Genomic DNA, 115,343 nt, shown 5'->3' on the forward strand with positions numbered 1-115,343 from the left:
ATCATCATAAGCAACAAGTTTATTGTCTTGTCCTTGATAGATAAGTGTAATACCTAATGCTTTCATCCGGTTTTCGACAATTTGAGACTGTCGACCAGTAATAATGGCGATTTCGATGCCGGCTTGCATTAACGATTTTACACCATAGCCATCGCGAGTATGAAAGGTTTTGAGCTCTTCACCTTGATTACCCATATACACCAAGCCATCAGAAAACACGCCATCGACATCACAGATTAATAATTTGATGTTTTTAGCCACTTTCATGATAGACGTAGGGGCTTGTCCATATGGGGTTGGGGTCATTCGGCTCATTTACATTACTCCTGCCTTCAATAAGTCATGCATGTTCAATGCACCGACTAATTTACCATCTTGGCATAGCATTAAGCCATTGATACTTTTTTCTTGCATGATATTTAGACCTTCAACCGCCAATAAGTTTGGCGTGGCAACGGTTGGGTTTTGGGTCATGACTTGGCTGATTGGCGTGGTATGGACATCGATGCGCTGGTCTAATAATCGACGTAAATCACCATCAGTGAAAATACCCAGTAGTGTCATATCTTTATCGACTACCGCGGTCATGCCTAATCCTTTCTGTGATACTTCTAGTAGCGCGTCACGAATAAGGGCATCTTGATTGACGGTTGGCAGTGCATCACCTGAATGCATAATATCGGATAATTTTAGTAATAATTTACGTCCTAATGCCCCGCCTGGATGGGAGAGTGCAAAGTCTTCCGCAGTAAAGCCGCGTGCTTTCATTAAGGCCACAGCAAATGCATCGCCCATTACGAGAGTTGCGGTTGTGCTTGAGGTTGGGGCAAGATCCAAAGGACAAGCTTCTTCTGGTACGGTAATTTGCAAGTGAACATCGGCAAGTTTTGCCATATTAGATTCAGGCTTACCGGTCATGCTAATAATGCGAATATGGCGGCGCTTAAGCACAGGATAAAGCGCGAGAATTTCCGAGGATTCACCAGAGTTAGAAATCGCAAGTACGATATCACCAGATTCAATCATGCCTAAATCACCATGGCTTGCTTCACCTGGGTGCACGAAAAAAGCAGAAGTGCCTGTACTGGCTAATGTGGCGGCAATTTTTTTACCGATATGGCCTGATTTTCCCATCCCCATGACCACGACTTTACCTTGGTTGTTCAAAACCATATCGCAAGCGTTGTGGAAATCATCATTAAAATACTGCGCTAATTGTTGTAAGCCACGCATTTCAATTGATAAAACATCTTGGGCAACAGAGCGGTAATCAAAAGAAGTCGACATCAATCTTATTCCTAATCTGGATATTTGTATTTAGTATCGCAAGGGCAGTGTTTGGTTAACGATAAAGGGTTCAATAAAAAAGGCGACTGTGTGGCCGCCTATTTTAGATTGCTCACCTTTAGGCACTGATATTGTAAAACAGATAACCCTGATAAGCTAAAAAGCAAAGTAGTAAAATTCCGCCTTCGATTCGGTTAATGCTACGTGATTTACCTAATGCCATCACAACTAGCAGTAATGATACGCTTAACATTACCCAAAAGTCGCGGTTCATCGCATATTCGCTTAACACGGATGGGTTGATTAACCCTGGAATACCCATCACGGCGAGAATGTTGAATATATTTGAGCCAATAATATTACCAACCGCCATGTCGTCTTCACCTTTGAGGACGCCAGCCAGTGAGGCAGCAAGTTCTGGTAGGCTAGTACCAATTGCGATAATGGTTAATCCAATAACTAAATCACTCATGCCAAAATATTTCGCAATAATAACGGCATTATCAACTAATAAATCGGCGGCTATCGGCAGTAGGATCAAACCGACAACGACCCAAAATATGGCGACTTTGTTATCTACGCCATCGGGTATTTCGGATTCTTGCTGTTCAACCAATACATCTTTTTGGCCTTTTTCGCTTTGGCTAATTTTCAGCATGATTAAAATAAAACCCAAAAATAGCGCAATTAAGATTAACCCTTCAGTGAAGCCTAGGTAGTTGTCCCACATTAACGCACCAGCAATCAAGGTAACGACTAACATTAATGGTAATTCACGGCGTAGAATGGTGGAGCTGATTGATAGTGGTTTAATCATCGCGGTGATACCTAAAATCAAGGCAATGTTTGCAATGTTTGAGCCGAGTACATTACCAATTGCGGTATCAGTTTTTCCTTCTAGCGCAGCGGTTGCGGAAACCATCATTTCAGGTGCAGATGAACCCATAGCAAGAATCGTCATACCGATAACTAATGGGGAAATTCCCATGTTCTTTGCGACGGCTGCCGATCCATAAACCAACTTATCAGCACTCCACACTAATAGTGCGAGACCAACGACGAGTAGTACAACAGCAAGTAACATGATGATTCCTGTTTCACTTAAAGTAAGTTAATGGTTGAAGTCATTATTGCCTACATTAAGGGACAAAGCCCAGTAGCTCAATAGTTGAAGATATTTAGGGGCGCAATTTTGACGTTTCAAACACTAAAAAGAAAGAGCTTCGACATATTTATTAATGATTTAGCGCTATTTGCATGAAAGTACGGATAAATACCGCTGATTTTTAGATTATTTAACGCATTATTTTGAACTCGATCTTCAATAAGCTTATGATGCGGCAATGTATTGGTTTTGTTATTTATCATAAAGAGTGATTATGACTGCGGAGTTGGTATCTATAAAATCGTTAACTTTTCAACGTGATCAACGAGTTATTTTCGATGATGTGACGCTGTCGATCCCGAAAGGAAAGATCACCGCCATTATGGGGCCTTCCGGAATTGGTAAAACAACACTTTTGCGTTTAATTGGTGGACAAATTGCACCAACCAAAGGTGAAATATGGTTTGATGGCGATAATATTCCAACGTTAAATCGCCAACGCTTATACCAAGTACGCAAAAAAATGAGCATGTTGTTTCAATCGGGTGCATTGTTTACCGATATGAATGTATTCGATAACGTGGCGTTTCCGCTACGAGAGCATACCGAATTAACGGAACCTTTAATTGAAACGTTAGTGAAGCTTAAACTGGAAGCGGTAGGCTTAAGAGGGGCGGCCCTTTTGATGCCAAATGAGCTTTCTGGCGGTATGGCTCGTCGAGCTGCGTTGGCGAGAGCGATTGCGCTTGATCCTGAGTTGATTATGTACGATGAGCCTTTTGTCGGACAGGATCCGATTACTATGGGTGTGCTGGTGGAGTTGATTAAAAACCTTAATCACGCCTTAGGTGTCACATCGATTGTGGTGTCTCATGATGTGCCGGAAGTGATGAGTATTGCCGACCATGTTTATTTGCTCTCCAATGGAAAAGTGATTGCAAAAGGCTCTCCTGAGGAGTTGAGGGCAAGTACGGATGAGAGAGTTCAGCAATTTCTAACGGGTAAAGAAGATGGCCCAGTTCCGTTCCATTTTCCTGCTTACCCGATTGAGAAGGATATTTTGGGCCATGAATAAATCAGACCGAAATTCTCATTCTTTGTCAGAAAGAATCGCCAATATAGGTAAGCGTACCATCGCTTTAGCCGAATCTTGGGGACGAGCATCATTAATGTTGTGGGGAGCCCTTGTAGGCAAGCCGCAATTGAATAAAAATTTCCCACTGTTTATCAAGCAACTCTATGCCGTTGGCGTGCAATCTCTTGCGATTATCATTGTATCCGGCTTATTTATTGGCATGGTGTTAAGTTTGCAAGGTTATATCATTTTAGTGGATTACGGCGCGGAAGGCAGTTTGGGACAGATGGTGGCATTGTCATTGCTACGCGAATTAGGCCCTGTGGTCACCGCCTTATTATTTGCCGGGCGTGCAGGTTCGGCTTTAACCGCTGAAATTGGTTTAATGAAAGCGACTGAACAACTATCTAGCCTAGAAATGATGGCGATTGATCCACTACGTCGAGTGGTGGCGCCGCGCTTTTGGGCCGGAGTTGTTTCGATGCCGTTGCTTGCCATGATTTTTATGGCGGTCGGTATTTGGGGTGGGCAAATTGTTGGCGTGGAATGGAAAGGTATTGATGCCGGAAGTTATTGGTCAGCTATGAAAGCGTCAGTAAGCTTTGGGTATGATATTGGCAACAGCGTACTTAAAAGTGTGGTGTTTGCGGTGACCATTATCTGGATTGCTCTATTTAATGGTTATGATTGTATTCCGACATCAGAAGGGATCAGCCGAGCCACTACTCGTACCGTCGTACATTCATCTCTAGCGGTATTAGGGCTAGACTTTATTCTCACCGCATTGATGTTCGGTCATTGATTATGAATTTATATTGGAAGTAAATCATGCAAACAAATCGTCGTTTAGAATTAATGGTAGGTAGCTTCGTATTATTAGGCGTGATTGCTATTTTAGTGATGATGTTTAAAGTCGCGAATGTTACCAGTATAGGGCCAAGTGATAGTTATACCCTGAAAGCCTATTTTGATAACATTGGTAACCTTAAAGTGCGTTCGCCTGTGAAAGTCGGCGGAGTAGTGGTTGGTCAAGTGACTGATATTAGTTTAGATACTAAAAATTATGTTCCCGTTGTGAGCATGTCGATTGGACGTAAGTTTGGCGAGTACCCAGACACTTCGAGTGCCCAAGTCCTGACTTCAGGCTTAATCGGTGAGCAATATATCAGCCTCGTTCCTGGTTTTGTTATGGATGGCGTTAGCACGACACTGAAAGATGGGGATTTTATTGAAGACACCAAGTCAGCGTTAGTGCTAGAAGATTTGATTGGTCAGTTTTTATATAGCAGTAAAGAATCGAATAATACTCGTAATGATTCATCCGCTGCCCAGTAAGTACAAGGAGTTATCTATGTTGTGGTTGAAAAAAGTCGAATTATTGCTGACATGTATTGGTATGGTGTTTAGTGTGAATGCTGCGCAAGTGGATAATTCTAACCCATATCAAATGATGCATTCGGTGGCTGAACAAACCTTTAATCGCCTGAAAGACGAACAATCAAAAGTGAAAGCGAACCCTAATTATTTAAAAACCATCGTTGAACAAGAAATGATGCCGTATGTGAATTATCAATACGCCGCATTAAAATTGCTTGGGCCAAACTTACGTGGGGCGGATAAGCGACAAGTCGCAGACTTCATCGATGGATTCCGTGCCTATTTAATTACCTCTTACGCTCAGGTGTTAACACAATATAGTGATCAAGTGATTCAATTCGCGCCAGAAAAAGCGGTCGAAGATGATCGTCGAGTTCTTTCTATCCCTGTTGAAATTATTGATAATGGTCGTCCCAATATTAAACTTGAATTTACTTTGTTGAAAAACACCAAAACGGGTGAGTGGAAAGCGTACGATATGGTCGCGGAAGGGATCAGTTTACTTTCAAGCAAACAATCGGAATGGAACAGTAAAATTCGCCAAGATGGCATTCCGGCGGTGACCAAAGAGTTAGCGCAATTAGCGGCGAAAGACATTGTTTTTGAAGGTAAAAAATAGTGGCGATAACAGAATGGCATGAAGATAGTGAATGTCGAGCCTCTATCATTGGTCAATTGACTCGTGATACTGTACCGGCCTTATGGACTCAATTACAGCATTGGCAGCCGCAAATTCCACAATATGAAGTATGCTTAAAGCAAGTCGAACGGGTGGACTCCGCTGGTATGGCTATGTTGATTCATTTATTACAGCATGCAAAAAGTCAAAATTGTCATATAATGCTGTCTTTTATGCCTAGTCAGCTAAACACATTATTTAAACTTAGTAATATCGATGCGCTTTTTTCTGAGCATATTCAGGTTACTGAACGTTAGAATTTAGAGGGTTACGTGGACATTATCCAAGTAAAACAAATATTAGATGACGCTTTGTCATTACAGGAAATTCATGTGAAAGGTGAAGGCAGTCACTACGAAGTCGTGGCGGTTGATTCAGTTTTTGACGGTATGAGTCGTGTTAAAAAACAACAATTAATTTACGCGCCTCTGATGGAATATATTCAAAGAAATGATATTCATGCAGTCTCAATTAAAGCGTATACGCCTGAAGAGTGGGCGCGCGATAAAAAGCTGATGTCTCTATAGATTGTCCGGCTTTTGCTTACTTTTTTGTCTTATAAAAGAAGTAAAGAATAAAAATAAAGAAGCAAGGTTCTTATATTAATGGAAAAGTTTAAAGTACACGGCTCTGGCCCGCTACAAGGTGAAGTCACCATTTCTGGTGCTAAAAATGCAGCGCTACCTATTTTATTTGCTGCGATTTTATCGGAAGGTCCTGTTGAAGTAGCGAACGTCCCAGCTCTGCGTGATATTGATACCTCGATTGAACTCCTTAAGCGTTTAGGGGCAGAAGTTGAACGTAACGGTGAAGTGTTAAATGTGAATGCTGGTCCAATTCATGAATACTGTGCGCCATACGATTTAGTTAAAACCATGCGAGCATCTATTTGGGCACTGGGCCCATTAGTGGCTCGTTTTGGGCATGGTCAAGTTTCATTACCAGGAGGTTGTGCGATTGGTGCACGTCCGGTCGATTTGCATATTCATGGTTTAGAGCAACTTGGTGCAACCATCACGCTAGAAGATGGCTATGTTAAAGCAGAAGTTGATGGTCGTTTGAAAGGCGCTCATATCGTGATGGATAAAGTATCGGTTGGTGCAACCATCACCATCATGTCTGCAGCGACGTTAGCGGAAGGTACGACGGTATTAGAAAACGCAGCTCGTGAGCCTGAGATTGAAGATACCGCTGCATTTTTAAATGCTATCGGTGCAAAAATCACAGGAGCAGGAACGGGCACCATTACGATTGAAGGTGTTGAACGTCTTGCTGGTGGCAAGCACTCTGTTGTTGCTGACCGTATTGAAACCGGCACGTTCCTAGTTGCAGCGGCTGTGTCTGGCGGCAAAGTGGTTTGTCGTAAAACCAAGGCCTCTTTACTTGAAGCCGTGCTTGCTAAGCTTGAAGAAGCAGGGGCAAAAGTTGAGTCAGGTGAAGATTGGATTAGTCTTGATATGACCGGCCGTGAATTAAAAGCAGTCACCATTCGAACGGCGCCGCACCCTGGTTTCCCAACCGATATGCAAGCGCAATTCACTTTGCTAAATATGATGGCAAAAGGCAGTGGCGTAATTACCGAAACGATTTTTGAAAATCGTTTTATGCACGTGCCTGAATTAATGCGTATGGGCGCGAAAGCGGAAATTGAAGGTAATACCGTGATTTGCGGTGATACGAATGGTCTGACTGGCGCACAAGTGATGGCAACGGATCTTCGTGCTTCTGCAAGCCTTGTTATTGCAGGTTGTATTGCCAAAGGCGAAACTATCGTTGATCGTATTTATCATATTGATCGCGGCTATGATCGTATTGAAAACAAACTTAATGCGCTTGGTGCAAATATCGAGCGTTTTAAATAATAGCCTGAGAAAGTGAGTGCTTCATCGCGCTGACTTTTCTTGGCAATGGAAGCTGAGATCCTCGTGGTTTCGGCTTTTTTATTGTGTAGGGCGTTGGCATTTGCTTTGCGCTTTATGTGATTGGAGAAACTGGATGATTGCTATACTACGCATTATTGCTGTCGCGATATTTGCTATCTTCATGTTTATTTTTGGTTGTGGCTACTGCTTATTTAGCCCACGCAACCCTCGCCATGTGTTTACCTTTGGGCGCATGTTTGGGCGAATGTCTAAAGTATTTGGAATAAAACTTGAACTGAGAATCCCTGATGATGCTTACGAGCGTGGTCAGCATATTTATTTAGGTAACCATCAAAATAACTGGGATTTATTTACTATCTCGTCAGCGGTTACGCCGAATGTTGTGACGGTAGGTAAGAAAAGTTTAGTGTGGTTACCACTGTTTGGTCAGTTGTACTGGTTAACGGGTAATATTTTGATTGACCGTGCAAACCGTAGCAAAGCAATGGATACCATTAGCCAAGTAGCGGAACAAATTAAAAAGAGTAAAGTCTCGGTATGGATGTTCCCTGAGGGGACTCGCTCGCGTGGTCGAGGTTTGCTGCCATTTAAAACCGGCGCTTTCCATGCTGCGATTGCCGCTCAAGTGCCGATTGTTCCGATAGTTTGTAGCTCCACAGATAAACTAAAACTAAATCGCTGGAATAACGGTCATGTCATTGTTGAAATGCTCCCTCCGATCAGCGTTGAAGGTTGCAGTAAAGAAAACGTTCGTGAGTTGCTAAAAGAGTGTCGTAATCAAATGAAAACGAAACTTGAAGAGTTAGATGCAGAAGTTGCTCTGCGTAACGCCAAGTAATGACTCAGTGCGTGATTACGCTTAGACTGAAACTTAAAAGCCAATGAAGAATTTTCATTGGCTTTTATGTGGTTCTATTTTTAGATTATTGATAGACGAAGATGTTATAGCCATCCTTTACGTTTGAAATAAAAGTAAGGGGCAAAGCCAGAAGCGACCATTAATGCTAACGCCATTGGATAACCAAATGTCCAATCTAACTCTGGAATCAAGTGGAAGTTCATTCCGTAAATACTCGCAATTAATGTCGGAGGTAGAAACACCACTGCGGCAATTGAGAAGGTTTTAATGATTTGGTTTTGTTCAATGTTGATGAAACCTTGTGCGGAATCCATCAAGAAGTTGATCTTTTCAAATAAGAAGGTGGTATGCGCCATGAGTGTTTCAATATCACGTACAATTTCACGTAACGTTTCTAGCTCTTCTGGCGTTGATTTTAAGTGGCGCAACAGGAATGAAATCACTCGCTGAGTATCCATTAAACATAAACGAATCTTACCATTACTATCTTCTAGTCGAGCTAAACGACTAATACAATCTTCCCAATCTGCTTCATCTTCTTCCAATACGGTATAGCTGATTTTTTCGAGTTGATGATGAATATCTTCAATAGTATCGGCATGATTTTCGACTTTTTGTTCAAGGATGGTGATGAACAGAGATTGAACATTATTCGATTGAACTTGGCCTTTACGAGCTCGTAAGCGTAATAATCGAAAATCCGCAATGCTGCCTTCACGAATGGTAACTAGTCTATCTTTTTGCAATATCGAGGCGATGTTGACTGTGGTATGGCGCCCTTCACTGGGAGATAAAAATAACGAGTGAACATGCAAGCCTTCATGATCGACAAAATAGCGTGAAGAGGCTTCGATTTCTTCTACATCATTCGCTCCCGGAATTTGGATTTTTAATTGTTGTGATAGCAAATATCGTTCTTCATTGCTTGGATCGTGCGCGTCAATCCAGTCAGCTTGATTAATCAGAGAGGGTAAGTCGTCTTGTTCGTTATAGCTGATTTCTTGAATGAAACCGTTATTGATCTTAAAAAATCTCATGGAAATCGTGTTCTTTTTATGGTGGACGAATGCTCTTATCTTAGCATGGCTGCTACTTAACTTAATTATTTCCCTCAAGAAAGCTGACTTATATCGATAAGCGAATTATCGCCACGACAACTTAAGTTTAGTGCGATATTTAATTGGTTACATTTTGAAATATTCATTGACACTTTCCTGCCTAGGCAAGTAAAATTTCAACCTACTTGCCTAGGCAGGTAAATTTGGCTGGCAACATTTTAAGGCACCTTATGACGAATCCTTCTTATATCAATGCTTCTGGAATCCCGTTAGGGAAGTTAATTGGATTGGTGAATCAGCATAAAGAACGTTTGCTTCATCAATACTTAACGCCAATCGATATCAGCTCTGCTCAATTTAAAGTGTTAGCTGCGATCGAATTTGATGGCACTAAATCTCCAGCAGAGATCAGCAAGCTATTAGCTATCGATTGTGGCTCAATGACCCGCATGGTGGAGCGTTTGATGAAAAAGTCTCTATTAGAAAAGCAGCCTAACCCAGAAGATAAAAGGGGCGTCATATTATTGTTAACCCCGGAAGGTAAGGTGGTATTGAATGAGTGCATCGCGGTTATTGAAAGCCAGGTAAGCCCTTCACTTGTGGGAGACTTATCTCCTGATGAAGTAAAACAATTAAGTGGTTTATTAGAACGATTGTTACCCAGCGCTTAAGTTACCTAGGCAAAATATAATTATATTGATGATCAAATGGTTGAATCATGAAAAATACAGAACAAAACATTGAAGCTGCTGTAAAACCGAGAAGCAAACGTAAAACGTCTTTTCTCATCTTATTGGTTGCATTATTGGTGATCGGTGGCGCTTGGTTTGCTTATTACGAGCTTTATGCCAAATTTGTCCAAGAAACCGATGATGCTTATGTGAATGGCAACCTAGTGACGGTTTCTCCGCAAATTGCAGGTACCGTTACTAAGGTGATCCCTGATGAAGGTGATTTTGTTAAGCAAGGTCAAGTATTAGTTAGCCTTGACTCTAACGATACCCAAATTGCTTTGCAAAATGCCGAAGCTCAGTTAGCAAGTAAGGTGCGCGAAGTGCGTGGTATGTATGCGGCTGCGGATAACTTTAAAGCGAAAGTTGAAACCAGTAAAGTGGAATATCGCCAAGCGCTAAACGATTATAATCGTCGTAAAAACTTAGTCGCGAAAGGGGCTATTTCGAAAGAAGATTTGATTCACTATCGCGATACATTAGAAGCGGCTAAGAGCCAATTAGAAGCCGCTGAGCAATCATTACAAATGACGGTTGCCTTGGTAGACAATACGGTTTTAGCGACTCATCCTGGTGTGAAGTCTGCGGTTGCTGCATTACGTAAAAGTTATTTAGATAATAGCCGTACTCAAATTGTTGCTCCAGTGAGTGGTTATGTGGCTAAGCGTGCAGTGCAATTAGGTAGTCAAGTACAACCTGGTAGCCAATTAATGGCGATTGTGCCTCTTCATCAAGTTTGGGTGGATGCTAACTTCAAAGAAAGCCAAATGAAAGATATGCGCATTGGCCAACCGGTGACGCTGACTTCTGACCTATATGGTGAAGACGTTGAATATAAAGGCGAAATTGAAAGTTTGGGTATTGGTACTGGTAGTGCGTTTTCTCTATTACCTGCACAGAATGCGAGCGGTAACTGGATCAAGATTGTTCAACGTTTACCTGTGAAAATTCACTTAGATGCACAAAACCAAGATAAGTATCCTCTGCGTATTGGTTTATCTATGGTGGCGAAGGTGGATATTAAAGATACCGATGGCAAGCTTTTAGCGAAACATGCCAAAAAACAAGCTCGTTACAATACTGATGTTTACCAGCATTCACTTGAAGAAGTCGATAAGTTGGTTGCAAAAATATTACATGACAATGTTGGTGTAACCGCAGCGGCGCAATAGTGGGGCGTTCATGAACGATCAAACATATACGCCTCCTAGCTTACCTCTTGCAGTTTTGGCTTTAGCGTTAGCCACGTTTATGCAAGTGCTCGATAGTACGATTGCTAATGTTGCTTTGCCGACGATTGCCGGTAATTTAGGGGTAAGCTCAGAGCAAAGTACTTGGGTTATTACCTCTTTTGCGGTGTGTAATGCGATTGCGTTGCCGCTTACAGGGTGGTTTTCTCGTCGAATTGGGCAGCTGAGGCTGTTCATTTTATCGGTCGCGTTATTTACGCTTTCGTCATTCCTATGTGGAATTGCGACCAGCATGCCTGAATTAATCGTGTTCCGTGCCCTACAAGGCTTTTTTGCCGGCCCAATGTTTCCGATGTGTCAGACTTTATTGCTGGCGATATTCCCATCGGTAAAGCGTGGTGCGGCATTAGCATTGATCTCAATGGTAACGGTGGTTGCTCCAATCGTTGGCCCTATCACAGGTGGTTGGATAACGGATAACTACTCTTGGCCGTGGATCTTTTTCATCAATATACCGATTGGTATTTTCTGTTGCACAGTCGTTTGGCAGCAACTGAAAGATCGAGTGGATGTTACGGCTAAAATGCCGATTGATTTCATTGGGATTGCCTTATTAGTACTTGGGGTTGGCTTATTGCAAGTTGTATTGGATCTCGGTAATGATGCAGACTGGTTTGCCTCGACTCATATTGTCGTCATGACCTGTATTGCAGTGGTTGCCTTGATTTCATTTGTGATTTGGGAATTAACCGACGATCACCCGATAGTCAATTTATATCTATTTAGAGACCGTAATTACACCGTTGGGACTATTGCGCTGGTATTGAGCTATGCCGCTTTCTTTGCGATTAATATTATTTTGCCTCAATGGTTACAAATTTATATGGGGTATACCTCTATTTGGGCGGGACTTGCATCGGCACCGATGGGCGTTTTACCGTTCTTATTAACCCCTTTGGTTGGTCGGTATGCACATAAAACGGATATGAGATCATTAGCCACTATATCATTCGTAGTGATCGGTTTATCTTGCTTTATGCGTTCGAATTTTAATACGTTTGTTGATTTCTCTACGATTGCAGAAGTGCAGTTATTTATGGGAATTGGAGTGGCGTTTATGTTTATGCCATTAACGACAATATTTTTATCGAATCTTAATGGGCAAGAAATTGCAGATGCTTCAGGTTTAACGACTTTCTTACGTGTATTGGGGGGGAGTTTTGCATCATCACTCACTACATGGTTATGGACTCGTCGAGCGGATTTTCATCACGCGACGTTGACGGAACATGTTAGTAACTATGAGCCTGCAGCCGTTAATTATTTACATAAGATGGGAGGGGAAAGCCAAGCTAATTTAGCGGCAGTTGACCACATCATCACGACACAAGCTTATATGAACTCAACGATCGACTATTTTTACATGCTTGGTTGGTTATTCTTCTTCTTGGTGGTCATTATTTGGTTTGCGAAAGGACCATTTATTAAATCAGGTGGAGCGGCACCGGCATCCGCTGGACACTAATCTAACTTTTGTATGAATATGATCGAAAAGGAGCGAATGATTTCACTCCTTTTTATTATTGATCCGAGTATCTTGTCTTATCCATTAGGATTCATTTCTAATTCAATGCTAGCGAGTGTTGTCGCTTTCTTCATGGTTTTGGGGGGTAACAATGTTATTTGGCCAAATATCTGAGCTAATTCTAATAGCACTTTTTGTTTCGCCGGCGAGTTAGGTAAGCTGCCTGGTATCCAGTAATCGACATACACTATATTGGATATTTCAATCAGATCATCGGTTCCGATTTGCTCTACAGCGATCTTAATCGACGTCTCTTTTATACGCGCTAATAACGAGTCGCTTATTTTTGCTAAGTTTGGTAATCCAAATATTACCTGTCGCCCCAATGATTGGTGTATTTCGGTCTTAATTAATTGCTCTAATTGATAAGGGGTATGTAGCCGAATCAAAATGGGTTGAGAGGTGAGCTGACAAGCCGATTCCAATAGAAGAGGTAAAGTAAGTAATAAGATACTTTGTTCAGCCAACCAATTGATAGCACATAAAGAATTATCGTCCTTCCAGGTTAGATGAAATTCGACAACATCATTCTGTTGAGTCACAGGGTTACAAAGTGGACTGAGTCGAATGGAAAGTGGGCAAGTTGATTGAGGATTTTTAACCCAGTCTTGTAATTTTTCTACGTTAGACTTACTGCGATCAACACGAAAAACGCTATCAGCATAAAATGCATAATCTTCATTGCTGCCTTGCTTGGTTTCATTTAAGGCATGGATTGCTTGGTCTAATAGGGTTTCAGCATCCGGTTGATTATTCTCATCGGTATAAGTGATGCCGAGACGAACTAAGACCGGAAACTGGTGATCGTCCGATTGATAATCAAATTCAAGTTGAGATTTGAGTTCTTTTATCCAGTGCGCCAAATTGGCCTGAGCACCTGAATAAGTGCCCACCAGTACAAATTCATCACCGCCAAGGCGGAAAGCATGGCAATCTTTGAGTAACGAAAGTTGATTCGCGAACTCGACTAATACTTGATCACCAACCTGATAACCGATTTGATCATTAATTTGTTTAAAGCGTTTTAGATCGATAGCGCATAGGCTTAAGGCTTTTTTTCGTTTTAATTGTTGTTTTACATAGTGAGTTAAAGCTCGTCGGTTCCCAAGTTGAGTTAAAGGATCAAGCGTTGCTAGTTTCGATGAGCGTCGGGTTAGCCTTAATAAGGCAATGGAAAGTAAAACGGTAATGATAAAAACCGATAGTTGCCAAAATTGAATAAGATCATTATTTTGGCGAGTGCCTTCACTAATACTGCTAGTGAGTACACGGCTAAGAGAATAATTTAAGTTTAATAAGTCATCTTTTACTTGAGCGATCTTGTTCGCAAAGGCCGCGGAATGTAATACCTCTGGATGGTTCAAGTCATCCTCTAAACTTTTTATGCGAGCAAATAGAGTTTTGACGTCTTTGGTCACACTAGGATGACGTTTACGTAAAACTTCAGTGGTGCTTGCTTCTAAAAAGAGTTGTAGTCTGTTCCAAACCAAATCATAGCTCTCTGTGAGATCCGATAGTGGCGCCGCTCCTAATCGATATAAATGTACTTGATATAGAAAGTTTTCCGATTGGTATAGCATTCTATTGGCGTACCAATTTGTTGAACGATAAAAACGATCAATACTGCGATTATTTTCCTTTTGTAAGTAAAAACTCCACAAAAAACCGGAAGTGAAAATCGCTAATAACATGATAAAGGCCGTATTTATCATGATGTTTCTTGGGATATTCAGGCGCATTATAAAGCTCTTATTTTATTCACCTGCCAAACCGATTGGTTTAGTAGCTTCTCATCGGAAATAAACTTAGGATTTTGATCAAAAGGCACTAAAACCCATAATGGACCTTTATTTCGTAACGTCATGTTTTTAGAGTCTTGCTGTAATGCGAGAACAAAGGGATATTTTTGAAGATCTTTGATGCCAATATCATAGGAATAACCATTGAGGGCGTATATCCGGATGCCATTAAGTGGCTGTGATAACTTATCGATAATTAGATTTAATTTTGGCCCTTGGTAACTATGGATACCTTTTGTCCAAGGTGTCGATGTCGTAAAGGTAGTTTGCGGCAAGCTTTCTAACTCTTCACGAGTTAAGCTTATGCGTTGTCCTGAAGCGGACTCTAAGGTTAAGAGCACGGCCGACTGGGCAAAACTAGAGCTAGTAAACAATAGGAGCACTAGGGCGAATTGAAGGCGAAATAACATCATGAATTTCATGGGGATAAATTATCCTACGTGTGAATACTCCTACATTCTAACATTACTCTGACAATGACTTCTATCGTGTTGGTGTTTTTTTAATCAAAAAAGGGAGGCTTATTGGCCTCCCTTCGTTATTTATTACGATGGTTGAATGCTATTTACGAACCGCAATCGCTTCGATTTCAATGCCAACATCTTTAGGTAGACGAGCCACTTCCACACAAGAACGCGCAGGGTAGTTGGCAACGTCATGCTCATCAAAGAATGCACCGTAAACTTCATTGACTGCGACAAAGTCATTTAAGTCTTTTACAAATACGGTCATTTTAACAATATCACCAACCGTTAAGCCTGAAGATTCGACAACCGCTTTAACGTTATCTAAAGACTGACGAGCTTGAGCCGTAATTTCTGCAGGTACTTCACCCGTTGTTGGGTTCACTGGAATCTGGCCTGAAGTCATTACCATGCTACCAAGATCAACGCCTTGAACGTATGGGCCAATCGCAGCGGGTGCAGATTCAGTATGCAGTACTTTAGTCATTATCTTTTCCTTGTTATTGCGTGGTAAGAATTATTTCTCTGTCATGATTTCGCGAGAAAAACTTTTCTCACAATACTTACACTTTAAGCGAATATCATCATTTTTTTCAATCACAGTAAAGCTGCTTGCGACTGGCTCGTTATGAGTAATGCAATTGCTGTTTGCACAATTGAATACATCAGTCACCACTTTAGGCAAAGTGAGCGCCAGTTTTTTAACGACTTGATAATCTTCAATTTGGTTAACGGTAGCGTGGGGTGCATATAAAGCCAGTTTCTGCGCTTGTTCTTCACTGATAAAAGTATTCTCAATTTTCAGCAAATCCTTAGCACCGAGAGCCGAAGAGGGCAGATTTAAACCGACCGTCACTCTTTCATTTGAGTTATCCATTTCAAATAACTTCAGGACTTTGATACCAATATTGGCAGGAATATGGTCGATCACGGTGCCATTTTTAATGGCTTCAACTTGTAATTGATATTGCTTAGACATGGAAGGCCTCCGTGATTATAAGGTTTGGTTTAAAACAAGCGCGAGTAGAGCGGTACGGGCATAAACGCCATTTTCTGCTTGTTCGAAATAATAAGCGTATGGGGTTTTATCAACATCAACTGTAATTTCATCGACGCGAGGGAGAGGGTGAAGCACTTTCAAGTTATCTTTAGCGGGGCTCAATGCCGCTGCCGTTAATACAAAAGCGGATTTTATATGCGCGTATTCGGATTCATCAAAACGCTCTTTTTGTACGCGCGTCATGTATAAGATATCGAGCTTCGGAATCACTTCATCCATATCGGTATGCAGACTATATTCAATCCCAGCGTCATCAAGCTCTTCACAAATATAATCAGGCATCGCGAGCGCTTCAGGGGCCACAAAGTAAAAACGCACATTGCTGAATTTAGCCAGTGCTTGCGTTAATGAGTGGACAGTACGGCCGTATTTTAAGTCACCAACAAACGCGATGTTGATATTATCTAAGGTGCCTTGGGTTTCATAAATACTGTACAGATCGAGCAAGGTTTGAGTTGGATGTTGGTTTGAACCATCGCCGGCGTTGATGATCGGCGTGTCGTTTGAAAATTCTGAAGCTAAACGAGCCGCCCCTTCTTGTGGGTGGCGCATCACAAAAGCATCGACATAAGAAGAAATGATGCGGATGGAATCGGCAAGCGTTTCCCCTTTATTCGCATGGGACGTGTTGCCGGCATTATCAAAGCCAATCACGCTGCCGCCAATACGTTGAATCGCGGTTTCAAAAGACAATCGAGTACGAGTCGAAGGCTCAAAGAAACAACTCGCCACGACTTTACCTTTGATTAATTCAGGTTGAGGGTTCTCTTTAATTTGCGCGGCAGTTTGAATGATTAATTCAAGCTCCTGACGAGACAGTTCGGGAATGGAAATAATGTGCTTTTGATAGAGCGAGTTCGCCATGATTTGTCCTTACATTCACGCTAGAAACAGATACAAAAAAGCCTCCCAAATAAGGAGGCTTGATCACGAAGGAATAAAAGCAATAACAGAATTAAATAAGCCCATTTGCTTAAAGCAAAATTTGGTGTTTTGGCTTAACGGTCGCATTGCTCACTCCTTTGATAATTGGCGGAAATTATACTCCCAATAAAAGTAAGCGCAAGCGTTTGCTAAAGCTCCGAGTGAATAATTGTTTTCGTTATTATTCGCCTAATGTCGCCACCATCACGGCTTTAATGGTATGCATGCGGTTTTCCGCTTGGTCAAAGACAATCGAGTAATCCGATTCAAACACCTCTTCGGTGACTTCCAACCCTTTCATGCCATATTTGTCAGCCACTTCTTTACCAACGGTGGTTTCGTCATTATGAAAAGCCGGTAAGCAATGCATGAATTTTACATTTGGGTTATTGGTCGCTTTGATCACATCCATATTGATTTGATATGGCGTCATCAAGGCAACACGTTCATCCCAAGCATCCGCCGCTTCACCCATAGAAACCCACACATCGGTATATAAGAAATCACAGCCTTGAACACCTTCGGCCACATCTTCAGTGAGCGTGATTTTAGCGCCAGTACTTTGGGCAATAGTTTGACAAGTTTCAACTAGGCTTTCTTCCGGCCAAAATGCTTTTGGTGCAACAAGGCGTATATCGACTCCCATTTTTGCCGCGCCAACCATTAATGAATTCCCCATGTTGTTTCGTGCATCCCCTAAGTAAGCAAAACTCACCTCATTTAAAGGCTTGTCTTGGCTGTACTCTTGCATGGTAAGAAAGTCGGCTAGAATTTGAGTCGGGTGAAATTCATCGGTTAAACCATTCCATACCGGAACGCCTGCATGTTCACCTAACTCTTCGACAATCGCTTGTCCGTAACCGCGATATTCAATGCCATCATACATACGCCCTAAAACACGAGCCGTGTCTTTCATCGATTCTTTGTGGCCAATTTGCGAGCCAGAAGGGCCTAGATAAGAAACCTGAGCGCCTTGATCAAATGCGGCCACTTCAAAAGCACAACGAGTACGTGTGGATGATTTTTCAAAGATTAGAGCAATATTTTTACCAATTAATGACTTCTTCTCACAACCTGCGTATTTTGCTCGTTTAAGATCGCGAGATAAGCCTAGTAAAAAGTCGATTTCCTTTGGTGTGAAATCTAACAGTTTCAAGAAATTGCGGTTGCGTAAGTTGAAAGCCATAACGACGTCCTTGTGAGTCTGTGGTAAACGTTATTTATACATAAAAATGCCAATAAAGTGAATTTTTATTTATTTCTGGTGCATGGTGAATCTCAATATGAATCGGATTCATCTATTTTCATCATAGGTCAGCCTATTATCGATGGACATATTACGTTATGTCGTTGATCTTTTATCGTCAACATCCTTCATATTAACGCTTACTTAGTATGAGCTTTCATGGCAAAATACACCGTATTAATCTACATTGAAAATTCGCCCACACTGGAGCTTAAGCTATGTCTAATAATGATCAATCTATGCAAGACGATTACATGTCGGTAGAAGAACTGATTGAATTTCAAAAAGAAGAAACACGTGAAATTATCGCAGCATTGATTGAAGATGGTAGTGATCCTGATGCGCTTTACGATATTGAACACCACCTTTTTGCTGAAGACTTTGAAACATTAGAAAAAGCGGTGATGGAAGCTTTTCAAATGGGGTTTGAAGTCTTAGAAGCCGAAGAAACGGAAGACGAAGACGGCACTAAGGTATTGTGCTGTGATGCGATCATGCAATCGGCTTTAGATGCTAATGTTATTGATGAGCAAGTTGAGAAACTGGTTCATTTAGCTGAGAAATTTGACATCATTTATGACGGCTGGGGCACTTTTTATGAAGGTGAGGATGCGATTTATGATGAAGAAAATGATGATTACGATAACGAATAACGTTTTTCTCACTCGTTGATCGAATAAATACCAGCTGCTGAGAGCTGGTATTTTTATATCTACTATTGAATCATGGATGATTATGCATTTTTTACTTGATGGCCTTTGGCAACTTTCACCTTTAACCGATTTATCGATACCTCAAGCGGATATCGCTTTTCCTGCTAAATTGAGCTCGGTACTACCGAGTCACTTGACTGAGCAGGAGATAGATCAGCAAGAATGGCATTTAATGCATGATATTGAAGTTGACCAATCAATGCTCGAGCTTGCAGGGGTGGATCTCGTTATCGATGGTATCGATCGTTATGCTGAGGTACGAGTTGGTGGAATTGCAGTGTTTGATTGTGATGGTAGTCAATATCGTTATCAAAAAGATATTCAACCTTACTTAAATTTAGGCAAAAACCGAATTGAGATCCTGTTGTTAGAGCCCGATGAAGATTTCTTGATTGAGGAAGAGACGCCAGTTTGTCACTTAGGGGAGCCGGTGAGTGATAGCCACATTGTCAGTGGGATTAAACGCACACCTTTTTTACGCTTGGTTCGTAATGTTCGATTACAACATGTGGTGACCGAGCAAATTTGGCATCATGGTGGTGGCTGTGAATTAAAGGTCGATGTGTATTATTCGACCTTAAAGCCTGGGTTAGTTTCAACAAAAATAAAATACGAAGGGATGACCTACACCATACCTTTAGATGTCAGAAGCGATCATGTTACGGCTATTTTCCAAGTCGACGCCCCTAAACAAGCGATTATTGAGCAAGGCAGTAACCTGGCTTTATCTGGTAGCACTGAACTTTATGTTCACCTAGACGGCTATCATTTTACGTTTGATGTTGCTTTATCTGAAACGCAAAGTATTAGTCATTATCCATTGTGAGTCGTATCGGGAGGGGTTATAGCGCTTTTGCCATGACCACTTCACAATCACTGTGGCCAGTATTTCCCCAAGGTGCGTCAAGGTGCCGGAAACCTAACCTTTGGTATAAAGCCAGCGCGGCTTTTAGTTCAGCCGTTGATTCCAAGTAGCATTCTTCAAAGCCAATTTTTCTGGCTTGCTTAAAGCAAGTGTCTATCAATTTTTGCGCGTAACCTTGACCGCGAGCATGATTCAAAATGTACATCTTTTGTAATTCACATACTTCAGGCTTGCCTGCTAAGGGCGCAATTCCCGCACCACCGACCACTTGATTATCTTGATCAACCAGTACCCAATAATAAGATTGCTCCGCTTGATAGACTTCAAACAAAGTGTCCAAAGTAGGATCAGCAACGCTGTAGCCTTTATCGGCGGTTAAGCCAAATTCAGCTGAAACATTACGAATAACTTGAGCGATTTGAGGGTTATCTTGTGGTTGAATAGAGCGAATAGTGTAAGACATGGTGTGGTGTCATTCTCAATAAAACGATGATTAGAGAGAGTTTACCTTAATCACCATGAGCAATAAAAATAAAAACGCCCATAAATATTCGGAGTCATGGGCGTTCTGGCTTTGCTTTAATCAGGTCTTTTAATGATTCAATAGACTTTTGCTTGGTCATTTTTCACTTCTGAAATTTCAATGCTGTGTTGTTGTAGATCGTGGTGATGGCAATGTAGGCTTAATTTTGCTTTCTCATTACGTTGCCATACTCGTTCGTGAAAGTAGAACACCACGGTATTAATACTAGGCTCCAATGCCGCCATTAAACCGCCTACAAATAAATCTCCCGTTAATAAGTAGACCACAAGGAAAGCAACGCTAAAGTGTAAAACAGCAAAGCTAGCGGTTTTACGGCTTGGTTTTAGCATCGCAAGACGAGCCCACTTTGGTTGCTGCCACGCTTTTTCATGAAAGTAGAACGCCACGGTATTGACCATAGGTTCAATCATCGCAATTAAGCTACCGAGGATAATGTCACCAGTAAGTAGGTAGGCAACCGTGAATGCCACACTAAAGTGTAAGATTGCGAATGTGAATGTCTTTTTCATTGTGACTCCGAATAATGTCATTGTTGATTTGTTGACTACATTATTGCGAATAATTCTCATTTCGTAAAGTGCAAGTTTATTTATTTCTTTAATAGGTAAAAACTATTAATTCTGTTTTTGAATATAAAATTCAGTCTGCCTTGTGTGAGTAAACTTAAGATAGGGGCTCTTGACGTGAAAAAAAGGCTAACCTACTGGTCAGCCTTTATGGATATTAACGATATCCGAGATTATGATTTGAATCTTTACAGCGCTGCAATCGTTGCTTTTTGCTCTTCTAGCTTAACCAAGGTTTCTTGGTAGCCGTCAAGTTTAGCGCGCTCTGCAGCAACTACCGCTTCTGGCGCTTTAGCAACAAAACCTTGATTGTTTAGCTTGCCTTCGATGCGTTTGATTTCACCTTGGGTCTTCGCCACTTCTTTATCAAGACGAGCCAGTTCAGCATCTTTATCAATCAGACCTGCCATTGGGATCATGATGGTTGATTTGCCAACTAGTGACGTTGCACACGCTGGGGTTTCTTCACCTTCAGCCAATACTTTCACATCTTCAAGTTTACCTAGAGAGCTTAACACCGCTAGGTTATCTTCAAGACGTTTAGCATCAATTGCATCGGCTTTCAGCATGATAGAAAGCGGTACGCTTGGTGCAATGTCGTACTCTGCACGTAGGTTACGGATACAGGTGATGAATTGTTTCACCCACTCGATATCGTCTAGTGCTTTTTGATCGAAGTTGTTTTCATCAAACTGAGGCATTGCCTGAGTCATGATGGTATCGCCTTCAACACCATCAACCAGAGGTTTCACACTTTGCCAAATAGATTCTGTGATGTATGGGATCACAGGGTGAGCAAGACGTAATGTTTTCTCTAGTACCGTAATCAATGTGCGGCGCGTAGCACGTTGCTTCGCTTCCGTTCCTTTCCATAAAACAGGCTTAGTCAGTTCTAAGTACCAGTCACAGAATTGGTTCCAGATGAATTCGTATAGAGTGTTAGCAGCCATATCAAGACGGAAGTTTTCGATATGAGCGTTGAACTCTTTAGCGGCAATTTCGAATTGAGATTCAATCCATTTATCCGCTAGAGAATATTCAAGCTCCGCACCTTCGGCAAAACCGCAATCTTGCTCTTCAGTATTCATCAATACGTAACGGCTAGCGTTCCATAGTTTGTTACAGAAGTTACGGTAACCTTCAAGACGTTTCATATCCCAGTTGATGTCACGACCAGTTGAAGCCATGGCGGCTAGGGTGAAACGAAGTGCATCGGTACCATAAGGTTCGATACCGTTTTCGAAGGTTTTACGAGTATTTTTCTCAATCTTCTTAGCAAGTTGAGGCTGCATCATGTTGCCACAACGCTTTTCAACTAACGATTCAAGATCAATACCGTCAATCATATCGATTGGGTCAAGCACGTTACCTTTTGATTTCGACATCTTATCGCCGTTTTCATCACGGATAAGGCCGGTCATGTAAACGGTTTTGAATGGTACTTGTGGTTTACCATCTTCATCTTTCACGAAGTGCATGGTCATCATGATCATACGTGCAACCCAGAAGAAGATGATGTCAAAACCAGACACCAATACATCCGTTGGGTGGAAAGTTGAAAGATCTTGCGTTTTTTCTGGCCAGCCCATTGTGCCGAAAGTCCAAAGTGCAGATGAGAACCAAGTATCTAATACGTCATCGTCTTGGCGCAGAACGATCACTGGATCAAGGTTGTTTTTCTCGCGAACTTCTTCTTCAGTACGTCCGACATACACGTTGCCGTTGTTGTCATACCAAGCCGGGATACGGTGGCCCCACCAAAGTTGACGAGAGATACACCAGTCTTGTACATCACGCATCCACGCAAAGTACATGTTCTCATATTGCTTAGGTACGAATTGAATCTCGCCATCTTCTACCGCTTTCACTGCAGGTGCCGCTAAAGGCGCAGTGCGAACATACCATTGGTCGGTGAGCATTGGTTCAATAACCACACCACCACGGTCACCATAAGGCACAGTCAGATCGTGATCTTTGACTTCTTCTAATAAGCCTAAAGATTCCATTTCAGCAACCAATGCTTTACGAGCAGCAAAACGCTCCATGCCTTGGTATTGTGCTGGAATGTCTGTGCTATAAACATCAGAAGGTTCACCTGTCGTAGTAAAGACTTCTGCCGCATCGCGAATATCAGCGTTAAGCGTCAAAATATTAATCATTGGAAGCTGGTGGCGTTTACCTACTTCATAATCGTTAAAGTCGTGTGCAGGGGTGATTTTCACACAACCAGTGCCTTTTTCCATGTCTGCGTGTTCATCCGCAACGATTGGAATACGGCGATTAACAATAGGTAAGATGATGTCTTTGCCGATGATATCTTTGTAGCGTGGATCTTCTGGGTTAACCGCAACGCCAGTATCACCAAGTACGGTTTCAGGACGGGTGGTCGCTACGACAATGTAGTCTTTGCCTTCCGCCGTTTTCACGCCATCGGCTAATGGGTAGCGGAAGTGCCACATGTGGCCTTTTTTATCTTTATTTTCAACTTCTAGATCAGAAATCGCAGTGTGCAGTTTTGGATCCCAGTTTACTAGGCGTTTGCCACGATAAATAAGGTCATCTTCGTAAAGACGTACAAATACTTCACGAGTGGCATTAGATAGGCCATCATCCATGGTAAAGCGCTCACGATCCCAATCGACAGATGCACCAAGACGACGAAGCTGGCGAGTGATGTTGCCACCTGACTCAGCTTTCCAATCCCAAATTTTATCGATAAACGCTTCACGACCGTAATCGTGTTTGGTTTTGCCTTCTTCAGCGGCGATCTTACGCTCTACTACCATTTGAGTCGCAATACCTGCATGGTCAGTACCGACTTGCCACAAGGTATTTTTGCCCTTCATGCGCTCGCAGCGGATCAAGGTATCCATAATGGTATCTTGGAAGGCGTGGCCCATGTGAAGACTACCGGTGACGTTCGGTGGTGGAATGACAATGCTGTAGGCTGGTTTTGATGTATCACCGTGAGGCTTAAAGTAACCAGCCTCTTCCCAACGCTGGTATAGCGCTTGTTCAATTGATGTTGGGTTATATGTCTTTTCCATAGTCTTCTTTTATCGATACGTTGAGCGTGAAAAATAATGTTTTGCGAGTCTAGAGCGCTGCGCTTTATCGTTGCTAGGGCGCTTCGCTGCTCGATTTATTAGTTACTCGATTTACGTGCTTTGCTTTTCCGAGCTACGAGTAACGTTTTTAATGTTTATTGTCTGCATTTCAAAGCCAGCTTGTCGGTAGATTTTATACCTTTCTCGAGCTTGTTGCTTTGATTTTTCTTCGCAAGGAACGAAGTCTACCACTTGTGCAAAGGTCTGAGCAAAAATTGTATTATCATTCGCCATATTGATGACTAACTGGCGATTACGATGTGGTTTCACTTGGCTAAAGCCTATTTCTATCGGTGTCCCATATTGTGGGCCTTCTCCCGATAAGTTATGTGATTGAAACTGTTCAGGATCTTTTTGCCATAATCGTTCGTCAACGGCTTCAGATTGGTTTTTATCTTGGGCATTGATGTACACTTTTGCACCTTGCGAGGCAAAATAACTGGCTAAGTACACAACATAATCGATATGACCATGCTCGTTATCTTGCGGGCTATTAGGCTCTATGATGTAAAACGTTGCAATTGCCATAATAAAATTCACTAAAATGAAAGGGGACCGAATGGCCCCCAATTGATACTCTTTCTTGGTTTAAGATAAACGAATTAACAATCGGCTTATTCTTCCAAGATTTGAGAGCCAGATGCACGGTTCACTAAGAATTGAACTAATAATGGTACAGGGCGGCCAGTTGAGCCTTTTTGTGCACCTGATTTCCAAGCTGTACCGGCAATATCTAAGTGAGCCCAATTGTACTTTTTAGTAAAGCGCGATAAGAAACAACCAGCAGTGATTGCACCGCCTGGGCGGCCACCAATGTTAGCCATATCGGCAAATGGGCTATTGAGTTGTTCTTGATATTCATCGGCCATCGGTAAACGCCATGCACGGTCACCCGCTTGTTCCGACGCATTAACAATCTCATGAGAGAGTGGGTTATGGTTAGCAACCACGCCACTAATATGATGGCCTAGTGCAATCACACAAGCGCCAGTTAAGGTCGCGACATCAATCACGCAATCTGGATCGAAACGCTCAACATAGGTTAATGCATCACAAAGTACTAAGCGGCCTTCAGCATCGGTATTTAAGACTTCAACAGTTTGACCTGACATGGTGGTTAAAATATCACCAGGGCGATAAGCATTACTACCTGGCATATTTTCACAGCCCGCTAACACTCCCACCACGTTAATTGGTAGGTTAAGTTTCGCGAGTGCTTTCATGGTACCGAATACCGATGCCGCACCACACATGTCGTATTTCATTTCATCCATGGCTTCGCCTGGTTTTAAGGAAATACCACCTGAATCAAACGTTAATCCTTTACCGACTAGCACGATAGGTTTTGCTTCGGGATCTGGGTTACCTTTATAGTTGATGACAGACATCATGGATTCGTTACGAGAACCACGACCTACTGCTAAGTAGGAGTGCATGCCGAGTTTTTCCATCTCTTCTTCACCAATAATTTTGGTGGTGATGGTTTCGAAGTCATCCGCTAGGCGGCGAGCTTGAGATGCAAGGTAAGCAGGGTTTGCAACATTCGGTGGCATGTTGCCAAGATCTTTTGATGCTTTAACACCTGATGAAACGGCTAAACCGTGAGCAATCGCTTTTTCGCCAAGATTCAGCTCACGACGGGTTGGTACGTTGAATACCAATTTGCGCAGTGGGCGACGCGTTTCAGGCTTATTACTCTTGAATTGATCAAAGGTGTAAAGGCTATCTTTAGTGGACTCAACCGCTTGGCGAACTTTCCAGTAAGTATCACGGCCTTTGACATGAAGCTCCGTTAAGAAGCATACTGCTTCCATTGAACCGGTGTCGTTAAGTGTGCCGATGGTTTTTTGGATAATATCTTTATATTGGCGTTCACCAAGTTCGCGTTCTTTACCACAACCAACAAGTAGAACACGTTCAGATAACATGCCCGGTACTTGGTGTAATAGTAACATTTGGCCGGGTTTACCTTCGAGGTCACCTCGACGTAATAATGAACTAATATAGCCGTCGCTGATTTTATCTAGTTGTTCGGCGACAGGAGAAAGGCGACGTGGCTCAAACACACCAACGACAATACAAGCGCTGCGTTGTTTTTCTGGGCTGCCACTTTTTACACTGAACTCCATGCGTACTCCTACATCCTAAAGACAAATAGAACTAAATGTTGGATAATGCTTATTCTTCGTTTGCCAGTGATTAAACTGTTCTAGAATTAAGCGACACAACATTTAGTTAGAAATAGTAAATCGAGTAATCGAAGAATATTCACTCGATATTTACAGATTAATATAGTTAAAAAACATTAAAAATAATAGACTCATCGGAAAACTATAGTGATTCCGTCAAAAAAACAAGTTTTGTATAGGTAATGCTGCGTGATTATTGTTAGATATTTGATCCGCGAGACACTCAAAAGCCAGTTCGCCGTCTTCTTTGTGCTTTTTCTCGTGTTTTTGAGCCAAAAATTTATCAGAGTGTTGGCTGATGCGTCTGATGGGGATATCCCTGCCAGTATGATTATGTCTATTGTTGGCCTTAATATGCCAGCAATGGGGCTATTAATGCTGCCTTTGAGTTTGTATGTAGGTATCTTGCTGACCTTTGGGCGCTTGTATGCCGAGAGTGAAATTACGGTAATGAATGCTACCGGTATCGGTAATAAATTCTTAGTACAAGCCGCTTTATATCTAGCGGTGATCACTGGTGGTATTGCCGCGGTGAATTCATTATGGCTTTCTCCTTGGAGCCAGGAAAAAGTGACTCAACTGTTAGAGCAAGTCACAGCAACGAGTAGTATTGATTTACTTAAAAAGGGCCAATTTCAGCCTTCGCCAGATGGCAGTGCGGTCGTTTTTGTTGATGATATCAAAGATAAAAAGCTTACCAATGTTTTCATTGCTCAACCTAGATCAAGAGAATCGATTCGCCCAAGTGTGATGTTCGCGAACTCTGGTGTTGTGAATGAATATGCTGATGGGCGCCAAATGCTTACGTTACAAAACGGTACTCGTTATGAGGGCATCCCTAACTCTTTAGACTATCGCAATACCGACTATGATGAATACTCGGCACTTATTGGCCAGCGTGACGTTCAAAAGAAAAAACGTAAATGGGAAGCGATTCCAACACTAGAGCTCATTGGTAAAAACGATCTAGAAGCCAAAGCTGAACTGCAATGGCGTATTACCCTTATAGTCTGTATTCCCTTACTTACCTTGGTGGTCGTGCCGTTATCTTCGGTAAACCCAAGACAAGGGCGCTTTGCTAAATTAGGCCCAGCAGTCCTGATTTATTTGGCTTATTTCTTAGCAATCAGTGCAATGAAATCTGCGGTTGAGGATGGCAGCGTTCCTCCTGCATTAGGTATGTGGTCGATTAATGCTTGTTTGCTGATTGCCGGAATTATTCTCAATAGTTTAGATAGCTTATTTGTACGTGGGCTCAGAGATAAACTAAGAAAAAGGAAACTGAGCCGTGTTTAAGATTCTTGATTGGTATATTGGCCGAACGATTATTGCCACGACATCTTTATGTCTTGCCACTTTGGTTGGTTTATCGGCCATCATCAAATATGTTGAGCAGTTACGTAAAGTGGGTAAAGGCACTTACGATTTGATGGAAGCGTTGTACTTTGTTGTATTAAGTATTCCTCGTGATATTGAAATGTTCTTCCCAATGGCTGCTTTGTTAGGGGCTCTGATTGGACTTGGAATGCTGGCGGCTAGCTCTGAGCTCGTGGTTATGCAAGCTTCAGGCTTTTCCAAATTAAATATTGGTGTGTCGGTATTGAAGACCGCTGTACCACTAATGTTAATGGTGATGATTTTAGGTGAGTGGGGCTCGCCTCAAGCGCAGAAAATGGCGCGAGATTCACGTGCAATGGCCGTTGCTGGTGGCAGCATTGTTTCTGTTCGAGATGGTGTCTGGGCGAGAGATGGCAATAACTTCATCTATATCGCTCGAGTGAATGGCGATGATGAACTCGATGGTGTGACGATTTGGCAGTTTGACCAAGATAAAAAACTGAATGATATTCTGGTATCTAAAACCGTTCGTTATGAAGAGGATCACCGCTGGATGATGAAGAACGTCCAAATCACCAAAATGGATAATGATGTTCAGCTCAGTAAAACTAAAGTGGCGAACTATGAATGGCTAACAACGTTAACTCCCGATAAACTGGCGGTAGTAACGGTAAAACCAGAAGAACTGTCGATGACTGGTTTGTACAGCTACGTTAAATACTTGAAGGATTCCGAACAAGACCCTTCTCGTTACGACCTAGCATTTTGGCGTAAGGTTTTCCAACCATTATCTATTGCCGTTATGATGTTAATGGCACTGTCTTTTGTGTTTGGCCCATTGCGTAGTGTGACGATGGGGGCGAGAATTTTATCGGGTGTTATTGCCGGATTTACTTTCTACATTTCTAGTGAAGTGTTTGGGCCAATGAGTTTGGTGTATGGAATACCTCCCATTATTGGGGCATTAGCGCCTAGTTTGATTTTCTTAGCGGTCGCAGTGATGTTAATGAGGCGCAAAGCATAATCATTTAACCGTTAATAAAATAGCGAAAAGGGATGCCAGCAAGCATCCCTTTTTGTATTTATTAAATATGATTTTAGTTGTTAGTCCACTTTAGCTAACTGAATAACTTGGCATTTTGCCCACATATCTTGCAAAGCACGTTTCTCTGAATCAAATAAAACCGTGATGTTGCCTAAACCAAATAACGATGTCGCCATGCGAATTAAAGATTGGAAGAAAGTAATAGGAGTACCATTTTCATTTTGTATTCTTAACTTCCACGCTCGCATGCCTAGAGTTTGTCCTTTCATCCAAAAGAAGCTTAAAAAGCCAACCCAAACCATCACAACATAAGCGTGAAATAGAACGCTCCAAATCGGGTGGTGATTGAGTAGGTCACTGGCATCAATATAAGAACCATAACTGACCAAGCCTTGAGATAATAGTGCTTCCATTGTCGCAATCACAATACCGACGGCGATCATTTCTACAGCGATAATAATCAACGCATCGTAGAATATAGCGGCCAAACGACGTAAAAAACCAGCAGGTTTCACTTGAGCTATTGAATTCATAAGCTATCTAATTAATAAACAATTTCAGCAGAATAGCGATTTGTCCCCAGTATTTAAAGTATAAAAGTGCATCGAACTAGCATTAATGGCGAAAATATCAGCGATCAAACCAATTTGAAAATTTAACACTTGCGCCACTCTCTTCCATACGTATAATTCGAACCACTCCTTAGCGATATGCTATTCGAGTGACAATTTGGCGGTATGGTGAAATTGGTATACACGACGGATTCAAAATCCGTTGCCTTCGGGCGTGGCGGTTCAAGTCCGCCTACCGCTACCAAATTTAAAGAAAGGCGCTCAAGCAATTGAGCGCCTTTTTTGCTATCTCACCAGCTAAATCTCTCTTTAACCTTTTGTACAACACCTCTTCGATTTTATATTTTCATACTTCAGGTCATCACTATGTGCGGATTGTAAAAGAATCGTCAAAAGCACAATTATTCTGTGAACCTTGCCTTAATTGCATTATCTTAGATACAAATTGTTACATTTATCGGCGCGGTCATATTATGTCGCTTACTCAACCCTCTCTTTATCTCTTGCTTTTATTAGAAAAGTAAAACGACACAACACCTGATGTTTGGTGTTATTCCCGCGATAACTAAATTGGGTAGATTATGAAAACAGTTTCTATTGTAGTGCCATGTTTTAATGAAAGTGAAGTGATTGATACGACGGTGGCTGAGCTTATGTCTGTGACTCAATCGATTGATAATTACCAATTTGAACTGATTTTCATTAATGATGGTAGCTCGGATGATACGGAGTTAAAACTGTTGGTGCATAGTCAGAAGCATACCAACGTCCGTACAATTTCTTTTTCTCGTAACTTCGGTCATCAACAAGCCGTGAGTGCAGGTTTGGATGTCAGTACTGGTGATGCAGTGGTGTTGATCGATGCCGATCTGCAAGATCCCCCTCGTTTAATTGCCGATATGATTGAGAAGTGGCAGCAAGGTTTCGATGTGGTGTATGGCACTCGTATTAATCGTGAAGGTGAATCTAAGTTTAAGTTGCTTACCGCTAAATGGTTTTACCGTATTTTAAATAGTTTATCTGAGGTACCGATCCCTTTAGATACAGGGGATTTTCGTTTAATGGATCGCCAAGTGGTCGATCATTTGATTGCAATGCCTGAAAAATCTCGTTTTATTCGCGGTATGGTCAGTTGGATTGGCTTTAATCAAACCTCGATCTGTTATGAACGCTCTGCTCGCTTTGCTGGTGAGTCTAAATACCCATTAATGAAAATGGTTAAATTTGGTATTGATGGCATTTTATCCTTCTCCGTTAAGCCGCTTAAACTATCCATTATGATGGGCTTTGCTTGCTCAGGAATCGCGATGCTGATGTTGTTGTATTCTGTATATATTCGATTGTTGACGGAGCATTGGGTGTCAGGTTGGACTTCGATATTAGTGTCGATTTTGTTTATGGGTGGGGTGCAACTGATTTCGATTGGGATTTTAGGCGAATATGTTGCCCGTATTTATAATGAGTCGAAAGATCGCCCGTTGTATATCATTAAGAAAAGCAGAGAATCTGATGTCGCAAAAGCCGATGCAAATGTTAAATAGTTTCTTGTATAACGATTTTAAGCAAAAACTGCGCTTTGGTTTCGTGGGAGGAATCAATACCGTTTCGGCTTATTTGGCATTTATTGCTCTTTATCATTTTAGTGGGCGATATATCGTATCGTCCATATTATCCTACCTAGTTGGCATGTTGATTAGTTATGCACTCAATCGTAGCTTTGTGTTTAAAAGTGAGAAAAAATCAGGCCAATTCGTTCCTTTTTGTCTGGTGAATTTTACCTCACTCGGTTGCTCGACTGCAGTTTTATATTGGTTAGTGCAATACGGCGGCTTTGTGGTTTATTTTGCTCAAGTATTGGCGATTGGTGTTTCTATGGTGGTGAACTATTTAGGTTATCAAAAAGTCTTCACGCAAGGTGTGTCGATGCGAGGCTTATTGCCATTTCTATTTACTCAAAACGCTCGTCTGGATTACCCGCAACTCGCTAAATGGGGGGTGTTTGGTTTATTACTGATCGCGACCTTATACAATGTACAAATGTCGGTTTTATCCGATATTGCTCACGATGCCTTGCCTTATATGGGAGGGTATACCGATAAGTTTGTATCTGAAGGTCGTTGGATTAACTTTGCATTGTTTCATAGTTTAAAGTCCGTTCCTTCTTATGTTGCTGTGATCATATGTAATTTGTCGATTTTTTATTTTGGCTATCGGTTGTCATTAGGGATTCGCAAGGATGTGTGGTTAGCTCTATGTTTTGGATTACTGGTCATCAATGTGCCTTATTTTACGATGTTATTTAAATGGCCGATGACATTAATCCCAGGTTGCTTAATGTTGGCGTTATTTGCTTACATGAAAGAAAAACTCAACCCGTCTGCGCTATTAATTGTGTCTGGAATTTTGTTGTTTGCTACCTATCCAGCATTTTATTTTTTGATGCCGTTGTTGTTTTTATCGACACTCCGACATGCTTCTTATCCTAGTATCATCAAATTTTTGTTAATGTGGGCACTAGGGTATGTGCTTGGTTATGTTGTGGCGAATAGCCTGGTCTATGCATACACCTACGTTATCTCTGAGCATGCAAGTTTTATTCATTTTGCAAACTGGCGGCGCTCTACACCATCGACCAGTGTGAGCAGCTTGCTTGATAATGTATTAAAGAGTGCTGGCAATTTTGAACGTAATGCTTTGTATATTTCAGCGTTGAGCCCTTGGTTTTATCTACCTATCGCAATGACTGTTGTTTGGGCGGTAAAACAGCATTTGAAATATACTCTTATTGTGGCGTTAGTTGTGTTGTCTATTTATGCCAGTGTTGTCCCTTTAGGCGTGACGGTTCCTTTACGCTCAGGTATTACTTTACCCATTGGTTTAGCGGTAATGCTGTTATTGATCGAACAGAAAGTATGGCGTGGGCTAGTTTTATTACTGCTCTTTATCCCATTATCTTATCAGATGCATGACTACAATGATGGCTATACACAAAGTCGACAAGCGATGGCGAGCATCATGGAGTCAAACGATACTTTTGGGTACCTCAAGCAGCCTGAGCAGTTTGATAAAGTTTTCGTCAGTGTCGATGAGCCGAAAATGAGTCAGTATATGTATCAACTGACTAAATCAAACGCTTTTAACGTACCGAGTAACCTTCGATACCATTTCATTAAGCCATACCTTTATAAGCATGGGTGGCCTAAAGACAAAATAGAAGTAATTAACGATCCAAGAACTGCGATTCAAGGGCAAGCAACGATCCAACCGGAAGGGAAGACACTCTTTATTCGGATTGATTAACCTTACAGCGATACTTCATTTTAGGATGGCCCTGACCTTTGGTTGGGGCTTTTTTGTGGCTAGATTTTCAGTGCTATAGAGCGCATTATGATAAATCGAATCAATAATATTTCGACTAAACTGAAATATATCAATTAGAAAAAGGGATGAATATGAAGCAATTAAAAAATCAAACACTCCTCGCCTCAGTCTTGACTGATGGAAAAGGTCAGCAAGTATTCAATCCATTCGATGACAGTTTGTTAGCCACCGTTCCTATGTCTTGTCAGGCTAAAATTGAACATGACGTGGTAGAAATGGAAGCTGGGCAAAAAGCTTGGCAGAAAAAGCCCGTTTCAGAACGTTGTCAATTGATGAAAAAGTGGCATCAACTTATTCTTCAAAATGAAGATGATCTTGCCATGTTGATTACGTTAGAGGGCGGCAAGCCATTAAAAGAAGCACTAGGTGAAGTGCGTTATGGAGCCTCTTTTATTGAATGGTTTGCTGAAGAAGGGCGCCGAGCTTATGGTAATACCATACCTTCAGCTAGTAATGACAAAACCATTTTAACCGTAAAACAAGCGATTGGTGTGGCGGCTGCGATTACCCCTTGGAACTTCCCACTCGCGATGATCACTCGTAAAGCCGCACCCGCATTAGCCGCGGGTTGTAGTTTTATCTGTAAACCTTCTGAATCGACGCCACTGACGGCGTTTGCGGTAACAGAGCTTGCTTATCAGGCCGGGATACCTAAAGACGTTCTACGCATGGTTGTGGGCGAGAATGCGCATGATGTAGGGGAAGTTTTTACTTATCATCCTTCTGTTCGTAAGTTTTCATTCACGGGATCAACCTTAGTTGGTCGTAAACTACAAATGCAGTGTGCTTCAACCATTAAACGTACCTCAATGGAACTCGGTGGTAATGCGCCATTTATCGTGTTCGATGACGCAGATATTGATAGTGCGGTGAAAGGGGCGATTGCCAGTAAGTTTCGTAATGCTGGGCAAACTTGTGTGTGTGCTAACCGCTTTTATGTGCAAGAGGCGGTTTATGATGAATTTATTCAAAAGCTGGTGGCGGAAGTCGATAAACTTAAAGTCGGCAATGGGCTCGATGAATCAACCGATATTGGTCCGCTTATTTCAAAAGAGGCGAAGCAAAGAGTGTCTGATTTGATTGAAGAAGCGAAAGGTCGTGGTGCAAGACAAATCAATCAAGAGCGCTCGTTAGAAGGCAACTTTATTGCACCAACCATATTAATCGATGTTGAGCATGATAGGCCACTGGTTCAAGGTGAGATTTTTGGTCCTGTGTTACCGATCATTCGTTTTTCGGAAGAAGATAAAATGATCGCAATGGCCAATGATACGATTTATGGATTAGCGGCTTATTTTTATAGCCAAGATATGAATCGTATTTGGCGCGTCGCGCATAACTTAGAGTATGGCATGGTGGGTGTTAACGAAGGCATTATTTCAACCGAAGTCGCACCATTTGGTGGTATGAAGCAATCCGGTAATGGCCGAGAAGGCGCGAAAGAAGGGTTAGAGGAATACTTAGAAACCAAGTATGTATGTATTGGTGGGCTAGATCGCTAGGCTTGTTAATGTAAACCAATAGCAGGAATTAGGGCTGCTATTGGTTTATTTCATTATGGCCATTCTTGACTGAGAGGGCATAACGATGTTGCGCTCAAGTAATCGAAACGTGTTTGATTACCTAATCGATACACGCACACTCGAGTGGTCACATCAATATAGCTATGGTCTAAATACCAAGTCATGGCCAAAACAGGCATCGATACTGCCGAGATCAATAGACTGAGTAATAAGATGATAAATACTTTCATCGTCAATAATACTTGAGGTTAAATCGGTCGTTAAGTGAACGAAAAATATCAAAAGAAAAGAGGAGTCGCATTGATAGCCACTCCTCTTGAATGATTAGAATCGGTATGCCACGCCAGCGGTAATCATGCCTGAAATGGCAACATAATCGTCATCTGCGTCAATTTCATAAGCATCAAACTGGTAGGCTGCTCTGAAAGTCAGGCTCTGTAGTGCTGTTGGAGTATAGTCTAGACCTAGGCCACCATGGAAAGACGCAACACCGTCATCATTGGGAGCATCGATATACCCTAAGCCAGCAAGCGCGAAGGGACGCAAGCCATTATCAAAGGTATAGCCAAGGTTTGCACTTAAAGACATGCCATCAGTAGAAAATTTACCCACTGGAATTGAACTTGAGCTCTTTGAGATAGAACTTCGAGCGCTTATTTTTGTATCTGCATAGTTATTGTAACTCAACTCTAAGGCAACAACGCGGTTAAATTGGTAGCCTGCGTATAGGTTGTAGGCTAAGCCTGAGCTGTCAAAGTTAATATCATCAACGCCATCAATATCACCATCATCAACATCATCTTCTAAGTCTGGCGAAGCAAAAGCTGCAGCACCTACGCCACCACCAATATAAAAGCCTTTATTAGCATCAGCGAGTGCTGGTGCTGCCGCTATCGTACTGATGATAAAAGCACAAGCGAGAGTTTTGATTTTCATATGAGTATTCCTGATATATTTTTAGTATGAATGCATTGTGTGATAATTATACAAGTGTGATCTTGATCTAAATTAAGGAAATTCATTAACTGTGTCGATATTTTTACTGTAAAGATATGATTACAGTATTATTCTGTCGAGAAACGAGAAACGAGAAACGAGAAACGAGAAACGAGAAACGAGAAACGAGAAACGAGAAACGAGAAACGAGAAACAAAAAAAAAGCCCGATCGAGTGATCGGGCTTTCTTAATGTGGCTCCCCCTGCGGGACTCGAACCTGCGACATACGGATTAACAGTCCGCCGTTCTACCAACTGAACTAAGGGGGAATTATTCTTTTTATTTCTAGAAGCTAAGCTAGAAAAATGGTGCCGACTACCGGAATCGAACTGGTGACCTACTGATTACAAGTCAGTTGCTCTACCTACTGAGCTAAGTCGGCACTGTCATTATCTGAAACGTTAGTTCAAACAATGTTAAATTGGCTCCCCCTGCGGGACTCGAACCTGCGACATACGGATTAACAGTCCGCCGTTCTACCAACTGAACTAAGGGGGAATTATTCTTTTTTATTTCTAGAAGTTAAGCTAGAAAAATGGTGCCGACTACCGGAATCGAACTGGTGACCTACTGATTACAAGTCAGTTGCTCTACCTACTGAGCTAAGTCGGCACACTGTATTTTTTAAATCTGACGTCTTTTAATCAAGACACCAAACTATAAATAGTGGTGCCCGGAGGCGGAATCGAACCACCGACACGAGGATTTTCAATCCTCTGCTCTACCGACTGAGCTATCCGGGCGACGGGGGGTATTAAACGGTTTTTCGAGACTAACGTCAACACTAAAATATAAAAAAAAGTTCGTTTGAGCAATTTATAGTCGTCATTGTGTATTTATTCACACTTAAGTTCAAAAAAAAGACGGTTTTACGTGATTTCAATCCTAATTTTTTGTCCTTTGGTAGGCTGATATCATAACAATATGGTCGTTATTTTCTCTAAATAATACTGGTTTAACTAAAATGAAGGGCCAATTCATATCGGACTCACGAAACGAATAAAAATAAATTGCTTAATATTTTTGAGTGATTTTAAAGTCGAAGTGTATAACCGATTTAGTTGTGAGGTGAGCTTATCAAGCTTTACTCAATGACATTATTGAGTTGTAAAAAAGAACCCCTAACCAAGAGGTTAGGGATTCATGGTTATCAGACGTATATTGCCGCTTTAATTACGATTTAACCCATGGGCCTGCTAAGTCTGGTCTATCGCCTTGTGTCCACCACTGCGCCTTATAAGAGATCCCTTGGTAAGTAACGGTATCTCCAGAGTGATAGACTTGCTCTGCTCCCCATTCAGCTTCTGAGTTAACCATAGCTTGCCATGCACTCGATATATCAGGTTGTTCGCCTTTACTCCACCAGTTAGCGGTATAGCTTATGCCTTCAAATATCACCACATCTCCAGCACTATACGCAACCGAACTACTCCAGGTGCTTTCTCCTGTATTGTTATTTCCATTTTCCGATGGTGTCACTGTAATGGCGATATTTGCTTGTGCTGTACTAATGGGATCACCAACAGATACCATGATGGTTTCATTCAGTTGAACATCGGTAGTGGGCGCTTGATAATTGACCGTAACTTGGTTTTCAGTTTGAGTAATGATATTTCCCTTATCAACACTAAAAATGAGTGGGTCGCTATCGGCATCCGATGCACTCACTTCAAATACAAGACTTTGACCACTTTGAACGGTTAAATTGCTTGGGGCGCTGATAACCGGAGCGTGATTTCCCGTTTTAATTTCTAATTGATAGCTGTAATTTGAATCGGTGAGATAAACTAAATTGCTATACAGATCTTGGCTTTGATATTGAATCGTTTGTGAAGCTGAATCTTTTAAACCAATTTGTACTATTTGTGGGTATTTTTGATTAACGGTTGTTGCTAAGGATTCTGCCCACACCGTTTCCGCATCATTATCAATTGGGGACTTTTCAAATATGATCTCTTGGCCATTTTCATCAAAGACACGTAGCCAAGCAGTATCACCAGCATTTGCGTTAATGGTTGACGCAAGGTAGTTACCCCTGCTTATCCATTTATCGAGAGGATTATTAGGGTTGGTTTCACCGTTGTCTGTACCAAATGAAATATCACTGCAGTTATAAAAACCTTCACCTGCAGGATCTTGACGCTGCCAGCGTGTGTATAAAATGGCATTGCCAGTTCTATCTTCTGGTAAGGTGACTTCCATTTGATAATACTTTTTACCATTAAGCTCCACGGTTGTTAGATTGCCAAACTCAGCGATTAAATCCAGATCGCTCCAAGCCAAAGGCATCGTCGCAGAATCGTAACTTGGTTTACTTAAATAGATTTTCCAAAAGCTAGGATTGTGTGGAGTATTGGCTCGATACTGTAGTGTCACTTTGCCATTGTTAGTTAAATCTACCTTCGTCTTCTGCCAGTCAGGCGAGGGGAGGTCGATACCATGCTTAGCATTATCGCCAGCTGAACACAGTTGACCATCAGGAATCGCGCTTTCAACAGCGGTTTGGTCATTGTAATTGGATACTAAAGTTGAAAACTCTGGCTTTTGCACGAAAGGAGTCCAACTGGATTCAAGAAAGGTTGCGCGACAGGCTGCATTAGGAATGGTGCTACCATCGGTTGAATCCCAGTATCCGCCGTCCATATCGCAGATTTGTTGCCTTGCTGCTGGGTAGTCTAGGTAACCATGCGCTTGTGCATAGTTTGAGAGTAAGGTTAATCCAACCCAGCTAATGCATAGGTATAATTTTGGTCGAGAAAGTTGATGCTTCATAGACACCTCCATTTGTTTTTTTGAGTGGAATGGAGTGTGGTGGCGTGGCAAAAAAAGACAGAATAAAAAATTGTTAGTTTGAAAGCTCTCTCGAAGAAATTCATTACCAGTTTCATGTGCTAAAACGAAATTGAATACTCGATTCTAAAATTAGCCTGTTTGACATAATGCTTACATAGAGTGGTAAAAATAAGCTAAGTAAAAGGAGAAAGGCGCGAATTGGCAGATTATGGAGACGAAAAAAAACCTCATCAGATGATGAGGTTTTTTAAAGTGGCTCCCCTTGCAAGACTTGAACTTGCGACATACGGATTAACAGTCCGCCGTTCTACCGACTGAACTAAAGGGGAATTATTCTTTTAACACTAATTGATGTAATCAGTCGTTAACTAAATAATGGTGCCTCGAGGCGGAATCGAACCACCGACACGAGGATTTTCAATCCTCTGCTCTACCGACTGAGCTATCGAGGCAAAAAAATGGTGCCGACTACCGGAATCGAACTGGTGACCTACTGATTACAAGTCAGTTGCTCTACCTACTGAGCTAAGTCGGCACACTAAATTTTTTTGCTGCCCTAATTAGGACAAGTTGCTGTTTTAATTACTTAAGACACCAACAATAAATTGTGGTGCCCGGAGGCGGAATCGAACCACCGACACGAGGATTTTCAATCCTCTGCTCTACCGACTGAGCTATCCGGGCAACGGAGCGCTATTAAACGGATTTTCTGCTCTATCGTCAACTTGTTTTTGTAAAAAAATCGAAAAAAAGGTTTGTTTGCTGTCTATTTAAGCAAAAAAGAGTGATTTGCTGTTTTTTGCGTCATATTACGCAGAGGGTTTGATGCACTCTGCGAACCATGATTATTTCATTGCATGAAATTCTTTTTGATATCGGGTCACTTTTTCTAAGTAATGACGCGACTCTGAATTGGGATGCTTTTTAGTCAGTGCCCAATAGACTTGATTGGTTTGCAATCTATTAATGTCATTGATGGCATTGGTTTTACCGCCACCAAAGGTATTAAATACTCCCCCAGCACCACCGTTATAAGCAGAGATCATACTGTATTGCATGGATGTTGAATTTTTTATTCCCTTCAAGTAACGGGTTTTTAATATATGGAAATAGGCCGTTCCGGTATCAATATTATTGGCAGGGTTATATAAATATTTTGGTGAAGGCATGCCTGATTTGCCTTTCACTAAGTTGAATACATCATGGCCCGCGGTTTTTGGTACGATCTGCATTAAGCCATAAGCATTTGCCCAACTTACCGCATAAGGATTGAAGCTACTTTCTGTTTTTATGATGGCATAGATAAGATCTTCAGGGATATCGTATTGTCTAGAAGCCTTACGGACGATCGCTGCATATTGATAACTGCGTAATTTCGAATGGTTTTGAACCATAGGAATCGTGACGAAATAAGACTTTTTAAAATCAACGGTACGCGTTTGAAGTTTGTTTTTAATGAGGTAATCAGCAAATTGACTGGCGCGCCAAGACCATTGGATCGATTGACCATTCTGATCGACCACTTGATCGGATAAAAAAGGTTTGCCGCCCATTGCGATTTCTTTGGATGAAAATAAGTCGACATTTGCGGGGTTATTCGGCGTCAGTAGGGTGGTCACAATCGCTTGTTTTAAGTGAGCGGTGGGATCGGTCGAGGCAATGGTTTCTACGGTAACAGTACCATTATCAAAGTCGATATCGGCGCGGTTTAGATAGCCATCGGTATATTTAACGTAGGTTTTAGCGCCAGCCATCTTGATATTGTCTTGTCCCCATTTATTGGCCACTTGACCGGAGAATTGGTTCATCAAGCTATCGAGAGCAGCGGTGTCTTTAGCAAATTGGCCTGGAAGCGGCGCAAGGTTTTTAGCGAAACGGTTCGAAGGTGTGTAATCAACATCATAAACGCTTTCGATAAATTCTCGGCTACAGCCAGAAAGAACAATACAGGTGATGAGTAAGAGCCAGTGTTTTTTATTCATGTCGGGTTCGAATTTATCGTCAATCGCATTTACTTAAAACAAAACAGGCATTGCTTTCGATACCCCAAAAATGGGAAAAGCAATGCCTGCTACAAAAGTTGTTTGCGATTATACCTGATTATTCACTTGGTGGGGTATAGCCATCAATAATCACGTCTTTTCCTTCAAATAGGAAACTCACCATTTCAGTTTCAAGCAATTTACGATGCTCAGGATCCATCATGTTGAGTTTCTTTTCATTGATTAGCATCGTTTGCTTGTGCTGCCATTGTCCCCAAGCTTCTTTACTAATGTTATCGAAAATACGTTTACCGAGTTCACCAGGGTAAAGTTGGAAATCTAAGCCTTCCGCTTCTTTCTTTAAGAAAACACAGTTTACAGTACGGCTCATGGGAGCTCCTTGAGAGATTGAATTAATCGTTAAGTTCGTAGGGTAAGCTATGCAGCAGTTGTTTTACTGGTGCGGCTAGCCCGACTTCTTTCGGTTGAGATAAGTTATACCAAAGACCTTGCTGGCCTTCCATCACCAAACTCGGTTGTTTGTTTAATTTGACTAAGATAGGCGTGATATCTAAGTGATAATGACTAAAAGTATGACGAAACGCCGTTAAGGTGCTTTTTTTCTCGATCAGCGTATCGTGAACCGCTTTATTATCAAGTAGGGCTTCAATGTGCTGGTCTTGATGTTGAGGAAAGCAAAATAAGCCGCCCCAAATACCACTTTGAGGGCGTTGCTCCAGCCATACTTGGTTATTGTGATACAGCATGACAAACCAGGTTTCTTTGACGGGCTTGTCTTTTTTAGGTTTCTTGCCAGGAAAGTCGAGTTGTCGTTGTTGAGCCTTAGCTTGGCAAAACGCTTCAATAGGGCACAAATCGCATTTCGGTTTACTGCGAGTGCATACTATTGCCCCCATATCCATCATGGCTTGATTGTACTTATCGACATCATGCTCTGGGGTATGTTGCTCAGCAATTTCCCATAATTGGTTTTCAACGACTTTTTGTCCTGGCCAACCTTCAACCGCAAAGCAACGCGCTAAAGTTCGCTTTACATTACCGTCTAATATGGCGTGAGGCTGTTTATAGACAGAAGATAAAATAGCCGCTGCCGTTGAACGGCCAATGCCAGGAAGGGCATTCATTTGTTCAATATTGGTTGGGAATTCACCGTTATACTCTTGTTCTACGATTTGGGCGGCTTTATGTAGGTTGCGTGCACGAGCATAATAACCAAGACCGGTCCATAAATGCAGCACTTCATCTTGATGTGCTTTGGCGAGATCACTGACGGTTGGAAAGCGCTCTAGAAAGCGTTCAAAATAAGGAATAACCGTGGTGACTTGAGTTTGTTGTAACATGATTTCCGACAACCACACTTTATAAGCGGTTTTGTTTTGTTGCCAAGGTAGGCTTTTTCGGCCAAAGTTTTCATACCAATTTAAAATGGAATCAGAAAAGGTACTCACTGGTTGCTCTTTATTTGAATGTTAATTGGCGTTGATTCCACCATAGCTATACAGTTAAGTAAACCATGTAAATATTATGGGAAAATAAATAGCTATTATGGCAGTGAGTAATAAACTGACGATAAAGTCGCTTTATTATGCGATAAAAGCTTGCACCCTGAGCGTATCTTTGGATAATTCTCACCCTAATTTTGAATAGCTAATGCTATTTTAAAACCGCTAATTATTTTCAATCGCTAAGTTTCAGCAATAAAATAAAACTTGGCATAACCTTCAGGCGAAATCATGACAGAAGTAACAACTAACGAAGTAAATGAAGAAGGCAAAATTGTACGCAGAATTCGCAGTTTTGTTCGCCGTGAAGGGCGCTTAACTAAAGGCCAAGAAAAAGCGATTGAAGAATGCTGGGCAACCATGGGCATTGATTTTGTTCAACAGCGCCTAGATTGGAAGGAAGTCTTTGGTAATGACAATCCAGTCGTGCTGGAAATTGGCTTTGGTATGGGCGCGTCATTAGTTGAAATGGCTAAGAATGCTCCTGAAAAGAACTTCATTGGTATTGAAGTACATAGTCCAGGTGTTGGTGCGTGTTTAGCGTCTGCGCAAGAAGCTGGCGTGACGAACTTACGTGTTATGTGTCACGATGCCGTCGAAGTGTTCGAACACATGATCCCTGATAATAGCCTGATCACCTTGCAGCTATTTTTCCCAGACCCTTGGCACAAAAAACGTCACCACAAGCGCCGTATTGTACAGCTTGGTTTCGCAGAAATGGTTCGCCAAAAACTCATCATAAGTGAAGGCATCTTCCACATGGCGACCGATTGGGAAAACTATGCAGAGCACATGATTGAAGTGATGAATGAAGCACCGGGCTTTGAAAATATTGCCACCGATGGTGATTTTATCCCTCGTCCTGATGAGCGCCCATTAACCAAATTTGAAGCGCGTGGTCATCGTCTAGGTCACGGCGTATGGGATATTAAATTCCGCCGTAATCGCTAATGTGGCGTTAAATTGAGAGTAATAAAAAACCAACCGTGCGGTTGGTTTTTTTATTTAGCGGCTTAAAGCATGACGCTTAATGGTTTATGTTGTTACAGGTTCACTGGCTAAGCATTTCTCTATTTTGATTGCCGCGACTTTAAACTCTGGGATCTTAGCGTGCGGATCGGTGGCGGTGACCGTTAACCGATTTGCTGCCGCTTCTACAAAATGGAAAGGAATAAACACTACGCCTTGTTGCATACGCTTGGTGACAAAAGCGTCGATTTCAATTTCCCCACGACGGCTTGAGACACGTAATCGCTCACCATTTTTAATCCCTAATGCTTCAGCATCTTGCACACTGATCATGGCGCGAGGCCCCGCGAGATTATCTAATCCTTTTGTTTTTCGGGTCATAGTACCGGTATGGAATTGTTCTAATACGCGGCCTGTCGTCAGGACTAACGGATACTCAGGATCGGGTAACTCAGCGGCATATCTAAATGGTGTCGCTATTAATTGACCTTTACCTCGCATAATGCCGTTACTGTGCATTAAGCGCGTTCCATCTGGACTCGCTGCATTACAAGGCCATTGCACTCCGTCTCTTCCTACTTTATCCCAAGTGATGCCAGAATATTGTGGTGTCACTTGAGTAATTTCAGCGGTAATGTCGGATACCGATTGGTAATTCCAATCGCTACCCATGGCATTAGCAATTTGTTGGATGATCCACCAATCTTCTTTCGCTTCTCCCGGCGCTTTAACCGCTGGAGTTAACCGCTGAACGCGTCGCTCGGTATTGGTAAAGTGACCCGTTTTTTCCGCAAATGAATAAGCGGGTAATACCACATCTGCATATTGGGCCGTTTCCGTTAGGAAGATATCTTGCACGACTAAGAAATCGAGAGCTTTTAAGCCTTCAATGACATGAGCTTGATTCGGATCGCTTAATACTGGGTTTTCTCCCATAACAAACAAGCCTTTCACTTGTTGATGGCAAGCCGCATCGATGATTTCAGTTAAGGTTAACCCTTTTTGATTGGAAAGCTGTGGTGCGTTCCAAGCTTCAACAAATTTGGCGTGAACTTGTGGATTGGTGACTTTTTGATAGCCCGGGAAGTCGGTTGGTAGCGCGCCCATATCACAAGCGCCTTGCACATTAGATTGACCGCGCAATGGGTTGATTCCACCGCCTTCAATACCAATGTTACCGCACAACAGTTGTAGGTTAGAAATAGACACTACATTATCATGGCCGGTTGTGTGCTGGGTTATACCCATCGAATAATAAACTGCGGTACGTTTGGCGGTACCAATTGTGCGTGCGATGTGTTTAATATCTTCGGCTTTAATACCGGTGACTAACTCGACTTTATCCAGTGCATAATCGGGTTTTAAAAGCTCTTGTTTTAGCGCTTCAAAGCCTTGAGTATTGGTATTGATGTAGTCTTGATCTTGCCAGTTATGTAATAAAATCTGCTGCATGATGCCATTGAGCAACATCACATCAGTGCCTGGACGTTGAGCAACATAAAGCTCGGCATGATCGGCCATATCAATGCGTTTGGGATCGGCGACGATCAGGCGCGATCCTTGATGACGAATGGCTTGTTTGATATGTGAGGCAATAATTGGGTGCGCTGATGTGGTATCGGATCCAATAATAAAGATCACATTGGAATGCTGAATACTGGGAATGTCATTAGTCATTGCGCCACTGCCTAGCGTCGCTTCTAATCCCGTAACCGTTGAAGCGTGACACAAACGCGCACAGTGATCTAAGTTATTGGTACCAAACTCACGACGTACCAGTTTTTGGAACGCATAGTTATCTTCGTTGGTGGTTTTGGCCGATGAGAAACCGGCTAAAGCATTTGAGCCCGAATTCTTCTTGATATGATTGAACTTGTCGGCAACCAATTGAATCGCTTCTTGCCAGCTCGCAGGCTGTAACTTTCCATCACGTCGAATCAGTGGGGTGGTTAAGCGTTGGTGGTTATTAATAAAATCAAAGCCAAAGCGGCCTTTCACACATAACATACCTTGGTTTACTGGCGAGTCAGCGCCTTGTACGTAACGGATTTTATTGTTGGTTTGATCAACAAACATAGTGAGTTTGCATCCGACGCCACAGTAGGTGCAAATGGTTTCAACCGGAGTAAGAATATCCAGACGGCTTTCGGATTTATCGCGCGCGTCTACTAATGCACCTGTTGGGCAGGCTTGTACACATAGGCCGCATTGTACGCAATTGGAATCCCCCATTGAGCAAGTTCCATTATCAAACCCAGCACGTAATTCTGGGCGCATCATTGGTGTGCCATCAAGGTTTTTCAAAAAGCTTAAAACGCCATGCACGCCACGGTCATTACAGGCTTGCACGCATTGGCCACAGCTGATGCAACGATTGGCATCAAAGGTAATGAATTCAGAACTATCATCAATAGCAAACTTTTGCTGCATCGACTTATTTAGCTCATCGTCAATTACGCCATATTCGGTTCCGTAGTCACGTAGGGTACAATCGGTATTGGCTTGGCAACCACACTCTAAACAACGGGCAGCTTCATCCATGGCTTGTTGATTGGCAAAGCCCGTTTCGACTTCTTCAAAGCTACCTTGGCGTTGACTGATTGGCAGCTCAGGCATGACAACACGAGCGATTTTTTGAATGCTTTCAAATTGTTTAGGATCGACCTGTTTAACCGATTTTTCTTTTTTAGAATCGTATTGGCGAACAGGAATATGCTCCATAGTGCCTTGAAAATATCGGTCAATGGCTTCTGCGGCGACTCGTCCATCAGCAACAGCTTCAATAGCGGTGGCGGGCCCTCGACGGAAATCACCAATGCTGAAGATGTTTTCATTGCCACTATGCATAGTATTTTCATCAACTTCAGCAGTATTCCAGCGTGATAACGGCAGTTCGATATTGTCGTTATCTAAAAAGCTGAGATCGGGCTTTTGAGATACCGCTGCAATCACGGTATCAAACGCTTGAATGAAAAACTCTCCAGTTGGCTCAGGGCGACGGCGACCCGATGAATCGGCTTCACCAAGACGCATTTTTTCTAATTTTATTTGGCAGACTCGGCCATCTTGATCGGCAATGTTTTCTACTGGATTGGTCAGCATCAAAAATTGCACACCTTCATGCTCCGCTTCTAAGATTTCATAATCTTCTGCTGGCATTTCATCGCGAGTTCGACGATAAATTAACGTGGTTTCAGCACCATCACGCACCGCGGTTCTTGCACAATCAATAGCTGTATTACCACCACCAATGACCGCTACTTTTTTGCCTGTGGTGTAACGATGATCCATAACGTAATCTTTTAAGTAATCGACACCTAAATAGCAGCCATCAAGATCCGAACCTGGGTAGTGCATTTCTACTGCTTTTGATGCTCCAATCGCAAGGCAAACCGCGTCAAATTCTTGGCTTAGGCTGCTGAGTGTGAAGTCATCACCGAGCTTCTTATTGAGCTCAATTTGCATGCCATTACGGCACATTAATTCTATTTCTTTATCAAGAATATCTTTAGGTAAGCGGTACTCTGGAATGCCATATCGTAGCCAACCACCAGCTTTTGGCATCGATTCAAATACGGTAACCTCATAACCTTCATTGGTGAGGTAGTAGCCACACGTTAATCCTCCTGGACCACTACCCACTACCGCAATGTGTTTTTGTTTGGCTGATTTTCTTGGCGGCACGTAAGCTTGTTGAGCGGCAAGATCGGCATCTGCGGCATGACGTTTTAATTGACGAATGGCAAGCGGCTCATCAATGATATTACGGCGACATTCGGTTTCACAAAATGCAGGGCATACACGACCAATAGATAGTGGCATTGGTAAGGTACGTTTAATGACTTCAATCGCTTTTTGATGATCATTTTGCGAGATATGATAAAGGTAAGATTGAATATCGACACCAGCAGGGCAAGCGACCTTACAAGGCGCTTCACAGTCTGCGTAGTGATCTGATAATATCGCCTGCAACGCTTGCTTTCGGTGTGCGCTTAATGCCTCAGATTCCGTGGTGACTTGCAACCCATCATAGACTTGCATTTCACAAGCGCGTTGAGTGGTGCCATCAGAAACTTCCACGATACACAAATCACAAGCGACTTTTTTTCCCTGCGTATTAATGCCACATAGGGAGGGAATGTCGATCTTATGTTGTTTTGCAGCGTTGAGAAGATTTTGCTCTCCATCAACACTAAAAGTATGACCATTAATAATGATTTTCACTATGACATCCCATCCTTGCAGCGATAAATAACCAGCGACACTTTGCTCGTTGAAATAGCGACTGATTTAATAATTTTTATATGAGTGAATTTGTTTTACAAAAACCGCCACTATAAAAAACTCAAGTTGCTTGAAATATGATCTGATACAAGAAAAGTGTGAATTACCCCTAAATAGGAAGCGCTATGCCACAAGCAACCACAGAATTATTGAATGATATCTTAGAGCAAGTTCGCCCGTTAATTGGTAAGGGTAAAGTGGCTGATTACATTCCGGCTTTGGCTTGTGTGCCGAATGATAAATTGGCGATCGCGGTTTATACCAATGATGGGAAAATCGTCAAAGCAGGAGATGCCGATGAAGCGTTTTCGATTCAATCGATTTCTAAAGTGCTTAGCCTTACCCTTGCGATGGGGCTGTATGAATCTGAAGAAATTTGGAAACGTGTTGGTAAAGAACCATCAGGCCAAGCGTTTAATTCGATGATTCAGCTAGAAGTTGAGCAAGGCATTCCTCGTAACCCCTTTATTAATGCAGGGGCGATTGTGGTGGCAGATATGCTGCAATCTCGCTTGTCGGCCCCTCGTCAACGTTTATTAGAATTTGCTCGTCAACTCTCGGGTGATACTCATATTGTGTATGACAAAGTAGTGGCCGCATCGGAAATGCTACACAGTGACCGAAATGCCGCGATTGCTTATTTGATGCGCTCATTTGGTAACTTTGAAAATGAGGTGATTCCTGTTTTAAATAATTACTTCCATGCTTGCGCACTAAAAATGAGCTGTGTCGATTTGGCGAAAACATTCAGCTATTTGGCTAATAAAGGTCAATCGGTGCAGACTAAAAAGCAAATTGTCGCCCCCAATCAAACTAAGCGCTTAAATGCTTTATTGGCGACGTGTGGTCTATATGATGGTGCTGGTGAGTTCGCGTTTCGGGTTGGTATGCCGGGCAAATCAGGTGTAGGTGGTGGAATAGTGGCGGTTATTCCTGGTGAAATGAGTATTGCGGTATGGTCGCCGGAGTTAGATAAATCAGGAAACTCACTCGCCGGTACTGCTGCGCTAGAAATCTTATCGACCGAATTAGGGCGGTCGATATTTTAAAGCGATATATCCTTCGTACTTGAAGCTGCAGCTTTGTTGACTGCGTTCATTCGCCACAATCACATAGGCGAGCTATGCTCATGAGGCCTCATTCACTTGTCGCCTCCCTGCAACTCCAATTACTTTGGATATACGTCAATCGGAATCTCGTTACTCGTCGCTCGATAGTCATTTCAAGTGACGAGAAGCAAAGCGTTCGAGAAACGAGATTCGTCTTTTATTCTTCTTCTACAAACAACTCCACCAAGTCATTAAAAAACAATTTACCTTTCTGAGTAATGTGCCAATGGCTTTCCGTTTCGGTTAAATATCCTTGCTCTATCGCCGTTTGGATTGGTGTTTCAATGACGGAAAGCGCAAGTCCAGTACGCTCGACAAACTCGGTTTTCGGGCAAGGCTCGATTAAGCGAAAACGATTCATAAAATACTCAAACGGACGATCTTCCGCTTCGACTAAGGTTTCCGTGTCTAAGTAACTTTTGACGAGGTTTTGATACGCCGCTAAGTAGCCTCTAGGGTGCTTGACCTTAGTGGTGCGAACAATTCGGCCATCGGCAAAACTTAACTTGCCATGGGATCCGCAACCTATTCCTAAATAGTCACCAAAGTGCCAGTAGTTCAAATTATGACGGCATTGATAACCGGGTTTACTGTAGCCTGAAATTTCGTATTGCACATAACCAGCGTCAGTTAACCGCTGGTGGCCTTGTTCGAAAATATCCCATAAGTCGTCATCATCAGGAAGAATGGGGGGTTTTGAGTAGAACAAGGTATTGGGTTCAATGGTTAATTGATACCAAGACAAGTGATAAGGATTAAGCTCAATCGCTTTATCTAAATCGGCGAGTGCTTGTGACTGGGTTTGATTCGGGAGTCCGTGCATCAAGTCTAGGTTGAAACTGTTTAAACCGATTTTATGAGCCAGTTTGGCGGCATTGACCGCTTCTTGTTGGCCATGGATTCGACCTAGGGCTTGCAGTTTCTCTTCCTCAAAGCTTTGTACTCCAATTGAAATACGATTCACACCTTGAGTTTGAAATTGAGCAAAACGCTCTGCTTCAATGGTACCAGGGTTGGCTTCCATAGTAATTTCAATATTATCTTCAAAAGGCAATAGCGCTTCTATGCCTTGCAATAAACGACCAATTTCTGAAGGTGAAATTAGGCTAGGAGTGCCACCACCAATAAAAATAGAGTGCAATAAACGCGGTGCTTGAATCAGTTGGTATTTTTCTACATCCGTTTTGAGGTCTTCAAGTAATGCATCAATATATTGGGTTTCTGGGATCTCGCCTTTTTGAGCGTGAGAATTAAAATCACAATACGGGCATTTTTGTACACACCATGGGATGTGTACATATAAGCTTAATGGTGGCGGAGAGAGAGAGGTCATGTCTTAACTTAAATATTGTGGAGAATTAGATAGCGCTGCAAACAATTTCTTCAAGGCTTTACCTCGATGTGATAATTGCTTCTTACGCACCGGCTCTAGTTCCGCGGAAGAACAACTATCTTCTGGCACCCAAAATACCGGATCATAACCAAAACCATTTTCACCTTGCGGTGCCGTAAGGATTTTTCCTTCCCATTGACCATGACATACCAATGGTGTTGGGTCATTTTCATGTTTCATCAGTACCAGTACGCAGTGAAAGCGAGCGCTACGTTGTTCTTCTGGTACGTCGTTCATGTTTGCGAGTAATTTTTCTAGGTTACTTTGGTCTGTTGCTCCTTCACCTGAGTAGCGTGCAGAGTAAATGCCGGGCGCTCCGTTTAACGCATCAACTTCTAGCCCTGAGTCATCAGCAATCGCAGGCAGACCCGTTTCTTTTGCTGCATGACGAGCTTTAATAATCGCATTTTCAATAAAGGTGGTGCCAGTCTCCGCCACTTCAGAAACGTTATATTGGCTTTGCGCTTCAACATCAAAGCCAAATTCTGACAACAGATCCGCCATTTCTTTGACTTTACCTTGGTTGCCAGTGGCAAGAACGAGCTTTTTCATTTGAAATCCTGTGTTATTTACTCTTCAACGTAAAACTTTTGATTGAAGGTGATAGGGCCGCTGCCAGTGTTACCAGCGTCGATATCAATATTAAACGTTAAATTTTCTTCATTAGAGATCGGAAACTCTGCTAAGTAATAAATCGCATCGCCTTCTTTCACTTGCCTGAAGTTTAATTGTCTTGTTTGACCAATCAGATTCTTACTGCTTCCAGTGACTTTTGCATTGACTGCCGGTTTGCCGAGTTTACTGGTGTCTAATACGCTGATGTTTAAAATGGCCGAATACCCATTACGCTTTAATTTATATTGAGTGGCGACTTCTGGCGTCAGCATGGCAGAATTAAAAGCAGAATAATGGATTTCACTATTCTTAATCGTTTTGAATTGCGCAGCATGGCTTGGCAGAGTAAATAAAGCGAACATCGCAATAGTGATCCATTTCTTCATCAATATATCCTTATTAAAGTAAGCTTTGGATGGCCTCTGGAATTACCGTCGGTTCGGTGATTCTTATGGTTTTGTGTCTGCCGAGTTCACCTTTTTCAATACAAACCGAACCTTTTGATACCTTACAAAGTTTTGCGAGGTATTTGGTTAGGTGAGCATTGGCTTTGCCATCGACAGGCGGGGCAGTAATAGCAATTTTTATTTCATCGCCATGCAAGCCGACAATGTTATCCCGGCTTGCTTTGGGTTGAATGTAGACTCGCAGAAGTAAATCTTCTTCTGCGAGTTGTACCGGATATGCCATGGATTAAAGCTGGTACCAAATCGGACCGACTACATCGCCCATTAAATAGTTGGCGAATTGTAGGATTAAGAACAGAACCAGTAGGCTGAGATCAAAACCACCCATTGGCGGCAACAGACGACGGATTGGCGATAGTAATGGTTCAGTCAGCTGAATCATCACATATTCTACTGGGCTATTACCCTGGCTGACCCAGCTTAAAATGGCGCGGATCAGTAAGATCCAGAAGAGCAATCCACCAATGGCTTTAACCAATGAAAGTGCGCCAAACAACAAGAAGCTCACACTAAATACTAAACTGCCATTGGAGATTAAAATTAAGCAGATGAATTTCGCGACGCTTAACACATAAGCAAAAAGAATTGTGGCGAGATCAAGGTTACCCACCGATGGAATTAATCGGCGCAGCGGTGAGACGATAGGCTGTGTCGCTTTCACAACAAACTGTGAAAACGGATTGTAAAAATCAGCACGCGCCATTTGTAACCATACGCGTAAAATCACGACCATAATGTAGAGGTCGAATACGGTCGAAACTAAAAAAGTCATTGAGTTCATTACTGCAAACCTTGTTATTAATATTTAAATCGAAATTAAATGAGTTTTTCCATTTCTTCAGCGCGGCTAACCGCCGCTTGCATCGCTTTGGCGACGATGTCAGAAAGGTGATGTTCGTTAAACGTTTTGAGTGCTTCTGCGGTCGTCCCACCTTTTGATGTAACTTGTTCACGGAGTGTTGATAAATCGAGTTCAGGATTCGCCACGACCATTTCAGCTGCGCCTAGAGCCGCTTGTTGAATCAGTAGTCGCGCGGTATCTTTATTGAAACCTTGTGCCATAGCTTCTTGTTGCATCGCTTCCATAAATAAGAAGAAGTAAGCTGGTGCACTGCCAGCGGCAGCAATAATATTATTAATGCCAGATTCTTCATCTACCCAACAAATTTCGCCCACGGCAGACATTAAATCGCCTGAAAAATCTTTGTCATCTTCCGAGACGTTATCGGTCGCAAATAAACCGCTCATGCCTTTACCCACCAATGATGGGGTATTGGGCATCACGCGTACCAGTTGTACCGTTTGGCCTAGCATTTCGTTCAGGCGTTTAGCTGAAATACCAGCGGCAATCGAGATGATTAATTTGTTGCTCAGATCAATGGATTGAAAATCAGCGCATACCTCTGCCATCATTTGTGGCTTAACCGATAAAATGACCACTTCTGCTTGCTCAACGGCTGCGACATTATCGGTTGTCGTGTGGATTCCGTAACAATCAGCAAGATGTTTTAGCTTGTCTTCATCGCGACCAGTTGCAGTGATATTACCTGCTTTGTAGCCACTGGATAGCATGCCTGCAAAAATGGAACGCGCCATATTGCCAGAGCCGATAAAACTGATTTTACGTTGTTCCATATTAGGTCATCCTATTTAATCTAAATCCATGGTCTTATAGTCTGAGGCAAGTATACCGACTGAGTCATCATCACGCTTGTGCTTTGTACTCAAAAATCAGCCTCGGGCACCAAAAATAGCAGTACCGATACGAACCATCGTGCTTCCCGCTTCAATCGCGGCTTGCATATCACCACTCATTCCCATCGAAAGTGTATCGATTTGAGGGTAGTGTGTTTTTAATGAGTCGTTTAACTCGGCCAATTGCTGAAATGCGGCCAACTGCGCTGGGTAATCGGGGACATTTTCAGGAATTGACATCAACCCTCTTAATGTGAGGTTCGGTAAGTCATTTATCAACTTAGCCAAGGCAAAAACTTGCTCATGATCGGTACCAGATTTCGAGCTTTCACCACTGGTATTCACCTGAATCAAAACTTGCAATGGCTTGTCGTTGGTACGCTGGTCATTGAGTCGCTGCGCAATTTTTTCACGATCTACCGAGTGAACCCAATCAAAATTTTCTGCGATCGGTCGAGTTTTATTAGATTGAATGGGTCCAATGAAGTGCCATTCAAGGTCACTGTGATTATAGTGTTGAGAAAAGTACTGTATTTTTTCAACGCCTTCTTGGACGTAGTTTTCGCCAAAACGTTTTTGTCCTGCGGCAATGGCCTGTTCTAATGCGGCAATAGGCTTAGTTTTACTTACTGCTAGTAGGTGTACTGAGTTAGAATGGCGCCCATATTGTTGCTCAGCGGTACGAATCTGCTGATTAATTTGTTCAATGTTTTGTTGAATACTATTTTTATCAGAACACATCATAGTTTTTCTTCAATAAGGAATATAAATGGATATTGCTGAGTTATTGGAATTTAGTGTAAAGCATAATGCATCAGATCTACATCTTTCTGCTGGCGTTCCTCCAATCTTACGTATTGATGGCGACATCAGACAGTTGGAAATGGCAGCTTTTACTCATTCAGATGTTCATGCATTAGTCTTTGATATTATGAACGATGCCCAGCGTAGCGAATTTGAAGAAAAACTAGAAATCGATTTTTCGTTTGAACTGCCAAATATTGGTCGCTTTCGTGTCAATGTTTTCAACCAATCTCGCGGCTGTGCGGCTGTATTTCGTACCATTCCGGTAGAAATTCCTTCATTTGAAGATATTTCAGCACCCGAGATTTTCGAAAAAATTGCTAATTATGAAAAAGGCTTAGTGTTAGTGACTGGCCCAACCGGTTCAGGTAAATCAACAACCTTAGCGGCGATGGTGGATTACATTAATCGTAATCACAAAAAGCATATTCTGACGATTGAAGATCCTATCGAATTTATTCACTCGAATAAAAAATGTTTGGTTAACCAACGCGAAGTTCACCGTGATACTCATAGCTTTGAAGCGTCTCTACGTTCGGCGTTACGTGAAGACCCTGATGTAATTTTGGTGGGGGAACTACGTGATAAAGAAACCATCAGTTTGGCATTAACGGCTGCTGAAACTGGTCACTTAGTGTTTGGTACTTTGCATACCAGTTCTGCCGCTAAAACCATTGACCGTATTATTGATGTATTCCCAGGCACAGATAAAAACATGGTTCGTTCTATGTTATCGGAGTCTTTGCGTGCGGTGATTGCGCAGAAGTTATTAAAACGCGGTGGGGATGCCGGTGGGCGTATCGCTTGTCATGAAGTGATGATTGCCACTCCTGCTATTCGTAACCTGGTTCGTGAAGATAAAGTCGCTCAAATGTTATCGGTTATTCAAACTGGTTCAGCGATGGGGATGCAAACCATGGAGCAAGCGGCTCGACAGCTACTGATGCAAGGTTTAGTGAGTCAAGAAGAAGTTGAAAGCAAAATTGAAACCCTAGCGCCAACGTCGCCCTATTAATCCAAAGGAAACCGTATGCAACTTTCTCAAGTACTCGAAATCATGGTGTCATCCAAAGCGTCGGACATTTATTTGACGGTTGGTGCGTCATGTTTGTTTCGCATTGATGGTGAGCTTAAAGCACATGGTGATCCATTAGATAAAGGTGGAGTAGAAGCCTTATTATTTGAAATGATGGATAACGAAAGACGCCAAGAGTACCAATCTACTCATGAAGCAAATTTTGCCATTACGCATGGAGAAGGGCGTTTTCGTGTCAGTGCTTTTTTCCAGAGAGAGTTACCAGGGGCGGTTATTCGTCGAATTGAAACACGTATCCCGAGTATGGAAGAGCTACATTTACCTGAAGTGCTAAAAGAACTGTCGACAGCAAAGCGTGGTTTAGTGCTGGTGGTCGGTGCTACGGGGTCAGGTAAATCGACGTCGATGGCGGCGATGACGGGTTATCGTAACTTAAACAAAACTGGTCATATATTGACAGTGGAAGATCCGATAGAGTTTGTTCATGAACACAAAAAATGTATTGTTACTCAGCGTGAAGTTGGCCTAGATACAGAAAGTTATGATGTGGCACTGAAGAACTCTTTACGCCAAGCACCAGACATGATTTTAATTGGTGAGATCCGTAGCCGAGAAACTATGGAATATGCTATGACGTTTGCTGAAACTGGTCACTTGTGTATGGCAACCTTGCATGCCAATAATGCTAACCAAGCGTTAGAGCGCATTTTGCACTTAGTGCCGAAAGAGCAAAAAGAACAATTCTTGTTTGATTTATCTTTGAACCTGAAAGGGGTGGTTGCCCAGCAACTTGTACGAGATAAGTATGGCAATGGTCGCCATGGTGTTTTTGAAGTGCTACTTAATACGCCACGCGTGTCAGATTTAATCCGTCGTGGCGAATTGCACGGGCTAAAATCGACGATGCTAAAATCGGGTGAAAGTGGCATGCAAACCTTTGACCAAGCACTATTTAAGTTGATCATCGAAGACAAGATCACCGAAGAGGACGCGTTCCACAGTGCCGACTCGGCCAACGATCTACGCTTGATGCTGAAGTCGCACAGCAGCGACACCAGTGGCAGCAGTGCACTCAGCGGTATACGTATCGATATGGATTAAGTTCTTCACACTTGCTGAGACATAAAGAAACGGAGTGAGAAATCACCCCGTTTTTTGTTGCTTAAACTTCAGTCAGACTTAATACATGTCGTCGGTCATTTCGTCTTCTGGTTGATAGGTGCCTTGAATTTCTAGTGTTTTATATATGATGTCAGCAGCGTAGTTTGAACCAGAAAGGATAGCTAAAGAGTATTCACAGGTGTTATGAGAACCTCTCAACTCATAAACACCAATTTTTGAACCTACAGTGACATACTGAACATCATCATAGCCCACGGGATGTTCAATTTTCTTCAAACCATTTAGTTCAAAAATCACATCAACATCACTTTCTGAGCCAACAATCAAAGCATTCACATCAGAAACATTTTCATCTATGCTGCCGCTTAGTGTATCCACGACAGTTTGAGCCGTTTCATTTTTATAGGTTTGATTGATTTGCTGGAAGGTAGCAAATGCAGTATCCATTGTCTCTTGATATAGAGCTTGTTTGGTTTGCGGTACGGCAAGAATTTCAGGTGAGTAAGTCCATTCTCCTTTAATGCCAGACTCTGGTTGGCCGACTTTCCAGCGAGCGTTAGTATCTTGGTAAGAAGGTTTATTTATAATTGTTGCGTAGCCACCATTGCCATCATCGATGAGATGGTCTGCGAAAGTATAATCCCCTTGCCCATCTGGCTGTATGTGTTCAACGACTTGTGTCACTGAATCATTACCACAGCGTACACGCGCACGAAGGTTAGTGCGTAGTTTGTCACTTTCTAGGTCATAAGGCTGAGTTACTTTGCCTAAGGTTGCTATTGCTACATTTAATTCATCAACATCTGTTTGGTCTATCGCTTTAAAGAAAGGAATACCGCCATCAAAAGTATAAGTTTCACCCACGACAGCATCATCATCTACGGTACTTGGGTCTTTACCTGCATAGAGTTCATCTAAAATAACGATGTCACTATCATTAGAGCTTTTATCATTAGAATCACTATTACAACCAGTTAATCCGCTTGCCGCGAAAACAGCGGCACATAAAACGACAGATTTTTTTACTGAAAAGCGCATCTTAAATCCTTTTTTTATATTACTAGATAAGCAATATCGTATGTTATAACATAACACCTAGAGTTGAGCAACGGTCAAAAAAACGCCCCCACAACCTAAGTTGCGGGGGCGAATGTTATGTTCTAGGTTTTAGCCGAAAACCTAATCCCACATATTCTCAAACCAACTCTCTAAGATCACTACTGCAGATTGGCAGTCGACGTTGCCTTTGGTCAGAGCTTTGTAGCCGCCCATTGAAAATAGCTCGGCGCGCGCCTCTTGAGTCGAAAGACGTTCATCATGCAACTCGACTTTTACTCCGAAGCGGCCATGTAGGCGGTTAGCAAATTTGCGTGCTCGAGTCGTGATATCGGTAAGATCTTTGCCTTGCATATCGGTCGGTAAACCCACGACGACTAAGTCTGGTTGCCATTCTTTAATTTGTTTTTCGATGTCTTCCCATTTTGGAATGCCATCTTGAGCTTTAAAAGCTTTGAGAGGTGAGGCGGTGCCAGTAATGGTTTGGCCTATGGCGCTCCCGATGCTTTTGGTGCCGTAATCGAATGCCATGATGGTTTGGTTGGACATGATGTTTCTCTATAAGTGTAATTATCGCGAAGCTTAAGCGTGACCGGCATCGCCAGATAGCTGTGAAACGCTGATCCCAAGTAATTGTACTGCTTTTTTCCAGCGAAGATGAACGGGAGTATCAAACAGTATTTCTAGGTTAGCGGGGGCGGTTAGCCAAGCGTTATCCAATAATTCTTGTTCTAACTGACCTGAATCCCAGCCAGAATAACCAAGTGTAACAATAAAGTTTTTCGGCTCAGCTTCGGTGCCTAATACGGTTAGAATGTCTTTGGAAGTGGTCACTGCAAGTGCTTCAGTGATATCAATACTTGATTGATAAGTATCTTTACGAGTATGTAAGACAAAACCACGGTCATTGGCGACAGGGCCACCGTTTAACACTGCGGCAGATAAGCTTTGTTGGCAAATTCTAGGGTGGACAGGTTGAACGTCAATTTGATTGAGCATATTACTAATATCAATACCGACAGGATCATTGATGATTAGCCCCATTGCGCCATCTTCATTGTGTTCGCAGATATAAATGACACTACGAGTAAAATGAGAGTCTTGCATACTCGGCATAGCAATCAAAAAGTGATCAGTTAGGTTCATCCTGCTCTCCATAGGGAAAAATTAAGCATGGCGACATAATTATCGCCATACTGATTTGCTTTACGGTGAATCAGGGCTATTTAGCCGCCTCAACACGTCGCTCAATGGCATCCATTAATTTACCGGTAATTGAAATGTCAAATGCCGCTTCAATCTCTTTGATGCAGGTTGGGCTGGTAACATTGATTTCTGTTAACTTATCACCAATCACGTCAAGACCAACGAAAATTAAGCCTTTTTCTTTTAATGTTGGTGCTACGGCTTGAGCAATCTTGAGATCGGTCTCGCTCAATGGACGTGCTTCACCACGACCACCGGCTGCCAGGTTGCCGCGTGTTTCACCTTTTGCGGGAATACGCGCTAAGCAGTAAGGCATTGGCTCGCCATCAACGACTAGAATGCGTTTGTCACCATTGCTAATGTCTGGCACAAAAGTTTGCGCCATCGCGTAGTTTTGGCCGTGGTTGGTCAAGGTTTCGATAATAACGGAAACGTTAGGATCGTCTTGCTTAACCCGGAAAATAGACGCACCGCCCATCCCATCAAGTGGTTTTAAAATGACATCGCCATGTTTTTCACGGAAGGCTTTAATTTTTTCAGCTTTACGGGTGACGAGCGTTGTTGGGGTCAGTTCTGGGAACCAAGCGGTAAATATTTTTTCATTGCAGTCACGTAAGCTTTGTGGCTTGTTGACGATAAGAGTGCCTTGTTCTTCAGCACGCTCAAGGATGTAAGTTGCGTAGATGTATTCGGTATCAAAAGGGGGATCTTTACGCATTAATACCGCATCAAGCTCTGATAGCTCGATCGATTGTTCTGACGTGAATTCATACCATTTATTGGCATCTTCAAACAGGTTGACGATTTTGGTATCAGCTAGAGGTTTGCCTTGATCTAAATGAAGATCAGACATTTCCATGTAATGGATTTCCCAACCACGACGTTGGGCTTCTAGTAGCATTGCGAAGCTTGAATCTTTCTTAATGTTAATGGTTGAAATCGGGTCCATTACGATGCCAATTTTCATCATTGATACTCCATAGTTGGCGAATTCATTAATACCAGCATGTGGTATGAAATTTGTGGATTAACCTAGATCGCCAAAGCGAACTTGTAAGGCGGTAATTGCTGATAAGCCAGCGGTTTCGGTGCGTAGTACGCGTGGGCCTAATAGCGTTTCTTCAAATTGATATTGTTCCGTCATTTGAATTTCTTCATCAGATAGCCCACCTTCTGGGCCAATCAATAAACGCACTTTACTGACAGGGGCCGGTAGCGTGTTAATTGAATATTTAGCTCTAGGGTGTAGGTTGAGCTTTAATCCGTCGTAATCTTCAGCGCACCATTGCTCTAACTGCATGAGAGGGCGAACAGTTGGCACGATATTACGACCACATTGTTCACAGGCGGCAATGGCGATTTTTTGCCATTGTTGCAGTTTTTTCTCGAAGCGATCGGCATTGAGTTTCACGCCACAACGTTCTGAAATTAATGGTGTAATGGTGTTTACCCCAAGCTCGACCGCTTTTTGGATGGTGAATTCCATTTTATCGCCACGAGAGATAACTTGTCCAAGGTGAAGATTTAATGGGGATTCAACACTTCGTTCAATTCTTTCTGTAACTTCAACGGTGACATTTTTTTTTGATACTGCAGAGATGACGGCTGGGAATTCCGCGCCAAAGCCATCAAATAATAGGACTTCTTGCCCTTGAGTCATACGCAGTACTCGACCAACATGACCTGCTGCATCTTCAGATAAGTGGATTTCCCCTAACTGTTCAATGGCTTCGGGGTGGTAAATTCTTGGGATTCTCATGTAATGACCTGTGTAAGGTTTAACGCTTTTCTTAACATGGATGTTTTTAGGCTAAAAAACAAGGGGTCAGTGAAAGTTATAGCCTTAACTTTCACGTCTATTACGATAAATATTTTTACTATGTGCTGAGGTGAGTGGGGCGGGTACTGGCGTTAGTCTTTGACGATGATTTGATTGCGGCCTTGATGTTTCGCGAGATAGAGCGCTTCATCGGCACGGACATAGCTTAAATCGATCTTCTCATCTTGTTGAATTTGCGTCACGCCCATTGAGACAGTGCAACGAATTCTTAATGGTTCAACGTTTTCTTTGACCGGTATAATAAAATGATTATTTTCGATTGATGCGCGTAGCGATTCTAAACGAGCCATGACCTGTTGAATGGAATTTGAACGAATCAGCAGGATAAACTCTTCACCACCGAGACGAGCCAGATAATCATTCACTCCAACGAAGCCTTGTAGCAGTTCGGCGAATTGCTGTAAGGTTTTATCGCCAGCTAAGTGACCATAAGTATCATTCACTTTTTTAAAGTAATCGATGTCGACGATCGCAATGAAAAACTCTTTTGCAATGCCGTTATGGTGTAATTGAGTGATTTTATCAATGATATAACGACGATTATGCAATTGAGTTAACGGATCTTGTTCTGCTAATTTTTTTAAGCGGCGCTGCTTGTTAACGGTATCCGTCACAATGCTAATAAAGGTACAAAGAGCTTTTTGGCCTTTCCAGTTTATCAACTTATCTATGATTTCAACCATTACGGGATTACCGAGTAAATCGGTATGAGCGATCACTTTGGGTTCCGTTTGTTGTTTTGCGAAGGCTTGCTTATAACGGACTCGTGCATCTTCCCTTTCTTCTGGGTTAATCAGCACCATTAATGATTCCATATCTAGTATTTGATCTGCACTTTTTAACCCACTAAAGCGAGCAAAGGCGTCATTAGCGTAGAGTGGCTTGAAGTCAATATGAATCACGCATGGATTAGGGTGAATCTCGAGTATGTGTTGATATTCATTCATGGCGGTGGTCATAGTATTACTTCGAAGAAAGCGGGATGATTTATGGCATAATCATAAACTAATATGAGGTACTTTATTGGTCATAGATCATTTTTTTGGTTTTTAATATCTCTAATTAATTGAGTACCACATAACAAACAATGATAACGAGTTTGTTTGCGCTGTACTTTATTATGTCGACGAATCGATAATTGGTGAATTTTGCATTGGCATTGATACTGAAATGTCTTGCCTTGCACTGAGGTAATATCGAATGCGTGATAAGTTTTAGGTGGGCAATGAAAAATATTGGTCATAACATGACACCATTCTTTGCCATGAGGTCTTACTCGGCCAAATTGATGGTGAGTGATGAGGTGAGCCAACTCATGGGGAATCACTTGTTCAATGAAAGCCTGTTGATTTTCGATTAATAAGGTCGGGTTTAATCGTATTTGCCATTGCTGAAGATAGGCTTTTCCTGCTGCTTTACCGCGTACTTTGAACGATAACTCTGGCGTTGGGAATGCGCATTCAAAGGCTAACTCCGCTTGTTTGAGATGATGGCTAAGACTGTCTTCCAGTTGATTGATTAAATCTTGAGGAATAAGGATGGCTGACACAATAACTCTCTATAAAAACGGATCCCATGAGGGATCCGAATGTTAATGGAGAATAGTGTGATATGCCATCATTAATGTTTTCGGCTTATGGTTTGTCGATATCCATGCCAAGTTGCAAACCCCAAAACAGGCATCGCAATGATCATTCCAATTCCTGCGGTGGCAAACCCAAACCCAATACCTACAACAATGATACTTGCCCATACGAGCATAGGGCCGAGATTGTTTTTGACGGCATTATAGCTAGTAAAAACGGCGGTCATCATATCGACGCGTCTTTCCATCATCAAAGGAATTGAAAACGCTGACATAGAGAAAATGACACAAGAAAAAATAAAGCCAACCACAGAGCCACTGATTAAAAATGGTAAGAAAGCCTCTAATGAAGCGCCTTGCATTTCTGGGTATAAGGCGTGTAATAACGCGGCGATACGCATCCAAAAAATCATTGCAACACAAAGTAGTATTGCGAAGCTCCATTGGGATACACCATTGCGTTTAATCGCTTTTATTGAGTGGAATAATTTGGGTTTATGATGTTTTTCTATTTGCCAGCTCGCGTCATAAAGACCTAGCGCTAAAAATGGGCCAATCAGCATATAAACAATTAGGCTTGGAAAAATCACTAAGTGGGAGCCTTGTAAATACACTAACCATTCAATTCCCCCAGCGGCAACCGCAAAACAGATGCCATAGAAGAAGCTAATTAGAGGTGCTTTAAATATATCTTTAAACCCCATTTTTACCCACTGTAATGGGGAAGATAGGCTAAGCTTTTCGCAAGGTATGGTCCGAGCGTACTCATTATCCGGTGTTTTAAAGTCAGATGTTTTGGCTATACGAGGCATAAATCCTCCTGGCAGTTCATGAGGGAACAAGTTGGTGCTTGCATCACTTATAAATATTGTCGCTATTTGGAGTAAATACAAATTTAATGATTAAAAATTAATCAAGTATGATAGGTGGGAATGTTTGATAGGTAATAAAAAACCCTTACCGAATGGCAAGGGTTTGAAAGTACAGTGGTTTGTTATCAGTGCTAATTATAAGCCAGCAAATCCACGCAGTGCTTCAGCTTTGTCGGTTGCTTCCCAAGGGAATTCTTCACGACCAAAGTGGCCATACGCAGCTGTTTTCTTGTAGATAGGCTGAAGCAGGTTCAACATTTCTTGTAAGCCGTATGGACGTAAATCGAAGTGCTGACGTACTGCTTCAATGATGATGTCAGATGGTACTTTTTCTGTGCCAAATGTTTCTACCATGATTGAGGTAGGTTCTGCGACACCGATGGCGTAAGACAGTTGAATCTCACAACGATCTGCAAGACCTGCCGCGACAATGTTTTTCGCTACATAGCGAGCAGCGTAAGCCGCTGAGCGATCAACTTTTGATGGATCTTTACCAGAGAATGCACCGCCACCGTGACGAGCTGCGCCGCCGTAGGTATCAACGATGATTTTACGGCCGGTTAGACCACAGTCACCCATAGGGCCACCGATTACAAAACGACCGGTTGGGTTGATAAAGTATTTCGTTTCTTTATTTAGCCACTCAGAAGGAAGGACAGGTTTGATGATCTCTTCCATTACCGCTTCACGTAGCTCTGGAGTTGAGATTGAATCACAGTGTTGAGTCGATAAAACGACGGCATCGATACCAACAATCTTGCCTTGGTCATATTGGAAGGTGACTTGAGATTTTGCATCAGGACGTAAGAAGTCCAGTTTGCCACTTTTACGTACTTCAGCCTGTTTTTGTACTAGTAGGTGAGAGTAAGTAATTGGTGCAGGCATCAATACTTCTGTTTCGTTACAAGCGTAACCGAACATAATACCTTGGTCACCAGCCCCTTGATCTTTTGGATCGGCTTTATCAACACCTTGGTTGATGTCTGGAGATTGTTTACCAATCGTATTTAATACTGCGCAAGAATCCGCATCAAAGCCCATATCTGAATGAACATAGCCAATTTCGCGAACGGTCTCACGAGTAATTTCTTCAATATCAACCCAAGCAGAAGTCGTGACTTCACCGCCCACCATGACCATGCCGGTTTTTACGTAAGTTTCACACGCCACACGTGCTTTAGGATCTTGCTCTAGGATTGCATCCAATACTGCATCAGAAATTTGATCAGCAATTTTATCTGGATGGCCTTCAGATACCGATTCTGAAGTAAATAAATGCTTAGCCATGTGTGAGTGCTCCACTTTGAATCACGCCAATTCATCGCTTGATGAATGCAGTTAAGTTAGAAAAGACGCGTTCTTATATAGCTAATGCTATGAATCGCGCCTTCTTAAAAACAGTTTAATTTGTAGGTGTTTCTACATCTAGACGTCTATTCTAGTTTTGATTGGTCGAATTACAAGCCTTTTTTGCATTCAATGAAAGGATCGGTGATTAAGGTGATGTTGCAGGTGACGCAAAAATGTACATAAATATGGCTATTTACTCTATTGACGCATTCGATTGCGCTCCCATAATTGTTGGTGTTGTGGGGAAATAATGTGACAGTGCTAAAAAAGCACATAAAAGAGTAAAAAAAACGCAAATTAGCCCTTGTTAACGTTTGCAGTCATGCGGGGGCTTTGCGACAATACCACGCAGAATTAAAGCGCTCTGATATCTTCAGTGAGCTTTCCCAACCTTAATAAATCGCTTATGCACTTTTAATGCACAAATCAGGAGTAGACATGACGTCTCGTAAAGATCTAGCAAATGCAATCCGCGCACTTAGCATGGACGGTGTTCAACAGGCTAATTCAGGCCACCCTGGAGCCCCTATGGGTATGGCCGATATCGCTGAAGTTCTTTGGCGTGGTCACTTGAATCACAACCCACAAAACCCTGAGTGGTTTGATCGCGATCGTTTCGTGCTTTCAAATGGCCACGGTTCAATGCTGATTTACTCTTTACTTCACCTTTCTGGTTATGACCTTCCAATCTCTGAACTGAAAAACTTCCGCCAATTGCATTCTAAAACCCCAGGCCACCCTGAGTATGGTTATGCACCAGGTGTTGAAACGACCACTGGTCCACTAGGCCAAGGTATCACCAATGCGGTTGGTATGGCATTAGCTGAAAAATCATTAGCGGCTCAGTTTAACCGTGAAGGTCACGATATCGTGGATCACTTCACTTATACGTTCCTAGGCGATGGTTGCTTAATGGAAGGTATTTCACACGAAGCGGCTTCTTTAGCGGGCGTGTTAGGTTTAGGTAAACTCGTTGCATTCTGGGATGACAACGGTATTTCTATCGATGGTCACGTAGAAGGTTGGTTTGCTGATGATACACCGAAGCGTTTTGAAGCTTACGGTTGGCATGTCATTCCTGCGGTTGATGGTCACGATTCTGATGCTATTGAAGCGGCGATTCAAGCGGCGAAAGCGGATCCACGTCCAACGCTTATCTGTACTAAAACGGTTATTGGTTTTGGTTCTCCAAACAAAGCGGGCACCCATGATTGTCACGGCGCTCCACTAGGTGCTGATGAAATCACTGCAACCAAAGCACAACTAGGTTGGGAGCACGGTCCATTTGAAATTCCTTCAGATATCTACGCTGAGTGGGATGCAAAAGAAGCGGGCGCAGCAAAAGAAGCAGCTTGGAATGAGAAATTAGCAGCTTATGAAGCGGCTTACCCTGAGCTTGCGGCAGAATTCAAACGTCGTATGGCGGGTGACCTTCCTAAAGAATGGGAAGAAAAAGCAAGCGCCATTATTGCAGATCTTCAAGCGAACCCAGCAAACATTGCATCTCGTAAAGCGTCACAAAATGCACTAGAAGCGTTTGGTCAAATGCTTCCTGAATTCATGGGTGGCTCTGCTGACCTTGCACCATCTAACTTAACTATGTGGTCGGGTTCTAAATCTTTGACTGCTGAAGATGCTTCAGGTAACTACGTACATTACGGCGTGCGTGAGTTTGGTATGACGGCTATCATCAATGGTATCGCACTACACGGTGGCTTCATTCCTTACGGCGCAACCTTCTTAATGTTTATGGAATACGCACGTAACGCAATGCGTATGGCAGCATTAATGAAAGTGCAAAACATCCAAGTTTATACGCACGATTCAATTGGCCTAGGTGAAGATGGTCCAACTCACCAACCGGTTGAGCAAATTGCATCATTACGTATGACTCCAAACATGAGCACATGGCGTCCATGTGACCAAGTAGAATCTGCGGTTGCTTGGAAACTTGCGATTGAACGTAAAGATGCACCATCTGCACTTATTTTCTCTCGTCAAAACCTAGCACAACAAGAGCGTAACGCTGAGCAAGTAGCCAATATTGCTAAGGGTGCTTACATTCTTAAAGATTGCGCTGGTAAGCCTGAGCTAATCTTAATCGCTACGGGTTCTGAAGTTGAGCTAGCGGTTGAAGCAGCAGCACAACTTTCTGCTGAAGGTAAACAAGTACGCGTTGTTTCAATGCCATCGACCGATGCATTCGACAAACAAGACGCGGCGTACCGTGAGTCAGTGCTTCCATCTGACGTAACCGCTCGTATCGCAATTGAAGCGGGTATTGCTGATTACTGGTTCAAGTATGTTGGCCTAGATGGTCGCATTATCGGTATGACAACATTTGGTGAGTCTGCACCAGCAGGTGAATTATTTAAAATGTTCGGTTTTACCGTTGAAAACGTAGTAGAAACAGCGAAAGAGTTAATGGCTTAATTCTTTATGATTTAAGTTGTTGAAAAATGAAAGCCGGGCATTATGCTCGGCTTTTTTATGTCTGTTGTATGCTAGGCGCTTGAGAATCCAAAGAGATAGGTTAAGATAACGCCTCTTCATAGATGTCATGGAATGATTATGCTTAGAATTGCTATTAATGGATTTGGTCGAATTGGACGTAGTGTCTTGCGAGCTTTATATGAAAGTGGCAAGAATCAATCCATTCAAGTGGTGGCAATCAATGAATTGGCAGAACCTGAAGGGATAGCCCATCTACTTCAATATGATTCTAGTCATGGACGGTTTTTCAAAAAAGTTTCCCATGATCAAGAGCATTTATTTATACATCATGCTGATAAAGTCGAGCCGGGTTTTGATTCGATTCGTATTTTGCATTTAACCGATGCCAAGCTTTTGCCTTGGAAAGATTTAAATGTCGATATTGTTTTAGATTGTACCGGTAAATTTGGCTCTCAAGCCGATGGTCAACTGCATATTCAAGCCGGTGCAAAACGAGTGCTATTTTCTCATCCTGGTGCGAATGATGTTGATAATACCATTATCTATGGGGTGAACCATGAAACCCTAACCTCTGAACATCATGTAGTATCGAATGGCTCTTGTACTACCAACTGTATCATCCCAGTAATCAAAGCATTGGATGATAGCTTTGGTATTGAATCTGGCACCATCACGACGATTCACTCATCAATGAATGATCAGCAAGTTATCGATGCTTATCATTCCGATTTACGTCGTTCTCGCGCTGCTAGTCAATCAATCATTCCAGTGGATACGAAACTTCATCTTGGTATCGCAAGAATTTACCCAAAATTTGCCGATAAATTTGAAGCAATTTCAGTTCGAGTGCCTACAATTAATGTCACTGCGATGGATTTAAGCGTTACAGTTCACAAAAATGTGAAAGTTGATGACGTAAATCAATCTATCGTAGAAGCATCTCGTTGTACATTGGATGGCATATTGGATTACACCGAAGCGCCTTTGGTTTCGATTGACTTCAATCATGACTCTCACAGTGCGATTGTTGATGGTTCACAGACTCGAGTGAGTAACCATCGTTTGGTAAAGATGCTAGTGTGGTGTGATAACGAGTGGGGATTTGCGAATCGAATGCTCGATACCGCTTTTGTCATGGGCTCTATGCTTCAATCAAGATAAAATTGAATAAATAAAAAGTTGCGGTGAATAAATAGTCGTTCTATTATTTTTCACCTTGAAATAATAAATTATCGCCCCCAATATATTGGGTAGTAGAAGTGATTACCCTTGTTTGGTTTACAAGGCGCGATCTAGCTGGTTAAGCTAGGCAAAGAGATTTAATCATTGGGCTTGTGCCGGATGATAATGGTTTAAATATTTTTAATTTCACTAACATTGAGAGGACAAATAATGTCTGTAATCAAGATGACTGACCTGGATCTTGCAGGTAAACGTGTATTCATTCGTGCTGACCTAAACGTGCCAGTAAAAGATGGTAAAGTAACTTCAGACGCTCGTATCTTAGCGTCTTTACCTACCATCAAAACTTGTCTAGAAGCTGGCGCAAAAGTAATGGTGACTTCTCACCTAGGTCGTCCAACGGAAGGTGAATACAACGAAGAGTTCTCTCTTGCTCCAGTTGTTAACTACTTAAATGACGCATTAGATTGTGACGTTAAACTAGCAAAAGATTACCTAGACGGTATCGAATTAAATGCTGGTGAGCTTGTTGTTCTTGAAAACGTTCGCTTCAACAAAGGCGAAAAGAAAAACGAAGAAGAGCTATCTAAAAAATACGCAGCACTTTGTGATGTATTCGTAATGGATGCATTTGGTACGGCTCACCGTGCACAAGCATCGACTCACGGTGTTGGTATGAATGCTCCAATCGCTTGTGCAGGTCCTTTACTTGCCGCTGAGCTTGAAGCACTAGGCAAAGCGATGGATAACCCAGAGCGTCCATTAGTCGCTATCGTTGGTGGTTCTAAGGTTTCAACGAAACTGACTGTACTTGAGTCTCTATCTAAAATCGCTGACCAACTAGTGGTTGGTGGTGGTATTGCCAATACATTCATCGCGGCTGAAGGCCACAATGTTGGTAAATCACTATACGAAGCTGACTTAATCGATACTGCGAAAAAATTAATGAAAGATTGCGCAATTCCAGTTGCGACTGATGTTGCGTGTGCGAAAGCGTTTGATGAAAATGCGGAAGCTGAAATCAAACATGTTTCTGAAGTTCAAGATGACGACATGATTTTTGACCTTGGTCCAGAGTCAACGAAAGTACTTGCAGATATCATCATGAATGCAAAAACAATTCTTTGGAATGGCCCTGTTGGCGTATTTGAATTCAAAAACTTTGAAGCAGGTACAGCCGGCATTTCTAAAGCAATCGCTGAATCAGCTGGTTTCTCTGTTGCTGGTGGTGGTGACACTCTAGCGGCTATCGATAAGTTCGGTATCAAAGCTGACGTTTCTTACATCTCTACAGGTGGCGGTGCTTTCCTTGAGTTTGTAGAAGGTAAAGTATTACCAGCAGTTGCAATGCTTGAAGAACGCGCAAAAGCATAATATTTAAAAATAAGGCGGGAGAAAGTTCTCGCCTTTTTTACGTTTGTAGATTTTTATCTGTTGCGTAGATCACACTATGTGAATTGAAGTGGTTTATTGCTACAATGCAACCGTTATCAAGCAAACGTTTATTTAATTAACGATTTCGTTTTTTGAACGGAATTTTAAACGATAGAAAAATAGGACTAAACCCATGTCTAAGATCTTCGATTTTGTAAAACCTGGTGTTATCTCTGGTGATGACGTACAGAAAGTTTTCGCAGTAGCGAAAGAAAACAAGTTTGCACTTCCTGCTGTAAACGTTGTAAACACTGATTCTGTAAACGCAGTACTAGAAGCAGCAGCGAAAGTTAAAGCTCCAGTAATCGTTCAGTTCTCTAACGGCGGCGCAGCTTTCTTTGCTGGTAAAGGCGTTAAGCTTGAAGGCCAAGGTGCACAAATCCTAGGTGCTGTTGCTGGTGCGAAATACGTACACGCAGTTGCTGAAACTTACGGTGTACCTGTGATCCTTCATACTGACCACGCTGCTAAGAAACTTCTTCCTTGGATCGACGGTCTACTAGACGCAGGTGAAAAACACTTCGCAGAAACTGGTAAACCACTATTCTCTTCTCACATGCTAGACCTTTCTGAAGAGTCTTTAGAAGAGAACGTAGAAACATGTGCTAAATACCTAGAGCGCATGGCTAAAATGAACATGACTATCGAAATCGAACTAGGTTGTACTGGTGGCGAAGAAGATGGCGTTGATAACTCTGATATGGATGCATCTGAGCTATATACTTCTCCAGAAGACGTAGCATACGCATACGAGAAACTAAGCGCAGTTAGCCCACGTTTCACTATCGCAGCATCTTTCGGTAACGTACACGGTGTTTACCAAGCGGGTAACGTTGTTCTTACTCCAACTATCCTACGTGATTCACAAGCGTACGTTTCTGAGAAATTTGGCCTACCAGCTAACTCTCTAAACTTCGTTTTCCACGGTGGTTCTGGTTCTTCTGAAGCTGAAATCCAAGAGTCAATCGGTTACGGTGTTATCAAAATGAACATCGATACTGATACTCAATGGGCATGTTGGGATGGCGTTCGTCAATACGAAGCTGACAACCACGATTACCTACAAGGTCAAATCGGTAACCCAACTGGCGAATCAGCGCCAAACAAAAAATACTACGATCCTCGCGTATGGTTACGTGCTGGTCAAGCGTCTATGGTTGCACGTCTTGAAAAAGCGTTCGCTGACCTTAACGCTATCGACGTACTATAATTAAACGTACTTAGATATTTGAAAGCCCTGCTATTTAGTAGGGCTTTTTTTTATCCAATCTATTGATTTTTATTATATGTTTGGCGTAAAAATTGATAAAAATGATTTTTTACTGCCAATAAAGTAAATGATTTTCAAGAATCGAAAAAAATAGCTATATTGTCATTAGGCTATATTGTTTGACGTAGCTCTGGGCGTTATTATATTTAAATGGAATTAACACTGATACCCTTACTACTATTATCTACGATTTTAATTATTTCTAATCAATAAGGAATTACCAATGGCAACAGAAGATCAAGTAACAGAAGTAGCTCACGCTATTGCTCCTAAGGTGACGGATTGGCTTGCGGCTAACTCTGATTTATTAGTTCAATATGGCGTTAATATTATCTCCGCTATTATTATCCTTTTTATCGGTAATATAGTTGTTAAGACGATTGGTAACAGTGTTGCTAAAGTTCTTGAAAAGAAACAAATGGACCAAGCGGTAGTACACTTTATTAGCTCTCTTGTTCGCTATGTTTTATTTGTTATTGTTCTTATCGCAGCGTTAGGTCGTGTTGGCGTTGAAACCGCTTCAGTCGTTGCCGTAATCGGTGCCGCTGGTTTAGCGATTGGTTTAGCATTACAAGGCTCTCTAGCAAACTTTGCTGCGGGTGTGTTAATTGTGGCTTTCCGTCCGTTTAAAGCGGGTGACTACGTTGAAATAGGTGGTGTTGCAGGTAGCGTTGAATCTATCCAAATTTTCCAAACGGTATTAACGACACCAGATAACAAAATGATTGTTGTGCCAAACGGCAGCGTGATTGGTAGTGCGATTGTAAACTATTCTCGCCATGCGACTCGTCGTATTGACTATGTTATTGGTGTTTCTTATAAAGCTGATTTGAAGAAAACGAAAGAAGTTATTTTACGTGTTTTAGAATCAGAAAGCCGTTTATTACAAACCCCAGCCCCAACGGTTGGTGTGGTTGCATTGGCTGATTCATCGGTAAACTTCGTGGTTCGTCCATGGGTTAAAACTGCTGATTACTGGAATGTGTACTTTGATTTGCTACAAGCGATTAAAGAAGGGCTTGATGCTGAAGGTATCGAAATCCCGTTCCCACAAATGGATGTACATTTAAACAAGCTAGAAGATTAATTTTCAGCTTAATGTAAATTATTGAAAAAAGGCGCCTAGTGCGCCTTTTTTATTGCTAAAATCTGGGAAAACATTCCAATGGTCAACTTATCATTGGTTACTTATTGAAATGGCTATTGATTGAGGTTGTTATGAAGAATGCTTTTACACGTCATATTTCACCGGCTGTGATTTTTTTTGCGATGGTTTTTTCAGCGTTGAATGTTTCAGCTGCTGAAATCAATACACCAACGCTATCCGTAACTGGCTATGGTGAAGTTGTTGCCAAACCTGATATGGCAGAGTTCTCTGTCGCGATTCAAGCCGATAGAAGTCAAGCGAAGCAGGCAAAAACGGCGGTAGATAAAGTGGTGGGAAACTTTATCGTTTCTTTAACACAATCAGGTATGGAACGTAAATCGATAGTAAGCAGTCACTTACGACTTTCTCCGCAATATAATTATCCTAAAGATGGGAAGCCTGTACTGAATGGATACCGAGCGGTTCGTGAGATCACTGTGACCGTTGAGCAATTGGATAAATTAAACACCTACTTAGACCTTGCTCTACAAAGTGGTGTTAATCAAGTTAATAGTATTAACCTGAAAGTAAAAGATGAAACTCAATATAAACAACAAGCTCGTCAAGCGGCTATTGCTGATGCAAAACAAAAAGCACAAGAGTTAGCGAAAGGGTTTGATAGTGAGCTCAATGGTGTATGGTCGATTATCTACCGTAGCAATTCAGTTCGTCCTGTTATGATGGCCAAAGCGATGGCAATGGAATCTCGCTCTGCTGATCAAGGCTATCAAGATGAAGAAATGACCATTAGCGATCAGGTGGATGTAATTTTCAAATTGAAAAATTAATATATTGATATCTATTTAGTTATAAAAAAAACAGCGACATAGTAGTCGCTGTTTTTGTTTGTATAAAATAGGGGGGAGTTATATTAATGCAGTATGCGGGCTCGAATCGTACCTTCTACTGATTTCATTTTCTCTAGTGCTTCTTCTGAACGCTCTGCTTCGATATCGATCACTACATAACCCATTTCAGCATTAGTTTGCAGATACTGAGCTGCAATGTTAATGCCTGCTTCAGCAAATATAGTGTTAATTTGCGTCAAGATCCCTGGACGGTTTTCATGAATATGAAGCAGTCGAGAGGTACCTACATGTTCAGGTAGTGATACTTCTGGGAAGTTTACACAAGAAAGCGTTGAGCCATTATCTGAGTATTTCGCCAGTTTACCTGCGACTTCAATTCCGATGTTTTCTTGTGCTTCTTGAGTTGAACCACCGATATGCGGAGTAAGAATCACATTATCAAATTTCATTAAAGGTGATTCAAATGGGTCGTTATTGGTTTTAGGTTCAACTGGGAATACGTCAATCGCTGCGCCACCTAGATGACCAGACTCCAAAGCATGACATAGTGCTGGAATATCGACTACAGTACCGCGAGCGGCGTTAATGAAAATTGCTCCTGGTTTCATTTGCGCAAACTCATCCGCGCCCATCATTTCTTTCGTGCTCATTGTTTCTGGCACATGCAGAGAAATAATGTCTGATTTATTGAGTAATTCACTCATTGTAGAAACTTGAGTGGCATTACCTAATGACAGTTTATTTTCAATGTCATAATAATACACGCGCATCCCTAAGTTTTCAGCCAAGATGCTTAACTGGGTACCAATGTGACCATAGCCAATGATACCTAGTCGTTTACCACGTGCTTCGTAAGAGGCATCAGCACTTTTTTTCCAGATACCACGATGAGCGAGTGCATTTTTTTCTGGAATGCCGCGTAGTAGTAGTAAAATTTGACCTAAAACCAGTTCGGCAACACTACGTGTATTAGAAAATGGAGCGTTAAACACAGGAATGCCACGCGCGGCTGCTGCATTTAAGTTTACTTGGTTAGTACCAATACAGAAGCAACCAACAGCCACAAGCTTTTCTGCGGCTTCAAATACTTCTTTAGTTAATTGAGTTCGAGATCGTAGACCAATAAAGTGAACATCTTTTACCGCTTCAAGTAGGTCTTCTTCTGAAAGTGAGCCCTTGTGATATTCGATATTGGTGTAACCTGCAGATTGCAGTACTTCAACCGATGATGGGTGGAGGCCTTCAAGAAGGAGGATTTTGATTTTATCTTTACCGAGAGAAACTTTAGCCATGTAACGTCGTCCTTAATAGATAATAATGATTCTTGCGCATGTAATGGCATTACCACTTTCAGTGGTTGTCTGAACATTCCTTGTGCGACTCTGTAATTAAAATATCAAAAAAATGTGAGCTTGGGTAAGATTTTTACAGAATAAAGTATAAAAAAACGGCACTTTTAAGCACCGTTTTGTTATTGACTATTAAAAAGTGAATTTATCTTATTTAATAGTGAATTATTCTTCGATTTTTGCGCCTTCTGGCGTGCCAGTAATCACAACATCCGCACCGCGATGGGCAAATAGGCCAACAGTAACGACACCAGCAATACCATTGATCTTATCTTCAAGAGCTTTGGGATCTACGATAGATAAATTGTGTACATCTAAAATGATGTTGCCATTATCCGTCACAATGCCTTGGCGATATTCAGGCGTACCACCTAATTTAACCAATTCACGAGCAACGTAAGAACGAGCCATTGGAATAACTTCAACAGGAAGCGGGAATTTTCCTAGAACATTGACTGCTTTAGTGCCATCAACAATACAAACGAAGGTTTTAGACATCGCTGCTACGATCTTTTCACGTGTAAGTGCTGCGCCGCCACCTTTAATCATTGCGCCTTGCGGGTTGATTTCGTCGGCACCATCGATATACACATCAAGGCCATCCACTTCGTTTGAATCGAAAACATGAATGCCAAGTTCTTTTAATCTTTCTGTTGATGCTACTGAGCTTGATACGACACCCTCAATTTGACCTTTCATTGTCGCAAGTGCATCAATGAAATGATTGACGGTTGAACCGGTGCCCACACCCACAATAGTATCTGGTTTTACGTATTTTAAAGCGGCCCAACCAGCGGCTTTTTTCATTTCATCTTGTGTCATGTGAACTCCTAAATAGCTAAGTAATCGATTGCTTTTAAGCGTGATTGATTCAAAATTGGCGAGATTATAGCGGCTTATTTCACTTTTCCCAATGCCAAATCTTACTTGGTGTCACAAATATCGGTAATGGGATATCCCAATGCTCGCAAGGAATGCTGTCAACTTGCTGGCAATCATGGGCTAATCCAATCGGAAGGGCGCCTTTGCCTGTTGTAAACCACGGCTCTAAGGTGCGGTCATAATAACCACCGCCCATACCAAGTCGTTGCCCATCGGAGTCAAATGCGACTAATGGGGTAAAGATGATATCAATATCCTTGAGTGGGCAGATCTGAGTTTGGTCGAGCTTTGGCTCTACGATGCCGTATTTATTATGGCAAATAGGGCTATTTTTTTGATAGTTCAAAAAAAGAAGCTGTCCTTTGGAAAATGGGTGCAAGACAGGAAGTACAACGTGTTTTCCTTGCTGCCATAACCAATCGATAATAGGTTGGGTATCAATTTCACCATCAGAAGAAAGATACAGAGCAATATTTTCAGCTTGATGAATATACGGAAGCTGCTTGATTTGTTCGAGCAGATTGATGCCTGCTTGTTTTTGCTCATTCATGGATAAGCAAGCGCGCCGCTGACGAATCATTTGGCGTAATTGTGAACGTGAGAGTTTTGGTTGAATTGGATATTTCATAGTTGGAATACCCCAAAGTGCCGTTGAGAATTGATGGACCTATGAACCAGCGAGTTCAAGGCGGATCCGCAATGAAAACCGTAGGCTTCTCGGTACGAGCCGAGCTTGCTCAATAGTTTTCAAATACCGATCCTGGGTTGTTGCTTATCGGCTCAGGGACTTAAATCCTCTGACAAACACTCCAGGGTAAATTTTTGCACATCGCTGTTCGTATCGTTTACGTTAACAGCACCGAATCCTTGGTGTGTGCGCTTTGCAAGTCAATTTGCTTCTTGATCATTGAATCAGCTAAGTTATTTTTTTGATAACGCTTTATCTAATGATTGCGATAGTTGCTCGATTCGCTGTGCCATTTGCTGAGTATCCCCCAGTTCATCTTTTAATTCTTGAACTTCATAGCAAGCATTTAAAGCGGCAATAATTAGCAGCTGTTCAATGTTGTGTACTTTAGTACGTTCAGTCATTTGGTTCAAGCGTCGGTTTAATTCATTCGCTGCCGCATTCAAAGCAGCTTCTTGTCCGGGTGGACAATTGACGCGAGTGAGTTTTCCTAATATTTCGACTTCCACTGTGGCGCACTCTTAATGGCTGATGAAAAATACAATCTTACGATGAAATTTATTCTCTAAGATTATTCGACTGAGGAGAAACTATAGGCTAAATGACCTTACTAGTTCAAGCATTTCAGGCGAGTGAGCTTTTATTTTGCTGAATGTTGACCGATTCGATTAGAAAGTGAGTCATTTGTTTGTGATTTAGCATATTTTATTCATGATGTGGTGCGTTACGAGGCATAAAAATTTTCGGGCTTGGCTTTGAATTGATATACTCAAACAAAATTGACCAACCAAGTGAGATAACTCATGAGCGATATTCGCCTACCTGATTATAACCAAGCATTAACTGAGCTTACGGCTGCCTCGTTATCAGTTACCCCTGCAGAATTACAAGGTTTAATTACCGGTATGTTAAGTGGTGGTATTCCAACGGATAATGATAACTGGAAGACGATTTTGTTTGATTACACCAACGATGGTATGGGGTGGCCTGTGAATGCAAGCAAAATCGCCGACACTATTTTTACATTCTCAATGAAAGAATTAAGCGGTACTAGCATGGAATTGAACATGTTATTACCGAGTGATGATGATTTGCTTAACTATGCGGATGCGGTTTCTGAGTGGGTCAATCACTTCATTTCCGGGTTAGGTCTTGCAGGATCTAGTTTGTCTAAACTATCAACGGAAACTAAAGAAGCTTTAGTTGATTTAGAAGAAATTTCTAAGCTCGGCATTGATGAAGATGACGATCTGTCAGAGCAAGCGATTTTACTTGAGCAAGTGATTGAACATGTCAAAGTTTGCGTATTAACCATTCATGCAGATTTAGCGGTAAAACCTACCGCTACAACACCTAAAACCTTACATTAAGGTCAACTTATGAAGTGCTACGATATTGCAATTATTGGCGCGGGAATGGCGGGTGCAACACTGGCATTAGCCGTTGACCGTCTATGTCAGGGGCAGCTTACTATTGCTGTTATTGAAGCGTATGAAATGAATGAACAGGATGCTCATCCTGGTTTTGATTCTCGAGCGATTGCATTATCTTTTGGCACGGTGAGTATATTAAAACAGTTGGATCTATGGCATCGCTTTGAAGAATTTGTTACCGCGATTACTGATATTGAAATATCGGATCGTGGCCACCTAGGATTGGCAGATATTACTGCACAGCAAGAACATGTTGAATCTTTGGGGTATGTTGTTGAACTTGAAAATGTCGGGCGAATCTATCAACAAGCGCTGCACAATTGCCAAGCAATAGATTATTTTTGTCCGCTTAAAGTGACCAATATCGAGCGAACGGTCGAGAAAGTGATGGTTTCATTAACTGATGGGCAAGTTATTGATACTCGATTATTAGTTGCGGCTGATGGGGCGTTATCAGAAAGCTGCCAACAACTTAATATTCCGTTAAAAGAAATCGATTTTGAACAATTTGCAGTCATCGCTAATGTGACGACTGAAATAAAACCACAAGGTCGAGCTTTTGAGCGTTTTACTCAAACCGGTCCGGTTGCTTTTTTACCTATGTCTGAAGGGCGTAGCTCAGTCGTATGGTGTATGCCTGAAGACCGAGCGAAGCGAATGATGAATGTCGATGAAGCGACATTAATTGATGCGCTACAAAAAGATTTTGGTTGGCGATTAGGAAAAATTACGAAAGTAGGCATGCCCGCTTGTTATCCTTTATTGTTGCGTTATCGCGAATCGATGGTGTCACATCGTTTTGCCATTATTGGTAATGCGGCTCAAACACTCCATCCGATTGCAGGACAAGGTTTTAATCTAGGCATTCGTGATGTGATGAGTTTAGCGGAAGAGGTTGGGATTGCTTATCAAGCCAATGGTGACGTTGGTTGCTATTCTATGCTTTCTCGATATCGACAACGTCGGGAGCTTGACCGAAATCAGACTATGTCTTTGACATCGAGTCTTGTTCATTGCTTTTCTAATCACTGGCCAGCGATGCGCGTAGGGCGAAATCTTGGTTTATTGGCCATCAATTACTTACCTTATATCAAACAACCTATAGTGAAACGCACTATGGGCTTAGTGGAGCGATAACATGCAGAGTTTTGATATCACCATCGTTGGCGGCGGTATGGTTGGATTAGCGTTGGCAGCTTCATTTGCCGAGAGCAATTTACGTATTGCGGTTATTGAAGGTCATACTCCCGATGAGATCCTAAATGATGCGCCAGATACTCGAGTGTCTGCTTTAAGTCGGGCGAGCGAATTTTTTCTTAAAAATATTAAAGCCTGGGATGGAATAGTCACTCGTCGCGCGGCACCCTATCAGGCGATGGAAGTGTGGGAAAAAGACAGTTTTGCTCGTTTAGAGTTTAATGCTGACAATTTGTCTCAATCAAACTTGGGTCATATTGTAGAGAATCGAGTCATTCAATTGGCTTTGCTTGAGCGGGTTAAACAGCTTTCAAATGTGAGCTTATTTATGCCTAATCTCTGCTCAAATATGGCAATCGGTGAAAGTGAAGCTTGGTTAACTCTCGATAATGGTGATTCAATTTCGAGTAAATTAGTCGTTGGTGCGGATGGAGCTAATTCATGGGTAAGACAACAGCAAGATATTCCGCTAACGCATTGGGATTATGGTCATAATGCCATTGTTGCGAATATCCGCACAACTGAACCCCATCAAGGAGTCGCAAGACAAATCTTCACGCCTCAGGGGCCGATTGCTTTGCTACCTTTACCCGAACCGAACCTATGTTCTCTTGTTTGGTCAACAGAGCCTAATCGTGCGGATACCTTGATGTCCGATTCTGATACGGCATTTAACCATATACTGAGTAGTGAATTTGATACTCGATTAGGTTTATGTTGTGTGGAAGGTCAGCGCAGCGCTTTTCCTTTAAAAATGCGTTATGCACGTAACTTTGTGGTAAACCGAGTTGCTTTAGTAGGGGATGCCGCCCACACCATCCATCCACTCGCAGGACAGGGTGTCAATTTAGGCTTCTTAGATGCGGCGAGCCTTGCGGAGGAAGTGTTAGCGTTATGGCAACAAGGTGAGGATATCGGTTTACAACGAAATTTGAGATCTTATGAGCGCTGGCGTAAAGCGGAGGCCGCCAAAATGATTGCAGCGATGCAGGGGTTTAAAGATTTATTTGATGGTGATAATCCTGCTAAGAAATTGGTTCGTGGGCTTGGGATGCAATTTATTGGTCACTTACCGGGAGTCAAAGAAGAAATGATGAAAAGGGCTTTAGGTATTACAGGAAAATTACCTCGCTTGGTTAAATCGACTTCTCCTCAGCTGTAAACTCATTCCCTAAAAAACAAAAAAGGTTGGCTATCAAAGCCAACCTTTTCTATTTCTATTCATTTTATTTAAGCACAGCGCATACGGTTGATTTCTTGGTTGATCTCTTTGACCATTTTGTAATGCTGAATTTGTGCCTGTGATGGAATGATTAACTTTGCATTATCAAACTCAAACTTACCTACACCATTAATATAAATACGTCCTTTGAAGAAGCGACTGATATGTTTTGCGACGGCTCTTGGTGCATACTTATTGAATAATCTCATACTAACATCCTTATAGTAACTGAGGGTATTATAGCGAGTTTATGGGGTCATTTTGTTAAAATTTTATCTTTTATGTAAAAAGTGTCGGATCAATCAAACTTTAATGCTGAAGTTTACCTTTTATATAGCTTTTATATCTGAGAATTGAATGTGATAGGTTGTTTTATAGTTGAGCGCTATATATGAGCTAAAAAAATGCCCACGAAAAAAATAGCGTGGGCGAATAGTCACAGATGCATTATACAAAGTGGATATGGCTAGCATGGCTAGCTCAACACTTTACTGGTCAATCAATTAAATCAAATGAAGCAATAAATTAACCTGCAAATAAATCATACATCAAAAAAACACAGATCAATATTTATTCATTTAAAGTGATTAAAAATTCTCATTCTTATTGTTTATCATGTGATCGATGTCTAGGTTTTATCTGTAAATTTGTAATGCATTACACCACATTACAATGGTTTCCATTTTCTATTATTTTAAACTTGGTCAGTTCATCATTCTTTTGGGGAAAGATTGAAGGAGGCAAGGAGGAGTAAAACGCGCACACCCAGCATTTCGGAGTGTGCGCGAGGGGTAAGGGTTATTGTTCTTCTAGCGAATAAGGAAGTGTAGAGAATGATAATTGAACATCCGGGAATGCTTCTAGTCGAAACGATGTATCGGTATCTAAGTTATTCGGTAGGACCGCTAAAACCGCTAGTTTATTATCGCTGAATTGATAATAAGTATTGATTTGACCCGCACCGCGCCAGTTTTCTCCTACTTGGCGTTCTAGGTTCAAGTTATCAGTAAGCTCGACATGACACTCACCCTCTAAGCGAAATAAAGCGCGCTTGTTAATGCCTCGGTATTTCGCACGAGCTACGGTTTCTTGTCCCGTATAACAGCCCTTTTGGAAAGATATACCTCCAAGTGCCTGTAGATTCATCGCTTGGGGAATATGCTCCAATTGCTCATGTTGATTCAGTCTTGGAATGGCATCCATGACATCGGCATAGTCCCACAAACTTTCATCGGACAATATTGCGTCATCTTGTTGAGCAATCAGTTGTTGTGCATTTTGCTGAGATAACATAAGTAACCAGCGGGTGGGAGAAACCTGTACCGCAGTGCCAATCGTCATCTTGACGACCTGTCGTCGGTTTTCTTCCTGTGATTGGCCTGATAAGTCAGCAATGAATTTAGAAGCTTCTTGTCCTATAACGCCAAGAAAAACATCAGAGCTGTGTTCGATCACTACTTTAGAGAAAATGGCATATTTTTTTATTTCAGCCAGTTCTTTCTCAATCGCTGAAGTGCGTTGGAACATAGCGTAACCGTCATTGTGGTGAAAAATGCGGAAAGTACTGATCATTTTTCCTTTAGCATCACAATGAGCACCAAGTGTTGATTGATCGGCTTCGAGTGAAACAACATCACTTGTTATCTGGCCTTGAAGATACGATTTTTTGTCATCCCCGACGATTGTGATCGCTCCCCAAGAAGATAAAGGGCATAAGACTAAATTTGGTAAGGCCTGTGTTGATGCTAGAGGATAAGCGGTAAAAGTATCATTCCAATTCATCATAATGTCCTAAAGGTTTACATACAAAGTGACTCACATGGTAATGCTCTAATTGATATTTGTCAGCATTTGTTGTGATTGTTGCTGACTCTGTGATTGCTGCACTGGTTGGTAAGCGGATCAGCTGATAGACTCGGATAATATGCATTATGAGATGGAACCACTATGTACACACCAGAAGAAAAAGCACGTATAAAATGGGCTTGTCGTCGTGGCATGCTAGAGCTTGACGTTGTTATCATGCCTTTTTTTGAAGAATGTTTTGATGATTTAAGCGAGGAAGATCAACAATCATTTGTTTCTTTACTTGAATCGGATGATCCAGATTTGTTTACTTGGATCATGGGGCATGGTCGTAGTGAACATTTAGGACATGCCAAAATAGTGGATAGAATCGTTGCCCACAATCTTAGTAAAGTGCGCTAATCGCGATAAAACAACCTCTGTATTTCATTATCATCAAACTTATATCGCTCAGATTTGCTTAGTTACATTCAACTGTATCTTGATTTGGGCGATATCAGTTTCTACGCTTCCACTCATCGCCTCAGTGCTATTGATAATAATATCGTTTTCAATCCTATCGAATATCCACACCCGTTGTGACAAACGTTCAATCCGCTTGAATACTTACCAACCCCTGATCCGAATTGATCGGCAATTATCGGAATTTTGCGTGCAATTAATAATGAAAGACGGTCAAGTACTGCGCTTGATGCGTCACCAGTTTAAAGGTCATGAGTATAAGAAATTAAACGAAGTGTTGGATGAAGGGGAAAATAACCTTTCAATTTTCATTAAAAATTAAGATAAAAAATAGGCTTCAACCATAATCAATCAAGTTGAAGCCTATCTCTATGTCTTACTTTCAGTCACCGCTTATTGAAATCGAAAATTAAAGCAATTCACATTAAAATAAAGGGTTACTGGTTCTGAACTTTTCTGGTTCAAGAATGGTTGGGCCGCTATGTTCTAACGGTTTTGGATAGTCCAACGTATAGTGTAAACCTCGGCTTTCTTTACGTTCCATTGCACAACGAACCATTAATTCCGCCACTTGTAATAAGTTACGTAGCTCAAGTAAATTATTGGAGACTCTAAAGTGGCTATAGTACTCATGAGTTTCTTGTTGCAGTAATTGGATACGTCGTAAAGCTCGCTCAAGGCGTTTATCCGTTCTTACAATGCCCATGTAATCCCACATAAATAAACGTAATTCATGCCAGTTATGCTGCAAGATCACTTCTTCATCTGAGTTGGTGACTTGGCTTTCATCCCAATAAGGAAGTGTTGGTGGTAGTTCGACTTTATCAAGGTTAGCAATGATGTCTTTCGCTGCCGACCACGCATAAACCACACATTCTAGGAGTGAATTTGATGCTAAACGGTTTGCGCCATGGAGACCGGTATAAGTCACTTCACCAACGGCGTACAAGTTAGTTAAATCTGTTTTCCCTTGCTGATTCACCATCACGCCACCACAGGTATAATGAGCGGCAGGGACGATTGGAATAGGCTCTTTGGTCATGTCGATGCCCAGATCGAGCAAGCGCATATTAATGGTTGGAAAATGCTTTTCGAGAAAATCTGCGGGTTTATGGCTGATATCGAGATACATGCAATCGGCACCAAGACGTTTCATTTCATAGTCAATGGCACGAGCGACAATATCACGAGGCGCGAGTTCTGCTCTATTATCAAAATCAGGCATAAAACGAGTGCCATCTGGGCGTTTGAGATAAGCGCCTTCACCACGTAACGCTTCCGTTAGTAAGAAATTTCGAGCTTCAGGATGGAATAAGCAAGTTGGGTGAAACTGATTAAATTCGAGATTAGCCACTCGGCAACCCGCACGCCACGCCATTGCAATACCGTCACCAGAAGAAACATCTGGGTTTGAGGTGTATTGATACACTTTTGAAGCGCCGCCCGTGGCAAGTACCACAAATTTTGCTCGTACCGACTCGACGTGCTCTCGATTACGGTTCCATATATAAGCCCCAACGACTTTTTTTGCGTCACCGCCAATGCGGTCTTCGGTAATTAAATCTAAAGCGTTATAGCGCTCTAGAAAATGGATGTTTGGATGGTTATTCACGTTATCTTGCAAGTTCGTTTGCATTGCCATGCCAGTGGCATCTGCAGCATGTAAGATACGTCGATGGCTGTGTCCGCCTTCTCGAGTTAAGTGATGACGAGGATGCTCACTTTTGTCATTTTCATCAAGGTCAAAAGGAACGCCACCATCGATTAACCACTGCACACATTCTTTGGCATTTTCGGTGATGAAGCTAACCGCATCTTTTTCACATATACCAGCGCCAGCAATTAGAGTGTCTTCAATATGAGATTCGATACTATCGTCTTCATCAAAGACCGCAGCGATTCCGCCCTGAGCGTAATAGGTGGAGCCTTCGTTACGAGGGCCTTTGCTTAATACTATGATTTTGCCATGAGGGGCAACTCTCAGTGCTAAAGATAAACCTGCAGCACCACTACCGATGACCAGTACATCACATTGATGTTCACTATTTGTGTTCATAAGTTCGTTTCAGTTCCTAAGCTAGTATCGATAATTTGAGCTCGATACTTATTTGTATTCACTCAGTTGGCACATGATGTATTAAATACACACACTTGACGAAGTATTGAAATCAGTGGCTAATATCGCTATATATCAAACTGAGTTTCAAGTGTTGTTTACTTTTCCATGAAAAAAGTGAGAAAGTTAGATGACGATTACAGCATATTTTATGGTTAAAATGGGAAAAGTTTTATTTTAATGAACTTTTCCTCCCACCACATGTCACAATAGTGGTCGGTGATACATCAATACTACAATATACCCAAGTGACTTCAAAAGGCTGTTTCCTTATAACAAAAACAGTAAATAAGTTATTTAAGTATAATAAGAAATGCTTATGTCGATGAAGACACAGAGCAAAACAATAGGAGTAGGTGCTCGAAATGAGCGAGCAGTTGACTGATCAAGTTTTAATTGAGCGGGTTCAAAGCGGAGATAAACAAGCATTCAATCTTTTGGTCACAAAATATCAAAATAAAGTGTGTAGTTTGATTTCTCGTTACATTAAGAATCCCGGCGATGTGCCTGACGTGGCTCAAGAAGCCTTTATCAAAGCCTACCGAGCGCTGCCAAACTTTCGTGGTGAAAGCGCGTTTTATACTTGGCTTTATCGTATCGCAGTGAATACCGCGAAGAATCATATCGTCGCTCAATCACGTCGCCCTCCAGCGAGTGATGTCGATGCCGAAGAGGCAGAATATTACGAATCTGGAAGTGCATTAAAAGAAATATCGAACCCTGAGAACTTAACGTTGTCAGAAGAATTAAAGCAGGTCGTTTTTAATGCAATTGAAGCCCTGCCAGAAGATTTGAAAACCGCAATGACCTTACGAGAACTGGATGGTTTGAGTTATGAGGAGATTGCGGAGGTGATGGACTGTCCAGTTGGGACCGTTCGTTCTCGGATTTTCCGAGCTCGCGATGCAGTGGAAAAGAAAATACGCCCACTGATTCAGCGATAACAAATGACTAATAATGGTGAGTAAAATGACCAATAAACAGCAGATCTCAGCTCTAATGGATGGAGAGCTTATTGATCAATCATTGATTTCTGATATTGAAAAAGACAATGAGTCTTTACAATCTTGGAGTCACTATCATTTGATCGGAGATACGCTTCGTGGTGAAACACCAAGTAACCCTAGTTGGGATATCGCCTCTAAAGTGGCATTAGCGTTGGAAGATGAAGCGGCTCATACCAGCTTCTCTTCAAAAAATGTGACACCAATTTTAGAAGCTCAGCCTAAACCTGAGAAAGCTCGTGCAAGAATGCCCGCTTGGTTGAGTAACTTAACTCAAGTTGGTGTGGCTGCTTGTGTTTCTCTTGTCGTTATTCTTGGTGTGCAGCAATACTCTGGTTCGGATGCAACCAATGTAGCTTCTGATTCTGATCAGCTTCCAGTTTTACAAACGATACCTTTTGCTGGATCGGCAGAGCCTGTTAGCCTTACTCGTGACTCTGTACGTTCACAATCATCAGAAGCAAAAGCGATGGAGCAACACCGTCGAGCGAATGCTTTGATGCAAGATTATGAATTACAACTGCGTTTGAATCACACGAGTGAGTAATAGAGTACTCGTGGTGATTAAACCGATAAAAGCGGTATTGAAATGAAAAAAATTCTGATTAGTGCTTGGTTGCTATTCAGCTTATTTAGTCAAGTAGCCTCAGCTGAAGATGTTAAGCCTTCTGCTGAGGCTTTATTGCTTAAAATGAGTGACGCTAGTAAGACAATGAATTATGAGTTGTCTTATATTTTGGTGCGTAAGAATAGTATTGAGCCATTGCTTTATCGTCATGCGATTGAAAATGATAAAAGCTTAGCTCATCTAGTTTACCTCAGCGGACCTGTACGCGAAGTGATTCGTCGTGGCGATGAAATTAGCTATATTGAACCTGGTTTAGACCCATTTTCTATTCGTTCTGGCCAGATGGTTGCGCCTCTTATTCCTCTTATTAATAGTGATATTAATGAGTTGAGTCATAGTTATGACTTTGTGAAAATCGGCCGCTCTCGAGAGGCGGGTACCGCATGTCAGGTTATTCGTGTTGTGCCTAAAGATGGCCAACGCTACTCTTATATCGTTTGGATTGATGAGCGTACGAATTTGCCATTAAGAGCGGATTTGGTTGAACGCAACGGTGAGATTTTAGAGCAATATCGAACGATTTCTTATGCCGTGAGTGATCACATTGCAACGATTTTAGATGGTTTAAATTCAGCAAAGTTACCGGATGTATTAACCCTTCCTAAGCCGCAAGAAACCGATGCGAATTGGAAGGTTAATTGGGTACCAAATGGCTTTGAAGCCAATAGCTTGAATCGCTATCGAATGTCTGTGACTGGTAGTGTCGTGGAAAGTCAGTTGTACAGTGATGGGTTGTTTAATTTTTCTGTTTATGTGTCGGAAATGAAAACACCAGACAGTAAACCACAAGTGTACCGTCAAGGGCGCAGAACGCTACAAACCTTTGTTAAAGACAGTCGGGAAATATCGGTGATTGGTGATATCCCACCTTCGACGGCTAAGCGAATTGCCGATTCGGTAACATTCAACAATAAAGGTAACACGCCATGATGACGGCACTGGCAACCGTCATTTCGGTTGATGAAGACCAAGGTATGAATAATGTGCAACTGAGTTGTGATCAACAAACCAGCTGCAATAGTTGTAAATCTCAAAAAAACTGCGGAACCGGAATGATGTCTAAGGCATTAGGCAATAAATCTCACTTTTGGAAGCTTCGAACCAAGCAAGCGCTGCAAGCTGGACAAGTGGTTGAGATCGGCTTGCCGGAAAAAAGTTTGGTTCTCTCAGCCTTAGTTGTATACCTATTACCATTGCTTGCAATGATTACTGGTAGTGTTTTTGCTCAATTATTCTTACGACCATGGCTTAACCTCGGAGAAGGCATTGTCATTCTGATGTTCTTTATCTGTGGTGCTCTTGGGGTCTACTTTGCTAAGCCAATGACTCAATGGTTAGAAAAAAAAGTCGATAACGAAGTTTCGTTGATCCGAGTTTTAGGGCAGCCTATTATTTGAGATTTTCTCCTAGGTATAGCTACCCAGCAGGAAATTGGGTAGAATCGCTGCCACTAAAATGAAATTGACCCAGCAAAAGGGATTTCATATCCAATCCACCATTTATTTGAGTATTGTCTCCAGCCTATGAAGCACATTCGTAACTTTTCGATTATCGCCCATATCGACCACGGTAAGTCGACTCTTTCTGATCGCTTAATTCAAGTTTGTGGAGGGCTGACCGAGCGTGAAATGGCAGCTCAAGTACTTGATTCTATGGACCTTGAGCGTGAGCGCGGTATCACGATCAAAGCACAAAGCGTAACCTTAGATTATAAAGCTAATGATGGTGAGACTTATCAACTTAACTTTATCGATACTCCTGGACACGTTGACTTTTCTTATGAAGTATCTCGCTCTCTAGCGGCGTGTGAAGGTGCCTTACTGGTAGTCGATGCCGGTCAAGGTGTAGAAGCTCAAACACTGGCGAACTGCTACACTGCGATTGAAATGGACCTCGAAGTGGTTCCAATTTTAAATAAAATTGATTTACCAGCAGCCGATCCTGAACGAGTGGCTGAAGAAATTGAAGATATCGTCGGTATTGATGCTATGGAAGCGGTTCGCTGTTCGGCAAAAACCGGCATTGGTGTCGATCTCGTCTTAGAAGAAATTGTTAAATCCATTCCTGCACCAGAAGGTGATCCGGACGGGCCGCTACAAGCCTTAATTATCGATTCATGGTTTGATAACTATTTAGGCGTGGTTTCTTTAGTTCGAATCAAAAATGGTTCTTTAAAGAAAAATGACAAAATTAAAGTAATGAGCACTGGCCAAACTTGGGGTGTTGATCGCATTGGTATTTTCACACCAAAACAAATTGATACCAACGGACTGAATACTGGCGAAGTAGGCTGGGTTGTGTGTGGTATTAAAGATATTTTGGGTGCGCCGGTTGGTGATACTTTAACGCACGCAAAAGGCGGCTGTGAAAAGCGCTTACCGGGCTTCCAAAAAGTGAAACCTCAGGTCTATGCAGGATTATTCCCAGTATCGTCAGATGATTACGAAAACTTCCGTGATGCGTTAGGCAAGCTTAGCTTAAACGATGCGTCTTTATTCTATGAACCAGAAAGTTCAGCAGCGCTTGGTTTTGGTTTCCGTTGTGGCTTCCTTGGTATGCTACACATGGAAATCATCCAAGAGCGTTTAGAGCGTGAATATGACCTTGATCTGATCACAACAGCACCGACAGTAGTGTATGAAGTTGAAAAGACCAATGGTGATGTCATTTATGTGGATAGCCCTGCGAAACTACCAGCTATTAATGATATCGAAGAAATTCGTGAGCCCATTGCTCGTTGTAACATTTTAGTGCCTTCAGATTACTTAGGTAACGTCATCACATTGTGTGTTGAAAAACGTGGTACCCAAGTTGATATGGTTTATCACGGCAATCAAGTGGCATTAACCTATGACTTACCAATGGCTGAAGTGGTATTGGATTTCTTTGACCGTTTGAAATCAACATCACGTGGTTACGCATCACTGGATTACAACTTCCATCGTTATGAAAGTTCAAGCATGGTACGTGTAGACGTCTTGCTTAACGGCGATACCGTTGATGCACTCGCTATCATCACACATAAAGATAACTCACAAACTCGTGGTCGTCAGTTGGTTGAGAAAATGAAAGAATTCATTCCTCGCCAAATGTTTGATATTGCCATTCAAGCGGCGATTGGTAATCACATTATTGCTCGTTCAACCGTTAAGCAGTTACGTAAAAACGTAATCGCAAAATGTTACGGTGGTGATGTGAGCCGTAAGAAAAAGCTATTGAAGAAGCAGAAAGAAGGTAAGAAACGCATGAAGCAAATCGGTAATGTTGAGTTACCGCAAGAAGCGTTCTTAGCGATTTTGCACGTAGGTAAAGATTAATCACAGTCGCTGATGAATTCCGTTTCTGTGATATATCATAACGGTTCATTATGAATGCGTTATGAATTTAATAAAGTGAAAGGGTTAAGGCCTTTTCACTTTTTATTCTTTATTTAAGTCGGACATTTTTATACCGATCATTGGATTGGTATTGTTTATTAAAGGGAAGCCGAAACGGATGGCGAATACATTTTCATTAATCTTAGTGCTGGTGACATTAGTCACTGGCGTGGTATGGGCATTAGAAAAGTTTGTTTGGGGTAAAAAACGCCAGCAAGCTGTCGCTGATGTTGAGACAAAAACGACAGAAGCATTAAGCAAGGAAATGGCCGCTAAAGTCCACCCGCAACCTTGGTGGGTCGAAAATAGTGTTTCTATTTTCCCTGTAATTGCATTTGTTCTCATTCTGCGTAGCTTCATCTACGAACCGTTTCAAATTCCATCAGGATCTATGATGCCAACCCTATTAGTGGGCGATTTCATCTTGGTAGAAAAGTTTTCATACGGTATCAAAGACCCAGTTTTCCAATCTAAAATCATTGAAACGGGTGAGCCAAAGCGTGGTGATATTGCTGTGTTCAAATATCCACCACAACCTAACATTGACTATATAAAGCGCGTTGTCGGCTTGCCTGGCGATACAATCCGCTATACTGAAAATAAACAAATTTGCGTTCAAGCTGCAGGCACAGATACTTGTAAGCCTGTTGCTCAGTTTGATGCGAAAGAAAGTCCATTTTATCAAGATGGCATTCCGTTGATTCAAGCTAAAGAACAGCTTGGTGAAGTGGAACATAATATTTTAATCAGCCCAATTCGTCGCGATAACGTACAAGCTTACCAACCTCGTCCGTACCACAATGAATGGGTCGTGCCAGAAGGTGAGTACTTTATGATGGGTGATAACCGTGATAACAGTGCTGATAGTCGCTACTGGGGCTTTGTTCCAGAAGCTAACTTTGTGGGTAAAGCCACCGCCATTTGGATTAGCTTTGAATTTGATCGTGATGCGGACAGCGTATTACCTTCGTGGATCCCTACCGGCGTACGATTCAATCGTATCGGCGGACTGACATAGACATAATTGAGAGAGTATGAATTCTCAGATTCTTAGATTACAAAAGAAAATTGGCTATCAATTTAACGATGCCAATTTCTTGAACCTCGCACTGACTCACCGCAGTGCGAATAGCAAGCATAATGAGCGCTTAGAGTTTTTGGGCGATTCAATTTTAAGTTTTGTTATTGCCGATGAGTTATATCATCGCTTCCCTAATATTAATGAAGGGGATATGAGCCGCATGCGTGCGACCTTAGTTAGAGGCCATACTTTAGCTGAATTAGGTCGTGAATTTGAGCTTGGTGACTACTTAAAATTAGGTCCAGGTGAATTGAAGAGTGGCGGTTTCCGTCGTGACTCTATTCTAGCTGATGCCGTTGAAGCTATCATTGGTGCTTGTTATCTCGATAGTGATATCGAAATCGTACGTAAAGTGGTTTTAGGTTGGTATGAATCTCGTTTGGAAGAGATCCAACCGGGGGTCTCACAAAAAGATCCTAAAACACGCCTACAAGAATTTTTGCAAGGCCGTCGTAAACCGTTACCGATTTACGTCGTGGCAAAAATTAAAGGTGAAGCGCACAATCAAGAGTTCACCGTTTCATGTGAAATCACAGGTGTAGCAGAACCTATTGTTGGTAAAGGCACCAGTCGACGCAAAGCTGAGCAAGCGGCAGCCGAGTTGGCATTAGGAGTATTAACGGATGGCAAATAAAAACGATCCACAAGACGAGCAAGAGTTCGATCTGGATGCTTACTTTGCTGGTGAAGCGCAACCTAATCAAGCCGCTTCAGAAGAGATTGATCCAAGTGAGCAACGTTGTGGTTTTATCGCGATTGTTGGCCGACCAAATGTCGGTAAATCAACGCTATTAAACCATTTACTTGGTCAGAAGATTTCAATTACTTCACGCAAACCTCAGACTACCCGTCACCGCATCATGGGTGTGGATACCGAAGGTGCGTTTCAGGCTATCTACGTGGATACTCCTGGGTTGCACATCGAAGAAAAACGTGCAATTAACCGCTTAATGAACCGTGCAGCCAATAGCTCATTAAGTGATGTTAACTTGGTATTGTTCCTGGTTGATGGAACCCAATGGACGCCCGACGATGAAATGGTGTTGAATAAACTTCGTACCGCGAATTTCCCAACGGTATTGCTTATCAATAAAGTCGATAATGTAAAAGATCGTACTGAAGTGATGACGCATATGCAGACCTTGTCTGAGAAAATGGATTTCGTCGATATTATCCCTATCTCAGCGAAACATGGCCGTAATACTGATGCGATTCATGAGCGAGTACGTGCTGCATTGCCACAAGCGGTGCATCACTTTCCTGAAGAGTATGTGACCGATCGTTCACAACGCTTCATGGCATCTGAAATCATTCGTGAAAAATTGATGCGCTTTACTGGTGAAGAACTGCCTTATTCTGTGACGGTTGAAATCGAGCGTTTTGATTACAACCCTGAAACGGATGGCTTTCATATCAACGCCTTGATTTTGGTTGAGCGTATTGGTCAGAAGAAAATGGTGATAGGCAAAGGTGGTGAGAAAATCAAAACCATCGGCCGCGAAGCTCGTCTTGATATGGAAGAGTTGTTTGAGCGTAAAGTCTACTTAGAAACTTGGGTTAAAGTGAAATCCGGTTGGGCTGATGATGAGCGCGCACTGCGTTCACTTGGCTATATTGATGATTTATAATCGTTAACCGGAATCTCGAGTCTCGTTTCTCGATATGCTAACTTCGAGAAACGAGTATTCGAGATTCGAGCTACGGAAAAATTATGTCTGATGCTTTGGGACTTCAATGCTGTTTTATTCTCCATCGCCGCCCTTATACTGAAACCAGTCTAATTTTAGATGTATTTAGTGAAGAGTACGGTCGCGTCAGCATTCTTGCTAAAGGCGCTCGCAGTAAGCGCTCTAATCTTAAAGGCGTATTACAACCCTTTACACCATTGCTACTCAAATGGTTTGGCAAAGGATCGATGCGGACTTTAAGGCAGGCTGAACCGATCAGCTTAGGCATTCCTCTTCATGGCATTAACCTTTATTCCGCCATGTATATCAACGAGTTAATCAGTCGAGTCATTGAAGGCGAAACCGCTTATCCAGAATTATTCCATGATTATCTCGCTTCTCTCACTGAATTAGCCCAATCCGACAATCCAGAGCCAGCCTTACGTCGTTTTGAATTAGCGTTATTGTCATCTCTCGGCTATGGCGTGGATTTTTTACATTGCGCAGGCAGTGGGGAAGCCGTATCTGAAAATATGACTTATCGTTATCGTGAACAAAAAGGCTTTATTGCCAGCGTAAGAAAGGATAACTTAACCTTTCTTGGTAATGAATTGATTGCGATCAGCGAACGCCGTTTTTTAACCAAAGAACAATTACAAGCTGCTAAGCGCTTTACTCGAATGGCATTAAAACCATACCTTGGCAGTAAACCATTAAAAAGTCGGGAGCTATTTATGGCGCTTTCACCGCACAAAGCCATCCCGAAGACAAGGAGTTAACCATGAGTGAGATTTACTTGGGCGTCAATATAGACCACATCGCAACCGTCAGAAATGCCCGTGGCACTAAGTATCCCGATCCCGTTCATGCGGCAGAAATTGCAGAGCGTGCTGGCGCAGATGGCATCACCGTTCACTTACGTGAAGATCGCCGCCATATTAAAGATCGCGATGTGCGTATTTTAAGTGAAACCATTCAAACTCGTATGAACCTTGAAATGGCGGTGACCGATGAAATGGTTGAAATCGCGATTCAAACTAAACCTGAATATGTATGTTTAGTACCAGAAAAACGTGAAGAGTTAACCACTGAAGGCGGCTTAGATGTGGCCGGTCAGTTAGACAAAGTGAAAGCGGCAACACAAAAACTGACTCAAGCGGGCATTAAAGTGTCACTATTTATTGATGCTTCTCATGAGCAAATTGATGCCGCTAAAGCGTGTGGTGCGCCTTATATCGAATTGCATACAGGGCATTATGCGGATGCGGAGTCAGAGGCTGAACAACAAGCGGAATTGAAGCGCATTGCAACCGGTGCAACTTATGCGCACAGTATTGGTATTAAAGTGAATGCGGGTCATGGTCTGACTTATCATAACGTGGCCCCTATTGCGGCATTGCCTGAAATTTATGAGTTGAATATTGGTCACTCGATTATTGGTCGTGCTTTATTTGATGGCTTAGATAAAGCGGTTGCCGACATGAAAGCGATCATGCAGGAAGCACGTCGTCGTTAATGGCTATTGTGGGATTAGGCACTGATATTGCCGACATAGAGAGAATTGAAAAAAGCTTGCAGCGTTCTGGGCAAGCTTTTGCTGAGCGTATTCTTCACCCGACTGAGTTGGCTATTTTTCATGGTTTAAAACAACAAGGTCGATACTTAGCAAAACGCTTTGCCGCCAAGGAAGCCGCATCTAAAGCATTGGGTACAGGCATTGCCTGCGGTGTAAGTTTTCAACATTTTGAAATTGAAAATGACGAATTGGGTAAGCCGATTTTGACGCTACATGGCAAAGCAAAAGAAATCGCTCAAACGCAAGGCGTTAGCCATATCCATTTATCGATTTCTGATGAAAAACGTTACGCCATGGCGACAGTGATTTTGGAATCCTAATCCTTCTTTTCATCTGTAATAATGAAATAAAAAAACGAGCTTATTGATGAGCTCGTTTTTTATTATCTATTATTTGACGTTGTTTATACCGTAAGGTAGTATCCGCGCCATGAACCCACGGGGCGATATTGTTAGTGTTTGAAGTTCCAAGGCAGGAGTGCATCGATATCAGGTTCCGCTTTCGCTAACTCCTGCATGCACTTGACCATGTAGTCGTAAACGATAAGGCCGTTGGCTTTCGCTGTCTCGACGATACTGTAAAGCATCGCGCTCGCTTCAGCTCCATTGGGATTGGTCGAGAAGAGCCAGTTCTTTCTCCCAATAACCAGCGGTTTTATTGCGCGTTCAGCTCGGTTGTTGTCTATCGATAAGTGACCGTCATCGATATAGCGGGTGAGCTTCGGCCACTGACCGAGCGTGTATTTTATTGCTTTACCCAGCGGGCTAGACTCAAGCACTTTCTGAGTTGTCATCCATTCATAAAGCTCATCCAGTATCGGCTTAGCATGCTCTTGGCGCTCTGCTTTCCGTTTTTCGGCACTGGCACCTTTTAAGCGTGATTCTATTCCATAAAGCTTCTGGATTTTGGCCAACGCTTTATCCGCTTTACCTGACTTGCCTTTGCCTTGAAGCTTTTTCGCCTCCATGAACTTGCGCCGAGCATGCGCGAAGCAACCGACATTGGTGACGAGATGAAGCCCATCATAAACACCATAGCCATCGGTTTGCAGATACCCATCATAGTCGCCCAAGAAGGCAACGGGGCACGCCCTCGCGCGACTGTTTTGATAGTCGTACAAGACGATATTTTTCACATTGGGGAGTGCGGCATCTGGCGAGTCTGCGCCCGAGCAGTAGAGCCACATGTAACACTGTTTATCTTCTTTGAGGACATTGAGCGGCGTTTCATCCGCCTGAATCACCACTTGCTCAAGTAGGTGCGCTTTCAAGGCCGCGTAAAGCGGGGCGAACTTCTCACTGACTTGGATAATCCACCTTGCCATCGTGGTTCGTGAGAGTTCGATACCCGACTGGGTAAACAACGACTCTTGTCGATAAAGTGGCATCGCGTATTGGTATTTACCGAGGATGATATTGGCCAACAAGCTTTCTGTGGCGAAGCTCTTCGGGATAATGCTTTGCGGCGCTGGCTTTTGAACAATGCGGCTGTTGTCCTGAGTTTGCTCGCATTGGCGGCAAGCATATTTAGGACGAACATATTCCAACACTTTGAGTACCGCTGGCGTGAACTCAAGCTTTTCACTGCGGTCTTCACCGATTTTATGCAGACTATGTTGGCAGCAAGCGCACTGCTTTTCATCGTCGTCTAAATCGAGTTCGATAACCTCACGAGGCAAGCTCTTTGGCAGTGGTCTGCGTTTACCGCGTTTCTTCGTTGTGATGGTCGTTGTGACAACGTCAACCTCTTCTTCTTTAGCAGCTTCACACTCCGCTTCGTTGAAGAGGTCACCTTGGGATTCATTGTAAGGCTTTAACGCCTCCGAGCGTTTAGCGAACTGACGGTCGAAGGCAAGTTTGAGCTGTTCAAGCAGCGATTGGCGCTCTTGTTTCAATTGGATTTCTGACGCCAACAGCGCTTTCACCATCGCTTGTAGCTCGGCAACATCTTGGCTTTCTGGGTTGATATTTGGCGTCTTTTTCATGGCATTTATTATACTAAAATCATGCCGTTAACGCTTGGTGGATAAGACTATATTATCGATTAAGTCATTGTAAAATCTTCTATTTTAACGGGTTTATGGCCGATAATCGTGAAGCCTGAAAGCAGCCTATCAAGCTCGAAATGAGTCAGGGTAAACACGTCATTTTTCTCTTTGGAAGGCCATTTATATTTGGCTTTTCAAGGCGCTTGTACCAAAGAGCAAAGCCTGTTTTATCCCAGTACAACACTTTGACTTTATCGCGCTGTTTGTTGGTGAACAGGAATAGTGCGCCGCTGCCCAAGGGCAAGTCGGTGTCATTTTCGATAATCGCAGCGAGGCCGTTGATGGACTTTCTAAAATCGACGCTTTCGCGATAGAGATAGATTTCGGGAGCACTGAGCATACGTTTCATGACAGCGCACCGATAAGTTCTGCAAGATAGGTCGCTGGCGTGCCTTGTGGGATGCTCAGTTCAACATCATTGACGAGCAGGGTCATATTGGCAACGGCAAGGTGAGTGGCTTGATACTTTGTGGTCTTTTCAACGACTTCTGCTTTAACAAAGCCAACCGTGTTCGGTTTTTCGATGTGCTTTAACTGTTGGTGCTTAGCATAAAAAGTGGAAAGGCTGAGGCCGTTACGTTCACAGAATAATCGTTGTGATAGTTGGCTGGATTCATAGCGTTCGAACAGGGTTCGCCATTCTTGGTTAGTGCGTCGTTTGGCCATTTCAAATCTCCTTTGCTGCTTTGGGTTGGAGGTTTGATCTTATTATTCGGGCTAGACGATTAGAATGCGGGGTTTATGATGCGCTTACGTAAGGTATTGCTTCGAATCTTCCCTTACTTTTTCCATTTCATCTTGTAATTCGAATAACTCAGGCTCGATCTCGGCAAGGTTTTGTTCGGCTCGTAATGCTGTTTCAATCGTGGCGCACAGTGTTTGCAACTTAGGCACGCCACTATAAGCACAGCTGCCGTGTAATTTATGAATCGTTGCCAATAGTTGATTCTGATACTCATCCGGTTCAGTCATCGCCTTCTCAATCGAATCATCGACTTCTGGTAAAAACTCAATCAGCATTTGTAACATATCTTTGGCTAGCGCTTCTTTGTTGGCGGCTTGCTTTAATGCTTTAGGCCAATCGATGCTAGACATTGATGATTGCTGTACATTGGCAAGAGAACCCGGCACTGCTCCTTGATGATTGTCGGCTAGATCAAGGCGTTCAATCGTGCCTTCTTCTGCATAAGGATCCCAATGCACTAACGCTTGATGCAGGATGTGTTCTTCGATTGGTTTAGAGAGATAATCATCCATTCCCGCTTGGAGTAAACGCTCTCTTTCACCGTCAATGGCGTGAGCCGTCACTGCAATGATTGGTGTTTGACTATTTAATGCGGATTTCTTGATATGCTGGCAAGCGGTCACGCCGTCCATATTCGGCATTTGAATATCCATTAGTATCACATCAAACTTTTGTTGTTGCGCCTGTTCTACCGCTTCTAAGCCACTGCTACAAGTGGTGACATGTTCAACTTGTTCTTCGAGCAACGCACTGATTAATTTTAAGTTTGCAGGGTTATCATCGACCGCCATCACCTTGAGCAGTAAGGTTGATTTTTGTGGTTGAGGGGCGGCCAACAAGGTGGACTTCGCTTGATTTGGTAGCATCAGTTGAATTAACTTACGGCGCACGATCGGTTTGGCAATACATTGAATAGGGTAGAGTTTGATTAAGTTTTCAGCTAGAGCTAATTCGGTGCTCGGCAAACCAAGAATTAATTGTGATGAGAGGGTTAATCCTTGTTGGATAATACCAAACAAGCTGCTTTGGTCATGTTGAATGTTTGGCGGCAAATTGAGCAATACAACATCAAAATGGTCAGAGTTATCGGCTAATTGCGCTTGGTAAGTGACGTGCATACCAACGCGAGTGAGTTGCTGCTCAATAATGGCTGCTGCTGGCATATTCGGCTCAACCAATAGTATTGATTTGCCTTGAAGTGTCGAGGAATCAATCTGCGGCGCAATTGGCATATTGGTGGCTTGGAAAGTCACACTAAACCAGAATGTAGATCCTTGGTGCAAGCGACTGGTTAAGCTGATTTCACCGCCCATCTGATTAATCAGGTTTTGAGTGATCACTAGTCCTAGTCCTGTCCCACCATAGCGACGTGAAATGCTGGCATCGGCTTGACTGAACGCCTGGAATAACTGAGCTTGCTGACGCTCTGAAATACCAATGCCGGTATCGCGTACCATGAATTGTACTTCGATTTTTTTGTCTTGGTTCGAGCGTAATTCGGCAACAATATCAATGTTGCCACGTTCGGTAAATTTAATCGCATTACCAACAAGGTTAGTCAGCACTTGCTGTATGCGCAGTGGGTCACCCACCATACCTTGAGGGATATTTGGATCAATGTTTAAGGTGATCTCTAACCCTTTCTCATGTGCACTGGTTGCTTGTAGGCTAACGACTTCATCTAAGGTGTCTTGTAAGTCAAATGGAATGTTTTCCAGTAGCAACTTACCGGCTTCTAATTTAGAGAAGTCGAGAATGTCATTAATGATAGACAGTAAGTTTTGCGCTGAACGTTCAATGGTTTGTAGATAATCAACTTGGTTCGGGGTTAATTCCGTTTTGAGCATTTGTCTGGCAAAACCTATCACGCCATTGAGTGGGGTACGTAATTCATGTGACATGTTGGCAAGGAATTCTGACTTCACTCTTGCTGCTTCTTGAGCGCGTTTTTTCGCAATATCGAGTTCGATATTTTGGATCTCTAGTTGTTCTAATGTTTCACGTAAATCGGAAGTGGCTTGGTCAATACTATGTTGCATTTCGACGTGATACTCCGACAGCGACATTGCCATGGCATTGATACCACTTTTTAATGTGTCGAGTTCGCCATGCAATTTGCCTTCAATTCGGATATCTAAGTGCCCACGACGTATACGGTCAACCACACTCACCATATGAGAAATAGGTAAGGTCACATCGCGCATTAAACGATAAGCAAAGAACCCCGATAAGCCGATACCAAATAGCAATACAATTAAAGCCGCAACAATTTCTTGGTATTGTTGTAAGCGTAAGGCGGATAAATCCAGTTCGATGGCGATATAGCCTAAAGCTTGGTTTGGTGCGACTTCTTTGCCGCTAGGGCTGGTAAATTGGCCTTCTGCTAAAATAGGAGAACGTAAGATTTTGATATTCGGGTTATCTTTCGATTGAGTTATCGAGCTTAATAGCGGGATCGGCTTCGTTTTATCAAATGTGAGTGATTGAAAATTTGGGTGAAAATTCGATGTTACGAATAATTCGTGGTGAGTATCAAATACGGCAATACTGCGTACAATATCAGAGTGCTTACGATGGGCGTAGCTGATCAGCCGGCGTACCGCTTCGCGGCTTTGCTGGGTCATACCATATTCACTGGCGATAGCTAAAGGCTCGATAATATCCGTACCAGACGTGATCAGTTGAGTCTCAAGATCGTTATAGCGATTTAAAGTGAAAAATGCGCTTAATAATAAGCCAATGATCAGTGCGGGTGCTAACGTTAATGTAATTACGCGGGCGCGTAAGCCATACCTTGTCATGATTCTTTAATTACAAGCCTGTCTGGATATGGGAAAATAGCGAAATGAGAGTGCTATTAATACCAATCTACTCACAGAAATCCGCTTTTAGGTGGTTTCTTTCACTCAACATTATTTTGAAGATCGAGTGGTTTGATTGATATGACAATTCTGATTTTCGCCAATATGCCCTTAGCTTAATCAACTAAGTGTGGTTCGACAATCATTGTTGTGAATAATCACGAATTTAGCACAATATACCCAAGCAACTTCAAGGGGCGAGTTTTAACTTGCGCTTTGAGAGATTCATTCAAGGCTTTATGCTGCGTTAGGTTGGTTTGATAGGTGCCGCACTCCTTCGCCAATCTTCCTTTTATAAAAGGGCAGATAACAGCTTTAAATTCTGCATCTTGAAGTCAGTTAGGTATAATATATTGACAAATGAAGGCATTATGCCCTCCATACATTATGGACACTGAGTACCAATGGCCAATTTCTACCAAGCCAAGAAAAACACACAGAACATACAAAAGCATCAAGTCGTGACCATCGATAAACTGGATCATCAAGGTGCCGGCATTGCTTATCACAATAATAAACCAATGTTTGTTGAAGGCGCATTACCGCAAGAAAAAGTGCTGGTTCAGCCGATTGAAGAAAAAAGTAAATATTCACGCGCGAAAATGATCAGCATACAAGAAGCCAGTGCGAAACGTGTTGAACCTTTTTGTCCACATTATCAGCGTTGCGGCGGCTGTAATATGCAACATTTAGATCATGATGATCAAATTACGCATAAAACGGCATCATTGCATCAATTAATGGCGAAATTCGGTCAAGCGAATCTTACGATGAGTGAGCCTATTCTTTCACCAGCAACGGGTTACCGCCGCCGTGCTCGAATTAGCATGATGTTTGATGCTAAAACTCAACAATTACAATTTGGGTTTAGACAAAAAGCCAGCAAACAGATTGCCAATGTAACAGATTGTCCCGTTTTAGAACCTACGTTGAACGAATTGTTACCAACGATAAAGTCGATGCTGGTGGCCTTTGATAATCCAAGAGCGTTGGGACACATTGAAGTGGTGTTTGATGGACAGCGCAAAGCATTATTATTACGCCACACGGCAGAGTTAACCGCGAAAGAGCAACAGAGTTTGGTGGCATTTGCTCAGCAGCATGACACGACAGTCTACTTGTTAGGTAACAGTGCTGAGCTAGACTGTTTGAGTGGTGAGCCGCTTCAGAGCATTGAAACTGGAAATAAGATTGATTTTCTACCCACCGATTTTATTCAAGTGAACCAATCGGTAAACCAAGCAATGGTTGCTCAGGCTGTTTCATGGTTAAACATCACTAAAAACGATCGCATACTGGATTTATTCTGTGGTTTAGGTAATTTTAGTTTAGCGTTAGCCCAGCAAGCTCAATCCGTGATTGGGGTTGAAGGTATTCAAGCGATGGTAGAAAGAGCGAGATCGAACGCTCAAATAAACCAATTAAATAATCTAGAGTTTTATCAAGCTGATCTAGAGCAAGATTTTACTCAGGCTGTCTGGGCTAAAAAGGCATTTGATAAAGTGTTACTTGATCCCGCTCGAGCAGGAGCGTCAGGCATTATCGATAAAATGGCCGAGCTCGGTGCTAAGAGCGTCGTTTATGTGTCATGTAATCCTTCGACACTTGCGCGTGATAGCCATAGTTTACAAAGCCAAGGTTATGAGCTTAAAAAGCTTGGTATGATTGACATGTTCCCTCATACCAGTCACCTAGAATCGATGGCTTTATTTGAAAAAACAGCGAAAGCTGAAAAAAAGAACAGTAAAAGAAAAAATACCGCAAAACTGAAACTATTTTAACACGCGAAATGAAGAGAGCACTTAGCCTATGCGCGCATATTCAGCTGAGTTGATATGCCTCAGTTAACAACGGAACCGTTTAAGAGCAGTAACATTTTATTGCCCATCTTTAAGAATAGATTAAGCAGGACAGTGTAATGGTCGCAGTTAGAAGCGCACATTTAAATAAAAACGAAGAGTTTGAACTGGAATCTTGGATTGCAAGCCTACATCAAGACGGCAAAACCAGTAATAAATTGACGCAAGTCTACCAAGAGTGTGAAAGTTTACTCCGTGATCACCCCGCCCGTTCATTGTTGCTGTGGCGTGGTCGCGAGATGATCGAAATTCTTATTACATTATCGATGGACCGCCCAACATTAATGGCGGCGCAACTCTTTCCGATTGTGACCGCTGGGCTCTTTGAGCGTGAAACCTTAATTGAAACTTACGGTAAAGAAATCGTAAAACTGATTGACGGCGTTGAAGAAATGGCGGCAATTGGACAATTAAATGTCAGTCTTGATGATTCAGAAGCCTCAGAACAAGTCGATAACGTCCGCCGCATGCTACTTGCGATGGTGGATGATTTTCGCTGTGTGGTGATAAAGTTAGCGGAACGTATTTGTAACTTACGTGAAGTAAAAAATGAGCCTGATGAGATTCGCCAATCTGCGGCAAAAGAATGTGCCAATATCTATGCGCCACTGGCCAACCGATTAGGTATCGGTCAGTTAAAATGGGAAATTGAAGATTACGCGTTTCGCTATCAACAGTCTGATATCTACAAGAAAATTGCTAAACAGCTGTCTGAGCGTCGAATCGTTCGAGAGCAGTACATTCATGACTTTGTGACCAACTTATCCAAAGACATGAAAGCGGCCAATATTAATGCTGAAGTCAGCGGGCGGCCAAAGCACATCTATAGCATTTGGCGAAAAATGCAGAAGAAGAACTTGGCGTTTGATGAGTTGTTTGATGTGCGAGCCGTGAGAATTATTGCTGACCAATTGCAAGATTGCTACGCGGCATTAGGTATGGTGCACACCAAATATAAGCACCTACCAAGTGAGTTTGATGATTACGTCGCGAACCCGAAACCAAATGGCTACCAATCCATCCACACCGTGGTACTTGGTCCTGAAGGCAAAACCATTGAGATCCAAATTCGAACCAAGCAAATGCATGAAGATTCGGAGCTTGGCGTGGCTGCGCACTGGAAATATAAAGAAGGCAGCTCAGCAGGACGTAGTGGTTATGATGAAAAGATCACTTGGCTACGTAAATTAATTGATTGGCAAGAAGAGATGGCAGATTCTGGCGAAATGCTGGATGAATTGCGCAGCCAAGTATTTGATGATCGGGTTTATGCCTTTACTCCACGTGGCGATGTGGTCGATTTACCGATGGGCGCGACCCCATTGGATTTTGCTTATCATATTCACTCCGAGGTGGGGCATCGTTGTATTGGTGCCAAAGTCGGTGGGCGTATCGTTCCGTTTACTCATAAGCTCGCGATGGGTGATCAAGTTGAGATCATTACTCAAAAAGAGCCAAATCCTTCTCGAGATTGGTTAAACCCAAGTTTAGGCTTTGTTCATTCAGGGCGAGCACGGGCCAAAATCAATGCTTGGTTTAGAAAGCAAAGCCGAGAGAAAAACCTTGAAGCGGGTAAAGATATTCTTGAAGTTGAGTTGCAAAAAATCGGTGCGACTTTAAAAGATGCGCAACAATATGCGTTGAAGCGTTTTAATGTGAACTCACCAGATGAACTTTATGCTGGCATTGGTAGTGGTGATTTACGTATTAACCAAGTCGTGAATCATATTAATGCCTTGGTAAATAAGCCAACGGCAGAAGAGGAAGACCAGCAAGCGTTAGCTAAGCTTCAAGAGTCACAAGTTTCGCATGAAAGTCGTCCACGTAAAGATGCGGTCGTGGTGCAAGGGGTAGATAACCTCATGAACCATTTAGCTCGATGTTGTCAGCCGATCCCCGGTGATGATATTTGTGGTTATATTACGCAAGGTCGAGGCATTTCAGTGCATCGTACCGACTGTGAACAGTTGGATGAGTTAAGGCACCATGCTCCTGAACGAATCATTGAAACGGTCTGGGGGAGTGGCTTTACTGGGCTATATATTTTGACCATTCGTATTGAGGCGTTGGAGCGCAGTGGCTTACTGAAAGATATCACGGCATTATTTGCCAATGAGAAACTGAAAGTGAGCAGTATGAATGGACGTACTGATTATAAGCGTCAGATTGTGATCATGGACTTTAATTTAGAAGTTCAAAATGTGGAAATCTTATCGCGTATCATTGCTCGGATTGAGCAATTAAAGGATGTGCTAAGAGTGAAGCGTTTAAAATAATGACGGATAAATCAAAACACCGCTTAAATTTTTAAGCGGTGTTTTGCTATCTACAACCCAGACCCACTATTTTAGAAAAGAACATAAAGAGAAAACCATGACATCACCAATCGAACAACTTAAATCCATTATGCAGCAACTGCGTGACCCAAAAAATGGATGTCCTTGGGATAAAAAACAGACCTTTGATTCGATCATTCCACACACCATAGAAGAAACTTATGAAGTGGTGGATGCTATTCATAATCAAGATTGGCAAAACCTACAAGAAGAATTAGGTGACTTACTCTTTCAAGTGATTTTTTATAGCCAATTGGCCAATGAACAACAACTTTTTGATTTTGATGATGTGGTGAAAGGGGTAAATGACAAACTAATACGCCGCCATCCACACGTTTTCTCTGATGAAAAAATTGAAGATGAAGACGCACTTAATGCTCGTTGGGAATTAGAGAAGCAAAAAGAAAAATCACAGCAAGGCAAAGTCGAAGAAAGTATTCTAGACTCTATACCAAAAGCATTACCCGCGTTATCTCGCGCCAATAAACTACAGAAAAAATGCGCTAAATATGGCTTCGATTGGGGAACCTTAGGACCGGTTGTGGATAAGGTGCATGAAGAAATTGATGAAGTAATGGAAGAGGCTTTGCAAGTGGATAAAAATGAGCAACGCATCGAAGAAGAGCTCGGTGACTTGATGTTTGCAACGGTGAATCTAGTCCGTCATTTGGGTAAAGATCCTGAAGTGACACTCACCAAAGCTAATAATAAATTTGAGCGACGTTTTCGTGGTGTGGAATCAATCATCTCAGGGCAAGGTAAGTTATTGACAGATTGTTCGTTGCAAGAATTAGATATTCAGTGGGAAAATGTCAAACTGTCTGAAAAAAGAATCTAGGCTACAGTTTTATCTTTTATTGATTGTTTTTTATGAATATTTTCTGGTTGGGTAGTACTGCTTTCATTACTGAGAAAGCTAAATTGATTTGAAGCAAGAAATAAATTAATCGAGTGTGATAGATTTCACGTTGTAGCGGAAAAGGGGTTCTGGTATATTTTCATCCCGTCCAGAAGTAATCCATTTCCCTCATTCAACCAATTTCAGGTTAAGCATGACGACAAATTACATTTTTGTTACTGGTGGGGTCGTATCCTCTCTAGGTAAAGGTATTGCAGCAGCATCACTTGCAGCGATTTTAGAAGCTCGTGGTCTTAAAGTGACCATGATGAAACTAGACCCATACATCAACGTGGATCCAGGCACAATGAGCCCGATCCAACACGGTGAAGTATTCGTCACGGAAGATGGTGCGGAAACCGATCTCGATCTTGGTCACTACGAACGTTTTATTCGTACCAAGATGAGCAAGCGTAATAACTTTACAGCCGGTCGTGTTTACGAAGATGTTCTACGTAAAGAACGTCGTGGTGATTACTTAGGCGCAACAATTCAAGTTATCCCACATATCACTAACTCGATTAAAGACCGCGTTATTGCTGGCTCTGAAGGCTACGAAGTCGCTATCGTTGAAGTTGGTGGTACGGTCGGTGATATCGAGTCACTTCCTTTCATGGAAGCGATTCGTCAGTTAGCGGCAGAAGTAGGTCGTGAGCGTGCTATGTTCATGCACCTAACGTTAGTACCGTATCTGGCGGCGGCTGGTGAAGTGAAAACTAAGCCAACTCAGCACTCAGTAAAAGAATTACTTTCTATTGGTATTCAACCAGATATTTTGGTTTGCCGTAGTGATCGTATTATTCCGGCTAACGAACGTAAGAAAATTGCACTATTCTGTAATGTGCAAGAAAAAGCCGTTATCTCGATGAAAGACGTGGATTCTATTTATAAGATCCCACAACTGATTCGTGCGCAAGGTTTAGATGATTTAGTGTGTACTCGTTTTGGTATTACAGCGCCTGAAGCTGACCTGACTGAGTGGGAACAAGTGATTTACGAAGAAGCTAACCCAACGGGTGAAGTGACTATCGGTATGGTAGGTAAATACACAGAATTACCAGATGCTTATAAATCAGTAAACGAAGCATTAAAACATGCTGGTTTAAAAAATCGTCTAAGCGTGAATATCAAATATGTTGATTCTCAAGATGTAGAATCAAAAGGCACTGAGCTATTGGCTGGCCTTGATGCGATTTTAGTACCTGGTGGCTTTGGTGACCGTGGTATCGAAGGTAAAATCCTTGCGGCTCAATACGCTCGTGAAAACAAAGTTCCATATTTAGGTATTTGCTTAGGTATGCAAGTGGCACTGATTGAATACGCGCGTAATGTCGCGGGTATGGAAGGTGCGCACTCAACGGAGTTTAATCAAGAAACTAAATTCCCAGTGGTTGGTCTTATCACTGAGTGGGTAGACAAAGAAGGTAACGTTGAAGAGCGTACCGAAGCTTCTGATTTAGGCGGCACAATGCGTCTAGGTTCTCAGCTTTGTCACCTAGAAAAAGGCACGAAAGCGTACGAGTTGTACGGCAGCGCACAAATTCATGAGCGTCACCGTCACCGTTACGAAGTGAACAACAACTTGCGTCCTCAAATCGAGAAAGCAGGCTTGAAAGTATCTGGTCTTTCGGCTGATAAGAAATTAGTGGAAGTGATTGAAAACCCTAACCACCCATGGTTTGTGGCAGCTCAATTCCACCCTGAATTCACCTCAACGCCTCGTGATGGTCACCCATTGTTTGCAGGCTTTGTGAAAGCGGCGGGTCAAAACCAACGCGGTGAATTTGAATAATTGCCTTTGGCTGCTAATTTAATTAGCAAGAATTTGAAAAGTAAGATGTAAAAGGGATACGGGTAGTGGCTTTATGTTGTGCGACTACCCACTAATTTGACATTTATTATATTTAAATTGAACGAGAGGAAACATCAATGTCTAAGATCGTTAAAGTTCTAGGTCGCGAAATCATCGACTCACGTGGTAACCCAACTGTAGAAGCTGAAGTTCACCTAGAAGGTGGTTTCGTAGGTATGGCTGCTGCACCATCTGGCGCATCAACGGGTTCTCGTGAAGCTCTTGAATTACGTGACGGCGACAAATCACGTTTCCTAGGTAAAGGTGTTCTTAAAGCTATCGAAGCAGTAAACGGCCCAATCGCTGCTGCTCTAGTAGGTAAAGACGCTAAAGACCAAGCTGCAATCGACCAAGTAATGATCGATTTAGACGGCACAGAAAACAAATCTAACTTCGGCGCTAACGCAATCCTTGCTGTTTCTCTAGCAAACGCAAAAGCAGCTGCAGCATCTAAAGGCATGCCTTTGTTCGAGCACATTGCTGAACTAAACGGCACTCCAGGTGTATTCTCAATGCCTCTACCAATGATGAACATCATCAACGGTGGTGAGCACGCGGATAACAACGTTGATATCCAAGAATTCATGATTCAACCAGTTGGCGCGAAAACAATCAAAGAAGCTCTACGCATCGGCGCAGAAGTATTCCACAACCTAGCTAAAGTACTTAAAGCTAAAGGCCTAAGCACTGCAGTTGGTGATGAAGGTGGTTTCGCTCCTAACCTAGAATCAAACGCTGCTGCACTTGCTGCAATCAAAGAAGCTGTTGAGCTTGCAGGTTACGAGCTAGGTAAAGACGTTACTCTAGCGATGGACTGTGCAGCATCTGAGTTCTACGACAAAGAAGCTGGCAACTACAACATGAAAGGCGAAGGTAAAATCTTCACTTCTGAAGAGTTCAACCACTACCTAGCTGACCTAGCTAACCAATACCCAATCGTATCTATCGAAGACGGTCTTGACGAATCAGATTGGGATGGCTTCAAGCACCAAACTGAACTACTAGGTAACAAACTTCAACTAGTAGGTGATGACCTGTTCGTAACTAACACTAAGATCCTTGCGAAAGGTATCGAAATGGGTGTTGCTAACTCTATCCTAATCAAATTCAACCAAATCGGTTCTCTAACTGAGACTCTAGCTGCAATCAAGATGGCTAAAGATGCAGGTTACACAGCAGTAATCTCTCACCGTTCTGGCGAAACTGAAGATGCAACTATCGCTGATCTAGCGGTAGGTACTGCTGCAGGTCAAATCAAAACTGGTTCTATGAGCCGTTCTGACCGTGTTGCTAAGTACAACCAATTAATCCGTATCGAAGAAGCTCTAGGTGCTAAAGCTCCTTTCAACGGTCTTAAAGAAGTGAAAGGTCAATAATTCGTCATTGAATTAGTTTGATTGATACTTTGAAATCCTCGCTTCGGCGGGGATTTTTTTGTTTGCGGAAATGGAAAAGACGGAATCTCGTTTCTCGGGCGCTACGCTGCTCGTAGCTCGGAAAAGAAAGAGCAGAGCTATAACGATCGAAATATACACTTTTCCTAGCAACTAGTAACGAGAAGCGAAGCGACTCTAGCAGCGCAGCGAGCCTAGTATTTGGTAAATTTTAAACGCTTTGTTCATGATCCGTTGTCCTGAATGAGGTATCATTAGCGCAATAATTTTTTAGTGAGTAGACGATGAGAATATTTACTTTAGTGCTCATTGCCATCTTGGCTACCCTGCAATATGACTTATTTTTTGGTAAGAACGGCATCATTGATTATCAAGCGGTTCATTCTGATATTGCTGTGCAGCAAGAGGTCAATAACAGTTTGAAAAAGCGCAATCATCTGATGTTTGCTGAAATCGATGATTTGCGCCAAGGCTTAGATGCGATCGAAGAGCGTGCTCGTCATGAACTAGGCATGATCAAAAATGGTGAAACCTTTTATCGAATTATTGGCGATGACTCAGAAGCCAATGCAACGTTCAATTCAGATGATAACTAACCATGATTAACTTTCCACACCAGTTTGCCGTCGTGGTGCCTGCCGCGGGGGTAGGCAAGCGAATGCAGGCTAACCATCCTAAGCAGTATTTATCTCTACACGGTAAAACCATCCTTGAGCATACCGTCGACAATTTATTATCTCATCCTCAAATTGATCTCGTCGTTATTGCCGTCAGTGATGGTGATGAATATTTCGCAGATCTTGGTTTAGCCCAAGTTAATAATATTATTCGAGTTTCTGGTGGTGAAGAGCGAGTCGATTCGGTGCTTTCCGGTTTAGAGTATTTATCCGAACATTATGCCGGCCGCTACCCATGGGTCATGGTGCATGATGCTGCTCGCCCTTGTTTGACACATGCTGATATCAACAAGTTAATCAATGACTGCCAACAAGCAAATCGTGGTGGTATTTTAGCCGCGCCAGTACGAGATACTATGAAACGGTCTTGTGTTCAAAATGGATGGAATACGATTGATCAAACGGTGGATCGTGGCCAATTATGGCATGCGTTGACTCCCCAGCTTTTTCCGTTAATTGAGCTAAAAGCAGCATTAATCGATGGGTTAGCGAGTCAAAAAGTGATTACCGACGAAGCGTCTGCGATGGAGTATTCAGGTTATCGACCGCTACTGGTTCAGGGGCGGTCGGATAACCTTAAAGTCACACAGCCAGAAGATTTAGCCTTAGCCGAATTTTTCTTATCTCAGCGTACTTAAATGAAATTATAGGAATAATTATGATTCGAATTGGTCATGGTTTTGATGTGCATAAATTCGGTGGTGAAGGCCCTGTGATTATTGGTGGCGTGGCGATTCCTTATGAACAAGGTCTAATTGCACACTCTGATGGTGATGTGGCGTTGCATGCTTTAACGGATGCTTTATTGGGCGCGATTGCGGCAGGGGATATTGGTAAGCACTTTCCTGATACCGATGATAAATGGAAAGGTGCTGATAGCCGAGCTTTGCTACGCGAAGTGTATCGCTTCGTAAAACAGAAAGGCTACGCATTGGGGAATGCGGATGTCACCATTATTGCTCAAGCGCCTAAAATGTTGCCATTTATTCAAAGTATGCGAGAGGCTATCGCTGCAGATTTAGAAACCGATATTGATAATATTAATGTCAAAGCGACCACCACTGAAAAACTCGGTTTTACTGGTCGTAAAGAAGGCATAGCATGCGAAGCGGTTGCTTTAATCGTTCGCCAATAATTTTTATAAATAAAAAGATCTTAACTCATGACTGATATTTTAGCGCCATTTGCATACCTACTAGGTCAACCTATAGCTCAAGCTAAGTTAAAAACCAAAGCAGAAGATTTTCAAGTAATAGAAGACCTTGGTTTTGAGTTTTCAGGTGTTGGTGAACATTTGATGGTGAAAATTCGCAAGCAAGGTGAAAACACCACTTTTGTGGCCAATGAAGTGGCAAGAATATGTGGCGTACCATCAAAAAATGTCGGTTGGGCAGGATTGAAAGATCGTCATGCCGTGACAGAGCAATGGTTAAGCGTCCACTTACCAAATCCTGAAATGAACTTTGATGCAGCGGCTTTAGAAGCGCAGCACCCGAGTATTAAAGTGCTTGAAACGGCTCGTCATAATAAAAAATTACGCCCGGGTGACTTAGCGGGCAACCAATTTGTCATTCGTTTAGTTGATGTGACTGATATTGACGATGTGACAGAGCGTCTTGAAAAAATCAAGCAAAGTGGCGTGCCAAATTATTATGGCTCACAGCGCTTCGGTCGCGATGGTAATAACTTAATCGAAGCTCGCCGTTGGGGTCGTGACAATGTGCGCACTCGTAATCAAAATAAACGCAGCATGTATTTATCAACGGCGCGCTCTTGGATCTTCAATCATATTTTGTCTCACCGAATTGAAAATTCTCTATTTAACCAATTGATTGAAGGTGATTTAGTTCAAACGGCTCAAGGTGAATTGCAAACCGTAGAAGCGAATACGCTAGAATCCTTACAATCTCAACTTGAACAAGGTAGCGTGTTTTTAACGGCGGCATTGGCTGGCGATAATGCGCTTCCAACTCACGGCCCTGCACAGCAACTTGAAAATCAATTCTTGGATGCAGAAGAAGATTTGATGAAGCTGATCCGTGGTAATCGTATGCGTCATGATCGCCGTGTGGTTGGATTAAAAGCGGACAATATGCATTGGCAAGTCGATGGTAGCGATGTTGTGGTTTCTTTTTCTTTACCAGCTGGATGTTTTGCCACCTCGATCTTAAGAGAAGTGGTTGGTGCGATTGAAGTTGAGCGAGTCTACGCGGATGAGTGATCTCCTCAAGATGAAAAATTCAACAAGGATGAAGAATGAAAATATTATTAAGTAATGATGATGGTGTGAATGCCCAAGGGATCAATACTCTAGCGGAAGTCTTGTCTGAGATCGCAGAGATCATTATTGTCGCACCCGATCGAAACCGATCGGGTGCTTCAAACTCATTAACATTAGAAACACCGTTGCGAGTGACTCAAGTTCGACCTAATGTGTACTCGGTTCAAGGAACACCAACCGATTGTGTGCATTTTGCTTTAAATGAATTATTAAAGTCCGATATGCCTGATTTAGTGGTTTCCGGGATCAATCATGGTGCAAACCTTGGTGATGACGTGCTTTATTCAGGAACGGTGGCTGCCGCGATGGAAGGGCATTTTCTTGGTGTTCAGTCGATAGCTATTTCGCTGGTGGGAAAAACACACTTTGATACCGCAGCACAAATTGCCAAAGATCTTGTTTTGCAGCATGTGAAAAATCCGGTTCCAGCCAATCACTTAATCAGCGTTAATGTGCCCGATCTATCATTAGAGCAACTTGGAGCGACTCGAGTGACTCGACTTGGTGCTCGCCATCATGCGGAAGATATGATTAAACAAAAAGATCCACGTGGTGCTGATATTTATTGGCTTGGCCCTCCGGGTAAAGAAGCCGATGCCGGAGAGGGAACGGACTTTTATGCGATTGAAAAAGGAGAAGTTTCAATCACTCCGTTGCGTGTTGACCTTACAGCCCATGAAGCACTATCTAAAATGGAAAACTGGGTAAGACCTTAAGAATACAACAGGACAAAATGAAGAATATAAAAGCAGACCAATTGGTGTCTTTTTTACAGCAAAAAGGAATTACCGACACTCGACTTTTGGATGTTATGAAGTCCTTACCTCGCGAGTATTTTTTATCGGAAGCAATGCGCCATCAAGCCTATGATAATAACGCTTTACCGATTGGAGCGGGGCAAACTATTTCTCAGCCTTACATCGTGGCTAAGATGACTCAATTATTGGACCTAAAGCCAAGGAGTCGTGTATTAGAAGTCGGCACCGGTTCAGGCTATCAAACTGCCGTGTTATCAAAGTTAGTTGATCATGTTTATTCGGTAGAGCGTATTAAATCGTTGCAATGGGATGCTAAGCGTCGCTTGAAACATTTGGATATTTATAATGTCTCAACTAAACACGGTGATGGTTGGCAAGGTTGGCCATCGAAAGGACCGTTTGATGCCATTATTGTTACAGCTGCCGCCGCTCAACTCCCTGAAATATTGCTTGAGCAATTAGCAGAAGGCGGTGTTTTAGTCATACCAATTGGTGACAAGCATCAAGAATTGATAAAAATAGAAAAAAAAGATGGAGAGTGTATTTCTACTTTGGTAGAAGTCGTTCGCTTTGTTCCGCTGATCCCAGGCGAACTCGCTTAATACACATAAGGTACTCAGGTTGTTGTCGATGAGAAATACGCTAATCGCTTTGTTTTTATTTGCTTTTTTAGCTGGATGTTCATTCAATCCTTCTAAAGATAGCCGTGGTAGCTACAAAGGCAGTTACTATGTAGTAGAAAAAGGCGATTCAGTCTATTTAATTTCTTATCTCGCAGATAAAAATGTCAATGACATCATTAGCTTCAACCATTTAAAGCCACCTTATACGATTCATCCTGGTCAAAAATTAAACTTGTGGCGTCCCGTTTATATCCCGCCAGTATTTGATGGTACTGGCGCTGGAGATAGCCAAATAGCCTCTACTTCTACGACTAAAGTGGCACAAAAACAGTCAACTTCCCCAGTTGTACAACCTAAGTCAAAGGAGTATGTTGAGCCTCAGACGACACAAAATAATAATAAAACCGTCACCCAATCTACATCGAGTTACGCCAAGGTAGGACGCTGGGTGTGGCCAACAAGAGGCAGAGTGATAAGCAAGTTCTCAGTGGGTGACCAAGGCAACAAAGGGATTGATATTGCGGGACAAAGAGGGCAGGACGTAGTTGCAACGGCAGCAGGTGTGGTCGTTTACGCTGGTAACGCGCTCAGAGGTTATGGAAACTTGATTATTATCAAACATAATGACGAGTATCTTAGTGCCTATGCCCACAATGACAGTTTATTGATTAAAGAAGGTCAGTCGGTTAAAACTGGCCAGAAAATTGCATCAATGGGGAGTACGGGGACAAACAGTGTTCGCCTACACTTCGAAATTCGATACAAAGGTAAGTCAGTGAATCCAGAGCACTACTTACAATAATGACATATTAAGTTGTTATGTCTTGCTAAAACTTTATTCGCCAAGGGGAGGCGCTTATGAGTATCAGCAATGCAGTAACCAAAATAAACGACATCGATGATTCTGAATTTGATGTTGAGGCTATGGAAGCCGAAGCGATCTCACAAAAAGAAGAAGTAAAAGAAGAGTATGAAGTATCGGCTAAAAGTCTTGATGCGACTCAACTTTATCTTAGTGAAATTGGCTTTTCTCCACTCTTAACCGCAGAAGAAGAAGTTCTGTATGCTCGTCGTGCACTTCGTGGTGATGCGGCAGCACGTAAACGCATGATTGAAAGTAATTTGCGTTTGGTGGTTAAGATTTCTCGCCGTTATAACAGCCGTGGTTTAGCCTTACTTGATCTTATTGAAGAAGGGAATTTAGGTTTGATTCGTGCGGTAGAAAAGTTCGATCCTGAGCGAGGTTTTCGCTTTTCAACTTATGCTACGTGGTGGATTCGTCAAACCATCGAACGCGCTTTAATGAATCAAACACGCACCATTAGGTGTAAGCGCATCATAAACCCCGCATTCTAATCGTCTAGCCCGAATAATAAGATCAAACCTCCAACCCAAAGCAGCAAAGGAGATTTGAAATGGCCAAACGACGCACTAACCAAGAATGGCGAACCCTGTTCGAACGCTATGAATCCAGCCAACTATCACAACGATTATTCTGTGAACGTAACGGCCTCAGCCTTTCCACTTTTATGCTAAGCACCAACAGTTAAAGCACATCGAAAACCGAACACGGTTGGCTTTGTTAAAGCAGAAGTCGTTGAAAAGACCACAAAGTATCAAGCCACTCACCTTGCCGTTGCCAATATGACCCTGCTCGTCAATGATGTTGAACTGAGCATCCCACAAGGCACGCCAGCGACCTATCTTGCAGAACTTATCGGTGCGCTGTCATGAAACGTATGCTCAGTGCTCCCGAAATCTATCTCTATCGCGAAAGCGTCGATTTTAGAAAGTCCATCAACGGCCTCGCTGCGATTATCGAAAATGACACCGACTTGCCCTTGGGCAGCGGCGCACTATTCCTGTTCACCAACAAACAGCGCGATAAAGTCAAAGTGTTGTACTGGGATAAAACAGGCTTTGCTCTTTGGTACAAGCGCCTTGAAAAGCCAAATATAAATGGCCTTCCAAAGAGAAAATGACGTGTTTACCCTGACTCATTTCGAGCTTGATAGGCTGCTTTCAGGCTTCACGATTATCGGCCATAAACCCGTTAAAATAGAAGATTTTACAATGACTTAATCGATAATATAGTCTTATCCACCAAGCGTTAACGGCATGATTTTAGTATAATAAATGCCATGAAAAAGACGCCAAATATCAACCCAGAAAGCCAAGATGTTGCCGAGCTACAAGCGATGGTGAAAGCGCTGTTGGCGTCAGAAATCCAATTGAAACAAGAGCGCCAATCGCTGCTTGAACAGCTCAAACTTGCCTTCGACCGTCAGTTCGCTAAACGCTCGGAGGCGTTAAAGCCTTACAATGAATCCCAAGGTGACCTCTTCAACGAAGCGGAGTGTGAAGCTGCTAAAGAAGAAGAGGTTGACGTTGTCACAACGACCATCACAACGAAGAAACGCGGTAAACGCAGACCACTGCCAAAGAGCTTGCCTCGTGAGGTTATCGAACTCGATTTAGACGACGATGAAAAGCAGTGCGCTTGCTGCCAACATAGTCTGCATAAAATCGGTGAAGACCGCAGTGAAAAGCTTGAGTTCACGCCAGCGGTACTCAAAGTGTTGGAATATGTTCGTCCTAAATATGCTTGCCGCCAATGCGAGCAAACTCAGGACAACAGCCGCATTGTTCAAAAGCCAGCGCCGCAAAGCATTATCCCGAAGAGCTTCGCCACAGAAAGCTTGTTGGCCAATATCATCCTCGGTAAATACCAATACGCGATGCCACTTTATCGACAAGAGTCGTTGTTTACCCAGTCGGGTATCGAACTCTCACGAACCACGATGGCAAGGTGGATTATCCAAGTCAGTGAGAAGTTCGCCCCGCTTTACGCGGCCTTGAAAGCGCACCTACTTGAGCAAGTGGTGATTCAGGCGGATGAAACGCCGCTCAATGTCCTCAAAGAAGATAAACAGTGTTACATGTGGCTCTACTGCTCGGGCGCAGACTCGCCAGATGCCGCACTCCCCAATGTGAAAAATATCGTCTTGTACGACTATCAAAACAGTCGCGCGAGGGCGTGCCCCGTTGCCTTCTTGGGCGACTATGATGGGTATCTGCAAACCGATGGCTATGGTGTTTATGATGGGCTTCATCTCGTCACCAATGTCGGTTGCTTCGCGCATGCTCGGCGCAAGTTCATGGAGGCGAAAAAGCTTCAAGGCAAAGGCAAGTCAGGTAAAGCGGATAAAGCGTTGGCCAAAATCCAGAAGCTTTATGGAATAGAATCACGCTTAAAAGGTGCCAGTGCCGAAAAACGGAAAGCAGAGCGCCAAGAGCATGCTAAGCCGATACTGGATGAGCTTTATGAATGGATGACAACTCAGAAAGTGCTTGAGTCTAGCCCGCTGGGTAAAGCAATAAAATACACGCTCGGTCAGTGGCCGAAGCTCACCCGCTATATCGATGACGGTCACTTATCGATAGACAACAACCGAGCTGAACGCGCAATAAAACCGCTGGTTATTGGGAGAAAGAACTGGCTCTTCTCGACCAATCCCAATGGAGCTGAAGCGAGCGCGATGCTTTACAGTATCGTCGAGACAGCGAAAGCCAACGGCCTTATCGTTTACGACTACATGGTCAAGTGCATGCAGGAGTTAGCGAAAGCGGAACCTGATATCGATGCACTCCTGCCTTGGAACTTCAAACACTAACAATATCGCCCCGTGGGTTCATGGCGCGGATACCATTAGGTTGCCTATCCACGTCGTAAAAGAGTTGAATATCTACTTGCGTACTGCTCGTGAATTGGCACAAAAGCTCGATCATGAACCAACGGCGGAAGAGATTGCTTTTCAGCTCGATAAACCGGTAGAAGATGTGAGCAAAATGCTCCGTCTTAATGAGCGTGTAAGTTCCGTCGATACACCTATTGGTGGAGATGGCGATAAAGCACTGTTGGATATCATTCCAGATATTAACAACTCTGACCCTGAAGTCTCGACGCAAGATAACGATATTAAGTCGTCTTTGATTGATTGGTTGGACGAGCTTAATCCGAAACAAAAAGAAGTTTTGGCACGACGCTTTGGTCTTTTAGGCTATGAGCCATCCACTTTAGAAGAAGTCGGTCGTGAAATTAATTTAACTCGTGAGCGAGTTCGTCAAATCCAAGTGGAAGGTTTACGTCGATTAAGAGAGATCTTAATGAAACAAGGCTTGAGCATGGAATCATTATTTGATGCTGAATACGATTAATTGAGCCAATATTGCAAAATAACAAGGGAAGCCATATGGCTTCCCTTTTTTGTTTTATCTGTAAATTACATTAACGTTTTCAATCGATAAAGTGCGTCCAAAGCTTCCCGTGGACTCAGGTCATCAGGATTAATCTGTGTTAAGGCTTGTTCTACTTCACTGATTTCTGGAATGAGACTTAACTGTTGCTCAACCGTTTGATTGGACACGTTTTGAAGCGATTGAGGTGAGTTACCTTGTTCCGCTTTTTGGTGTCCGAGCGCTTCTAATTGTTGCAGTTTAACCTTAGCCTGTTTGATCACCGATTTAGGCACACCAGCTAAACTGGCCACCGCAAGGCCATAAGATTTACTCGCCGCTCCTTCTTGAACCGCATGCATAAAGGCAATGCTATCACCGTGTTCAATCGCATCTAAATGCACATTTGCAAGATGATCAATTTGGTTTGGTAACTCGGTTAATTCAAAATAGTGAGTGGCAAATAACGTCATAGCATGAATTTTAGTGGCGAGCCAATCTGCACTTGCCCAGGCTAATGACAGACCATCATAAGTACTGGTACCACGACCAATTTCATCCATCAATACTAGGCTGTTTTGGGTTGCATTATGCAAAATATTTGCTGTCTCTGTCATTTCAACCATGAACGTTGATCGTCCTGACGCAAGGTCATCTTGCGCGCCAATTCGCGTGAAGATACGGTCAATCGACCCAATCGTCGCTGCTTCTGCTGGCACATAGCTACCAATGTGCGCGAGTAAAGCAATCAATGCCGTTTGGCGCATATAGGTTGATTTACCGCCCATGTTTGGCCCTGTAATGATCAGCATTTGGCGCTTAGCATTAAGCTCGACCGGGTTGGCAATAAATGGCACATCGAGTACTTGTTCAACCACAGGGTGGCGACCTGCATCAATATGTAATTCAGCATTACTAGTGAGTGTTGGGCGACAGTAATTCAGAGAATCAGCACGTTCAGCGAGACTTTGTAATACATCTAATTGAGATAAAGAGGCCGCCAGTTCTTGTAAATGTTCTAGGTGCGGCATTAATAAATCAAATAACTCTTCCCATAAGCGCTTCTCTAGTGCCAGAGCCTTTGATTTTGAATTAAGGACTTTATCTTCGTGCTCTTTTAATTCTGGAA

109 protein-coding genes, 10 tRNA genes, 1 other RNA gene and 3 pseudogenes (2 of these 123 only partly in view) are annotated in these 115,343 nt (G+C 42.4%); 62 read left to right on the plus strand and 61 right to left on the minus strand.

From position 1 onward, the window contains the following. The 3 genes from kdsC to VRUMOI_RS02830 form a co-directional block, all read right to left on the minus strand. A protein-coding gene (gene kdsC / locus VRUMOI_RS02820; RefSeq protein ID WP_089137948.1) for a 3-deoxy-manno-octulosonate-8-phosphatase KdsC crosses the window boundary here: on the minus strand, positions 1 to 315 show its 5' portion. The gene continues 243 nt to the left of window position 1, outside the view; the window shows 315 of its 558 coding nt (coding positions 1–315); its start codon is at positions 313 to 315; the stop codon falls past the left edge of the window. Next, positions 316 to 1,287 (minus strand): arabinose-5-phosphate isomerase KdsD, encoded by a 972-nt coding sequence (gene kdsD / locus VRUMOI_RS02825; protein ID WP_089137947.1) that lies wholly within the window; start codon positions 1,285 to 1,287, stop codon positions 316 to 318. Positions 1,288 to 1,405: 118 nt separating this feature from the next. Beyond that, positions 1,406 to 2,371 carry a calcium/sodium antiporter gene (locus tag VRUMOI_RS02830; RefSeq protein WP_089137946.1) on the minus strand — a complete coding sequence of 322 codons (966 nt, stop codon included), beginning with the start codon at positions 2,369 to 2,371 and terminating at the stop codon, positions 1,406 to 1,408. A gap of 295 nt (positions 2,372 to 2,666) precedes the next feature. On the opposite strand from VRUMOI_RS02830, the gene mlaF reads away from it, so the two are divergent. From mlaF to VRUMOI_RS02870, 8 genes are all read left to right on the plus strand, one after another. Continuing rightward, positions 2,667 to 3,467: a phospholipid ABC transporter ATP-binding protein MlaF gene (mlaF, locus tag VRUMOI_RS02835; protein WP_394607891.1), complete on the plus strand. Its 801-nt coding sequence runs from the start codon at positions 2,667 to 2,669 to the stop codon at positions 3,465 to 3,467. After that, a complete protein-coding gene (gene mlaE / locus VRUMOI_RS02840; protein WP_089137945.1) occupies positions 3,460 to 4,269 on the plus strand; it encodes a lipid asymmetry maintenance ABC transporter permease subunit MlaE in 810 nt (269 codons plus the stop codon). Before mlaF ends, mlaE begins: the two co-directional genes overlap by 8 nt. A 26-nt stretch (positions 4,270 to 4,295) precedes the next feature. Further along, on the plus strand, positions 4,296 to 4,802 hold the full coding sequence (gene mlaD / locus VRUMOI_RS02845) for an outer membrane lipid asymmetry maintenance protein MlaD (RefSeq protein WP_089137944.1): 507 nt from the start codon (positions 4,296 to 4,298) through the stop codon (positions 4,800 to 4,802). Between the two features lie 19 nt (positions 4,803 to 4,821). Further along, complete coding sequence (mlaC, locus tag VRUMOI_RS02850) at positions 4,822 to 5,463, plus strand: phospholipid-binding protein MlaC (protein WP_162598385.1); 642 nt, start codon at positions 4,822 to 4,824, stop codon at positions 5,461 to 5,463. Continuing rightward, a complete protein-coding gene (locus tag VRUMOI_RS02855; protein WP_089137942.1) occupies positions 5,463 to 5,780 on the plus strand; it encodes an STAS domain-containing protein in 318 nt (105 codons plus the stop codon). The genes mlaC and VRUMOI_RS02855 overlap by 1 nt, the downstream gene beginning before the upstream one ends. Before the next feature lie 15 nt (positions 5,781 to 5,795). Next, entirely contained in the window at positions 5,796 to 6,050 is a 255-nt protein-coding gene (gene ibaG, locus VRUMOI_RS02860; RefSeq protein WP_089137941.1) for a BolA family iron metabolism protein IbaG, read from the plus strand. 78 nt (positions 6,051 to 6,128) lie between these two features. After that, positions 6,129 to 7,385 (plus strand): UDP-N-acetylglucosamine 1-carboxyvinyltransferase, encoded by a 1,257-nt coding sequence (gene murA, locus VRUMOI_RS02865; protein ID WP_089137940.1) that lies wholly within the window; start codon positions 6,129 to 6,131, stop codon positions 7,383 to 7,385. 133 nt (positions 7,386 to 7,518) lie between these two features. Continuing rightward, complete coding sequence (locus VRUMOI_RS02870) at positions 7,519 to 8,244, plus strand: 1-acylglycerol-3-phosphate O-acyltransferase (RefSeq protein ID WP_089137939.1); 726 nt, start codon at positions 7,519 to 7,521, stop codon at positions 8,242 to 8,244. 104 nt (positions 8,245 to 8,348) lie between these two features. On the opposite strand, the gene corA is transcribed toward VRUMOI_RS02870, so the two are convergent. Continuing rightward, entirely contained in the window at positions 8,349 to 9,302 is a 954-nt protein-coding gene (gene corA / locus VRUMOI_RS02875; protein WP_089137938.1) for a magnesium/cobalt transporter CorA, read from the minus strand. A gap of 251 nt (positions 9,303 to 9,553) precedes the next feature. Here corA and VRUMOI_RS02880 point away from each other — a divergent pair, with 251 nt between their 5' ends. From VRUMOI_RS02880 to VRUMOI_RS02890, 3 genes are read left to right on the plus strand one after another with little or no spacing between them, the layout of a single operon-like run. Next, positions 9,554 to 9,994, plus strand: coding sequence for a MarR family transcriptional regulator (locus tag VRUMOI_RS02880; RefSeq protein ID WP_089137937.1), 441 nt, complete (start codon positions 9,554 to 9,556; stop codon positions 9,992 to 9,994). A 47-nt stretch (positions 9,995 to 10,041) separates the two neighbouring features. Continuing rightward, positions 10,042 to 11,226, plus strand: coding sequence for an efflux RND transporter periplasmic adaptor subunit (locus VRUMOI_RS02885; RefSeq protein ID WP_089137936.1), 1,185 nt, complete (start codon positions 10,042 to 10,044; stop codon positions 11,224 to 11,226). 10 nt (positions 11,227 to 11,236) lie between these two features. Then, complete coding sequence (locus VRUMOI_RS02890; protein ID WP_089137935.1) at positions 11,237 to 12,769, plus strand: DHA2 family efflux MFS transporter permease subunit; 1,533 nt, start codon at positions 11,237 to 11,239, stop codon at positions 12,767 to 12,769. 77 nt (positions 12,770 to 12,846) lie between these two features. On the opposite strand, the gene VRUMOI_RS02895 is transcribed toward VRUMOI_RS02890, so the two are convergent. From VRUMOI_RS02895 to argF, 6 genes are all read right to left on the minus strand, one after another. Then, the gene (locus VRUMOI_RS02895; protein WP_089137934.1) at positions 12,847 to 14,568 is read right to left on the minus strand and encodes a GGDEF domain-containing protein; all 1,722 of its coding nucleotides are present in this window, start codon (positions 14,566 to 14,568) and stop codon (positions 12,847 to 12,849) included. Continuing rightward, on the minus strand, positions 14,568 to 15,050 hold the full coding sequence (locus VRUMOI_RS02900; protein WP_089137933.1) for a hypothetical protein: 483 nt from the start codon (positions 15,048 to 15,050) through the stop codon (positions 14,568 to 14,570). Before VRUMOI_RS02900 ends, VRUMOI_RS02895 begins: the two co-directional genes overlap by 1 nt. Positions 15,051 to 15,189: 139 nt before the next feature. Further along, complete coding sequence (locus VRUMOI_RS19405; RefSeq protein WP_089137932.1) at positions 15,190 to 15,579, minus strand: Rid family detoxifying hydrolase; 390 nt, start codon at positions 15,577 to 15,579, stop codon at positions 15,190 to 15,192. 30 nt (positions 15,580 to 15,609) lie between these two features. Beyond that, on the minus strand, positions 15,610 to 16,071 hold the full coding sequence (gene pyrI, locus VRUMOI_RS19410; protein WP_089137931.1) for an aspartate carbamoyltransferase regulatory subunit: 462 nt from the start codon (positions 16,069 to 16,071) through the stop codon (positions 15,610 to 15,612). Positions 16,072 to 16,086: 15 nt separating this feature from the next. After that, a complete protein-coding gene (pyrB, locus tag VRUMOI_RS02910; protein ID WP_089137930.1) occupies positions 16,087 to 17,016 on the minus strand; it encodes an aspartate carbamoyltransferase in 930 nt (309 codons plus the stop codon). 241 nt (positions 17,017 to 17,257) lie between these two features. Next, on the minus strand, positions 17,258 to 18,262 hold the full coding sequence (argF, locus tag VRUMOI_RS02915; RefSeq protein ID WP_089137929.1) for an ornithine carbamoyltransferase: 1,005 nt from the start codon (positions 18,260 to 18,262) through the stop codon (positions 17,258 to 17,260). Positions 18,263 to 18,540: 278 nt separating this feature from the next. Between argF and rraB the strand changes: the two genes are divergently transcribed. Then, positions 18,541 to 18,975, plus strand: a complete 435-nt coding sequence (gene rraB / locus VRUMOI_RS02920) for a ribonuclease E inhibitor RraB (protein ID WP_231897482.1) — start codon at positions 18,541 to 18,543, stop codon at positions 18,973 to 18,975. Between the two features lie 82 nt (positions 18,976 to 19,057). Beyond that, the gene (locus VRUMOI_RS02925; protein WP_089137928.1) at positions 19,058 to 19,861 is read left to right on the plus strand and encodes a glycosyl hydrolase 2 galactose-binding domain-containing protein; all 804 of its coding nucleotides are present in this window, start codon (positions 19,058 to 19,060) and stop codon (positions 19,859 to 19,861) included. Between the two features lie 16 nt (positions 19,862 to 19,877). Here the strand turns inward: VRUMOI_RS02925 and VRUMOI_RS02930 are convergent, their stop codons facing one another. The 5 genes from VRUMOI_RS02930 to pepA form a co-directional block, all read right to left on the minus strand. Continuing rightward, positions 19,878 to 20,363, minus strand: coding sequence for a GNAT family N-acetyltransferase (locus VRUMOI_RS02930; RefSeq protein ID WP_089137927.1), 486 nt, complete (start codon positions 20,361 to 20,363; stop codon positions 19,878 to 19,880). A 137-nt stretch (positions 20,364 to 20,500) separates the two neighbouring features. Beyond that, a complete protein-coding gene (locus tag VRUMOI_RS02935; RefSeq protein WP_089137926.1) occupies positions 20,501 to 20,953 on the minus strand; it encodes a DUF2061 domain-containing protein in 453 nt (150 codons plus the stop codon). A gap of 245 nt (positions 20,954 to 21,198) precedes the next feature. After that, positions 21,199 to 24,057, minus strand: a complete 2,859-nt coding sequence (locus tag VRUMOI_RS02940) for a valine--tRNA ligase (protein WP_089137925.1) — start codon at positions 24,055 to 24,057, stop codon at positions 21,199 to 21,201. A gap of 111 nt (positions 24,058 to 24,168) precedes the next feature. Continuing rightward, entirely contained in the window at positions 24,169 to 24,645 is a 477-nt protein-coding gene (locus tag VRUMOI_RS02945) for a DNA polymerase III subunit chi (RefSeq protein ID WP_089137924.1), read from the minus strand. An 86-nt stretch (positions 24,646 to 24,731) separates the two neighbouring features. Continuing rightward, on the minus strand, positions 24,732 to 26,246 hold the full coding sequence (gene pepA / locus VRUMOI_RS02950; protein WP_089137923.1) for a leucyl aminopeptidase: 1,515 nt from the start codon (positions 26,244 to 26,246) through the stop codon (positions 24,732 to 24,734). Positions 26,247 to 26,495: 249 nt separating this feature from the next. Between pepA and lptF the strand changes: the two genes are divergently transcribed. Beyond that, positions 26,496 to 27,602 carry an LPS export ABC transporter permease LptF gene (gene lptF / locus VRUMOI_RS02955; protein ID WP_089137922.1) on the plus strand — a complete coding sequence of 369 codons (1,107 nt, stop codon included), beginning with the start codon at positions 26,496 to 26,498 and terminating at the stop codon, positions 27,600 to 27,602. Further along, positions 27,595 to 28,668: an LPS export ABC transporter permease LptG gene (gene lptG / locus VRUMOI_RS02960; RefSeq protein ID WP_089137921.1), complete on the plus strand. Its 1,074-nt coding sequence runs from the start codon at positions 27,595 to 27,597 to the stop codon at positions 28,666 to 28,668. Before lptF ends, lptG begins: the two co-directional genes overlap by 8 nt. Before the next feature lie 80 nt (positions 28,669 to 28,748). Here lptG and VRUMOI_RS02965 read toward each other — a convergent pair whose 3' ends face one another. Beyond that, positions 28,749 to 29,222, minus strand: coding sequence for an RDD family protein (locus tag VRUMOI_RS02965; RefSeq protein ID WP_089137920.1), 474 nt, complete (start codon positions 29,220 to 29,222; stop codon positions 28,749 to 28,751). A gap of 198 nt (positions 29,223 to 29,420) precedes the next feature. Between VRUMOI_RS02965 and VRUMOI_RS02970 the strand changes: the two genes are divergently transcribed. The 4 genes from VRUMOI_RS02970 (at position 29,421) to VRUMOI_RS02985 (ending at position 34,144) form a co-directional block, all read left to right on the plus strand. Further along, positions 29,421 to 29,505, plus strand: a tRNA-Leu gene (locus tag VRUMOI_RS02970). Positions 29,506 to 29,842: 337 nt separating this feature from the next. Further along, complete coding sequence (locus VRUMOI_RS02975) at positions 29,843 to 30,802, plus strand: glycosyltransferase family 2 protein (protein ID WP_089137919.1); 960 nt, start codon at positions 29,843 to 29,845, stop codon at positions 30,800 to 30,802. Continuing rightward, the gene (locus VRUMOI_RS02980) at positions 30,771 to 32,561 is read left to right on the plus strand and encodes a GtrA family protein (protein ID WP_089137918.1); all 1,791 of its coding nucleotides are present in this window, start codon (positions 30,771 to 30,773) and stop codon (positions 32,559 to 32,561) included. Before VRUMOI_RS02975 ends, VRUMOI_RS02980 begins: the two co-directional genes overlap by 32 nt. A gap of 152 nt (positions 32,562 to 32,713) precedes the next feature. Further along, positions 32,714 to 34,144, plus strand: a complete 1,431-nt coding sequence (locus VRUMOI_RS02985) for an NAD-dependent succinate-semialdehyde dehydrogenase (protein WP_089137917.1) — start codon at positions 32,714 to 32,716, stop codon at positions 34,142 to 34,144. A gap of 53 nt (positions 34,145 to 34,197) precedes the next feature. On the opposite strand, the gene VRUMOI_RS19195 is transcribed toward VRUMOI_RS02985, so the two are convergent. From VRUMOI_RS19195 to mutY, 15 genes are all read right to left on the minus strand, one after another. Next, on the minus strand, positions 34,198 to 34,395 hold the full coding sequence (locus tag VRUMOI_RS19195) for a hypothetical protein (protein WP_162598333.1): 198 nt from the start codon (positions 34,393 to 34,395) through the stop codon (positions 34,198 to 34,200). Between the two features lie 94 nt (positions 34,396 to 34,489). Beyond that, positions 34,490 to 35,101 (minus strand): outer membrane beta-barrel protein, encoded by a 612-nt coding sequence (locus VRUMOI_RS02990; protein ID WP_089137916.1) that lies wholly within the window; start codon positions 35,099 to 35,101, stop codon positions 34,490 to 34,492. Positions 35,102 to 35,355: 254 nt separating this feature from the next. Next, positions 35,356 to 35,431, minus strand: a tRNA-Asn gene (locus VRUMOI_RS02995). A gap of 37 nt (positions 35,432 to 35,468) precedes the next feature. Beyond that, positions 35,469 to 35,544, minus strand: a tRNA-Thr gene (locus tag VRUMOI_RS03000). A 40-nt stretch (positions 35,545 to 35,584) separates the two neighbouring features. Further along, positions 35,585 to 35,660, minus strand: a tRNA-Asn gene (locus VRUMOI_RS03005). A 38-nt stretch (positions 35,661 to 35,698) separates the two neighbouring features. Then, positions 35,699 to 35,774: transfer RNA gene (locus VRUMOI_RS03010), tRNA-Thr, on the minus strand. A gap of 55 nt (positions 35,775 to 35,829) precedes the next feature. Beyond that, positions 35,830 to 35,905, minus strand: a tRNA-Phe gene (locus VRUMOI_RS03015). A gap of 430 nt (positions 35,906 to 36,335) precedes the next feature. Next, positions 36,336 to 37,934 carry a lytic polysaccharide monooxygenase gene (locus tag VRUMOI_RS03020; protein ID WP_089137915.1) on the minus strand — a complete coding sequence of 533 codons (1,599 nt, stop codon included), beginning with the start codon at positions 37,932 to 37,934 and terminating at the stop codon, positions 36,336 to 36,338. A gap of 274 nt (positions 37,935 to 38,208) precedes the next feature. After that, positions 38,209 to 38,284, minus strand: a tRNA-Asn gene (locus VRUMOI_RS03025). Positions 38,285 to 38,331: 47 nt separating this feature from the next. Then, positions 38,332 to 38,407 (minus strand) — tRNA-Phe (locus tag VRUMOI_RS03030). A 7-nt stretch (positions 38,408 to 38,414) separates the two neighbouring features. Continuing rightward, positions 38,415 to 38,490: transfer RNA gene (locus VRUMOI_RS03035), tRNA-Thr, on the minus strand. Positions 38,491 to 38,563: 73 nt separating this feature from the next. Beyond that, positions 38,564 to 38,639: transfer RNA gene (locus VRUMOI_RS03040), tRNA-Phe, on the minus strand. Positions 38,640 to 38,800: 161 nt separating this feature from the next. Then, complete coding sequence (gene mltC / locus VRUMOI_RS03045) at positions 38,801 to 39,937, minus strand: membrane-bound lytic murein transglycosylase MltC (protein WP_089137914.1); 1,137 nt, start codon at positions 39,935 to 39,937, stop codon at positions 38,801 to 38,803. A 118-nt stretch (positions 39,938 to 40,055) separates the two neighbouring features. Then, complete coding sequence (locus VRUMOI_RS03050; protein ID WP_089137913.1) at positions 40,056 to 40,328, minus strand: oxidative damage protection protein; 273 nt, start codon at positions 40,326 to 40,328, stop codon at positions 40,056 to 40,058. Between the two features lie 22 nt (positions 40,329 to 40,350). After that, positions 40,351 to 41,406: an A/G-specific adenine glycosylase gene (gene mutY / locus VRUMOI_RS03055; protein WP_089137912.1), complete on the minus strand. Its 1,056-nt coding sequence runs from the start codon at positions 41,404 to 41,406 to the stop codon at positions 40,351 to 40,353. Positions 41,407 to 41,691: 285 nt separating this feature from the next. Here mutY and trmB point away from each other — a divergent pair, with 285 nt between their 5' ends. Next, positions 41,692 to 42,411, plus strand: a complete 720-nt coding sequence (gene trmB / locus VRUMOI_RS03060) for a tRNA (guanosine(46)-N7)-methyltransferase TrmB (RefSeq protein WP_089137911.1) — start codon at positions 41,692 to 41,694, stop codon at positions 42,409 to 42,411. An 84-nt stretch (positions 42,412 to 42,495) separates the two neighbouring features. Here the strand turns inward: trmB and fdhF are convergent, their stop codons facing one another. Beyond that, positions 42,496 to 46,656 carry a formate dehydrogenase subunit alpha gene (fdhF, locus tag VRUMOI_RS03065; protein ID WP_089137910.1) on the minus strand — a complete coding sequence of 1,387 codons (4,161 nt, stop codon included), beginning with the start codon at positions 46,654 to 46,656 and terminating at the stop codon, positions 42,496 to 42,498. A 182-nt stretch (positions 46,657 to 46,838) separates the two neighbouring features. Here fdhF and glsB point away from each other — a divergent pair, with 182 nt between their 5' ends. After that, the gene (glsB, locus tag VRUMOI_RS03070; protein WP_089137909.1) at positions 46,839 to 47,762 is read left to right on the plus strand and encodes a glutaminase B; all 924 of its coding nucleotides are present in this window, start codon (positions 46,839 to 46,841) and stop codon (positions 47,760 to 47,762) included. 217 nt (positions 47,763 to 47,979) lie between these two features. Here the strand turns inward: glsB and hemW are convergent, their stop codons facing one another. The 7 genes from hemW to VRUMOI_RS03105 all read right to left on the minus strand — a co-directional run bounded on the left by hemW (position 47,980) and on the right by VRUMOI_RS03105 (position 52,733). Next, positions 47,980 to 49,155, minus strand: coding sequence for a radical SAM family heme chaperone HemW (gene hemW, locus VRUMOI_RS03075; protein WP_089137908.1), 1,176 nt, complete (start codon positions 49,153 to 49,155; stop codon positions 47,980 to 47,982). A 3-nt stretch (positions 49,156 to 49,158) separates the two neighbouring features. Beyond that, the gene (locus VRUMOI_RS03080) at positions 49,159 to 49,767 is read right to left on the minus strand and encodes an XTP/dITP diphosphatase (protein ID WP_089137907.1); all 609 of its coding nucleotides are present in this window, start codon (positions 49,765 to 49,767) and stop codon (positions 49,159 to 49,161) included. A 17-nt stretch (positions 49,768 to 49,784) separates the two neighbouring features. Then, positions 49,785 to 50,216, minus strand: coding sequence for a DUF4426 domain-containing protein (locus tag VRUMOI_RS03085; protein WP_089137906.1), 432 nt, complete (start codon positions 50,214 to 50,216; stop codon positions 49,785 to 49,787). 13 nt (positions 50,217 to 50,229) lie between these two features. After that, positions 50,230 to 50,520, minus strand: coding sequence for a DUF167 family protein YggU (yggU, locus tag VRUMOI_RS03090; protein ID WP_089137905.1), 291 nt, complete (start codon positions 50,518 to 50,520; stop codon positions 50,230 to 50,232). Between the two features lie 3 nt (positions 50,521 to 50,523). After that, positions 50,524 to 51,078, minus strand: coding sequence for a YggT family protein (locus VRUMOI_RS03095; RefSeq protein WP_089137904.1), 555 nt, complete (start codon positions 51,076 to 51,078; stop codon positions 50,524 to 50,526). A 35-nt stretch (positions 51,079 to 51,113) separates the two neighbouring features. Continuing rightward, positions 51,114 to 51,932, minus strand: a complete 819-nt coding sequence (gene proC / locus VRUMOI_RS03100) for a pyrroline-5-carboxylate reductase (protein WP_089137903.1) — start codon at positions 51,930 to 51,932, stop codon at positions 51,114 to 51,116. A gap of 96 nt (positions 51,933 to 52,028) precedes the next feature. Next, positions 52,029 to 52,733 carry a YggS family pyridoxal phosphate-dependent enzyme gene (locus VRUMOI_RS03105; RefSeq protein WP_231897500.1) on the minus strand — a complete coding sequence of 235 codons (705 nt, stop codon included), beginning with the start codon at positions 52,731 to 52,733 and terminating at the stop codon, positions 52,029 to 52,031. 28 nt (positions 52,734 to 52,761) lie between these two features. Between VRUMOI_RS03105 and VRUMOI_RS03110 the strand changes: the two genes are divergently transcribed. Then, on the plus strand, positions 52,762 to 53,811 hold the full coding sequence (locus VRUMOI_RS03110; RefSeq protein ID WP_089137901.1) for a type IV pilus twitching motility protein PilT: 1,050 nt from the start codon (positions 52,762 to 52,764) through the stop codon (positions 53,809 to 53,811). Between the two features lie 15 nt (positions 53,812 to 53,826). Further along, positions 53,827 to 54,933 carry a PilT/PilU family type 4a pilus ATPase gene (locus VRUMOI_RS03115; RefSeq protein ID WP_089137900.1) on the plus strand — a complete coding sequence of 369 codons (1,107 nt, stop codon included), beginning with the start codon at positions 53,827 to 53,829 and terminating at the stop codon, positions 54,931 to 54,933. 78 nt (positions 54,934 to 55,011) lie between these two features. Here the strand turns inward: VRUMOI_RS03115 and VRUMOI_RS03120 are convergent, their stop codons facing one another. From VRUMOI_RS03120 to metK, 9 genes are all read right to left on the minus strand, one after another. Then, a complete protein-coding gene (locus tag VRUMOI_RS03120; RefSeq protein WP_089137899.1) occupies positions 55,012 to 55,992 on the minus strand; it encodes a hypothetical protein in 981 nt (326 codons plus the stop codon). A 141-nt stretch (positions 55,993 to 56,133) separates the two neighbouring features. Beyond that, positions 56,134 to 56,559, minus strand: coding sequence for a Holliday junction resolvase RuvX (gene ruvX / locus VRUMOI_RS03125; protein WP_089137898.1), 426 nt, complete (start codon positions 56,557 to 56,559; stop codon positions 56,134 to 56,136). 33 nt (positions 56,560 to 56,592) lie between these two features. Continuing rightward, positions 56,593 to 57,156 carry a YqgE/AlgH family protein gene (locus VRUMOI_RS03130; protein WP_089137897.1) on the minus strand — a complete coding sequence of 188 codons (564 nt, stop codon included), beginning with the start codon at positions 57,154 to 57,156 and terminating at the stop codon, positions 56,593 to 56,595. 76 nt (positions 57,157 to 57,232) lie between these two features. Further along, positions 57,233 to 58,186 (minus strand): glutathione synthase, encoded by a 954-nt coding sequence (gene gshB / locus VRUMOI_RS03135; RefSeq protein WP_089137896.1) that lies wholly within the window; start codon positions 58,184 to 58,186, stop codon positions 57,233 to 57,235. 57 nt (positions 58,187 to 58,243) lie between these two features. Then, on the minus strand, positions 58,244 to 58,975 hold the full coding sequence (gene rsmE / locus VRUMOI_RS03140) for a 16S rRNA (uracil(1498)-N(3))-methyltransferase (RefSeq protein ID WP_089137895.1): 732 nt from the start codon (positions 58,973 to 58,975) through the stop codon (positions 58,244 to 58,246). Between the two features lie 152 nt (positions 58,976 to 59,127). Continuing rightward, positions 59,128 to 60,015 carry a GGDEF domain-containing protein gene (locus VRUMOI_RS03145; protein WP_089137894.1) on the minus strand — a complete coding sequence of 296 codons (888 nt, stop codon included), beginning with the start codon at positions 60,013 to 60,015 and terminating at the stop codon, positions 59,128 to 59,130. 68 nt (positions 60,016 to 60,083) lie between these two features. After that, the gene (locus tag VRUMOI_RS03150; protein WP_408646264.1) at positions 60,084 to 60,596 is read right to left on the minus strand and encodes a SprT family zinc-dependent metalloprotease; all 513 of its coding nucleotides are present in this window, start codon (positions 60,594 to 60,596) and stop codon (positions 60,084 to 60,086) included. An 80-nt stretch (positions 60,597 to 60,676) separates the two neighbouring features. After that, a complete protein-coding gene (locus VRUMOI_RS03155) occupies positions 60,677 to 61,453 on the minus strand; it encodes a DUF2189 domain-containing protein (RefSeq protein WP_089137893.1) in 777 nt (258 codons plus the stop codon). Positions 61,454 to 61,648: 195 nt separating this feature from the next. Continuing rightward, positions 61,649 to 62,800, minus strand: coding sequence for a methionine adenosyltransferase (gene metK / locus VRUMOI_RS03160; protein ID WP_089137892.1), 1,152 nt, complete (start codon positions 62,798 to 62,800; stop codon positions 61,649 to 61,651). 501 nt (positions 62,801 to 63,301) lie between these two features. Here metK and tkt point away from each other — a divergent pair. From tkt to VRUMOI_RS03190, 6 genes are all read left to right on the plus strand, one after another. Continuing rightward, a complete protein-coding gene (gene tkt, locus VRUMOI_RS03165; RefSeq protein WP_089137891.1) occupies positions 63,302 to 65,296 on the plus strand; it encodes a transketolase in 1,995 nt (664 codons plus the stop codon). 138 nt (positions 65,297 to 65,434) lie between these two features. Continuing rightward, positions 65,435 to 66,478: an erythrose-4-phosphate dehydrogenase gene (epd, locus tag VRUMOI_RS03170; RefSeq protein WP_089137890.1), complete on the plus strand. Its 1,044-nt coding sequence runs from the start codon at positions 65,435 to 65,437 to the stop codon at positions 66,476 to 66,478. A gap of 231 nt (positions 66,479 to 66,709) precedes the next feature. After that, positions 66,710 to 67,873, plus strand: a complete 1,164-nt coding sequence (locus VRUMOI_RS03175) for a phosphoglycerate kinase (protein ID WP_089137889.1) — start codon at positions 66,710 to 66,712, stop codon at positions 67,871 to 67,873. A gap of 193 nt (positions 67,874 to 68,066) precedes the next feature. Next, entirely contained in the window at positions 68,067 to 69,143 is a 1,077-nt protein-coding gene (fbaA, locus tag VRUMOI_RS03180) for a class II fructose-bisphosphate aldolase (protein WP_089137888.1), read from the plus strand. Positions 69,144 to 69,426: 283 nt separating this feature from the next. Then, on the plus strand, positions 69,427 to 70,290 hold the full coding sequence (mscS, locus tag VRUMOI_RS03185; protein WP_089137887.1) for a small-conductance mechanosensitive channel MscS: 864 nt from the start codon (positions 69,427 to 69,429) through the stop codon (positions 70,288 to 70,290). Positions 70,291 to 70,421: 131 nt separating this feature from the next. Beyond that, the gene (locus tag VRUMOI_RS03190) at positions 70,422 to 71,138 is read left to right on the plus strand and encodes an oxidative stress defense protein (protein WP_089137886.1); all 717 of its coding nucleotides are present in this window, start codon (positions 70,422 to 70,424) and stop codon (positions 71,136 to 71,138) included. An 83-nt stretch (positions 71,139 to 71,221) separates the two neighbouring features. Here VRUMOI_RS03190 and serA read toward each other — a convergent pair whose 3' ends face one another. From serA to zapA, 5 genes are all read right to left on the minus strand, one after another. After that, complete coding sequence (gene serA / locus VRUMOI_RS03195; RefSeq protein WP_089137885.1) at positions 71,222 to 72,451, minus strand: phosphoglycerate dehydrogenase; 1,230 nt, start codon at positions 72,449 to 72,451, stop codon at positions 71,222 to 71,224. 222 nt (positions 72,452 to 72,673) lie between these two features. After that, positions 72,674 to 73,330: a ribose-5-phosphate isomerase RpiA gene (rpiA, locus tag VRUMOI_RS03200; RefSeq protein WP_089137884.1), complete on the minus strand. Its 657-nt coding sequence runs from the start codon at positions 73,328 to 73,330 to the stop codon at positions 72,674 to 72,676. Between the two features lie 79 nt (positions 73,331 to 73,409). After that, entirely contained in the window at positions 73,410 to 74,018 is a 609-nt protein-coding gene (locus VRUMOI_RS03205) for a 5-formyltetrahydrofolate cyclo-ligase (protein WP_089137883.1), read from the minus strand. Between the two features lie 5 nt (positions 74,019 to 74,023). Then, a non-coding RNA gene (gene ssrS / locus VRUMOI_RS03210) (6S RNA) lies at positions 74,024 to 74,209 on the minus strand. Positions 74,210 to 74,311: 102 nt separating this feature from the next. Then, positions 74,312 to 74,587 (minus strand): cell division protein ZapA, encoded by a 276-nt coding sequence (zapA, locus tag VRUMOI_RS03215; RefSeq protein ID WP_089137882.1) that lies wholly within the window; start codon positions 74,585 to 74,587, stop codon positions 74,312 to 74,314. A gap of 294 nt (positions 74,588 to 74,881) precedes the next feature. On the opposite strand from zapA, the gene VRUMOI_RS03220 reads away from it, so the two are divergent. The 3 genes from VRUMOI_RS03220 to VRUMOI_RS03230 are packed head-to-tail and all read left to right on the plus strand — an operon-like array spanning position 74,882 to position 77,870. Further along, positions 74,882 to 75,448, plus strand: a complete 567-nt coding sequence (locus tag VRUMOI_RS03220) for a YecA/YgfB family protein (RefSeq protein ID WP_089137881.1) — start codon at positions 74,882 to 74,884, stop codon at positions 75,446 to 75,448. 9 nt (positions 75,449 to 75,457) lie between these two features. Continuing rightward, the gene (ubiH, locus tag VRUMOI_RS03225; protein WP_089137880.1) at positions 75,458 to 76,648 is read left to right on the plus strand and encodes a 2-octaprenyl-6-methoxyphenyl hydroxylase; all 1,191 of its coding nucleotides are present in this window, start codon (positions 75,458 to 75,460) and stop codon (positions 76,646 to 76,648) included. Position 76,649: 1 nt separating this feature from the next. Further along, the gene (locus VRUMOI_RS03230) at positions 76,650 to 77,870 is read left to right on the plus strand and encodes an FAD-dependent 2-octaprenylphenol hydroxylase (RefSeq protein ID WP_089137879.1); all 1,221 of its coding nucleotides are present in this window, start codon (positions 76,650 to 76,652) and stop codon (positions 77,868 to 77,870) included. A gap of 68 nt (positions 77,871 to 77,938) precedes the next feature. Here VRUMOI_RS03230 and VRUMOI_RS03235 read toward each other — a convergent pair whose 3' ends face one another. Both VRUMOI_RS03235 and ygfZ read right to left on the minus strand, forming a co-directional pair. Then, positions 77,939 to 78,139 (minus strand): DUF1107 domain-containing protein, encoded by a 201-nt coding sequence (locus VRUMOI_RS03235; protein WP_089137878.1) that lies wholly within the window; start codon positions 78,137 to 78,139, stop codon positions 77,939 to 77,941. A 589-nt stretch (positions 78,140 to 78,728) separates the two neighbouring features. Continuing rightward, positions 78,729 to 79,712: a tRNA-modifying protein YgfZ gene (ygfZ, locus tag VRUMOI_RS03240; RefSeq protein ID WP_089137877.1), complete on the minus strand. Its 984-nt coding sequence runs from the start codon at positions 79,710 to 79,712 to the stop codon at positions 78,729 to 78,731. A 165-nt stretch (positions 79,713 to 79,877) separates the two neighbouring features. On the opposite strand from ygfZ, the gene VRUMOI_RS03245 reads away from it, so the two are divergent. Both VRUMOI_RS03245 and VRUMOI_RS19585 read left to right on the plus strand, forming a co-directional pair. After that, the gene (locus tag VRUMOI_RS03245) at positions 79,878 to 80,138 is read left to right on the plus strand and encodes an FAD assembly factor SdhE (protein ID WP_089137876.1); all 261 of its coding nucleotides are present in this window, start codon (positions 79,878 to 79,880) and stop codon (positions 80,136 to 80,138) included. 250 nt (positions 80,139 to 80,388) lie between these two features. Then, complete coding sequence (locus VRUMOI_RS19585; protein ID WP_269459974.1) at positions 80,389 to 80,520, plus strand: hypothetical protein; 132 nt, start codon at positions 80,389 to 80,391, stop codon at positions 80,518 to 80,520. Positions 80,521 to 80,622: 102 nt separating this feature from the next. On the opposite strand, the gene nadB is transcribed toward VRUMOI_RS19585, so the two are convergent. After that, complete coding sequence (gene nadB / locus VRUMOI_RS03250) at positions 80,623 to 82,254, minus strand: L-aspartate oxidase (protein WP_089137875.1); 1,632 nt, start codon at positions 82,252 to 82,254, stop codon at positions 80,623 to 80,625. A 425-nt stretch (positions 82,255 to 82,679) separates the two neighbouring features. Between nadB and rpoE the strand changes: the two genes are divergently transcribed. From rpoE to acpS, 11 genes are all read left to right on the plus strand, one after another. After that, positions 82,680 to 83,258, plus strand: a complete 579-nt coding sequence (gene rpoE / locus VRUMOI_RS03255; protein WP_089137874.1) for an RNA polymerase sigma factor RpoE — start codon at positions 82,680 to 82,682, stop codon at positions 83,256 to 83,258. A gap of 25 nt (positions 83,259 to 83,283) precedes the next feature. Further along, entirely contained in the window at positions 83,284 to 83,865 is a 582-nt protein-coding gene (locus VRUMOI_RS03260) for an RseA family anti-sigma factor (protein ID WP_089137873.1), read from the plus strand. A 42-nt stretch (positions 83,866 to 83,907) separates the two neighbouring features. Next, on the plus strand, positions 83,908 to 84,876 hold the full coding sequence (rseB, locus tag VRUMOI_RS03265; protein WP_089137872.1) for a sigma-E factor regulatory protein RseB: 969 nt from the start codon (positions 83,908 to 83,910) through the stop codon (positions 84,874 to 84,876). Beyond that, a complete protein-coding gene (locus VRUMOI_RS03270; protein WP_089137871.1) occupies positions 84,873 to 85,343 on the plus strand; it encodes a SoxR reducing system RseC family protein in 471 nt (156 codons plus the stop codon). The genes rseB and VRUMOI_RS03270 overlap by 4 nt, the downstream gene beginning before the upstream one ends. 126 nt (positions 85,344 to 85,469) lie before the next feature. Next, on the plus strand, positions 85,470 to 87,263 hold the full coding sequence (gene lepA / locus VRUMOI_RS03275) for a translation elongation factor 4 (protein WP_089137870.1): 1,794 nt from the start codon (positions 85,470 to 85,472) through the stop codon (positions 87,261 to 87,263). Between the two features lie 178 nt (positions 87,264 to 87,441). Next, positions 87,442 to 88,341 carry a signal peptidase I gene (lepB, locus tag VRUMOI_RS03280; protein WP_089137869.1) on the plus strand — a complete coding sequence of 300 codons (900 nt, stop codon included), beginning with the start codon at positions 87,442 to 87,444 and terminating at the stop codon, positions 88,339 to 88,341. 16 nt (positions 88,342 to 88,357) lie between these two features. Beyond that, positions 88,358 to 89,038, plus strand: a complete 681-nt coding sequence (gene rnc, locus VRUMOI_RS03285; RefSeq protein ID WP_089137868.1) for a ribonuclease III — start codon at positions 88,358 to 88,360, stop codon at positions 89,036 to 89,038. Beyond that, positions 89,028 to 90,032 carry a GTPase Era gene (gene era / locus VRUMOI_RS03290; RefSeq protein WP_089137867.1) on the plus strand — a complete coding sequence of 335 codons (1,005 nt, stop codon included), beginning with the start codon at positions 89,028 to 89,030 and terminating at the stop codon, positions 90,030 to 90,032. The genes rnc and era overlap by 11 nt, the downstream gene beginning before the upstream one ends. A gap of 83 nt (positions 90,033 to 90,115) precedes the next feature. Next, entirely contained in the window at positions 90,116 to 90,850 is a 735-nt protein-coding gene (gene recO / locus VRUMOI_RS03295) for a DNA repair protein RecO (protein ID WP_089137866.1), read from the plus strand. Between the two features lie 2 nt (positions 90,851 to 90,852). Next, the gene (pdxJ, locus tag VRUMOI_RS03300) at positions 90,853 to 91,587 is read left to right on the plus strand and encodes a pyridoxine 5'-phosphate synthase (RefSeq protein ID WP_089137865.1); all 735 of its coding nucleotides are present in this window, start codon (positions 90,853 to 90,855) and stop codon (positions 91,585 to 91,587) included. Further along, positions 91,587 to 91,967: a holo-ACP synthase gene (gene acpS, locus VRUMOI_RS03305; RefSeq protein ID WP_089137864.1), complete on the plus strand. Its 381-nt coding sequence runs from the start codon at positions 91,587 to 91,589 to the stop codon at positions 91,965 to 91,967. Before pdxJ ends, acpS begins: the two co-directional genes overlap by 1 nt. Before the next feature lie 131 nt (positions 91,968 to 92,098). On the opposite strand, the gene tnpC (VRUMOI_RS03310) is transcribed toward acpS, so the two are convergent. The 4 genes from tnpC (VRUMOI_RS03310) to barA form a co-directional block, all read right to left on the minus strand. Then, positions 92,099 to 93,631, minus strand: a complete 1,533-nt coding sequence (gene tnpC / locus VRUMOI_RS03310; protein ID WP_110410642.1) for an IS66 family transposase — start codon at positions 93,629 to 93,631, stop codon at positions 92,099 to 92,101. A 145-nt stretch (positions 93,632 to 93,776) separates the two neighbouring features. After that, positions 93,777 to 94,043, minus strand: a complete 267-nt coding sequence (gene tnpB, locus VRUMOI_RS03315) for an IS66 family insertion sequence element accessory protein TnpB (protein ID WP_110410643.1) — start codon at positions 94,041 to 94,043, stop codon at positions 93,777 to 93,779. Further along, entirely contained in the window at positions 94,040 to 94,360 is a 321-nt protein-coding gene (gene tnpA, locus VRUMOI_RS03320; RefSeq protein WP_110410644.1) for an IS66 family insertion sequence element accessory protein TnpA, read from the minus strand. The genes tnpB (VRUMOI_RS03315) and tnpA (VRUMOI_RS03320) overlap by 4 nt, the downstream gene beginning before the upstream one ends. An 84-nt stretch (positions 94,361 to 94,444) precedes the next feature. After that, a complete protein-coding gene (gene barA, locus VRUMOI_RS03325) occupies positions 94,445 to 97,240 on the minus strand; it encodes a two-component sensor histidine kinase BarA (RefSeq protein WP_089137615.1) in 2,796 nt (931 codons plus the stop codon). Positions 97,241 to 97,704: 464 nt separating this feature from the next. Here barA and rlmD point away from each other — a divergent pair, with 464 nt between their 5' ends. The 17 genes and pseudogenes from rlmD to VRUMOI_RS03410 form a co-directional block, all read left to right on the plus strand. Next, positions 97,705 to 99,081, plus strand: a complete 1,377-nt coding sequence (gene rlmD / locus VRUMOI_RS03330) for a 23S rRNA (uracil(1939)-C(5))-methyltransferase RlmD (RefSeq protein WP_089137614.1) — start codon at positions 97,705 to 97,707, stop codon at positions 99,079 to 99,081. A 137-nt stretch (positions 99,082 to 99,218) separates the two neighbouring features. Continuing rightward, positions 99,219 to 101,435, plus strand: coding sequence for a GTP diphosphokinase (gene relA, locus VRUMOI_RS03335; protein ID WP_089137613.1), 2,217 nt, complete (start codon positions 99,219 to 99,221; stop codon positions 101,433 to 101,435). Positions 101,436 to 101,532: 97 nt separating this feature from the next. Continuing rightward, positions 101,533 to 102,333: a nucleoside triphosphate pyrophosphohydrolase gene (mazG, locus tag VRUMOI_RS03340; protein WP_089137612.1), complete on the plus strand. Its 801-nt coding sequence runs from the start codon at positions 101,533 to 101,535 to the stop codon at positions 102,331 to 102,333. A 214-nt stretch (positions 102,334 to 102,547) separates the two neighbouring features. After that, complete coding sequence (locus VRUMOI_RS03345) at positions 102,548 to 104,185, plus strand: CTP synthase (RefSeq protein ID WP_089137611.1); 1,638 nt, start codon at positions 102,548 to 102,550, stop codon at positions 104,183 to 104,185. Between the two features lie 137 nt (positions 104,186 to 104,322). Then, positions 104,323 to 105,621, plus strand: coding sequence for a phosphopyruvate hydratase (eno, locus tag VRUMOI_RS03350; RefSeq protein WP_089137610.1), 1,299 nt, complete (start codon positions 104,323 to 104,325; stop codon positions 105,619 to 105,621). Between the two features lie 302 nt (positions 105,622 to 105,923). Then, positions 105,924 to 106,235: a cell division protein FtsB gene (ftsB, locus tag VRUMOI_RS03355; protein WP_089137609.1), complete on the plus strand. Its 312-nt coding sequence runs from the start codon at positions 105,924 to 105,926 to the stop codon at positions 106,233 to 106,235. Between the two features lie 2 nt (positions 106,236 to 106,237). Continuing rightward, positions 106,238 to 106,954: a 2-C-methyl-D-erythritol 4-phosphate cytidylyltransferase gene (ispD, locus tag VRUMOI_RS03360; RefSeq protein ID WP_089137608.1), complete on the plus strand. Its 717-nt coding sequence runs from the start codon at positions 106,238 to 106,240 to the stop codon at positions 106,952 to 106,954. Positions 106,955 to 106,974: 20 nt separating this feature from the next. Further along, positions 106,975 to 107,451, plus strand: coding sequence for a 2-C-methyl-D-erythritol 2,4-cyclodiphosphate synthase (gene ispF, locus VRUMOI_RS03365; RefSeq protein ID WP_089137607.1), 477 nt, complete (start codon positions 106,975 to 106,977; stop codon positions 107,449 to 107,451). Between the two features lie 27 nt (positions 107,452 to 107,478). Then, positions 107,479 to 108,537, plus strand: a complete 1,059-nt coding sequence (truD, locus tag VRUMOI_RS03370) for a tRNA pseudouridine(13) synthase TruD (RefSeq protein WP_089137606.1) — start codon at positions 107,479 to 107,481, stop codon at positions 108,535 to 108,537. Positions 108,538 to 108,572: 35 nt separating this feature from the next. Next, on the plus strand, positions 108,573 to 109,313 hold the full coding sequence (gene surE, locus VRUMOI_RS03375; protein WP_089137605.1) for a 5'/3'-nucleotidase SurE: 741 nt from the start codon (positions 108,573 to 108,575) through the stop codon (positions 109,311 to 109,313). A gap of 17 nt (positions 109,314 to 109,330) precedes the next feature. Beyond that, positions 109,331 to 109,957, plus strand: a complete 627-nt coding sequence (locus tag VRUMOI_RS03380; RefSeq protein ID WP_089137604.1) for a protein-L-isoaspartate(D-aspartate) O-methyltransferase — start codon at positions 109,331 to 109,333, stop codon at positions 109,955 to 109,957. 28 nt (positions 109,958 to 109,985) lie between these two features. Then, positions 109,986 to 110,780 carry a peptidoglycan DD-metalloendopeptidase family protein gene (locus tag VRUMOI_RS03385; protein WP_089137603.1) on the plus strand — a complete coding sequence of 265 codons (795 nt, stop codon included), beginning with the start codon at positions 109,986 to 109,988 and terminating at the stop codon, positions 110,778 to 110,780. Positions 110,781 to 110,836: 56 nt separating this feature from the next. After that, positions 110,837 to 111,304 (plus strand): annotated as a pseudogene (locus tag VRUMOI_RS03390) (sigma-70 family RNA polymerase sigma factor); the annotation flags it as partial. A gap of 89 nt (positions 111,305 to 111,393) precedes the next feature. Continuing rightward, a pseudogene (tnpA, locus tag VRUMOI_RS19675) lies at positions 111,394 to 111,712 on the plus strand (IS66 family insertion sequence element accessory protein TnpA). Then, positions 111,709 to 111,960, plus strand: coding sequence for an IS66 family insertion sequence element accessory protein TnpB (tnpB, locus tag VRUMOI_RS03400; protein WP_110410645.1), 252 nt, complete (start codon positions 111,709 to 111,711; stop codon positions 111,958 to 111,960). The pseudogene tnpA (VRUMOI_RS19675) and the gene tnpB (VRUMOI_RS03400) overlap by 4 nt, the downstream one beginning before the upstream one ends. 159 nt (positions 111,961 to 112,119) lie before the next feature. Further along, positions 112,120 to 113,652, plus strand: a complete 1,533-nt coding sequence (tnpC, locus tag VRUMOI_RS03405) for an IS66 family transposase (protein ID WP_110410642.1) — start codon at positions 112,120 to 112,122, stop codon at positions 113,650 to 113,652. A 31-nt stretch (positions 113,653 to 113,683) separates the two neighbouring features. Beyond that, positions 113,684 to 114,196: pseudogene (locus VRUMOI_RS03410) on the plus strand (sigma-70 family RNA polymerase sigma factor); the annotation flags it as partial. A 65-nt stretch (positions 114,197 to 114,261) separates the two neighbouring features. Here the strand turns inward: VRUMOI_RS03410 and mutS are convergent. Further along, positions 114,262 to 115,343 carry the end of a DNA mismatch repair protein MutS gene (gene mutS, locus VRUMOI_RS03415; RefSeq protein WP_231897502.1) on the minus strand. The gene runs 1,477 nt beyond the window's last position, so 1,082 of the gene's 2,559 nt are visible here — the last part of the coding sequence; its start codon lies off the right edge, out of view; its stop codon occupies positions 114,262 to 114,264.

Origin of the sequence: Vibrio rumoiensis, from assembly GCF_002218045.2 — a bacterium.
In the GTDB taxonomy this organism is placed as follows: Bacteria; Pseudomonadota; Gammaproteobacteria; order Enterobacterales; family Vibrionaceae; genus Vibrio; species Vibrio rumoiensis.

Coding starts and splice junctions, on each gene's coding strand:
- kdsD (WP_089137947.1), bottom strand. CDS start 1,287: ATGTCGACTTCTTTTGATTACCGCTCTGTTGCCCAAGATGTTTTATCA.
- VRUMOI_RS02830 (WP_089137946.1), bottom strand. CDS start 2,371: ATGTTACTTGCTGTTGTACTACTCGTCGTTGGTCTCGCACTATTAGTG.
- mlaF (WP_394607891.1), top strand. CDS start 2,667: ATGACTGCGGAGTTGGTATCTATAAAATCGTTAACTTTTCAACGTGAT.
- mlaE (WP_089137945.1), top strand. CDS start 3,460: ATGAATAAATCAGACCGAAATTCTCATTCTTTGTCAGAAAGAATCGCC.
- mlaD (WP_089137944.1), top strand. CDS start 4,296: ATGCAAACAAATCGTCGTTTAGAATTAATGGTAGGTAGCTTCGTATTA.
- murA (WP_089137940.1), top strand. CDS start 6,129: ATGGAAAAGTTTAAAGTACACGGCTCTGGCCCGCTACAAGGTGAAGTC.
- VRUMOI_RS02870 (WP_089137939.1), top strand. CDS start 7,519: ATGATTGCTATACTACGCATTATTGCTGTCGCGATATTTGCTATCTTC.
- corA (WP_089137938.1), bottom strand. CDS start 9,302: ATGAGATTTTTTAAGATCAATAACGGTTTCATTCAAGAAATCAGCTAT.
- VRUMOI_RS02880 (WP_089137937.1), top strand. CDS start 9,554: ATGACGAATCCTTCTTATATCAATGCTTCTGGAATCCCGTTAGGGAAG.
- VRUMOI_RS02885 (WP_089137936.1), top strand. CDS start 10,042: ATGAAAAATACAGAACAAAACATTGAAGCTGCTGTAAAACCGAGAAGC.
- VRUMOI_RS02890 (WP_089137935.1), top strand. CDS start 11,237: ATGAACGATCAAACATATACGCCTCCTAGCTTACCTCTTGCAGTTTTG.
- VRUMOI_RS02895 (WP_089137934.1), bottom strand. CDS start 14,568: ATGCGCCTGAATATCCCAAGAAACATCATGATAAATACGGCCTTTATC.
- VRUMOI_RS02900 (WP_089137933.1), bottom strand. CDS start 15,050: ATGAAATTCATGATGTTATTTCGCCTTCAATTCGCCCTAGTGCTCCTA.
- VRUMOI_RS19405 (WP_089137932.1), bottom strand. CDS start 15,579: ATGACTAAAGTACTGCATACTGAATCTGCACCCGCTGCGATTGGCCCA.
- pyrI (WP_089137931.1), bottom strand. CDS start 16,071: ATGTCTAAGCAATATCAATTACAAGTTGAAGCCATTAAAAATGGCACC.
- pyrB (WP_089137930.1), bottom strand. CDS start 17,016: ATGGCGAACTCGCTCTATCAAAAGCACATTATTTCCATTCCCGAACTG.
- argF (WP_089137929.1), bottom strand. CDS start 18,262: ATGGCTTTCAACTTACGCAACCGCAATTTCTTGAAACTGTTAGATTTC.
- rraB (WP_231897482.1), top strand. CDS start 18,541: ATGTCTAATAATGATCAATCTATGCAAGACGATTACATGTCGGTAGAA.
- VRUMOI_RS02925 (WP_089137928.1), top strand. CDS start 19,058: ATGCATTTTTTACTTGATGGCCTTTGGCAACTTTCACCTTTAACCGAT.
- VRUMOI_RS02930 (WP_089137927.1), bottom strand. CDS start 20,363: ATGTCTTACACTATTCGCTCTATTCAACCACAAGATAACCCTCAAATC.
- VRUMOI_RS02935 (WP_089137926.1), bottom strand. CDS start 20,953: ATGAAAAAGACATTCACATTCGCAATCTTACACTTTAGTGTGGCATTC.
- VRUMOI_RS02940 (WP_089137925.1), bottom strand. CDS start 24,057: ATGGAAAAGACATATAACCCAACATCAATTGAACAAGCGCTATACCAG.
- VRUMOI_RS02945 (WP_089137924.1), bottom strand. CDS start 24,645: ATGGCAATTGCAACGTTTTACATCATAGAGCCTAATAGCCCGCAAGAT.
- pepA (WP_089137923.1), bottom strand. CDS start 26,246: ATGGAGTTCAGTGTAAAAAGTGGCAGCCCAGAAAAACAACGCAGCGCT.
- VRUMOI_RS02965 (WP_089137920.1), bottom strand. CDS start 29,222: ATGAATTCAATAGCTCAAGTGAAACCTGCTGGTTTTTTACGTCGTTTG.
- VRUMOI_RS02975 (WP_089137919.1), top strand. CDS start 29,843: ATGAAAACAGTTTCTATTGTAGTGCCATGTTTTAATGAAAGTGAAGTG.
- VRUMOI_RS02980 (WP_089137918.1), top strand. CDS start 30,771: ATGTCGCAAAAGCCGATGCAAATGTTAAATAGTTTCTTGTATAACGAT.
- VRUMOI_RS02985 (WP_089137917.1), top strand. CDS start 32,714: ATGAAGCAATTAAAAAATCAAACACTCCTCGCCTCAGTCTTGACTGAT.
- VRUMOI_RS19195 (WP_162598333.1), bottom strand. CDS start 34,395: ATGAAAGTATTTATCATCTTATTACTCAGTCTATTGATCTCGGCAGTA.
- VRUMOI_RS02990 (WP_089137916.1), bottom strand. CDS start 35,101: ATGAAAATCAAAACTCTCGCTTGTGCTTTTATCATCAGTACGATAGCG.
- VRUMOI_RS03020 (WP_089137915.1), bottom strand. CDS start 37,934: ATGAAGCATCAACTTTCTCGACCAAAATTATACCTATGCATTAGCTGG.
- mltC (WP_089137914.1), bottom strand. CDS start 39,937: ATGAATAAAAAACACTGGCTCTTACTCATCACCTGTATTGTTCTTTCT.
- VRUMOI_RS03050 (WP_089137913.1), bottom strand. CDS start 40,328: ATGAGCCGTACTGTAAACTGTGTTTTCTTAAAGAAAGAAGCGGAAGGC.
- trmB (WP_089137911.1), top strand. CDS start 41,692: ATGACAGAAGTAACAACTAACGAAGTAAATGAAGAAGGCAAAATTGTA.
- glsB (WP_089137909.1), top strand. CDS start 46,839: ATGCCACAAGCAACCACAGAATTATTGAATGATATCTTAGAGCAAGTT.
- hemW (WP_089137908.1), bottom strand. CDS start 49,155: ATGACCTCTCTCTCTCCGCCACCATTAAGCTTATATGTACACATCCCA.
- VRUMOI_RS03080 (WP_089137907.1), bottom strand. CDS start 49,767: ATGAAAAAGCTCGTTCTTGCCACTGGCAACCAAGGTAAAGTCAAAGAA.
- VRUMOI_RS03085 (WP_089137906.1), bottom strand. CDS start 50,216: ATGAAGAAATGGATCACTATTGCGATGTTCGCTTTATTTACTCTGCCA.
- yggU (WP_089137905.1), bottom strand. CDS start 50,520: ATGGCATATCCGGTACAACTCGCAGAAGAAGATTTACTTCTGCGAGTC.
- VRUMOI_RS03095 (WP_089137904.1), bottom strand. CDS start 51,078: ATGAACTCAATGACTTTTTTAGTTTCGACCGTATTCGACCTCTACATT.
- proC (WP_089137903.1), bottom strand. CDS start 51,932: ATGGAACAACGTAAAATCAGTTTTATCGGCTCTGGCAATATGGCGCGT.
- VRUMOI_RS03105 (WP_231897500.1), bottom strand. CDS start 52,733: ATGTGTTCTGATAAAAATAGTATTCAACAAAACATTGAACAAATTAAT.
- VRUMOI_RS03110 (WP_089137901.1), top strand. CDS start 52,762: ATGGATATTGCTGAGTTATTGGAATTTAGTGTAAAGCATAATGCATCA.
- VRUMOI_RS03115 (WP_089137900.1), top strand. CDS start 53,827: ATGCAACTTTCTCAAGTACTCGAAATCATGGTGTCATCCAAAGCGTCG.
- VRUMOI_RS03120 (WP_089137899.1), bottom strand. CDS start 55,992: ATGCGCTTTTCAGTAAAAAAATCTGTCGTTTTATGTGCCGCTGTTTTC.
- ruvX (WP_089137898.1), bottom strand. CDS start 56,559: ATGTCCAACCAAACCATCATGGCATTCGATTACGGCACCAAAAGCATC.
- VRUMOI_RS03130 (WP_089137897.1), bottom strand. CDS start 57,156: ATGAACCTAACTGATCACTTTTTGATTGCTATGCCGAGTATGCAAGAC.
- gshB (WP_089137896.1), bottom strand. CDS start 58,186: ATGATGAAAATTGGCATCGTAATGGACCCGATTTCAACCATTAACATT.
- rsmE (WP_089137895.1), bottom strand. CDS start 58,975: ATGAGAATCCCAAGAATTTACCACCCCGAAGCCATTGAACAGTTAGGG.
- VRUMOI_RS03145 (WP_089137894.1), bottom strand. CDS start 60,015: ATGACCACCGCCATGAATGAATATCAACACATACTCGAGATTCACCCT.
- VRUMOI_RS03155 (WP_089137893.1), bottom strand. CDS start 61,453: ATGCCTCGTATAGCCAAAACATCTGACTTTAAAACACCGGATAATGAG.
- metK (WP_089137892.1), bottom strand. CDS start 62,800: ATGGCTAAGCATTTATTTACTTCAGAATCGGTATCTGAAGGCCATCCA.
- tkt (WP_089137891.1), top strand. CDS start 63,302: ATGACGTCTCGTAAAGATCTAGCAAATGCAATCCGCGCACTTAGCATG.
- epd (WP_089137890.1), top strand. CDS start 65,435: ATGCTTAGAATTGCTATTAATGGATTTGGTCGAATTGGACGTAGTGTC.
- VRUMOI_RS03175 (WP_089137889.1), top strand. CDS start 66,710: ATGTCTGTAATCAAGATGACTGACCTGGATCTTGCAGGTAAACGTGTA.
- fbaA (WP_089137888.1), top strand. CDS start 68,067: ATGTCTAAGATCTTCGATTTTGTAAAACCTGGTGTTATCTCTGGTGAT.
- mscS (WP_089137887.1), top strand. CDS start 69,427: ATGGCAACAGAAGATCAAGTAACAGAAGTAGCTCACGCTATTGCTCCT.
- VRUMOI_RS03190 (WP_089137886.1), top strand. CDS start 70,422: ATGAAGAATGCTTTTACACGTCATATTTCACCGGCTGTGATTTTTTTT.
- serA (WP_089137885.1), bottom strand. CDS start 72,451: ATGGCTAAAGTTTCTCTCGGTAAAGATAAAATCAAAATCCTCCTTCTT.
- rpiA (WP_089137884.1), bottom strand. CDS start 73,330: ATGACACAAGATGAAATGAAAAAAGCCGCTGGTTGGGCCGCTTTAAAA.
- VRUMOI_RS03205 (WP_089137883.1), bottom strand. CDS start 74,018: ATGAAATATCCAATTCAACCAAAACTCTCACGTTCACAATTACGCCAA.
- VRUMOI_RS03220 (WP_089137881.1), top strand. CDS start 74,882: ATGAGCGATATTCGCCTACCTGATTATAACCAAGCATTAACTGAGCTT.
- ubiH (WP_089137880.1), top strand. CDS start 75,458: ATGAAGTGCTACGATATTGCAATTATTGGCGCGGGAATGGCGGGTGCA.
- VRUMOI_RS03230 (WP_089137879.1), top strand. CDS start 76,650: ATGCAGAGTTTTGATATCACCATCGTTGGCGGCGGTATGGTTGGATTA.
- VRUMOI_RS03235 (WP_089137878.1), bottom strand. CDS start 78,139: ATGAGATTATTCAATAAGTATGCACCAAGAGCCGTCGCAAAACATATC.
- ygfZ (WP_089137877.1), bottom strand. CDS start 79,712: ATGAATTGGAATGATACTTTTACCGCTTATCCTCTAGCATCAACACAG.
- VRUMOI_RS03245 (WP_089137876.1), top strand. CDS start 79,878: ATGTACACACCAGAAGAAAAAGCACGTATAAAATGGGCTTGTCGTCGT.
- nadB (WP_089137875.1), bottom strand. CDS start 82,254: ATGAACACAAATAGTGAACATCAATGTGATGTACTGGTCATCGGTAGT.
- rpoE (WP_089137874.1), top strand. CDS start 82,680: ATGAGCGAGCAGTTGACTGATCAAGTTTTAATTGAGCGGGTTCAAAGC.
- VRUMOI_RS03260 (WP_089137873.1), top strand. CDS start 83,284: ATGACCAATAAACAGCAGATCTCAGCTCTAATGGATGGAGAGCTTATT.
- rseB (WP_089137872.1), top strand. CDS start 83,908: ATGAAAAAAATTCTGATTAGTGCTTGGTTGCTATTCAGCTTATTTAGT.
- VRUMOI_RS03270 (WP_089137871.1), top strand. CDS start 84,873: ATGATGACGGCACTGGCAACCGTCATTTCGGTTGATGAAGACCAAGGT.
- lepA (WP_089137870.1), top strand. CDS start 85,470: ATGAAGCACATTCGTAACTTTTCGATTATCGCCCATATCGACCACGGT.
- lepB (WP_089137869.1), top strand. CDS start 87,442: ATGGCGAATACATTTTCATTAATCTTAGTGCTGGTGACATTAGTCACT.
- rnc (WP_089137868.1), top strand. CDS start 88,358: ATGAATTCTCAGATTCTTAGATTACAAAAGAAAATTGGCTATCAATTT.
- era (WP_089137867.1), top strand. CDS start 89,028: ATGGCAAATAAAAACGATCCACAAGACGAGCAAGAGTTCGATCTGGAT.
- recO (WP_089137866.1), top strand. CDS start 90,116: ATGTCTGATGCTTTGGGACTTCAATGCTGTTTTATTCTCCATCGCCGC.
- pdxJ (WP_089137865.1), top strand. CDS start 90,853: ATGAGTGAGATTTACTTGGGCGTCAATATAGACCACATCGCAACCGTC.
- acpS (WP_089137864.1), top strand. CDS start 91,587: ATGGCTATTGTGGGATTAGGCACTGATATTGCCGACATAGAGAGAATT.
- tnpC (WP_110410642.1), bottom strand. CDS start 93,631: ATGAAAAAGACGCCAAATATCAACCCAGAAAGCCAAGATGTTGCCGAG.
- tnpB (WP_110410643.1), bottom strand. CDS start 94,043: ATGAAACGTATGCTCAGTGCTCCCGAAATCTATCTCTATCGCGAAAGC.
- tnpA (WP_110410644.1), bottom strand. CDS start 94,360: ATGGCCAAACGACGCACTAACCAAGAATGGCGAACCCTGTTCGAACGC.
- barA (WP_089137615.1), bottom strand. CDS start 97,240: ATGACAAGGTATGGCTTACGCGCCCGCGTAATTACATTAACGTTAGCA.
- rlmD (WP_089137614.1), top strand. CDS start 97,705: ATGGCCAATTTCTACCAAGCCAAGAAAAACACACAGAACATACAAAAG.
- relA (WP_089137613.1), top strand. CDS start 99,219: ATGGTCGCAGTTAGAAGCGCACATTTAAATAAAAACGAAGAGTTTGAA.
- mazG (WP_089137612.1), top strand. CDS start 101,533: ATGACATCACCAATCGAACAACTTAAATCCATTATGCAGCAACTGCGT.
- VRUMOI_RS03345 (WP_089137611.1), top strand. CDS start 102,548: ATGACGACAAATTACATTTTTGTTACTGGTGGGGTCGTATCCTCTCTA.
- eno (WP_089137610.1), top strand. CDS start 104,323: ATGTCTAAGATCGTTAAAGTTCTAGGTCGCGAAATCATCGACTCACGT.
- ftsB (WP_089137609.1), top strand. CDS start 105,924: ATGAGAATATTTACTTTAGTGCTCATTGCCATCTTGGCTACCCTGCAA.
- ispD (WP_089137608.1), top strand. CDS start 106,238: ATGATTAACTTTCCACACCAGTTTGCCGTCGTGGTGCCTGCCGCGGGG.
- ispF (WP_089137607.1), top strand. CDS start 106,975: ATGATTCGAATTGGTCATGGTTTTGATGTGCATAAATTCGGTGGTGAA.
- truD (WP_089137606.1), top strand. CDS start 107,479: ATGACTGATATTTTAGCGCCATTTGCATACCTACTAGGTCAACCTATA.
- surE (WP_089137605.1), top strand. CDS start 108,573: ATGAAAATATTATTAAGTAATGATGATGGTGTGAATGCCCAAGGGATC.
- VRUMOI_RS03380 (WP_089137604.1), top strand. CDS start 109,331: ATGAAGAATATAAAAGCAGACCAATTGGTGTCTTTTTTACAGCAAAAA.
- VRUMOI_RS03385 (WP_089137603.1), top strand. CDS start 109,986: ATGAGAAATACGCTAATCGCTTTGTTTTTATTTGCTTTTTTAGCTGGA.
- tnpB (WP_110410645.1), top strand. CDS start 111,709: ATGAAACGTATGCTCAGTGCTCCCGAAATCTATCTCTATCGCGAAAGC.
- tnpC (WP_110410642.1), top strand. CDS start 112,120: ATGAAAAAGACGCCAAATATCAACCCAGAAAGCCAAGATGTTGCCGAG.